Raw genomic sequence first — 115,343 nt, 5'->3', positions numbered from 1 at the left:
TGGTGTAGCCTAAATTAAAGGAGGAAACAACATGGGTAATGCTGTAGGCGGTTATGGCGGATTTCATGGTACATCCACAGGTGCAATTCTCGTACTCTTCATTCTGCTGGTGATTATCTCCTGCACGTTCCTGTACTAATAGGAGCAGTAAACTCACCTCTGATCTGAACCAGTATCCGCACAGAAACCCCCGCCAGGCTGCTGGTGGGGGTTAGTCGCATATTACGACTCGAAATTTAGAAACACATGCTCACTTCGGTCATAGGGAACATGATTAATATAGAAAGTCAGTTCATTCCAATCGGTGACGATGCCGCAAGAAAGCAATTGGCCGTCAGATGAATGTAAGGAATAGACGTGCAGCAGCGTCTCCAAAGCATAGGCTGTTTGGACATCCTCGTTGTGGATGACTTCCTTCGGTGTTCTCGTAATTGTCACCCCCATTCGAAAATAACCTTAAATATACCATATCTATTTACCTCTGTAAACAGAGAATTTTAGTTTGCTCTTTACTAGGTGGACAAGGCATGTTATGGTTGGCAATATGAGGTGATTACAAGATGAGACGCGAGGAAATAACTCGACTGATTCGCCAGCATGTGATGACAGCATCCGCTGTGAGCGACTATCTACAGATTTCCAAGCAAAGCCTGTCCTCGTTAGTCAAACGGAAGAAACTGACCCCTGTAGTGGAAGAAGGGACTGTCCGGCTGTTCTTGAGAGGCGATGTTGAAGAACGCAAAGTGATGGCCAGCCAACTACGGGAGAAGTACCGACCCTACGAGTGAAAGGTGGTTAATTAACGAGGTGTAAAAGGCTTCATCCACGCGAGAGAATGATGAACAGTTCCTTGCTCTGAAGCACGAGTAGCCCTGCATCAATTACGATGCAGGGCTACTCGTGCGGGTGCTCACTCTAAGGGGGCCAGGTGGTTCTCAAGCATACCGCTGGGTATGGCTGACTCCGATCGTCGCAGCTAACTTGCTCTTGAGCTGGCGTTCCATTTCTGTCAGCTCGGCCTCGGCTTCGGAGCGGTGCTTGCGGCCTTCGTCATAAATCGTCATGGTTTCCTCGAGTGTAGCGATCAGCTCTTGGTGGACGGTTCGCATCGTCTCCATGCTGATCATCCCTTGCTCACTCTGGGAAGCAACATGCAGCGTTAATTCACGTTGGCGCTGGGCACTGCGCTGCATACTCGCCTCAATCTCTCCCTTGATTTGATTATGGACGTCCATTGCCCGGCTGATGCGAGCTTGGGCGCTGCTGGTCACGAGATCCATCTTCCATAGTGGAATCAGATTATAAATGACCGATTGAATTTTCTCCATCATCAGCTGCTCGCCCTGCTGGAGCAAGCGGATGCGAGGGGCTTGGGACAGTGAGATGAAGCGGGTGCGACGAAAATCATCGAGACGAAGCTCCAGACGGCGAATGAAATCCTCTGCCTCGCGGAGCCGCTGGTCTGCCCAGGGATCACTGCCTTCAGCAGCCCGTTCCTGCAGACGTGGCCTTTCCTCCGTCATGGCCTCTTCCAGGCGCAACTGCACCGCTGCGATATGAAGATCCAGCTGTTTAAAATAATCATAGTTGCGTTTCAATACGATATCGAGCAGTTGAATATCTTTTTGCAGCATAATGTAAGAGGCATCGAGCTGGGCGCGTATCGATTCAACCTGATCCTCCAGCGTGCGAGCTTGCTGTGCCGCCCGCTTCGCGCCTGCCATCCATTTGCCTACCAGAGGCAAGTTCATTAGCGACCGTGCGGGCTTCTCCTCCGAGGGACTCTGCTGCAGGGTCATAATGAGCTCCGTAACCGCCGCGCCGACATCTCCGCTGTCCCCGCTTCTGATCTGGGCAAGGATAGAGCCGGCAAATGAAGCAATATCCTCTTGAATGGTGTTGCCGAATCCCGCCACAGATCCAGACTCCTCGACGGACAACGTATCTGCCAGCCTCCGGGCCTGCTCCAGCTCAATGGGGCTCAACTGTCCGAGGATGCCGGACAGGTCGGTGCCTTGGCTTGCCCCTGCGGATTGAGGAGCCGGTGTCGATTCAATCATAGGTTTGTCCTCCTTTAGATTCCAGGCTATTGAAAAGGGAAGCCTCCGGTCACGGATCGATCTTCCGATCGCTGTTGTCCCCAGATTTCTTGGTTTTTTAACCGCTTTAGCGGTTGAAATCCGGGGACAAAGGCGAACGCTTCGCTTCTCCAGATTCGATTCCGTGCCTCTCCGGCCGTTTTTCAAATGCCTGAGACTTAACTTTAGCCCGTTACACGCTCCGAGCGCATAACCTGCTCGAGGGTATTGACTTCCACTTCAATATCAATGAGTTCATGACGCACCAGTTTGCGATAGTATTTGTCGAAGTGTGAACGGAGGCCAGGCAGCAGGCTTTCCATGCGCTTCACCTGGAATTCCATTTCTTTGGTGTATATTTCGCTATGAATCAAACGGTCATATTGTTCCATTAATCCGAGCGCAGTCGGTAAGTAGTAATCATAATGGCGCTGCACCAGGGCCAGTCCGCTGGGATTTTGCCGGATTTTCTCCGAGATGCTCTCGGACGTCGTACAGAGCGCATGGATTTTGGCTGCTACCTCTTGATCGGACAACCGCACGGCTATGGTGCGCAACCGAGTTAGCTGCTGTCCTGCAGTGTCGAGAGCTTGCTGGGCTCTTCCCGAGAGTGGATGCTCGGCCGATGCGAGCGAATAACCTGGGGACTCGGGGAGCGCATAGCCGTCTGCCTTCGCTCGATGAGAAGCTGATGACGGCTGATCTGCTGTGCGTGTCAGCTGTTGCTTGGCCAGCATAATAATGAGAACCATTGCGGCTGCGATAATTAACAATAGAAGCACGAGCGGCACCAAATAGACTTCCTCCTTTCACAACCACATCAGACTTGTCTACAATAGGCAATTTCATTTACCCGAAAATTAACAAATTTAAACAGTAGAATGGGAAAATTGTCCTCCGCCTCCGAAAATACTTGTATACAAGTATCCACAACGAGTGGTAAACTGACAAAGAACAGACCGAAAGGAAGGCGGATTCCGATGACATTTGCACCCTTGGAGCCTCAAGAACGACGCTCGCTGGGCACTCGGGTATACGAGAGCATCCGTGAAGGGATTGTTAGCCTGCAAGCTGAGCCTGGTGCGATGCTGTATGAGAACGAACTGGCCCAGTCCCTCGATGTCAGCCGTACGCCGATCCGCGAAGCCATTAGAATGCTGGTGGGGGACAAGCTGATTGAGGTGCTTCCCCAGCGAGGGACACGGATTGCGCGAATCTCACTTGTACAGGTAGGTGAAGCGCGCTTCGTAAGGGAGCAGCTGGAGACAGGGGCTTTTCGAATGGCAGCTAGAATGTGGAAGATGGAAGACCGCTCGATGATCGAACGCAGGTTAACCGACATCTTGGCGAATCAGCGACAAGCAGCAGAGCAGGGAGATATGTACCGGTTTCTGCAAGAAGATGAAGCCTTTCACCGTCAGATCATGGGAGTTGCAGGCAATTCGATCCTGTTGAATTTTGTAGACCAGATGCGGGCTCACATCAACCGGCTGCGACTGCTGGCGCTGCGTGAGCTTCGGCATGTCGGACCTGTGCTGGAAGAACATACCGAGTTGTTCGATGCTGTAAGGCAAGGCGAGGAAGAGCGAACCGTTACCATCCTGCACTCGCATATCGGTAAGCTGGAGGAGGAGCTTCCTTTGCTCATTGCTACGTATCCCCACTATTTCACAGACTATGAAGAGGAGCGTTTTCGATGAAAATGGTGTTCCGCTGGTATGGAGAAGGCAATGACAGTGTGACGCTCCAGCAGATTATCCAGATACCCGGGGTTGAAGGCATCGCCTGGTCCCTGCATGACGAGTTGCCTGGAGACGAATGGCCGCTTGAGAAAATCCAGGCGCTCCAGGAGCAAGTTGCCCCATATGGTTTGCATCTGGATGTTGTTGAGAGCGTTAACATTCACGAGGATATCAAGCTCGGACTGCCTACTCGCGACGGCTACATTGAGAATTATAAGCGTACATTGGAGAAGCTCGCTACTGTCGGCGTCAAGACGATTTGCTATAATTTTATGCCGGTTTTTGACTGGGTTCGGACCGAGCTGTTCCGGGAACTCGAGGATGGTTCGACAGCCCTGTTTTTTGAGAAATCGAGAGTGGATCAGATGGACCCGCTCGAACTGGTCAGGAAAATTGCCATTAATCCGGATTACTCCATGCCCGGCTGGGAGCCTGAACGACTGGCACATCTTTCGGCCAGCTTTGAGGCTTATCGAGAGGTTACCGAGGCGGATTTGTGGGAGAATCTCCGTTATTTCCTGGAAGCAATCATACCTACAGCTGAGCGTCTTGATATCAAAATGGCGATTCATCCCGACGACCCGCCTTATTCCATCTTCGGGTTGCCTCGGATTATTACCACCCGCGATAATATTCGGCGGCTGCTGACGCTGGTAGATAACCCATATAATTGCGTCACCTTGTGCAGTGGCTCCTTAAGCGCGCGTCCGGACAATGATATCGCCGCGATGGTCCGCGAATTTGGTGACCGGATTCCTTTTGCCCACATCCGCAATATCCGTTTGTATGACAATGGCGATTTCATCGAGACTTCGCACCGCGCTCAAGACGGCACAGTTGATATTTGCGATATCGTTGCCGCCTATCATGAGCAAGGCTATACAGGCTACGCGAGACCGGATCATGGCCGGCATATCTGGGATGAGGAGTGCAGGCCGGGATACGGGCTGTATGACCGGGCCATGGGCATTATGTATTTATGGGGCATTTGGGATTCCTTGCAACGACAATCCATAGGGAGGCATGGAGCATGATACCTATACATCCAGGTTTGGCAGGAAAAACGGCTGTCGTGACTGGTGGCAGCGGCGTCTTGTGCGCAGCAATGGCGAAGGAACTGGGGCGTCACGGGGTCAAGGTAGCCATTCTTAACCGTACCGCAGCAAAAGGAGAGGCGGTTGCCGCCTCCATTCGGGAACAAGGCGGGGACGCCATCGCTATCGCATGTGATGTTCTGGACCGCACGAGCGTTGAGGCGGCAGCGGCGCTTGTAACTAACACATTCGGCGGCTGTGATATTTTGATTAACGGTGCGGGTGGTAACCATCCCAAGGGCAGTACAACGAATGAAACCTACCGCTCGGAAGATGTCGATGATCCTGACACGACCAGCTTTTTTGATCTTAGTGTTGATGGCTTCGGACAAGTCTTCGATCTTAACTTTATCGGTACGCTCATTCCGACCCAAGTGTTTGCACGCGGGATGACCCATCGTCCGGGGGCTGTTGTCATTAACATGTCCTCCATGAGCGCACCCAGTCCTATGACCAAGGTGCCAGCATACAGTGCGGCCAAGGCAGCGGTAGATAATTTCACGCAATGGCTGGCCGTTCATATGGCGGATGCCGGAATTCGTGTGAATGCTATTGCGCCGGGCTTCTTCCTGACGGAGCAGAACCGCCGGCTGCTTACTAATGAGGACGGCTCGTTGACCGATCGTTCACACAAAATTATGGCCCATACGCCCATGCGGCGATTCGGCAAACCCGAGGATCTGCTTGGTACGCTTATCTGGCTGGTGGACGATCAGATGTCGGGATTTGTTACAGGCATTACCGTTCCGGTCGATGGCGGCTTTATGTCTTACTCGGGCGTTTAAGTAATTTATAGGATATGGAGCTCCTGGCCATTGGGCTGGGAGCTTCTTGTATTGGGCTGTCCACTGGTACTAGATAAGATTAGGACTATGAAATCAGCCCCTGCAAGCTATACTAAGGATATAACTCAGGTTGTTGAAAAGAAAAGCCTACAGTCACGGATCGATCTTCCAATCGCTGTTGTCCCCAGATTTCTTGGCTTTTTAACCGCTTTAGCGGTTGAAATCCGGGGACAAAGGCGAACGCTTCGCTTTTCCAGATTCGATTCCGTGCCTCTCCGGCCATTCTTCAACACTTTGATAACTTAAACTAATACAAATCAAATTCAAAAAGATTGCTTTTCAGCACCGAATTACCTTAAAAGGAGGAGTGATGACCATGTCTCGTAAATGGCTGGAAAAAGAAGCTCCCACATGGGTACAGCAAGATATTATCTCCCCGGCACAAGCCGAGAAGCTGCTGTCGTTGTATGATGAAAAAAAACGGACGATCGGCCTGTTGCCGATTTTGGGCAGCTTGCTGGTGGGCATTGGCATCCTGACCTATGTCGCTGCCAACTGGCAAGCCATCGGACATCTATGGCGGCTCCTGCTGCTTATTGCAGTGATGACTGGTTTCTATTTTGTAGGTGAACGTTTCCATCGCAACGGAGATCAGCGTCTTGGTATGGGTCTCCTGGCAATCGGTTTAACCAGCTTTGGAGGATCGATTTTCCTGATCGTGCAGATGTACCATCTGCTGCTGGTACAGTCCACTGCGTTTTTAATATGGGGCCTTGCCGCCGTTTTGCTGACGTGGTTGTACCCATCGCGGATACTGTTCCTGTATTCCGTTATTGTGCTAAATATTTCGCAATATTATAGCTTGTTAGATACAGAACAATTCAATATCTTCCCATTCCTGGTTCTTGCGATTGGTCTTGGAGCGTATTGGCTGCGATACCGCAATGGATGGCTGGCATGGGCGCTTGGACTCAGTCTGGTGTTGCAATCCGTGCTCATGATTGGAATGCAGGAGTGGAAGATCATCTGGTTCTTCCTGCCGGCTATGGCGATCTATGCCGCGGCCGATTGGCTGAAGGATCGCGGTGATGTCTTCGGACTGCAAGGCAGCGTACTGACAGGTATGTATATCTTCGGCATTATCATGGTTCTCTTCGCGGAAGAGATTCCCGTCCTGACCTTTGCTGCTGAAGACTTGATGAAGACGGTAATCTTCTTGCTTGTATTCGCCGGCCTGCTGGCTATCTCGGCATTGGGCAAGCGGAGGCACAGTCGCATCGGGACAATGGGGGACTGGTTATTGTTGCTGCCATGGTTCTTCATTACACAAGGTTCGGGATTCCTTTATCTGCTGGCGCTATGCTTCTACTCTCTATATGTGTTGTGGCATGGTTACTCCGAGCAATGGCGGTTCCGTGTTAACCTGGGTACGTTCCTGTTTCTATTCGCTGTGCTTCTGGCCTATGTCCGGCTGGCTTGGGATTTCATGGACAAATCTTTGTTCTTCATACTCGGAGGAATTCTGCTGCTGCTCCTCAGCTGGTACTTGAATCGGCGGCGGAAAAGCTTTCTGAACGGGGAAGGAGGGGATAAAGATGCGTAATCCCTTGCGTAGAAGATGGCTGCTGGCTATCCTGGTTTCGTTGCAGATCGCTGTTCTGGCAGGGATGGCGATTTCCAACGCCGCGGTGGGCTGGTATGGCCAACAGATCACATTAAAAACGGCTCCCGTTGATCCAAGAGATTTGTTCTATGGGGATTATGTCGTTTTACGATACGAGATTAGCAGTCTGGATGCATCGATGTGGACAGGAGCGGGACAACCAAGCTCGAAGGATATGGTCTACGTCAAGCTGCGCCGCTCCGCAGATGAGGGGGAAATCTACGAGGCGGTAGCTGTCTCACCAGAGCGACCAGACACAGCGGAGAATGAAGCTGTACTGCGTGGTCAGGTCAGGTATGCAGGTGGGCAAGAAATCCAGATTCGCTATGGACTGGAGCGGTACTATGTCCCCGAAGGCACGGGACGTGCGATTGAGGAAGAGCGTGTGAATTTACAGGCTCATGTACGTATAGCCCCCTGGGGACAGGCACGAATTATGGAGCTTATTCTGCCTTAAGACGAACAAGGAATAGGCGCATAAGGTCAATCTCTCCATCCAGGAGAGACTGGCCTTTTTTTTATATGCTAATGAAAGGAACCCTGCTTGTAGATCTAGGTCTATATGCATATTCTTCGTGGAAAAATGGTGCTTATGGGCAACCATTATTCGACGTTTTTTTCTTGATTCTTCTGTTACGCTCAGATTGAACTAAAACGAAATTGCAAATGGAGGAATGATACATGCAATGAACTTAGGAGTAATTGATTCTGATTTGCTAAAACGAAATTATTGAAGGGAGCAATGTCCTGTGTTTAGAAAAAGGTATGTGACGATTTATCTTTCACTTTTAATTATGGCCTTCAGTTTGCCTTCGGCCTTTGCCGATGAGGGGCCAACGGATGGGGCTTTACCGTTTATCCTGAAGAACGTGAATTTTGCTTTTGAAGAGCGGACGGATGCTGTCATTATAGATGCAGGGAAAAATGTAAACGATGCCTCCATTTCTGTAAGCGATTTCAGTGTTCATGTAAAGTCTACAAGAAAAGTGAATCCTGATTTTGTCGTGTATGATGGTCCACGAGTGGTCACGGATGTCTATATCAGCCAAGTGAAGGATACTGGTTCTCCCTCAGATAGCGGCCGATATATCATTGTTGATTTTGCAGATGTGGGCTGGGGCGATGGCGGTACAGCGATTGATGGGGGATATACCCTGGATTCCAAGTATACCATCACATACAAGGGCGACAAACTTTCGTATGCTGACGGCTCATCCCTCGCACCAACTTTTGCCCAGACCGGAGTTGTGAGTCCTGTCCTGGATCAATACAAATATGCCAATCATGACGGGCTGGATTACAGCTACTTCTATAACAATGACGCTCAGGAGCCGCTGCCGCTCGTCGTTTTCTTCCACGGTGGCGGACAGGGCAATGATATCTATACGCCGATCCGATTCAGCAACGGCGGTACGGTATGGGCCAACCCTGAGAATCAGGAAAAGTATCCCACGCACGTGCTGGCTCCACGTAATGCAACGACGGTAGAGAGCATGCACAAAGTGAAAGCTGTTATCGACAAAATGATTAAAGAGGGCAAGGTGGACCCGAACCGAATCTATATCACGGGGTTCTCCATGGGTGGAGGCTCCACCTGGACCTTCTTGCGGACATATCCGGAACTCGCAGCTGCAGCTGCCCCTCTATGCCCTGCTGGCGGACCGCAGAATGTAGAGAATGCTAAAAAGGTAGCCAATCTGCCACTGTGGACGTTTGTTGATGAAGAGGATTTCTTGTACAACTCGGTGGTGAACACGGACAAAACCTACTCGCCTTATTGGAACGATTCCCTGTTGACCATCATTCCTTTTAATCAATTAATGGACCCGCCATATAACGGGCATCGCTTCGATGGTCACTCGGTCTGGCTGCCAGTCTACAACGAATACGTGCATCCAGAGCGCGGCATGCTGATTGATTGGTTGTTCGAACAGAACAAAATCAGAGGCATCGAGGATGTAGAAGTGAGCACGAATGCCAAGGTAGCTCCTGTACTTCCAGATACAGTAGCCGTTGAAGTCAATTCCAGTGCGACAGGAATTGCCACGGAAAACCGTCCTGTGGTGTGGGACGCTATTGATCCACAGCGTTATGCTGTAGCAGGCGTATTTGAAGTAGAAGGTACAATTGAAGGTACGCTGAAGAAAGCAAAAGCTAAAGTAACCGTTGCGTCCGTTACTTCCAGCTCAGCCATGCTGACAGGTCCAGAGGTAGTACAACCGGGTCAACAATTCGATGTCACTTATGGCCTGAAGGACGTAAATCAGGATGTATATGCCCAAGACATCACCATCGTCTACGATGCTGCCAAGCTGGAGCTGGTGGGCTCTCCCGTCTCTGCTCATGCCGACAAGTTCATTATTGTGGACACAGAGGGGCAAGAAGGAAGCATTCGAATCCTTGGCGTCCATATCAATGAAGGAGTGAATGATCCGAATCAGAATCTCATTACCCTGCATTTCCGAGCCAAAAATACAACCGGTGTGACGGATATTCAAGTCTCGCAGCTTGTTATTGCCGATGGCGAAGGTGTGGAATCCGTTGTTGATGGCGATACACATGTCGTTGAAATTCGCAAACCAATTATTCCTGGTGACCTGAATAACGATGACAGAGTAAGCGTTGGTGACCTGGCATTGGTTGCTAAGGCATATGGCAAAACTTCAGATAGTCCAGATTGGAACCAGTTCAAGGCATATGACTTGAATCAAGATGGCGTTATTGACATTGAAGATCTTGTCGCCTTGGCGCGTCTCATCCTGACTAACTAATCATTAAGCTGCAGTCCAAGGTTATCGTTCAGGCCTCATGCGTTCCGTTCGATAGCCTTGGATCTGCTGCCAATGAACCAATTCCAAAAACTGATGTCTATGAACAAGGGAGACGATCTGCTTGAAGATTCGAATACTGCAGCTGCTGCTGTCCACGCTCCTGCTATTCGCGATGCTGCCGACCATGGCGTTCGCCCAGGACAAACCCCATTTCACGATGAGCAGCTCCGTCGGCCTTGCGGACGTTGGTGATGAAGTGATGATTACGGTGGAAGGTCATATGTTGAATGATGTTTATGGCTACGAGCTGCGTCTGTCGTATGACCCCAGCCTGATGAAGTTTCACCAAGCCACCACGAGTTGGGCTGGCTTCACTGTCCCTCCGATTGTTGAGAAGGATAGTATTATTTTCGCCCATACTATTGTTGGGAATAACAAGGGCAAGAGTGGTCAGTCGCACCTCGCCTCCTTGCGATTTGAAGTGATAGGTGAGGGTGCTGCTGCTATTGAGTTAAAACGTGTGAAGCTCGTAGACAGCAAGGGTAGCAGTACAACGACTGCCGAGCCTGGCATTAAAGTCGAGGTCACCAATCCTGCTCCTGTGAAGGAAGAAATCTACTATCAGGATACCGTAGGCCACTGGGCTGAGAAGGAGATTGCAAGAGCAACGGAGATGGGATGGGTTACCGGATACCCGGATGGCCGGTTTGCACCACAAGAAGAAGTAACTCGCGCCCAATTTACGACAATGCTTGCCAGGGCTCTTGAACTGTCCTATCCCTTGGATCAGGTTCAGACGTTCAGGGACCATGATCAGATTCCAGCGTATGCCAAAGCCCATGTGGCTCAAAGCGTAGCTGCCGGATTAGTCAAGGGCTATGAAGACGGCACATTCAGGCCGTCACAGCGGATTACCCGCTCCGAAATAACCGTCCTGGTCATGCGAGTGCTGGGATATGACGATCTCAGAGATTCGAGCGCGCCACTTGCCTTTGCTGATACCAATCAGATTCCGCAGTGGGCTTACCCGGCTGTCGCTGCAGCTTCTGACATTGGCATTGTCCAGGGAAGAGACAACAACCGGTTTGCGCCGGCGGGGTACACCACCCGTGCCGAAGCGGTGACCTTGATTCTGAGACTGTTGGACCAGATGTAAATGTGAGTCATCATAAGCCGGCTCTAAGAACAATAGCCTGTCTATACACGATGAATCGACAGCTTGACGCCGTCGTTCTTGTGTACAGACAGGCTATATCTTTGAAATAAACGGATGATGAGGCGTGAAGAGGAGAGGGAGGCTGGAGAAAGGTTAATGCTTCCGAAGTCGCTTTCTTGCAGAAAGCGTTTAAGCGTTCGCCTTTGTCCCCGGATTTCTACCGCTTAAGCGGTTAGTGAAAATGAAATCTGGGGACAACAGCGATCGTAAGCCCCCTCTCCTCGCAACAGGCATAGGAACGTTATTTAAGGAGCTATCTACTAGTGAGCCTGAGCAATACGGCACCATGCGATGGAACGGTAACAGATAGTTCTCCGTCGGGTGTAAGGTCCTGCTGCTGCCAGAGATCGCGAATTTCACGAAGGGCACCTTCCTCAGACAGGTAGGACTGGAGCGCATATTCCTGGGCGTGCTCGCCAGTATTGAATAAGGCCAGGTATCGATGACCATTGTCATCGCTGGCTGTCCAGACGATGCGTTCATGCTCACGCTCCAATTGGCGGGCGCTATGCCCATGACGATGCAGATTCAGCACGTCGCGATTGGTCAACAGGCTGTTGGTCCAGTCATCATTGTCGCGCAGCTCGCCGCCGAACATCAGCGGAGAGCGGAAGATGGACCAGAGCGTCATCATCGTCACTTGCTCGTCGCGCGTGAAGCGGGTCCAGCGATCACTGCCGCCGCCATCTACCGAGCGAATGCCGATATGTCCGAGCGGCAGCATGTCGCAATCGGGCCATTGACCTGGCGCAACGACCGCAGACCATTTGTCGCAGCGTTCAAACATGCCCTCCAGCAGCTTCCATAAGTCCCAGTAATCGTCCGTCATCCGCCACATGTTGGCATTGGAGGACAACACCTCGGCATGCTCTAACGGAGCAGGCCCGGGGGAGAGACTGAGCACCATGGGACGGCCACAGCGGTCAATCGCTTTGCGGATCATTTCAATTTCGGCTTGATGGAAATGATACAATCGGGAAGCCGCAATATCATCGACCTTTACAAAATCCACACCCCAAGAGGCGTACAGCTCGAATAGCGAATCATAATAGGCTTGGGAACCATCCTTGTCGGCATTCACGCCATACATATCGGTGTTCCAAGGGCAGATGGAATTGGTATGCGCGATTTGGCGGGCTGTCGCTTCGGTGCCCAGAATTGCGGTATCGGCATGAACTGCCTGCCGGGGTATGCCCCGCATGATATGAATACCGAACTTGAGGCCAAGGCCATGGACGTATTCGGCCAAGGGTTGAAAGCCCTTACCGCCTGCGGCAGAAGGAAAACGGTTCTCAGCCGGCATGAGGCGGGAATACTCGTCCATGACCAGCGGGACAAACGGTCGATAAGAGGAAGAGTAAGCGCCAGGCTCATACCATTGGATATCCACGACGACATATTCCCATCCATAATCCTTCAGATGTGTGGCCATATAGTCTGCATTGCCTCGAACTTCCTCTTCCGTCACACTTGCTCCGTAGCAATCCCAACTGTTCCACCCCATCGGTGGCGTCGTTGCGTAGTGATGATGATTCATGAGCTGCAGCAACCTCCTAAGTACGTTTGTGATTATCATAGTACGAGCGCATCACAATAACTATCCTAAATGCTTGCTCCCATTAGCAAAATATTGCTCTCCCAATCATAACAATATAATAACAACGTTGTTATTGAAGAAGTGCAAAGATTGTGCTATAGTGAAGGCAAAGCAAGGCGAAAGCGGGTTGGGTAGAAGATGATAACGATTAAGGAAATAGCCAAGCTCGCCGGATGCAGCTTCAGCACAGTCTCGAAAGCGCTTAACGATAGTCCGCTAGTGAAGGAAGAGACCAAACGCAAGGTGCTGCAAATCGCCGAGCAGTACGGCTACCGCAGAAATCTGCTGGCCAGGCAGCTGGTCAGCGGCAAGAGTCAGATGATCGGACTGATCTGGCAGGATGTCAACAATCCGCTGTATGCCCAGCTCGCAATGCGTCTATTCCAGATGTTCCAGGTTCACGGCTATGAGATCGTTATGATGATGTCGCCGCCGGAGCAAGCCTCGGATTGGTTCAGACAGATGAGAGTAGACGGGCTCATCTTCTGGGGGGACGTCGAGGAGCATGCGCTGCAGCTATCCAAGCGATTGTCCACGCTGGATACGCCGCTGCTGGTCGTAGGCAGCAACTTGCATCTTCCGGTGCATGCGCTGCAAATCGACCGCAAGGCAGGAATTTATGCGGCGGTAGAGCATCTGTTCAAGCTGGGTCACCGCAGAATCGGCTTTATAGGCGATTCGCAAGAGGTCAAGCTGCGCGGCTATAAGGAAGCGCTGTTGGATTTTGGCCTGCCACTCCGGCAAGGAGATGTACTCTCTGGCGGTCTCGCCTGGGAGGACGGCTACAAAGCAATTATGCAGATGCCTGAACAGGACGACTCGCCAAGCGCATTTATCGGCAGCAACAATCTCGTCACGCGTGGGGCGCTCCGAGCCTTCACCGAGCGGGGCATTGCGGTACCTGACAAGGTGTCGCTCATCGGCTATGACGAATTGCCCGAGATGGCGTATGCGGAGGTGCCGCTCACCTCAGTAGGCCCGCCTCTCGAAGAGGTTGCCGAGCGCACGGTGGAGATGATGATGCAGATCCTGCAGGACGGTGCGGAGCACCTCAGTCACACAATCAAGCCTGTGCTGCATACGCGTCGCTCTGTGGGAGCCCCCCGGGCTTGAAGCTGAGAGCCGCTGTGGCTCGGCTTTGGATAACAACGTTGTTAACTTAGAGTACAAGATGGAGGGTTATTATGACTTTGCCTCGTTTATCAAGTTCGCATCCGGCAGCAGCCGGCCAGAGCGGGAAATGGCCCGTCAAGGCAATACAGATCGGCGAGGGGAATTTCATTCGCGCCTTTGTCGATTGGATGATTCACCGCAGTAATGCCCAGGGCTTGTTCGAGGGTTCGGTACTGGTCACCCAGCCCCGTCCGGGCGGAGCACGCAAGCTGGAAGTCATGAAAGAACAAGATGGTTTATTCACGCTAGTGGAGCGGGGGATAAGCGGCGGGGAGACGGTTGACCGGACGGAGCTCATCTCCAGTGTCTCGCAATGCGTTGACCCCTACGCCGAGTGGGATACGTTCCTGGCGACAGCGGAAGATCCCCAGATTGAATTTATCTTCTCCAACACAACGGAGGCCGGGGTTGTCTACACGGAGGAAGTCTATGACGTCTCGCAGCCGATCTTGTCTTATCCAGGCAAGCTGACGGCCTGGTTATACCGGCGTTTCCAATCACTCGGCCCAGACAGTGGCATGGTCATTGTTCCCTGTGAGCTGCTGCCCCGTCCAGGTGACGCCTTGCTGCGCGTCGTGCTGCAGAAAGCTCAGGCCTGGCAGCTGGGAGCGGAGTTCGAGCGCTATATTCAGCAGGCCAACCGGTTTGTGAACTCGCTGGTTGACCGGATTGTGACCGGCTATCCCCCGGAGCCCGAGGCTAATCTACTGCAAGAGCAACTGGGCTATGAAGACCGGATGCTGGTGACCGCCGAGCCTTACTATCAATGGGTCATTGAAGGCGATACTGAATTGGCGCGACGGTTGCCGTTTGCAGAAGCGGGGCTGCAGGTGGAATGGGTTAGCGACCTGCAGCCGTACAGTGTTCGTAAAGTGCGGATTCTGAACGGCGCGCATACCTTCCTCGTGCCCATGGCTTATCTGCTTGGTCATGACATCGTACGGGATGCCATCGCGGATGAGCGGATTGCTTCCCCGCTTCGCCAATTTCTGAGCGAGACGGTATCGGCGATTCTGCCCTTTTCCAAGGATGAATCAGCGGCGTATATTCAGCAGACGCTGGAGCGTTTTTCGAATCCGTTCATTGATCACAAACTGCTTGATATTGCCTTGAACTCGATTCAGAAGTTTCAGACGCGGCTGCAGCCGACCATGCGGGAGTATGCCGCAGCCCAGGGGATTGTTCCACAACCCATGATTGCCTCTCTGGCTGCCTTTATCCGTTTCCACCGCTGCGTATCAGATGGTGTGCACTGGCAAGGATATCGTATCAAGGATGGCAGGAAGGAAGCTTATGAATTGAAGGATAATGCCGATGCGCTGGCTGCCTTCGCTGGATTGTGGACCGTCTATGAACAGACACAGGATATCACAGTCCTGGTTGCGGGCGTGATGGAGTCAGAAGCGATCTGGACTTCCCCGCCGGGCCTTGAACTGCCTGCCGAGCTGAAGGATGGTTGTTACTCGCAACTGGCAAGCGCGCTGTCTGCATTGCTCTCTCAGGAAGAGGAGGAAACGCAATGAGTGCATACATTAAGATCAATCAGGAAGACTCGGTTTTTATCCTGTATCAGGAGACAAAGGCCGGGACGGAATTCGAGATTGATGGTACAATAATAACGTTGCAAGAGGACATCCCTGCCGGGCACAAAGCAGCCGTGAAAGCGATTGCCAAAGGCGAGCACGTTTACAAATTTGGCTATTCCATCGGCGTCGCTCAGCAGGATATTGCTCCCGGTGCATGGGTGCATACGCATAATCTGAAGTCCGGCTTGTCCGGCTTGCTTTCTTATACGTATGAACCACAGCTGCAGGTTGAACCCCATCCAGCCGAGATCCCAACGTTCGACGGCTACCTGCGGGCGAATGGTGAAGCCGGCATTCGCAATGAAATCTGGATTATTAACACGGTTGGATGTATCAACAAAACCTGTGAACGTCTGGAGAAGCTGGCGGGCAGCCGTTATGCAGGCAGAGGCATTGACGGTGTACATCACTTCTCGCATCCACTGGGCTGTTCGCAGCTCGGTGATGATCTGACCTACACGCAGAAGCTGCTAGCCGCGCTTGCCAATCATCCTAATGCGGCTGGCGTGCTGGTGGTCGGCCTCGGCTGCGAGAACAACCAGATCGGTGAGTTCAAGCAGGTCATCGGTGATCCTGATCCGAATCGGATCAAGTTCATGTCGGCCCAAGAGGTGGATAACGAGCTGGAGCGCGGGTTAGAGCTTCTCGATGAGCTCGTTGCCTATGCCGAGACCATGATGCGGGAGCCGATTCCTGTCACCAAGCTGAAGGTAGGGCTGAAGTGCGGCGGCTCCGATGGTTTCTCGGGCATTACGGGAAATCCACTCGTTGGTGCGTTCTCCGACAAGCTTATCAGCTATGGCGGGACGTCGATTCTGACCGAGGTTCCGGAGATGTTTGGGGCCGAGACGATTCTTATGAACCGAGCCAAGGACGAAGAAACCTTCAGCAAGATCGTCTCGCTCGTCAACGATTTCAAGGCCTATTTCATCCGTTATGGTCAGGAAGTCTACGAGAATCCTTCCCCAGGCAACAAGAGCGGCGGCATCAGTACCCTGGAAGAAAAGTCGCTCGGTTGTACGCAGAAGGGCGGTACCAGCAATGTGATGGACGTTCTGCCTTATGGTGAACGCGTCCATGCCCAGGGTCTGAATCTGGTCCAGGCTCCCGGCAATGATCAGGTATCCGTTACCGCGCTGGCGGCAGCAGGCGCCCACATCGTGTTATTCACGACTGGCCGGGGTACACCATTCGGCGGCGCAGTGCCGACAGTCAAGATTTCGACGAATTCGGGTCTTGCCGAGCGCAAAAAGCACTGGATCGATTTCAATGCCGGCCAGCTGATTGACGGCGCTGACAAGGACGAAGTCAGAGACGGGCTATTCCAGTACGTCCTGGATCTCGCCTCCGGCAAGAAGGAAACAAACAACGAGCTGTACGGTTACCGCGAAATTGCTATCTTCAAGGACGGCGTGACCCTGTAGTAGAGCAAACCTAAAAACGGACGATATAGGAGGATTCATTTGACATGACTATTATTGCACAGGATCAACTGGCGGATTTTGTCCGCAAAACGGTCGCCAACCAACCGGTAACCGATCTGCATACCCACCTGTACGCACCGGCATTCGGAGGCTTGCTGCTTCGCGGCATCGACGAGCTGCTGACGTACCACTATCTGGTCGCAGAAGTTATGCGCTGGTCAGATATTTCCATTGAAGATTTCTGGAAGCTGAGCAAGCAGGAGCAGGCGGATCTGATCTGGCAGGAGCTGTTCGTCAACCATTCGCCGATCAGTGAAGCTTGTCGGGGCGTGCTGACTTGTCTCGATGAGTTCGGCCAGGATGTAGGCAGCCGCGATCTGGCGAGCTACCGCAAGTTCTTTGATGGCATGAGCCCGGAAGAGCATGTGGACGCGACGCTGAAGCTGGCCAAGGTCGAGCATGTTGTCATGACCAATGATATCTTTAATGAAGAAGAGCGCAAGGTATGGCTGAGCGGTGTTAAATACGACGAGCGTTTCCACGCTGTACTGCGTATGGACCCGCTGCTTAACGACTATAGCAACACCAAGACGCTGCTCCGCGAGTGGGGTTATGAGGTACAGGACGAATGGAATGAAGCAACCATTGGTGAAGTGCGCCGCTTCCTGACGGACTGGATCGACCGCATGAATCCGCTATACATGGCCGTCTCGCTGCCGCCGGACTTTGCGTTCCCTGAGGATTCCGACCGCTCCCGCGTAATTGCAGACTGCATTTTGCCGATCAGCCGCGAGCGCAACATCCCGTTTGCCATGATGATCGGGGTCAAGAAAAGAGTGCATCCGGCCCTTGGAGATGCTGGCGATTTTGTCGCCAAGGCAGGTCTCGAATCGCTCGAGCATATGCTGCTCCACTACCCGCAGAACAAATTCCTGGTTACCATGCTCTCCCGCGAGAACCAGCATGAGCTGACAACACTGGCACGCAAATTCCGCAACCTGATGGTATTCGGCTGCTGGTGGTTCTTGAACAATCCAGTCTTCATCAATGAGATGACCCGGATGCGGATGGAGATGCTGGGCACGAGCATGATTCCACAGCACTCCGATGCGCGCGTACTGGATCAGGTTGTCTACAAATGGAGCCACTCCAAACGCATCATCGGCGACGCACTTATCGACAAGTATACAGACATCGCCGCAACCGGCTGGAACGTTACAGCCGAAGAAATCGAGCGCGACGTGGCGGACCTGTTCTACAACAATTTCTGGAACTTCCTGAAGCGGGAGCTGCCAGCAGGCTAAGCAACCAGTCTGCCTGCGCTGCAGCCCTGACATCCGATGAATGACTTTGAACGAGCGATGAAGCTGGACCAGCTTCGTCGCTTTTCATATGAAAAGGAGGCCATCCCTATGAAGTTTATCAACTGGCGTGAGCGTGAGGAAATCAAGCTGGGCATTTTGACTGATCGTGGCGTATTGAAGGTGGCGGAGGCGGCTTCTGAGCTGGATATGAACGTCCCGTTGACGCTCCCAGCTACAATGGCAGGCGGTAGCAAGGCAGCGGAAGCTCTGGTTGCTCTCGTAGAACAAGCGGCCGGAGCACCCAATGCGGCAATATATGCACCGATCGATGAGCTGGATTTGGCGCCTTGCGTGACGGATCCAGGCAAGATCATTTGCATTGGACTGAACTACAGCAAGCATGCCGAGGAGACCGGCGCGCGCATCCCGGATTACCCGATCCTCTTCAATAAATTCAATAATGCGCTTAGCGCTCATGGGGACGAAGTGATCATTCCGAAGGTGACGACCAAGGTCGATTATGAAGCCGAGCTGGCCATCGTCATCGGCAAGCGTGCTAAGGATGTCTCCGAAGAGGATGCCTTGTCCTATGTGTTTGGCTACTGCTGCGCCAACGACGTCTCTGCCCGTGATCTTCAGGCACGGACCCGGCAATGGCTACTGGGCAAGAGCTGTGATGGCTTTGCGCCAATCGGTCCGTATGTAGCTACAGCTGATGAAATAGCGGATCCCAATGCTTTGAGCATTCAGACGACGGTCAATGGTGAGCTGCGTCAGAACTCCAGCACGGGCGATATGATTTTCTCCTGCAAAACGCTGGTCAGCTATATCTCGCAGCATATGACGCTGTTGCCTGGTGATATCATTTTGACGGGCACACCGGAGGGCGTCATCGTGGGTTACCCGCCTGAACAGCAAGTCTACTTGCAGGATGGGGATAGCGTAACCATCTCCATTGAAGGTCTGGGTGAACTTACGAATGTGATGCGAGCCGAGTAATCACTAATTTATATATGATTTTAGATGTGATAAATAGGTGCTTTTCCGACCGCCTTTCCTTTATAATCAATAGGGGATGAGGCGGATCGGTCTCGTGAGTCATCTTGAGAACGCTCTCAAAAGCCGTCCTTCGGAATAGGAGAGGGAGTATCATGCTTCGCTACTTAAATGATATGAAACTGCAAAGAAAGCTGATGCTGACCTTTATCACCATTGTATTCGTGCCGGTGATGATCGTTGGAATGTTTCTGACTGGCGAGCTGCGGCAAATGGCGCTATCCAATGCCATGGAGCAAAATGCGCTTAACGTCGACCGGGTACTGAAGCGTACCGCTGAAATTATAAATGTCTCGTATGACATCTCCTACCGGCTATCTTATGATAACCGGCTTAAGGATGTCGCCAATCGGCAATATCAATCCGTCTATGAGGTAGTCAGCGCCTATCGCGGCTATCCGGATTTTCGGGAATATGCCAGGCTGTACAAGGAAATAACGGATATTCGCTTCTATATAGATAACGATACGCTGCTCAATAACTGGGAGTTCATTCAACCGACGGAGCAAATTGTTGAGCAGCCCTGGTATCAGCAGGCACTGGCCACGAACGGGCTGATCTCCTGGAACCGGATCGAGGATGAGCGGGATCAGATTCAGCGCTTTAGCCTGGTGCGTAAAGTTGATTTTCGTGATAATGGCGGTGAGGGAGTACTAGTCATCAATGTGAACACGAATCTACTGCAGTCGATTCTGAATCAGGAAGCGTTCGAGACGATGATTGTGGATGATAAGGATGCCATTATTGCGGCTAACCGTCCGGGCCGAACCGGAAGGACCCTTGCAGACATTCAATTCGATGAAAAGGTCATGCATGAGGAAAGCGGTGCGTTCGATGCGGTGGTGGACGGCAATGCTTCCAAGATTCTGATCGAGCAGTTGCTGCCGCAATCCAGCTACAATGGTATTCGGGTCATCTCGGTTTTCTCAGTAGACAGCATCGTCCGGGATGCGAATCGCATCAACAATGTGGCGCTCATCGTCATCGGCATCAGTCTGGTCATCGCGATCATATTGATCTATGCCTTCTCCGCGCTCATCTCTAACCGTCTGCGCCGGCTGAGCAAGCATATCAGCAAGGTGGCAACCGGTAATTTCGAGACGTCTATGGCCATTGACGGCAGGGACGAGATTGGTCAGCTCTCCAGGCAGTTCAATGCAATGGTTGTCAGTATTGATGAGCTGATGATGGAGGTAAAGGAGTCAAACCGGCAGCGTAGCGAGCTGGAGCTGAGACAAAATGAAATCAAGTTCAAAATGCTCGCCAGTCAGATCAATCCGCATTTCCTCTTCAACACGTTGGAATCGATTCGTATGAAAGCCCATCTGAGCGGACAGCCGGGCATAGCCCGCGTCGTCAAGATGCTGGGACGAATGATGCGGGCCAACCTGGAGGCAGGCAAGCGGACAGTCATGCTGCGCGATGAGCTGGATATTGTGAATAGCTATCTGGAGATTCAGCAGTTTCGTCATGAAGAGCTGCTGTCCTATGAGGTCATCTCAGAGCCTGACGTTGGTCAAGTTCAAGTGCCGCCGCTCATCATCCAGCCGCTGGTGGAAAATGCGGTTATCCATGGTTTGGAGCGCCAGGAAGCGGGCGGCACGGTGCGCGTTAGAGCATGGCGCGAGAGGGATGAGGTCGTCATCCTTGTCGAAGATAATGGACTCGGTATTGCACCCGAGCGTCTTGAGTCGATCCTCGCTTCTTTTGCCGACCGCGAAGAGGATGACGGACATCGAATTGGCATACGCAATGTACACCTGCGTCTGCAGCTCGCTTATGGTGCAGAGTATGGGCTGGAGATGGATAGCGAGCTGGGCGAGGGGACGAGGATTCGATTCCGCGTTCCGGCAGGAGGAGGAACGATATGATTAAAGTCGTTATTGTCGATGATGAGAAGATGATCCGCGAAGGACTGAAGGCGATCATGCCGTGGCAAGAGATGGGCTATGAGGTCGTAGCGACTGCGGCCAACGGACGGGAAGGTGTGGAGAAATTTTCGGAGCATCGCCCCGATCTGATGATCGTCGACATCCGGATGCCGGGCATGGATGGATTGGAGCTTATTGAATCGGTCCGCGCCCTGGGAGGCTCGACCCGTTTTCTCATTCTGAGCGGTTACGCGGATTTTGAATATGCCAAGCGAGCCATCAAGCTGCAGACAGATGGTTATCTGCTGAAGCCGGTGGATGAGGATGAACTGCAGCAGCATCTGATGAAGCTGCGCGATATTCTGGAAGCCGAGGCATCAGAGCGGTTACGGGCTGCTGCACCCAAGGACCGAGACCAGCTATTCCGGGAGCTGCTGGAGGGGACGGTTGAGCTATCGAAAACCGATCAGGATGAGCTGAATTGGACCAATGGACGCATCTTGCTGTTGCGGTTGTCTGGCGTATCTCTGGAGTCCGGGGAGCTGCAGGCGGCTGTCAAGGAACGGCTGGTAGAGGCCGTAGAGCAGGAGGGGCGCGGCTTTGTGTTTTGGCATCAACAGGAGCTGGTGCTGGCACTGCGTGATACGTATGAACTCGACCAGGCGCAGCAGCTCCTCCAGCAAGCGATACAGGATTCCGCGATGGACTGGGTAGCATCGGCTGGCCGGGTAGTCAAAGGGCCTTGCGCGTGGCCGGCCAGCCGTGCCGATGCCCAGGCTCTGCTCAAGGAAGCTTTCCGCTATGCTGGTCGACAGATTATCACGGATGGGGTCGAGCCAGTGGTTCCAGCGTGGCTGCCTGAGGAAGGCGATGTACCGGATAATGCTGCCGCGCTGGCTGACAAAGTCTATTATGCTGTCGATGCCGGCAATACCGAGGCTGCGCAGCGGATGTTAGAGGGTGTGGGCTGGAGCTGGTATCTGACCGGTACGTCGGAGCAAGAGCTCAAATCCCGACTCGTTCAGGCTACACACAGCATCATTCATCGATTAGTGCAGCATCGTCCCGAGCTGACCCGCGAACCGGGCGATTATGCCCCGGAGCTGCTCCATGCATACCGGATGTCTCATTTCACTGATGTGATTGCATGCGTCATGCAGGCGCTGGAAACCGTCGTCAGCCGGCTGGATCAGGGCAGCTCGGACCAGCAGATCAAACGATTGATTGATTTCATCCACCGTAACTACAACCAGCAGTTGCGGCTGGAGATGCTGGCGGAGGTGTTCAATTACAACAGCGCCTACCTGGGCAAGCTGTTCAAGACCAAGACTGGAGAGTACTTCAACACCTATCTGGACAAAGTGCGGATCGAGCATGCCAAGACGATGCTCGCCGAAGGCATGAAAGTATACCAGGTCGCCGATCGCGTCGGTTATCTCAATGCGGACTATTTCCATACCAAATTCAAAAAATATGTTGGCATCTCGCCTACGGGCTATCGCAAGCTCTAGCTTGAAGAAACTTAAACGTCGGAGCTTGGCCATTACTTCAATAGTTCAAAAGAGCCCTTACCCAAAAGGAGATTTATTTACTTTGGGTAAGGGCTTTTTTTGCAATTTCAGATCGCTAATTTTTATATGATTTTAGCCTCAATCCATAGGGTACTGCAACCGCTTTAATTCGTTTAAGATAGCTATAGAAAGCAAGGAGGTATCATCATGGAAGCGATCACAGCCAAGAAACCGGAGAAGCAAAAACCGAAACCGAAATCAGGTCGATTCTTTAAAATTGCCCTGCAGCAGCGGTATCTGTACCTTATGTCGCTTCCCTTCGTTATCTGGGTTTTTGTATTTAGCTATTTGCCCCTGTGGGGCTGGACGATGGCCTTTCAAAATTTCAGACCAGGCCGTTCGTTCTTTGATCAAACATGGGTAGGCTTCGATCACTTTATCGCACTCTTTAGCGACGATCGTTTCTTCCTCGCACTGCGTAATACGCTGGCGATGAGCTTTATGGGACTGATTGCAGGCTTCACTGTACCGATCATCCTCGCGATTCTTATTAACGAGGTCCGTCAGCAGGTGTTCAAGCGATTCGTTCAGACCGTGTCGTATCTGCCGCACTTCGTATCGTGGGTCGTAGTAGCAGGTATCGTAACCAAGATGCTGTCCACGGAAAACGGCGCAGTCAATGACCTGCTAATGTTCCTGGGCGTGATCGATACACCCTATCAATTCATGGCCAAGGGCAATTGGTTCTGGTCGATCGTCACAGCTGCAGATGTCTGGAAGGAAAGCGGATGGAACGCCATCATCTATCTGGCAGCCATCGCTGGCATCGGGCCAGAATTGTATGAAGCCGCCAAGGTGGACGGCGCAAGCCGCATTCAGCAGATCTGGCATGTCACGATACCGGGAATCCGGACGACGATTATCGTCCTGCTGATCATGTCGATTGGTCATTTGGTCAGTATCGGTTTTGAGAAGCAGTTCCTTCTCAGTAACAACCTGGTGAGGGAATACGCGGAAGTATTGGATCTGTACGCTCTTAATTACGGGCTTGGCATGGGCAGGTTCTCCTATGGTACGGCAATCAACATGTTTAACTCTGTTGTCAGTATCCTGCTGCTCTTTATCGCCAACGGTACATTCAAGCGCATCACCAAAGAAAGCATCATGTAAGAGGGGGCTTTACGCATCATGAACAGAACTTTCGCGAGAGCATCCTGGTCAGACCGGGTTTTCGATATCTCCGTCTATGTTATTCTAGCTATAGTTACAGTCGTCACCTTGTACCCGTTTCTCAACGTGCTGGCTATCTCGTTTAACAACTCCACGGACACGGTCCGTGGCGGCATTACGATCTGGCCACGAGAATTTACCCTGGAGAACTATCGCGTCATCTTCTCGTTCCCGTCCCTGTTAACAGGGTTCCAAATCTCGATTCTGAGGACGGTAGTCGGGACATTCCTTGGCCTGGCAAGTGCGGCGATGCTGGCTTATACGCTCAGCCGCGTGGACTTCCAAGGCAGACGTTACATCTCGGTGTTCCTGGCCATTACCATGTATGTATCTGGTGGATTGATTCCCGTGTACATCCTGATTCGCGACCTTGGCATGATGAACTCGTTTGCCGTTTATGTTCTGCCTGGTCTGGTCAGCGCATTCAATGTCTTCATTATCCGCTCCTTCATGGACGGACTGCCCTATGCGCTCCAGGAATCGGCCAAGCTCGACGGGGCCAACGACTGGACGATCTTCTGGCGAATCATCCTGCCGCTCTGCAAGCCGGCGTTGGCGACAATTGCACTCTTCCTCGCCGTAGGGCAATGGAATGCCTGGTTGGATACGTACTTGTATAATGGCTCCAACGCCAGCCTGACGACGCTCCAGTTCGAGCTCATGAAGGTCATTCAGAGTACGACAACCGGTAACAGCGGTGGCGATTATCGCAGCCAGAACATGTCCCAGGTCATGAACCGGGTGTCCCCGGAATCGGTGAAGATGGCGATTACAATTGTCGTTACCGTACCTATTCTCGTCGTGTATCCGTTCCTGCAAGGTTATTTTGTCAAGGGTATGACCCTCGGCGCAGTGAAGAGCTAATCAAGGTGTTTGCAGGGCAACCTGTTAACCTATAGAGAAACAGTCGGGCGTTCCATTTAGCTTTACATTTGAAGAGGAGGGTTTTTGCATCATGATGAAAACAAAGAAATTCACAGGCGTTCTGTTATCTGCAACCATGCTTGTCGGATTGCTGGCAGCTTGCTCCGGAGGCAATAACGAGCCGTCACCTGGTACCAATGGCGGTGAGTCCGGGGACAACGGACAACCGTTGACAATGAGCTTTTTCAGTGCCGACCCCAGTCCGAACTGGGCAGGTATGCAGGATGAGATTGGCAAGCTGCTCACGGAAAGAACCGGTGTCGTTCTGGATGCGGAATATGCGGTAGGCGACCCTGTCCAGAAGATTGCACTCATTGCAGCTTCCGGCGAGTATCCAGACCTGATCAGTGCCAAGCAAGATGTGGCGAAACTGGTAGATGTGGGTGCGATGTTGGATTTGACGGATCTGATTGAAGAGCATGCCCCGAATATTAAAGCTTTGTTCGGTGATTATATGAAGCGCTTGCGCTACAGTGAAGACGATCATGCCATTTATGTTATCCCGACTTATGCTGCAGTAGACAGCCAGAATTTTAATGCCGGAGGCGGCTTTGGTCTACAACACCGTGTTGTGAAAGAGCTTGGTTTCCCTGAGATTCGCACGGTAGAAGATTTCGAAAACGCTATTCGTACGTATTTGGAGAAAAATCCTACGGATGAGTCTGGCAACAAAAACATCGGTTTGACGCTGAATTCTGATGACTGGCGGATGTATATCTCTGTAACGAACCCGGCATTCTTCACCACTGGCGGCAGTGACGACGGTGAGTTCTACATCGACCACGAGACGATGGAAGTCACGTACCACTTCAGACGTCCGGAGGAGAAAGAGTATTTCCGCTGGCTGAACCACATGAACGCAACAGGCTTGCTTGACCCAGAAACTTTTGTTCAGAAGCATGACCAATACAATGCCAAAATCGCAAGCGGCCGTGTGCTCGGTCTGATCGACCAAGACTGGAACTACGGTGATGGCGAGAACGCATTGAAAGCCGAAGGCAAGTTTGACCAAACGTATGGTCACTACCCGGTAACGATGTCTGAAGAGTACCTGGAAACCTCTTTCTGGCCAACTGGTTTTATGTCCGGTAGCGGTGTCGGTATTAGCGTGGACAACCCGGATCCAGTGCGTGCGATCAAATTCCTTGATTATCTGGCTTCTGAAGAAGGACAGATCCTTCTTAACTGGGGTGTAGAAGGCAAGCATTACAACGTAGTGGATGGCAAACGCGTGATCCCTGCTGATGTGAACAACCGCAAGGTCAACGAAGTAGCTAATTTCCAAAGAGAAACGGGTATCGGTCTGTATACCAACATTGGCGCTCACTATGGTGACGGTGTGGAGGACTCCACGGGCAATTTCTACACGACTAGCTTCCCTGAGCAGCTGATTGAAGACTACAACGATGCCGAGAAAGAAGTGTTGGATGCGTACGGCGCAACCCTCTGGAAAGATCTGTTCCCAAGTGAAGATAACTTCCCGATCAAGCCTTGGGGTGCCGCTTGGAACATTCCAATTCCTGGCGACCATGAAGTGAGCGTACTCGATACAAGACTTCGCGATATCACATGGAAACGCATCCCAGAAGCGATTCTGGCCAAGCCGGAAGAGTTTGACGCCATCTGGGACGCGTACATGGAGGAACTGGAGAAGAACGGCGTAGAGCGTGCTGAAAAAGGCCGTCAAGAATTCGTTGAAGCTCGCGTTGCGCTCTGGAACGATTAATTAACCACAAGAAGGAAGGACCCTTGCAGCGGTTGCCGCTGTAAGGGTCCTTTGGTTGTTTGAGGCCCTGACGGGGGACAATTCCATCAACTGGCCCCATCCCTTTGCTATGATGATGAGCCTGACAGGGAACAGGTGACATGCGCTAATGCTCGCGGGAGGCACATTCAGCAACCCGTCTCTAACGGCCACCATGACCGCTATTTCACCCTAAATCGATCGTTTGGAAATGTAACGGCCTTATACGCACCTATTTGCCTTACCGATGCTTATATTAGCTGGATTCCATTGAAATAAGTGCGTGGGTGGCCGTTAGGTTGGCGCGAAGGTCAAAAAGGACGGAATAAGTGCGCTGGTGGCCGTTAGAGCATAAACCAACAGACTTACAACAACGCCGTTAAAAGGAAGGCTTAGCCATTTCAACTTAAGCATTGCTCCGCTTGGGGGATTGTCTTATTCCACTCCGGCGTAGGACAACCTGACGGCCTGCAGCATATGCTGTAGCAAGCACCGGAATGCAGGGTGCAGGGAGGGGGCGTTGGAGTATGCATACGGCGCTGACTTCATTTGGAGCTATAGCCGGATCGGTGATTACCTTTGCCTTTGGTATCTGGCCGCAATCGCTTACGATCTTGCTGGTTGCGATGGCTATAGACTATATGACGGGCGTAGCAGCGGCAATCAAGGAGAAGCAGGGGCTCAGCAGCGTGATCGGGGGCTGGGGACTTGCCAAGAAGGGATTGACCTTATTCGTCATTCTGCTGGCGCATCAAATCGATATCTTGCTTGGCAGCGGCAACATGACGATGGGGGGAGCGATTTTCTTTTATCTGGCCAATGAGCTGCTCTCGGTCGTGGAGAATTGCGGACGTATCGGATTGCCAGTACCGGAGCGAATCTCCCAAGTCATTGAAGTGCTGCGAACCCGCAAACAAGACAAAGACTAGGCTACACGGCCAAGGGACTCGGTTTCACCCATAGATCATGAGCTACACCATCAAAGGACGATACAGCCATTTCAACTTGCCAGCAGAGCATTTGTTCGCTATAATAGGAACAAATGTTCTTGTTTGTGTGAAATGGAGGTAGAAGGATGGAAACAGCGTCACAGTTCCCTTCGGAGACAGAGCAGAGGATACAGACAGAGGGGGATTTGAACCTGGTCAAGCGTTTTTTACTGCTTCGGATTGCGGTTCAGATTCTTGATCATGATATTGGCATAGCGGGGGCTTCCAGCATGAAGCTGCCACGGCTGTACGAATCGATCTTGCGCGCCTTGCAGGATCGGGTTCTGCTGGACCAGGCAGCTGCCAAGCGGGAGATGATTGCGGGCGGCATCCTGATTCACCGTGAGCAGCGACATGCCGAGGGGTTGAAGGTTCAGTATGCCATTAGGGGGTATCAGCATGAGTTCACGATGCTCTGGCCGTTTGTTCGACGTGAGGCTGAGCAACTGCTGGGGCAGTACAGACAACCACGTCAAGCCGCGCAACGCGGATAAATATGTGCTTCCTCTAAGATCGATTCGAACCTCGCGCCTGCGTATGGAGGATGATACGATCGGCAATATAACCAAGCAGTGCATAGCTGAGAACGGTCGCTACATACATCAACAGAACGCTGACCTCGTGGATGTCAATGAAGAGATCCACGAACCAGGCCGGAATACTGAACATAAAGAAGACGAAATTATGGGGGTCATACCCGGTTGAATTGTACAGGCAGAGCGCCAGTCCGATGATTGTGGCAATTATCGTAACGGGATAACGCATGAATATTGAGTCCCCTTCCTTGCTTTTATTGCTAGGTTGCCGTCATTTACGGTATTATTATGTGACAAAGGGGCTTGCCTCATGCGCAAGCGCCATACGTTAGCGAGGAGAGATGTGAACGATGATTACCCATATTGTCTTGTTCAAGTTGAAGGACAGATCACCAGAGAGCGTGCAGGCGACTGCAGATGTTCTTCGTAACATGGAGGGCAAGATCGAGCAATTGAAGAAGCTTGAGGTAGGGACTGACGTTCTTCACACAGAACGGTCCTATGATATTGCTTTGACGACTGTATTTGATTCGTTGGACGATTTGCAGGCCTACCAGGTTCATCCGGTTCATCAAAAAGTGATCGAGCACATGAGCCAAGTTCGTGATTCGGCGGTTAGTGTCGATTACGAGAGCTAATACTTACATTCCGGCATCACCATTTAATAGATAAAAGAGGGATCCCCGATGGACGACAGCAGAATGCTGATGACCTACCTTCTCGTTGTTATCATCAGCTTCATCGTCATGACGATCTGGCTGAAGCGTAGAGGCAGAAAAAAGAAACAATAAAGGCGGGTTAACCCCATGTATTATGTAGACCGCAAGCAAATTGAAGCCCGACTGCACGCCATGCCAGCGCTGGCTCAGGGCATGCAAGCGCTGGCCAGTGACTGGCAGGGCTCTCTTCTGCAAGGCTTGGCGCAGGAGCGGGCTTTGCATCTGGCAGTCGAATCGGTAACGGATATCGGTAGTTACTTGATCGATGCCTTTATCATGCGAGATGCAAGCAGCTACGAGGACATCCTCGACATCATTCATGGCGAAGGCGTGTATCCTGGAGAGCTTCATGAGACATTGATCGAGCTGGTCAAGCTCCGCAAGCCGCTCGTGCAGCAGTACTACGAATGGCCACGCGAGGAGCTGCATGCTCTGACGCCAGTGTTGCCGTCGATCCTTTTGTCCTTTGCGACAGCAATCGAGGATTATATGGCTAGGGAAGCATCTAATTAAGCGACAAAGGTACGGATGACAAGAACAAACCGCGATGCTTGCGGTTTGTTTTTTTGTTGGCAGGGAACCTCTGCCGAGCTTGCACGTAAGACAAATTCATTGTATGTTAGTAGTTATAGGATATAGCCTGCAGTGCCTTGAAACGCGCCGCTATTAACCCCGAGGAGGGCAAGGAGGCCTGACAATGAACGGTAAGGATAATGCGAACATGGAAGAGATGCGCCGTCATGAAGGATCCACCCGCCAGACCATTTTGACTTTGCTGAAGACCAAAGGACCGAGTCATGCGGGATTTTTGGCCAAGTCTCTAGGGATAACAGAGATGGGTGTGCGGCGGCACCTGAATACGTTGGAGAAGGATGGCTTTGTGAAATTGTCCGTTGTTCGACAGCCGATGGGTAGACCCTCACATGTATACGCCCTCACGGAATCATCAGCCGGGTTGTTTCCCAGCAACTATCATACGTTAACGCTCGATCTGTTGGAGGAGTTGGATGATCCGGAGTCCGGAGAACCTTTGATTGATTATGTGTTTGAAGGACGCAAGCGCAAGCTTTTGGACCGTTATGGCCCACGTATGGCTGGCAAGTCGCTTCAGGAACGGGTGAACGAGTTAGCGGATATTCAAAACAGCGGCGGTTACATGGTAGAGGTAGAATCAGGAAGAAACAGTGCCTTCGTCTTTAATGAATACAATTGTCCGATCGCCCGGGTAGCTGACCGCTATCAGCAGGCGTGCCGCTGTGAGCTGGAGTTGTTCAAGCAGCTTTTGGCAGCTGATGTGGAGCGCACCGAATGCTTGGCCAAGGGCGGGAGCAAATGCAGCTATCGCATAGAAGGACCAGCCAGGAAGGATTAACCTGTGGAGTAGAGATTATTTTTGCGGCGCCTGTGTCAGGACAACCTCCGGATGACTATACTGTCATTAGAAACTGGGCATTCGTCCAGAACCACCGGAGAGGAGTTGCTCCCCATGCCTGATCTGCTGACGGGGTGTCTCATTCTGTTAACTGTTGCAGCTCTAGTGATGGCTGCTGCAGCGGTATGGCTGGCAAGAACGGCACGTATCCGTTTGTATGAAATCCAGGCAATGATGGGAAAACTTCAGACAGATACCTCTCTACTCATCGGGGAGCTTCGGGTTTTAGCCCAGTCGGCCGATCAGTCTCTCCAGTATGTGAACCACGGATTGAGTACGATCGATGAGCGACTTCAATCCCGCAGTCAGCTTCGCGGACGTGTTGCTAGTATGCTGGAGCTGGCGGAAGCCGGATGGACAGCATGGGAGTACTGGCAGAAGCGCCGTTCTGATAGCGGAGCAGGGGAGAACACGACGGGCCGCAAGGAACAGCAATCTACAACCGAAGGGAGCAATTCATAATGACAGGTAAACGTGACAATCGCTCGGGAGGTTTTCTCATAGGAGCACTTGTAGGCTCGATTGTGGGCGCCGTAGGGGCGTTGCTCCTGGCACCCAAGTCAGGCAAGGAGCTGCGCAAGGATATTGCTGAGGGTGCGCAACAGGTTAGCGAGAAGACCGTACAGACTGCTCATGTCATTGGAGAACAGACGAGCAAAATTGCTGGTCAGGTAGGAGAGCAAACGTCCCAATTGGTAGACAAAGCAAAAACAGCAGCTGGCAGCGTGGCTGGCGAAGTCCGCGCATGGCGCGAGCGCCGCACGAGCAAAGCCGAGATTTCCTCAGCTGTCTCGGAGACAGTTGATGCGGTTGATGCCGTAGATAGCGTTGATGCCGCGGATGCGGTTGAGCCGTCGGAGCTGCCTGTTGTAACGGTACAGCAAGAAAAAGAATAGTTTTCGTTCAATCCTGAGCGTAAAGGCACACCGCCTTTACGCTTTTTGATTTGCGTTTGCTTCAGCAATTAACTGCTTTCGAAACGTAGAGGGTGTGACCCCTTTCCAGCGCCGAAACTGCTTGGAAAAATAGAGGGGGTCAGGAAATCCAACAGAAGAAGCGACTTGGCCAATCGTGAGGTCGCTGGCGAGCAGACTTTCCGCCCGATGCATGCGAACACGATACAGGTACTGGGAAGGGGAGTAGCCAGTGACTTGCTTAAACATCTTGGACAAGTGCGTCCTGTGGTACCCTAACGTTTTGGCGATTCGGGCGATCGAAAGGTCCTGGTCATATTGCAGCGATAACCACATCGCCATTTGACCTACTTGGCGCTCCATGTCCGATTGACGGGGGCCGGCAGTTGGATGAAAGTCAGCAGGAGCTGAGCCAAGCTGGCGCAACAGTAAGCGGAGTAGACCTCCTGCTTCCAAATCGGCCAAGACGGGCGATGGAATCGTCTGGAGGGCCTGGCGAATCCGGTCGTACAGCACCCGGATTCGCCTTGCATCCGCGTGATGAAGCACAGGCTGCTGTACAGAAATGCCGAGGGCTTCCAAAAGCGAGCTGGCACTTTCGCCGACAAAGCTGACCCATTGATAGACCCAGGGATTTTTGTCATCTGCTATATACGTGAACAGTTCACCGGGAACGATAACAAAGGTGTCGCCTGCACGACAATCATACCGCTTACCAGCAATCTCAAAAACACCGTATCCGCTCTTGACGGTGTGGATCAGATAGTAATTATGGACGGCCGGGCCCATCCGGTGATTGGGCAGGGGCTTGCCGTATCCGCTAAAAAGTACACTTAAATCGCCTTGAGCTGGATGTGTATTGATGCCCTGTGAGAGGTCGTAATGATGAACAGACATATTCGCACCTCCTCTAGTTTAAATTCTTGGATGGTGAGCTACAACAAGATCGTAATCCAACATCCTTCATTTGTCCATATCTATCCTGATTTATTCCATACCTCTTGTGCCAGGAATCTTCTATAGTGAAGGAAGAAAGCTTTCTAGCAAATGAGAACCTAGAGGAGGAAAATCAGCATGTCTAAAATTACGTTTCTTGGTGCGGGAAGTACCGTGTTTGCCAAAAATGTTTTGGGTGACTGTATGCTTACCCCTGCCCTTCAAGAATTCGAGTTGGCCTTATTCGACATTGATGAACAGCGACTGAAGGACTCGGAGCAGATGCTGCTCAACCTGGCACAATCCACGGGAAGTACTTGCCGAATCAAGGCTTACAAGGACCGTAAAGAAGCGTTGCAGGGGGCCAAATATGTCGTCAACGCGATTCAGGTCGGCGGCTACGACCCGTGTACCATTACCGATTTCGAGATTCCCAAAAAATACGGACTGCGTCAGACGATTGCAGATACGATTGGCATCGGCGGCATTTTCCGCAATCTGCGGACGATTCCGGTGATGCTCGATTTTGCACGTGATATCCAGGAAGTGTGTCCCGATGCGTTGTTCCTGAACTATACCAATCCCATGGCTGTATTAACGAATGTCATGAATACCCATGGCGGCGTTCGCACGGTAGGGCTCTGTCACAGCGTACAGGTATGTCTACCGCATATGTTCCGTGACCTGGGTATCGATCCAGAGGGCGTGAAGTCTAAGATCGCGGGCATCAATCACATGGCCTGGCTGCTGGAAGCGACACGCGACGGCGAGGACCTCTATCCAGAGATCAAACGAAGAGCAGCTGAGAAGCAAAAAGAAAAGCATCATGATATGGTCCGTTATGAGCTGATGCTTAAATTTGGTTACTATGTAACTGAATCCTCCGAGCATAATGCGGAATACCATCCCTACTTCATCAAGCGTAATTATCCGGAGCTGGTTGAACGCTTTAATATTCCGCTGGATGAGTACCCGCGTCGCTGTGTAGAACAAATCGAGCGCTGGAAGAAAATGCGGGGCGAGCTTGTAGAGAACGTTAACCTTCAGCATGAACGGTCACATGAATATGCATCTTATATTTTTGAAGCGATTGAGACGGATGTTCCGTTCAAAATCGGCGGTAATGTGATGAACACAGGCTTGATTACAAACCTGCCGCGCGAGGCTTGCGTCGAGGTGCCTTGTCTTGTCGACCGCAGCGGTGTTCAGCCTACGTATATCGGGGACCTTCCGCCACAGCTTGCGGCGCTGAACCGCACCAACATCAATACACAGCTGTTGACGATTGAAGCTGCGATGACTGGCAAAAAGGAGCATATTTATCACGCTGCACTGCTGGATCCGCATACGAGTGCAGAACTGTCCATGGATGACATCATTGCCATGTGCGACGACTTGATTGAAGCGCATGGCGACTGGCTGCCCAACTACCGTTAAGCTGGCTTTACTGGCAGATGCTGTCCTTGAACCTTGTCCTGAATTGCGCTAAGATGTAGGTACGTTTTGGTACGACTGCACATATTCTATCAAGTACTTGCAAGCACATATTAGGCAGGTCAGAAGTTAATGGCAGCAGCGTGAATCTGACAGGAAAGCGGTGTGTCCGTGCAACATCCAATAGCTATCTTAGATTCCGGCGTCGGCGGCCTCACGGTGGCCAAGGAAGTGATGCGCCAGCTTCCGCGGGAGCGAATTATCTACTTTGGTGACACCCTGCGTACGCCTTATGGTCCCAGACCGTATGAGGAAGTGTTGCGTTTTACCAGGGAGATTGTAGATTATCTGGTGCAATTCGGACCGAAGATGATCGTCATTGCATGCAATACGGCGACGGCAGTCGCTCTGGAAGATATACGTTCACGGGTCAACATTCCCGTCGTCGGCGTCATTCATCCCGGATCACGGGCAGCCATTGGTCGGACCAAATCAGGTCTGATCGGCGTTATCGGCACAGAAGGCACAATCCGGAGCAAAGCGTACGAGCAGGCACTCAAGCAGCTAAATCCCAATATTGAGGTGCTCAGCCAGGCATGCCCACGTTTTGTCCCCCTGGTCGAGCAGGGCAATTTTTACTCGCAGGAGACTTACGAAGCCGTGTTTCAGTCCTTGGTGGGATTGAAGAACAATCGCATGGATACGCTCATCCTGGGTTGTACGCATTATCCGTTTCTGGCGGAGACGATCTCGTCGGTGATGGGGCCAGACGTGACGCTCATCTCATCGGCAGAGGAGACGGCGCGGGAGATCAGTACCATCCTGTATGACAAAGGCAAGCTGTCACAAGGCGATGTGATTCCGGTCCACCAGTTCTGTTGCAGTGGTGATCCAAGGCTCTTCAAGATGATCGCGCAGGACTGGCTGGATGAGCAGATCGAATTGACACCGGTCGTGTGGCAAGTCCCTAAGATCGGCTAGGCAAATATCTTGCTCGCTCCGCCCAATTCAAGACCGTTTCCCTGATCTATTGAATCAGGAAACGGTCTTTTTGGTCTTCCTCCTTGTAGACCGCATACATATGAGGTAGTTGCAGTTTTTTTGAGAAAAAAAATTAAAAGAGGTGAAACGTGGATATAAGTAGCTATACCCCGGCTGCATGCGAGGCAGACCTGGATGGCTTGGCAGCGGTTTATCCCTTCTTGCATCTGGAGCAGGTAGGCACCAGTGTATTGGGCAAGCCGATTCACGCTTGCCGGTTCGGCGAAGGAGACTGCCGCATTCATCTCAACGCCGCCTTTCATGCGAACGAATGGATTACCTCTTTGTTGGCCATAGCTTTGCTGAAGGATTTAGCGGCTAGCTATGATGAAGGGCGACCGATTGGCGGGATGGATAGTAGACAGCTCTATCAACGTTTTTCCGTGTGGGTTGTACCCATGGTCAATCCCGATGGGGTGGAGCTGGTCGTGGAGGGGCTCTCCGATTGTCACCCGTGGCGAGAGCAGCTGCTGGACATGAACGGCGGTTCGACCAGCTTCCAGGACTGGAAAGCCAACATTCGAGGCGTAGATTTGAATGATCAATTTCCTGCTTATTGGGAGGAGGAATGCGCCCGCCGGGCTGTGGCGGGACCGGGGCCGCGAGACTTCCCGGGTGAACGGCCGCTCAGTGAGCCGGAAGCCGCGGCAATTGCGGCTTGGACGCAAAAGCATGACTTTGACATCGTCCTCGCTCTACACACCCAGGGACAAGAGATTTACTGGAACTACCGGGATTATGAGCCTCCGGCAGCGGAAGGGCTGGCGCAAGCGATGGCGCAGGCCAGTGGCTATGAAGCCATTAAGCTGACTGACAGCGATGCTGGCTACAAGGATTGGTTTATCTATACGTTCGGCCGGCCGGGCTTCACGATTGAGGCGGGTATGGGCGTTAATCCGCTTCCGGTGACCCAGCTCGAAGGTATGTATGCGGAGCTTAAGGCGTTGATGCTGCAACTACTGCACAATGTGTAATAGTGCATGAACCACCTCTGGCAGCCCAAATAAAAAGTTGCTCTCCAGCACCCATATCCTATACAATGAGGCTACAGCAATTGCAAGGCATGAATCGCTCATGCTGCCAACCCTGTCCTCGTCCCGGCTTGCCGGGACGGGGCTTCGTTACGTATAAACTACACTTACCCCAAGGAGCTGGACCACTATGAAATGCAAAATTTCACGCAATGCGGCCAAGGTACTGCGAGCCGAACTGGACAAGCCGGAGAACGAAGGCAAAACACTGCGCGTCTCGGTCACACATCAGCACGGCGACCATGCGCACTATGGGATGTCGCTCGATGTAGCCAAGGAAGATGATGTTGTCGTGTCGACAGACAAAGAAATCGATGTTCTGCTCAGTCCAAACGAGCCGATGCTTGACGGCGTCCGGATTGATTATTTCTATGTGCCGAAGGAAGGATTCGCAATTACGAATCCGTCGAAAGGCAATCACGGGGATCATTAAGACTGCCGCAGTACGCAGCAGGGCAGGAGATGGGGATTACCGATGGCAACCAATGATATTCGCATCTGTGATAAATGCAAGCACGTCAAGGTCAAGACGATGCTGAACAAGCTGAGCAAGGAGCTGCCCGGCACCGAGGTCAAGGTCGGCTGCAAATCGTACTGCGGGCCCTGTGCTCGCTATGCCTTCATTTTTGTGAACGGGCGCTACATCAAGGCGCCGACAGAGGATGAAGTGATCGAGAAGGCCAGACCACATTTTAAAGCCTAAGCAAAAAGGGCTGCAGATTGCGGAACATAGCATTATAGAAGGACGTGGCAGAGGAATAGCTCTGCCACGTTTTTATTTGCGGGGTCACGAGAGGTACCTATGGGAGCTGACACGCTGACTGGCCGAAGGCTGAACTCGGAGGTTGTACCAGCCTTGCCATGCAAGCTAACACTTGCACAGAGCTTATTTCGCCTCATGGGAGTCTCGCTTGAAATATAACACCTGCCACGAACCTAATTTCGCCCAATGCGGCGTCGCTTGAATTGTAACTCTTGCCACGGAGCTTTTATCATCCAAACTAACTACGTCATAGTCTACTATGGCCCATTCTGCTTGTCTTTGAGCGCTAACGGCCACCAGAGCAACTATTTCGCCTCAAAAGCCTGGATTAAAAATCTAACGGCCATATGAGCGGCTATTCTCACCTTCCCATTCGAATTTGACCATTTTTCAGGCCAATAGCGGCTCTGGTGGCCGTTAGCGAAATGAAACCCCGTTTTTTCACCAAATAACTGCGCTGGTGGCCGTTAGCGCAGGGCGTCGTGCGTGCAGGTGCATTACCGGGGTTACAAGACCTGGCCCCGGGAAGAACAAGGAGTCGAACCTTGAGTAGGAAATGCAGCAGTTGCTAAGATCGAATAAGCCTCCATCATTTAACATTAGCTCAGCGCTCCCGCAGACGCGGGAACAGATTGTGCGTAATGATGCGGTCGGAGTGGGTGAGCTGGGCTCTCGCCTGAACCGCTGCTTCGCCACAGGCGGTCGCATCGATGGTCTTCCCGTCGGGGAGGCTGTAGCACGTACCGTGCTCAACCACGCCATCTCCAGCAGGGATAAAATAGCGGTCAGCTGTCGCAAAAGCGCCATTGCGGAAGACGACCGTACGCTCGGGCAATGGTTGCGCCGTCAGAAGCGGTGCTCCCAGCATGAAGGTCTCTTCGGTGCGAATGCCTAGCAGATGCAGCAAGGTTGGGGCGAGATCGAGCTGGCCCCCGCCGGGATAGGTACCTGCCAGACTGCCATCTGGCAGGTGGATAAGCAGCGGGACTTGCCGCTGGATGCGTTCGCGCTGCAATTCGGAGAGTGAGTGGCCTAGAAACGTTTCGAAAGGCGACCAATCCCGGATCGAATTATCGTGATCGCCATAGAACACAACAATGGAGTTTTCCCATAATCCTGCTGTCTTGAGCTCGTCCGTGAACGACCGAAAGGCTTGATCTACATAATGCACGCTCTGGAGATAGTCCCCAAACATCGTTCCATTTAGCGCTCCCAAATCCAGCGTTTTGTAAGAAGCGGGAAGCGAATAGGGGTGATGGCTCGAGAGGGTGATCAAAAACGAGTAGAATGGCTGCCGCTGGGCAGTCATTTTTTGTACGGATTGACGGAAGAACGAGCGATCACCCACTGACCACCCTAATGGTTCGTCCACCAGAAAATCGTTGCGATTGTAGTACGTGTCATACCCCATCGTGTGATACATAACATTGCGATTCCAGAAGCCTCCGTCATAGGCATGATAAACGCTGGTTGAGAAACCGTTATCCCGCAGCACTCCGGGCAGACAGCTGTAATCCTGCTGAGCATAGCGAATAAACACCGAGCCTGTCGGCAGCGGCTGCATGGAGCACTGGGCGGCAAAGTCGGCATCGGAGGTGCGGCCCTGTGCCGTCTGGTGATAAAAGTCAGGGAAATAAGCACTGGCTTGCGTCAGTTCGTTCAGAAAAGGCGTGATCGTCTGTCCGTTGTAGGTGCGCCCAATCATGAAGCTCTGAATCGCTTCGGCTTGTACCATAATTACGTTATGCTCCTTGTAGGCGCCGAACAAGGCATCATCCATGGAAGCCGCTGTGCGGAGACGATGTTCCTTCAGCCATTGCGAGGTTTCGGCTAGTTGGTTCTCCGGGAGCTCAGACTTGCTCAGTTCCTGCTTGACGTACTGATAGGCATCATAGCCATGGAAGCCGAACAGGCCAGTCACATTGTATAAAGAAACATTCCACCAGATGCCGACAAACAGGCCTTGGGCCCATGTACGCTTGGCGATCTGAATGGGCACAAAAACCAGCGCCAGGCTCAGTGCGAACACGATCAGACTAAGCGAGACACGCAGCAGTGCCTTGTGCAAGAGAGGTTGTGGGGTCTGAACCAGAATTCCGCGGGATGATTGCCGGCCAAGGAGCAGCCAGATTCCGAGCGTAATGAGGAGGGGCCAATCGGCGAACAGCCAGATATCCCTTGCTTGCAGCAGTGAACCGATACTCTCACCGAGCGCACCAATCTGTCCGGCCTGCATCAGAACGGGAATGGAGATCAGATCCTGAAAATAGCGGAAATAAATTAAATCGGCATAGAGAATACAGGTCAGGAGAAGATGGAGGATGATCAAGGCCAGTATCCGTGCCCGTTGGGACAGCCAGAGCGTCCAAAAGCTGAGCAGTCCAAGCGTCCCGGCTGCCACAATGACATCGTCAGGTCCCATCCGCATATTACGGACATGAATGGCATGATCAAAGAGGGCAAGCTTGATCAACAGGAGAAGAATAAAAAAAGGCAGCTCCGCTCCGCGGAGCCGACCGAGTACTGAAGCGTTTCGTGCGGCAAACCATACCATGGCAGTTTCCCTTTCCCTTATTTCATGATCGTCTTATCATTATAAGGAAAAAGGCCATGATTTAAACTATTCTCGTTCCTGGTTTCGGAAGGGCGGCAACGGCCCGAGATATTGATAGAGAGCACATTCAATCCGGCCATTGTATAGCTTGCGCTTCTTCTGGGCAGGCCTGCCGTAATCGCGTTCGAATTCCTTCGATGGGCTGAGCGCAAATACAGACCAGGAGGGAGCCGCTTCTACGATATCGCCAAGCTCACGGATGGCCCGGTCTGCTTCCCGCTCGGTTCCCAGGCGCTCGCCATAAGGCGGATTGGTAATAATGCAGCCATAGTCGCCAGAGAGCTTGACCTCGGCGACAGGGAGCGTCCGCAGCGTCAATTCCTTGGCTAGTCCGGCCTTGGCTGCAGCAGCGAGAGCTACCTCGATGGCTTCGGCATCAATATCCGAGCCGGCAATTTCGAGCGGCACATCGTCTCTGACCGCGTCGAAGGCTTCATCCTGGGCATCATCCCAATGCGTCTGACCGATGATGGGCCATTGCTCGCTGGTGAAGCTGCGACGAAGACCTGGCGCGATATTCCAGCCGATCATCGCCGCTTCGATAGGGATGGTGCCCGACCCGCAGAACGGATCGTAGAGCGGACGTTCCGGACGCCAGCGGCTCAGCAGCACCATAGCTGCCGCCATGGTTTCCTTCAAGGGAGCTTCGGTAACAAGCTTGCGGTATCCACGCTTGTGCAGGCTGGGACCGGTTGTATCCAGCACGATCTGTGCCCGGTCTTTTAGCAGCTGCACCTCGATTGCATAGAGCTCACCGTCCTCAGGAAACCACTCTGTCTTATAGGATAGCTTCAGCTTCTCCACGATCGCTTTTTTCACAATACCTTGGCAGGCAGGGACGCTGGTAAGCTGCGATTTGTGCGAGCGTCCCTGAACCGGAAACTCGCCGTTTTTGGGAATGAAGGCGGCCCAGTCGATCGCTTTGGTCCCTTCGAAGAGTTGATCGAAGGTGCGAGCTTCGAATTCGCCCATCTTAATGAGAATCCGGTCGGCCGTCCGAAGCCAGAGATTGGTTCGGCAAATATCCGCTGGTCCTCCGGCAAAATTAACACGCCCATTCTCTGTTCGGGTATCCGAATAGCCCAGATCCTGGAGCTCACGAGCGACAATGGCCTCCAGGCCCATGGGACATGTAGCGATAAGTTGCAAGTTGGTCATGGTTTGTACCTCTTCCGTTCGGAAATTGGAGCGGGGATCAAGATTGTATTCCACCGCGCAAAAACATACAATCAAGTATAGGACAAAGCGTGACAGGTTACAAATGCCAGGGAGGAAAATAATGATGAGTATGACGGAAGAGCAGTATGCAAATCACATTTTGGGAACGGACTCTGATCTGCAGCGAGCCAGTGAGGGAATTCGTTCCGCAGGTATGCCGGAAATCTCGATTGCTCCGGGGTTTGGCAAGCTGTTGACGATGCTGGTTAAGATGTCCGGTGCCAGGGATGTCCTGGAAATTGGAGCGTTGGGGGGAATTAGCGGCATCTGCCTGTCGAGAGAGCTGCCTGAAGGAGGCACCTTGACTTCCTTGGAGTTAAAAGAAGAGTATGCCGCTGTCGCACACAGACATATGGAGGCTGCGGGACTTGGCGACCGCGTAACCTATATGATCGGCGATGCCAAGGCAAGTCTGGCACAGTTGGAGGAAGAAGGCCGTCAGTTTGATTTCTTCTTCATTGATGCCGATAAGGAAGGGTATCCGGTCTATCTGGACTATGCGATCCGCTTGGCCAGGCCCGGAGCAATTATTGCCGGCGACAATACGCTGCTGCGCGGGCGCGTCGCAGACCCTGACAAGAACGGTCCGTCTGTTGTGGCCATGCGCGCCTTCAATGAACGGATGGTAACGGATGAACGATTGATGAGCACCATCCTCCCCGCTTACGACGGTCTGACTGTGGCAATCCGGGTCTGATACCATACCTCCACACCAATAACGCCCGAATACCTGGTCCATAGAGGGGCCTGGTATTCGGGCGTTTTTGCATGTCTTCCAACCTTGTCCATTCATACGTCATGCCACTCCGTTAATTTACCGCAATGGCAGCCGGATGCGGAAGACGGTGCCCTGCTCTGCTTGCGGGATGGCCTCTATCGTTCCCTGATGTGCGCTCACAATCCAGCGGGCGATGGACAGCCCAAGGCCTGCACCGCCATGTTCGTCGCTGCGGCTGCGAGCTTTGTCTTCGCGGAAGAAGCGGTCGAAGACGGCTTGCAGATTTTCTTGACGGATGCCGACGCCAGTATCGCTCACCTCAATGATGATCCGCTGCTCTTCGCGGCGGGCCAGAATGCCAATCGTGTCGCCTTCGGAGGTGTATTTGAGCGCATTGTCCAGAAGGATGACCATCAGCTGGTGGAGCCGTTCCGGATCAGCCATCATGACAAGCTCTTGTTCCAGAGTCGTCAACAGTTGTTTGTCCTGAAGCTCGGCAATCTCGGCATAAGGTTCGGACAGCTCCTTGAGGAATTGGTCCAGTTGTACCTCCTGCACTTCCAGAACCGTCTCGGCAGAATCGGCCCGTGCCAGTGTCAACAGGTCCGTGGTCAGCTTGGACAGGCGTCGGGTCTCGGAGAGACTGACAGCGATCGGCTCAAAACGGTCGACGATACGCTCCTGCGGGGAGGTGAGCAGCAGCTCAAGCTTGTTCTGAATGATCGTCAGCGGGGTCCGCAGCTCGTGGGATGCATTTTCCACAAATTCGGTCTGTCTGCTCCACGACCGTTGAATGGGGAGCATCGTCCGGCTTGATAGCAGGAGACTCGTAACAATTGAGAGCAGGATGAAGATAACTGTGCAAATAATCAGGATACGCTGAAAGCTCGCGACCGAACGCTCCTCCGCATCAACATTAATGAGTAGCTGCGTTGCATACACATTGTTCTCTGCATCCGGGTGCTCGTAGATCAATGTGCGGTAGCGAAAGCTATCCTGAATCGTAATGGTGCGGATCTCATTCACCGCTGCAGTGTTATAGGATAAATCACTGAAGTAGGTATCATAAAACGTTGTGCCAAGTTGATCCTGATTGATAATCTGACCGCTCTCGTCCCACAAGAGGACGGTCAGTCTGGGATTGGGAGGGACGGTCCCGCTATCCGGACGGAACGGGATGCCGTATGGTCCTTCGCCAGAGCGAGGGCCGCTTCCTCCGCCTCCCATACCTGGCATATCCTCGCCTGGAGTACGGTTGGCAAGCTCGGCTGCCCGCTCCTTGAAGCTGCGCAGCTCTGCATCCGTTTGTGTATACATGCTTCGTTGAACCTGGCCGAGAATGATGATGGCGAACAGTGCAAAGATCAATGTAAAAGTAATAAAATTCAAAACGGTAAACTGGAGCTTCTGCTTGCGGAAGACGGCGTTCCTGTCCATGTTACGCCTCCTGATCGCTTAGCATATAGCCAAGTCCGCGAAAGGTGCGGATGTACCGGTCATAGCCGGATGGTTTGAGATGCTTGCGCAAGTGTGAGGCATAGACTTCGACCACCGTTGTGGACGTCTCCGATTCGAAACCCCATATCCGATCGAAGATTTGGTCCTTGGTCAGGATGGTATTTTTGTTATGTACCAAGTACTCTAACAATTCGAATTGCTTGCCATTCAGATGGAGCACCTCATCTTGAATCGTCGCTGTTTTATACTGCAGATTGAGCTGTAGCTCCTTGAAACCAAGCGTCTGGTCCTTCAAACCGCCACCCGCCCGGCGCAGAATGGCTTCCAATCGAAGCAGCAGCTCTTCACGATGGAAGGGCTTGACCAGATAGTCGTCTGCACCCTCGCGAAAACCCTTCAGCTTGTCGTCGATTCCATCCTTGGCCGTAAGCATCAGTACGGGCGTGCGGATGCCCCGACTGCGAAGCTCGCGGAGCACCTCGTAGCCGTTGCGGCCCGGGAGCATGATGTCCAGGATGATAGCGTCATAGATATTATGCTCCGCCTGATACAGCCCTTCATCGCCATCATAGGCCTGGGCCGTCTCATAGGTGGAATGCAGCGTCTCCCGAATCGTATCCGATAGTCCCGGGTCGTCCTCAATGATGAGCAGCTTCATGATTGTTCTTCCTTTCGGTTGGAGTTAGGGACTGTCGAACGAGGCGGCTTCAGCAGCGAGCGACGAACCCAGAACGCGTTGGCCAAGAGCAACACGGCGGAGACCAGGAATACGCCTTGGATGCCGATAAAGCCGGATACAGCGCCTCCAAAGACGGGACCGATCATATTGCCTAGACTAAGCGTGCTTGTATTAAAGCTGTAAGCCCGGCTCTCCATGCCCTCCGGCGTATATTGGCGAATGAGCGCATTCACCGCAGGAATCAGACCGCCAAGGAAGACGCCAAGCGCAAAACGCACCACCACCAGCTGCCCGACCGAGGTGACGAAGGCTTGGGGAATGAACATGATTGCCGAACCCACCAGCGCAATTCCGAGGATGCGTTCACCGCCGATCCGATCACTGAGCCTTCCAAGAACGGGGGAGGAGATCAGGTTGGACAAGCCGGTGACAGACCCGACGAAGCCTGCCCAGAAAGCAAGGTTCTCCACCGACCCATGAAGCTCTTGCACATACAGCGGCATAAGCGGCATCGGTGAGAGCATGGCAAACTGGATAAGGAACGTCACACCATAGAGAGCCATGAGCTGGGGCACATGACTGAGCTCCCGGAAACCCTGCAGCACCGAGACCTGGGGATGCGAAGCCGCTTCCTTGCGGTCGAACGTCTCGCCCACCAGGAACAACGCCAGCAGGGTTGCAATAAAGATTAGAGCACCCGTGATATAAAAGATCGGCCGGAAGCCAAAGGCATCGGCCATGACACCGCCAAAGAAAGGTCCCAGAATCGTCCCGGCAATCGCCCCGGACTGCAGCAAACCCATAGCAAAGCCCATATGCTGCTTGGGCGTGGTTGTCGAAACCAAGGCGACGGCTGCGGGGTTAAAACCAGAGATCGTACCATTAAGCATGCGCAGCAGCAGCAGCTGCCAAGGGCTTGCGGCGAAGCCCATCAGCGTCATAACGATCGCCATGCCAAAGCCGGAGCGCAGCAGCATCACCTTGCGTCCATATCGGTCCGCGAGCTTGCCCCAGAGCGGCTGAAATAAAAAAGACGTCACAAAGTTGCCAGCGAAAATGACTCCGGACCAAACCGCAATCTCGTGCTTGTCGGTGAGTCCCAGATCCTGCTGGAGATACAGAGCGAGAAACGGGATAATCATGGTCATGCCGGCCAGGACAAAAAATTGTCCAAACCATAACACCGCGAGGTTGATTTTCCAACGTTCCATGCAGATAAGGGCCTCCCTGCTAGTAAGTCGGTAGAGAACGAGTCAGGACCGGCTTTTTATAATTATTATACTACGTGCTGCGTCAGGTTACGAATCGGCAAGAAAGAAACGTCAGGCAAGAGAAAAAGACTCCTAACGGAGCCTCTCGGTGGGGTGGGTCAGTGAAGTGTCCGACGGTCGGTCACGTCGTCTTCCGGTTTGCGGTTGTCCTGAATTAGCGGCAATAGTGTCTCTTCGTTGGCATACAAATGTCCATCCTCGATCTTGAGATCGAACTGCCCGCCGCCAAATGTAGGTACAATTTCTATACGGTCCGGTTTCATCTCCGGCAGCAAAAATGAAATATTGCCAATGACCACACTATCTCCAATTTCGTACAAAATACCATGCTTGCGGGCAATCTCCTCCAGCGTGCTCCATTCCAGATGCGGATGAGTCATGTGCAACCGCTCCTTTCATAATTAGAAATAAAGGGTATAGGTTATGTATACTATTACCCAATTCCTTGGGAATAAACAGCTGAATGTGATCGAAGTGTAATAGGGGCGGGGGGATTGTCAAACTATTGTCATACTAGATCGTTTATTGACGGTTGTTAGCAAAAGCCAAAAAGGGCATAATGGAATCGAAGGGAATACGTGAGAAATGGGGAAAGTCGATGAGCTACAACGACCGTTTCATTCGGGCCTGCCGGGGGGAGAGCGTGGACCGGGTGCCTGTATGGTATATGCGTCAGGCGGGACGCTATGATCCTGACTACCGAAAGATTAAAGAGAATTACTCGCTGCTCGAAATCTGCAAGCAGCCGGAGCTGGCAGCCGAAGTGACCATGATGCCAATCCGCAAGCTTGGCGTCGATGCGGCTATTCTCTATTCCGATATAATGAATCCGGTCGCATCGATCGGAATTGATTTTGATATTGTGCAAAACGTGGGTCCGGTCATTCACAATCCGATCCGCGAAGCAGCCGATGTGGATCGGTTGCGTCCCATCGATGTGGAGGGCGATCTTTCGCATGTACTGGAAACGATTCGCATTCTGGACGGGGAGCTGGAAGTGCCGCTCATTACGTTTGCCGGAGCACCATTCACAATTGCCAGCTATTTGATAGAGGGCAGACCGTCACGCAATTATTTGCTGACCAAGCAGATGATGTACAATGAACCGGAAATCTGGTTCAAGCTGATGGACAAGCTGGGTGATATGGTCATCACTTATCTCAGAGCGCATATCGCCGCAGGCGGCAAGGCGTTCCAGCTGTTCGACAGCTGGGTTGGCTCGCTGGCTCCACATGATTTCACTCGCTATGTGCTGCCGACCATTGACCGGATTTTCCGTGAGCTATCCGATTTGGATGTGCCGAAGATTTACTTCCCAGGCGTAAGCTCGGGCGAGCTATTACCTTGTCTGCAACAGCTGCAGGCACAGATGATTGGTGTCGACTGGCGGATTTCCATTCGTGAGGGGCGTCGTCGTCTGGGCGGCAAGTTTGCGATTCAGGGCAATCTTGACCCTGTTATTCTTACTGCACCCGAGTCGGTGCTGGAGGAGCAGGCCCGCCGCATCATCGATCAGGGTCTTGAGGCACCAGGGTATGTATTTAATCTGGGTCATGGCTTGTTCCCGGAAGCGTCGCTCGATAAGCTTCGCCATCTGACGGAATATGTACACCGCTATTCCGCCGAACAAATCAAGGTACTGCACAGGGAGGAGAGCCGTCATGTCTGATAACAAAATTGGCGTATTAGTCATGTCTTACGGCACGCCGGCGAGCCTTGACGAGGTTGAGAGCTATTATACACATATTCGCCGCGGCAACCCGCCAACGCCCGAGATGCTGGCGGATTTGACCGGACGTTATGAAGCGATTGTGGGCGGTGTGTTCCCGCTTCGGGAAAATACAGATGCCCAGGTAGCTGGCCTGCAGGCTGTGCTGGATCGCAACGCGCCTGGTCAGTATCAGTGTTATCAAGGCCTCAAGCACGCGGTGCCTTACATTGAGGACGGAGTGTCTGCGATGGCAGCTGACGGGATTCAAGAAGCCGTAGGCATCGTACTGGCGCCTCATTATTCGGTCATGAGTGTCGGCAGCTACATCAAGCGTGCACAAGAGGCGGCAGCCGAACAAGGCATCACGATGCGCTTCGTCGAAGAATACCATCTGCATCCCAAGCTGATAGCAGCCCTCACCAGCAGAGTCCAAGCCGGACTCCAGAAGTTCGGTGCGCAGACGCCTGCTGCAGAGATCAAAGTACTCTTCAGTGCACACAGCTTGCCAGAACGCATCCTGGAGCTCAAGGATCCCTATCCGCAGCAGCTGCTGGCTAGCTCGGCGGCGATCGCAGAAGGCGCTGGCGTGTCGAACTGGCAGTTCACATGGCAGAGTGCGGGACGGACGCGTGAGCCTTGGCTTGGTCCCGATATTCTGGATACGCTGCAGGAGATCAGAACGGAAGGGACTACGCATGTGCTGATTGCACCAATCGGCTTTGTCTCGGATCATCTGGAGGTGCTCTACGATATTGATATCGAAGCCAAGGATGTAGCGGCCAAGCTGGATCTGAAGCTGGAGCGAATCGAGATGCTAAATACGGATCCACTATATATGGAGACGCTGGCGGATTCTGTCCAGTCGGCGCAAGAGAGAGGTTGAATAATTATGCGGAGCAAGGAACGTGTCGATCGAATTGTCATTATTGGCGGGGGGATCAGCGGTCTGAGCTCCGCTTTTTATGTGCTCCGCCAAGCCGAAGCGCAGGGCAGACAGGTAGAGGTTTCCCTGGTTGAGGCACAAGAGCGGCTCGGCGGACTGATTCACACGCTGCGCAAGGATGATTACGTCATCGAGCAGGGACCGGATTCATTCCTTGCTCGCAAGCTTGCGGCTATAGAGCTGACCAAAGAGCTGGGGCTGGAAGATGAACTCACCAATCAAAATGCTAAGCAGAGCTTCATTATTCATGAAGGCCGTCAGCATCCGATGCCCAAGGGTTTGGTGTTAGGTATTCCAACCGATATTGAGGCTTTTATGGAGAGCGAACTGGTCAGCGAGGATGGCAAGCGCCGGGCGCTTCAGGATCTGGAGCTGCCTGCCCGGCCTCCCGAAGGATCTGGAGGGGACGATGAATCCATCGGTGGATTTCTTGAACGACGCTTGGGCACAGAGGTGATGGAGCGAATTGCTGAACCGCTGTTGGCTGGCATCTATGCTGCAGAGCTGCGACAGCTCAGTCTCCAGGCGACCTTTCCGCAATTCCGGCAAGTGGAGCTGAACCACGGCAGCCTGATTCGCGGCATGCAAGCAAGCAGACAGGCAGCACCTGCCACCGAGGACAAGAAGCCTTCACCAGCAGTGCAAACCAGTGTTTTCCTTTCTTACAAACGTGGACTTAGCACATTAGTGGAAGGGTTGGAGGCGGAACTCCAGGGGATTGACCTTCGCCTGGGAGCCGCTGCTGTGTCGATAGCAGACCGATCGCCATCGGTCGATCACGAGGTACCACGGTATGCCGTTCAACTAGCAGATGGCAGGTGCGTGGAGGCTGATGCCGTAATCTTGACACTGCCAGCCTATCATAGCGCTAACTTGCTGGAGCCGCTCGTCCCGACGCCGGAGCTGCGGGAGATGCGGTATGTGTCGGTTGCCAATATTGTGTTGGCTTTTGATGCAGCAGAATTCGGCCGCGAGCTGGACGGTTCAGGATTCGTGGTGCCGCGTGGCGAAGGTTACACCATCACAGCCTGTACATGGACTTCGGCCAAATGGAGTCATACCGCCCCAGAGGGCAAGGTGCTGATCCGCTGCTATGTCGGTCATGCTGGTGAAGAAACCATTGTAGAAGCAACTGATGCGGAGATCACATCGCGTGTACGTGCCGATCTGCAAACCTTGATGGGGATCGAAGCGGAGCCTGATTTCGTTGAAATTACCAGACTGCGTCGGTCGATGCCACAATATCCTGTCGGACATGTAAACCGGATTGCGGCCCTACGGGAGCGCTTGGCGGACCGGTTGCCAGGCGTTTGGGTAACAGGGATGGCTTTTGACGGTGTCGGTATTCCAGACTGTATCCGCCAGGGCAAGGAAGCAGCTGCAGAGGTGCTGGCAGTTCTGAATGAAGCGCGAGTTTAACGCTTGAGCTAAAATACCCAGATGAAGAAGACCGGAGAGGTCTTCTTTTTTTAATCTAGAATTTCTGTGCAAGCCTGCTATAATAAGCGTTGATAGATGCCAGCGAACTGCCAGGCACAACCAGGGTCAACCAGGGTCAACCCTTAAAGGAGTTTATCATTTATGCCACTTACCCGCTCGGAAGAACATCAACGACGCCTTCAGCAAAAGCGCAAACGCATGCGGCGGCTCCTCATACTTAATAGTGTACTGCTCGGTCTTGTGCTGCTGCTCTCCTCCTATATTTGGTTCAATCGGGAGGCCCTGCGGCCGGCCCCACACGATCCCCCGATAGCTGGTGAGGCTAACAACGAGCAGAGCCCGTCAGACCTGGAGCCCTCCGTGCCGGAAGCGCAGAACAACAACGAAGGCTTGCTCGTGCCGGAGGAAATCGTGCCAGAAGACGAGCCGGGCACTCCTGAGGAATCAGCCGAGCCCGATCCCCCTGTTGCTGCAGAGGATGACGAGGTACTGTTGTCCTTTGTCGGTGACATCCTGCTGGCAGGATCAGTGGAAAAGCTGATGCGTCAGCACGGCTGGGACTATCCTTATGTTCATGCGCTATCTTACCTGACGGATGCCGACTTGACTGCCGGCAATCTGGAGAACCCAATCACGCGCAGAGGCACTCCGGCTGAGGATAAGCAATATGTATTCCAGGGCGCCCCTGAATCCTTGCCATCGCTGAGAGAAGCAGGGTTTGATGTGGTGGGCTTGGCGAATAATCACACGCTCGATATGGGTGTGGTCGGACTCATGGACACGATGGAGCATTTGGATGAGGTAAGGATTCCCCATGTTGGCGGAGGGGCCAATGATACGGAAGCGTTCACGCCTGTCATTCTGGAGTCCAGAGGCATCAAGGTGGCGTACTTGAGCTTGAGCCGCGTCGTCCCCGTCACCGATTGGAAAGCAGATCGGAACCGTGCCGGGGTGGCAGAAACGTATGATCCGACACGGGCCTTGGCAGCTATTAAGTCTGCTACTGATCAGGCGGATCTGGTGATGGTGATGGTTCACTGGGGCAAGGAGCGGGTTGACTATCCATTGGATTACCAGCGGGAAATGGCAAGACAATATATCGATGCGGGTGCCGACCTGGTCATTGGCTCACACCCTCATGTGCTGCAGGGATTTGAACAATACAATGGCAAATGGATCGCTTACAGCCTGGGCAATTTTATATTTAATATGACTGCTACACCAGCAACTGCCGATACTGGCGTGCTGGATGCTCGTTGCACCCGCAGCGGAGACTGCAAGCTGAAGCTTCATCCGATGCGGCAATTCCAATCCCAACCGACACCACTAACAGGGGATGATGCGCTTCAACTGCTGCAGCGGATCTCGGCACTCAGCTATAACGCCGAAATTGACGGAGCGGGCAATATTACAGCCAAATAATAAGAATAAAGAAAGGCGGGGAGAAGGATGGATAACGGGTGTGTCGCCCACCGCGGTGCTTCCGGAGAAGCTCCCGAGAACACGATGAGCGCATTCCGGCAGGCCATGTCGTATGACTTTGTTCAATGGATTGAACTGGACGTCCAACTATCCAGGGATGGCGTACCTGTCGTCATTCATGATGACAAATTAAAACGAACAGCTGCCAGCAAAGGCTATGTGGGAGAGCGAACAGCTGCGGAGCTGCAGAAGCTTGAGGCCGGTCGCTGGTTCGGTCGGTCCTTTGCGGGCGAGCGTATTCCGCGATTGGAAGAGGTGCTTGAAGCTACAGTTGGACGGTGCAGGCTAAACGTAGAGCTAAAAACGTATGGCGGCCGTTATCCCGGGATGGAAGAGAAGGTCGTGGAACTGTTGTATAAATGGCACTTGGCGCATGATACGGTCATCACCTCGTTCGATGCTTCATCACTGAGAACCGTACGCAGTCTCAGCTCCGACATTCAGACGGGACTGATTATCGATGCTGCGCCGACGAGTCTGCTGGACGAACTGGAGCAGTTGGAATGCAGCTTTCTGTCCATTGGTTATCGGCATCTCTCGCGAGCCAGGATGACCGCATTTAAGGAAGCAGACATTCAAGTCATGGCCTGGACCGTCAACGATCCGGCTGCAATGCGCAAGCTGGCTGCCATTGATCCGGCCATTATGATCTGTACGAATTACCCGGACCGGTGGGAGAAGGTTTTCTGGCCGTCAGCAGCTGCGAAGCGTTAAGTCCCGTCAGCTGCTTCGTAAGGCATAGTCTATTTCATATCCCGGTATTGCTCGCGAACAGCGAGGAGGGCGGGGAGTTGTTGCATGAAGACATCAATAATTAGCGGATCAAAGTGACGGCCGCGTTCTTCCTGCAACAAAGCAAGAATTCGATCCAGCTCCCAGGCAGGCTTGTAGACCCGCTCGCTGCCGAGTGCGTCGAACACATCGGCTACTGCCGTGATGCGGGCGAATAAGTCGATTGCCTCCCCCTGAATCCCTCTAGGATAACCCGAGCCATCCCACCGCTCATGATGCTCATGGGCAATGCGAGCCGCGTGCCTCAGGAGTCGTCGGTTGGATTTGTTGAGCAACCGATAACCAATCACGGTGTGCTCCTTCATCAGCTCGAACTCCTGTGCTGTCAGTTTCCCTGGTTTATGTAGTACGCTATCGGGAATAGCGACTTTACCGATGTCATGCATCGGTGAAGCCATTTTGAGCAGCTCAGCCTGCTCAGAGTCCAGACCCATGCCAAGCGCCAGCAAGTAGGAATACTCGGCGACCCGCTTCACATGATTGCCGGTTTCTTTGGATCGGCTCTCTCCGATTTGGCCCATGGTGAGGAGGATTTCTTTTTGGGTCGCGACGATTTCTTCGTGCAGCATGACAGATTCCAATGATTTGCCGGCATAGGACGCGGCTAGTGTCAGGAATTCAAGGTCGCGCTGTGTGAACACATGGCCGGGGGACTGTTTGTTAACAGCCTGATAGGCGCCCAGGATATGACCGTCATTGCCGACGAACGGCACGGTGATAACGGTCCGGGTCAAGTAATTGGTTTTATGGTCATTGTTGGCGTTGTGCCGATAATCGGCAGAGGCGTCCTCAATTAACAGAGGCTCACCATGCTGGATGGAATACCCGACAAACCCTGATCCGATCGGGATCCGGATTTCCTCGGTACCATGAGCAACAGTTGTGTACACTTCTTGGTGTTTGTGGTCAATCAGCCAGACTGCGCACCGGTCGGCAAGAATCATTTGCTGGCCCATATCTGCCATTAAACTCAGCACGCGCTGAAGGCTTTGCTCGTCGGCTATTTTAGCGGTATAGTCAAAGATGATTCGCAGGATCTGCCCTGGCGGAAGCTCATGAAGAGCATTGGCCGAACGTTGTGTAGGGGAAGCCGACTCGTGCAGAGGTAACACTCCTTCATCCCAGTTTAATGACAATAAATGAGAATAGATCAAGCAATACCGCATAATTCGACGTCTTCATGTCGAATCCTGCAACATGTTAAAACAAATGAGGAGCGATGGGCAATGCAATGGTGGCTGACTGTCACGGAGTCTTGGTGGGTACGTCTGCTGTTGGGAATGTTGGGAAGCGTGCTCATCGCCGGGGCCGCCTACCGCCGCCAATCCTTGTCGGGATCAGGTGCCCTGTCTGCCGCTGTCATGGGCAGTGCTTTCGTTACGCTCGGCGGACCAGTCTGGTTCGGATGCCTGATTATGTTCTTCGTGACCTCATCCGCGTGGTCGAGTTGGAAGCGCAGGCACCGGGCCAAGCAACAAGCGGAAGCAAGCTATGCCAAGGGAAGCCGGCGCGATGCAGGTCAGGTATGGGCGAATGGCGGACTGGGGCTCGCGCTCTGTCTTGCTCATGCGATCTGGCCGGATCCGTTATGGCTGTTTGCATTTGTCGGGGTGATGGCTTCTGCCAATGCGGATACGTGGGCAACGGAGATTGGAGCGCTCAGCCGCTCGGCTCCTCGGGCACTAATCGGGTGGCATCGTGTGGAGCCTGGCACCAGCGGCGGTGTAACGTTTCTGGGGAGCAGCGCAGCCTTTGCTGGAGCGGGACTCATTGGCTTGACGGGAGCTGTGTTGGCGGTCGTAGCACCGCTTGCGCAGCAGGTTTCGGCACCGCCTTTCACCCTGCAATTGGGGGTTGTGCTGGCTGTAATAGGAGCCATCGCAGGTCTGGTTGGCGCATTCGTGGATTCATGGCTGGGAGCAGTATGCCAGGTTATGTATCGCTGCAGGAGCTGTGGAAAAGAGACCGAACGAGCCCAACATTGTGATGTTCCCGCCGAGCAGATCAGGGGCTGGCGTTGGATGACCAATGATGTCGTCAATTTACTTGCAGCAGCAGTGGCAGGCCTATTGGCTGTGTTGCTGGCATTTTTGTGGATATGAGATAGAGTAGAGCCAGTCTGATGGGGAATCAGGCTGGTTTTTTGGTTCGCAGAAACTGCGGACGATATACCCTTGACAAAGATTATACAATGCCTCTATACTGACAGTGACTTACCAGTCAGTCATATAGATTATACATACAAACCAGGAGGAAAAACCATGTCATTTTTGACCCGATTCAGTTTGAAAAATGCGGCAGCTGTCCTGATCATCGCTGTTTTGCTAATCGCAGGCGGGGTATACAGTTTCCTGACGCTGAAATCTGATTTGCTGCCCGACATTGAATTTCCTCAATTAACGGTTACGGCTGTGTACCCTGGAGCGTCGGCGGAGGATGTCGATCAGAAGGTAACCTCGGTAATGGAAGAGCAGCTTAATGGGGTTGAAGGGCTGAACAGTCTGACCAGCCAATCGCTGGAGAGTGTTGCCCGGCTTCAACTATCTTTTCCGATCGGTACGGATATGGACGATGTTACACAAAAAGTTGCGGACCTGGTCGCCAGGGCGGACCTGCCCCAGGAAGTACAAACGCCGACTGTAAACCGTTTTTCCTTCAGTTCGGTGCCGGTAGTCAATCTCGCCTTGTTCACTAAAGAAGGTGAGAATGCCGAGCAATGGGTGCGAGAGGTGCTGCAGCCTGAATTGGAGCAGCTGAGCGGCGTGAATTCGGCTGCATTGTCTGCTGTCAGCCAGCAGTATCTCCAGATTACGGTAGACAAAGCGCAAGCGACGATGGCGGGAATAACATTGCAAGCAATTCAGGAGAATATCGATGAAGCTTTCTTCTCTTTTCCTGCCGGTTCCCTAACGGAGGAAGCGGTTGTTGTACCGATTCATATTGAGCAAAAACTGACTAGACAGAGTGAACTGGAAGCACTGACGATCCTTTCCCCGATTACAGGGAGTCCGGTCGTGCTGGGTGACATCGCTGAGATTGCACCGATGGAGACACGAGGTGAAATTGCCCGTTATAATCTGACGGAGAGTATGGCGCTCCTGATCAATAAGAAGCAAAATGCCAATACCGTTGAAGTAGCTGATAGTGTTGTCAGCGTGCTGGACAAATATCAAGATAGGATTTCCTATGTCATGATTTTCGATCAGGCCGATGCCATCAAAAGCTCGATCAGCGAGCTGGTATCCAAAGGGCTGTTCGGTGCACTGTTTGCAGCCTTGGTCGTATTGGTATTTTTGCGTAACTTCCGCGCCACGTTCATTGCTGTATTATCGATCCCGCTCTCACTGCTAATTGCAGCGATTTTCATCAAGTGGTGGGGATTGACACTTAATGTGATGAGCTTGGCTGGTATGACCGTCGCGGTTGGCCGTGTGGTGGACGACAGTATTATCGTCATTGAAAATATTTACCGCAAAATGAAGCTGAATCCGCAAGGTGACAGAACCACGCTAACCAAGGAAGGGACGCGCGAGATGATGAGTGCGATTCTTTCCTCAACCATAACTACGGTGGTCGTATTCTTGCCGCTGGGACTGGTTGGCGGCATCACGGGCGCATTCTTCCTGCCCTTCGCGCTAACGGTTGTTGTAGCTTTGGTCGCGTCCCTAATCGTCTCCATTACAATCGTACCTGTATTGGCGCGAGTCTCCTTCGTGAAGATGCATGAAGAGAACAAAGAGCCTTTTTACGTCAGTTGGTACCTTTCGATCATACGGTTCAGTCTGCGTCGCAAGGCCATTGTCATGGGATCTGCTGTGCTGCTGCTGCTCGGTTCCGGCCTGCTGTATCAATTGAGCAACGTAGGTTTTGTCTTCCTGCCCAATGAGAAGCAAAAAATTCTTTCCGCGACTGTTGAGCTGCCTCCATCTACAACGTTGGAGAAGACGAGCGAGGTCTCGATGCTGATTGAGCAGCGACTGGAGGAAGACGAAGACCGCTATGACAAGCGGTTTGTCTCGATCGGAAGCTTTGATTTTGCCACTGGATCATCACTGCCGAATCGGGCCGTCTATTATATTGAGCTCGCTGACGGCATGGATACCATAACGGAAATCAGTCGATTGGAAACGGAATTCCAGCGTATTCTGGATGAAGCCTCGCCGGCAGCCCGCTTCTCCATTCAGGAACAAGCGACCGGCGGCCCGCCGAGCAATAACAATGTCGATATCGACCTGTTCTCAGAAGATCTGGAGCAGCTGGAGCAAGCCGCGGCCCAAGTGGAAGAGCTGATGCTCGCGCGGACAGACTTGAAAAATGTGTCGAATAATATGCAAGAAAAGCAACAGCAGTGGTCTGTGCAGCTGGATAATGCTAAAATGAAAGAATATGGTCTCTCGTCCTTCATGGTGCTTGGCATGGTATCGGACCGCACCAAGCCGGTAGAAGCGGGTGATCTGGTACTCGACGGCCAATCGCGGGAGCTTCGTCTGGCTTATGACGAGCCGTTGGCGGGCAGCGAGGAGTTAGCCTCCATCATGCTGTATGGACCCGCCGGACCGGTGGCGCTGAGTGAGGTGGCGTCCATCGAACAGACAGAAGTGTATACCTCGATTCAAAAGCTGAATACGCGTGTATATGCAAGAGTAACGGCTGAAGTTGTAGGCAACGACGTCCGTGCCGTTTCAGGCGACGTGTCCGATCAGGTCCGTACGCTGGACCTCCCGGAGGGTGTATCACTGGAATCAGGTGGCGGCAGTGATGAAACGGTGCAGACCTTTATCGATATTGGAATTGCGATGCTGATTGCCGTAGGTCTCGTTTACCTGACGATGCTGATCTTCTTCGGTCAGGCACGCGTGCCATTTATCATTATGACGTCGCTGCTATTCGTGCCGATTGGCGCCTTGCTGGGCTTGGTTATCGCTGGTGAACCGCTGTCCATGAGCGCGATGATTGGTTTGCTCATGCTCATCGGCATTGTGGTGACCAACGCGATTGTGCTCGTAGACCGAATCAATCATAACCGCAATGCGGGCATGACCATCCGCGATGCACTAATCGAATCCGGCAAGACACGCCTGCGTCCGATTCTGATGACGGCGATTGCGACAATTGCCGCGTTGTTGCCGCTTGTCTTCTCGACGCCTGAGGGGGGACTGATCTCCAGAGGCCTGGCTGTTGTTGTGGTGGGCGGATTGACTACCTCGACGCTGCTGACGGTGATCTTCCTGCCGGTCGTCTATGAATTGGCCTTCCACAGACAGCACAAGCGTGAACAACGGGCTGCGGAGAGCGCGGTCCGGTAAGTATAGTAGCAAGGAGGGGTTGGATGTGAGTGCCGCACCGGGCGACAAGTGGACGATCATCCTAGATGCCGCGTACCAGTTGTTCGGCACCAAAGGGTTCTATGAAACCAAGATGTCGGAGATTGCTGATGAGGCAGGTATCGCCAAGGGAACGTTGTATCTCTATTTTTCAAGCAAAGAAGAATTGTTCACCGCAATGACGAAGCGGGATCATGACCGCTTCCTCGGCAAGCTGGAGCGAATACTGCGCCCGCAGCATAGCCTGCAGGAGCAGTTACGGGCAATCGCCACCCATCATCTGTCGTATTATTATGGCGTGAAGCGGTATCCGCGTCTGTTCTTCCAGGCACCCAACAGTGACAAGGCGCTTATGGAGATGATGCATGCCTTCCGTCGTAATTATATGGCTGCCGTAGCCGCCATGCTGGAAGCTGCCGACATCGCGGAGCCTCAGATGCACGCCGCTTCCTTTATCGGCATTCTGGAGGTGTTCAAGATGGATATCTTGACCGCTCAGACCTTTACGGAAGAGGATCTCCAGCAACGGATTGAGTTTGCCGTGCGGCTATTCCATGACGGATGCAGAGGCGCATCGGCGAAGCCAGTCTAGCAGAGGGGATAGAATAACGGCCATTAGAACGTTAATTCATGAGTGGTGAAGACAAAAAAAGCAGGTACCAATTATCGGTACCTGCTTTTCATCTAGGCATATTTTTTGTGGTTCAGATGCGACCGCGAACCGTTGGATGCCCGCTGTAACGCACCTTTGTTCCTCTATTTGCCTCGCGAACCGTTGGGACCCCGCTGTAACGCACTTTTGTTCCTCTAATTGCCTCGCGAAGCGTTGGGACCCCGCTGTAACGCACCTTTGTTCCTCTAATTGCCTCGCGAACCGTTGGGCGCCCGCTGTAACGCACCTTTGTTTCCTTATTTGCCTCACAAACCGTTGAGTGCCGGCTGTAACGCACCTTTGTTCCTCTATTTACTCACATTCGAGCCTGCTTATTATTTCCCTTGAGCTACCAGCTGCTCCATCTGCGAGATCAAATCTTCGAAGACGCTCATCGCTTGACTGATTGGCGCCGGAGAAGACATATCCACGCCAGCCTTCTTCAGAATTTCGATGGAATAGTCGCTGCTGCCGCTCTTCAGGAATCCAAGATAGCGTTCGACAGCCGGCTCACCCTCCTCAAGAATCTGCTTGGAGAAGCTTGTGGCTGCTGAGAAGCCCGTCGCGTATTTATAGACATAGAAGCTAGTGTAGAAATGAGGAATACGAGCCCACTCCATCTCGATATCCTGATCGACAACCATGTCTTCGCCATAATATTTGACGTTCAAGTCATAGTAGATTTTGCTCAGTTCTTGTGGAGTCAGCGATTCGCCTTCGGCCACCTTCTCATGGATGATCTTCTCGAATTCCGCGAACATCGTTTGACGGAAGACGGTCGTACGGAACTGGTCCGCATAGTAGGTGAGCAAATACATTTTTTCTTTCGGATCTGTCGATTTCTCCAGCAAATAATGCATTAGGAGGGCTTCGTTCAGTGTAGAAGCCACCTCAGCCAGGAAGATGGTATACTGCGCATCCCGGTAAGGCTGTTCCTGATCCGAATAATACGAGTGCAAGGCGTGGCCCATCTCATGCGTCAGCGTGAACATGCTGTTCAGGTTATCCTTGTGGTTCAGAAGAACATAAGGATGGGTGCCGAATGCGCCCCAGCTATAAGCGCCACTGCGTTTACCCTCATTCTCATACACATCAATCCACGACTTGTCATAGCCTTCCTGCAGCACCTCAAGGTAATCTTCGCCGAGCGGCTTCAGACTCTCCTTGACGAGCGCTTTGGCCTCCTCATAGGAGATATCCATCTTGAACTCTTCAACCAGCGGAGCGAAGAGATCGTACATGTGCAGCTCATCCACCTTCAAGAGCGACTTGCGAAGGTTCATATACCGATGCATCAGCGGCAGATGCTCATGAATCGTATCGATCAGGTTCGTGTACACATCCTTGGAGATGTTGTCGCCGAACAGGGACATCTCCAATACGGATGGGTACTTGCGCGCATTGGCGTAGAATGTATTTTTTGTCACGTTGGCGTTCAAGGTGGCGGCCAGCGTATTTTTCATTTTGCCGTACGTCTCATACATCTTCTCAAAAGCCTCACGGCGTACTTCACGATTCTTGCTCTCCAGGAACTGAATGTAGCGGCCATGCGTCAGCTCGACTTCTTCGCCATTCTCATCCTTCACCTTGGGGAATTTCAGATCAGCATTGTTGAGCATGCCAAAAATCGTGCTTGGCGCCTGCGATACATTGCCAACCTGGGCGAGCAGCATCTCCTCGGATTTGGAGAGGGTGTGTGCTTTTTGACGACGCATTTCCTTGAGGGTTGAGTGGAATGGCGCAAGCTCTGGATCGGCAATATACTTCTCCAGCTTCTCGTCCGGCAAGGACAGCACCTCGGGCGATATGAAGGAGGTGGCTTCTCCAGATTGCACGCTCAGCTTTTTACTTTTGTCAGAGAGCGCTTGGTATTCGGGAGCTGCCATGTCCTCATGATGACGCATGTTGGCGTAGACATAAAGACGCTCCACGTGCAGACTGATCTCATCTTCCAGTGTAAAACAGGCTTTGAGCTGTGCCGCGTCATCCAGTTTACCTTCGTACTGTGCAATTTTTTTAATCGCTGCGGTGGCGAGGGCATACTCTTTATCCCAGTCAGCCTGGCTTGCAAAAAGATCTTCCAGCTTCCAGCGGTGCTCGGGCTTGGTCTCAGACCGTTTAATAACAGCGTTCATGGGTTTCCTCCTTGGACTATGTATAATATCGCCTGCGCCGGCTGTAAGAGGGCGTTTCGCAGGCTGGTGCCATCCAGCGGGTACAATCAGGCTTAGCGACAGACAGAGCTTCAGCAGCATTGGCCATTTGCTCACGGAGTATCACTTCTCCTCCATAATGTTTGGCCTAGTATGCACTACACTAGCACTTTTGATCACGAAGCAAATCGAAGAAGTGGATTCGACATCGAATCTTGAATGCAGTCGGAACTTCCGGTGCTCACGTAGTCTCCACTACGCTCCGCTCCTCATTTCCTCCTGCCTCCAACCTTCTCGGTGCTGAAAAGTGCTTATAAACTATCCGTCGCTGCCCATCATAAAGAGACTGTAGACGATCAGGAAAAAGGCAAAGGCAATGAGGAAAATCGCCGTCAGCGCCAGTCCACGCCGCAGCCGGGCGGGAATGGATTCCCGATACAGCATGATCACGCCGCCCAGGACGAAGGCGGAAATAATAAAGATGGCGGATACAGTCGTATTCATTGAGTCCTCCAGGGCAATAAGATTAAACTTCTTTTATGGCTGCGATAATGGCATCCCGTTCTTGCTCTCGGCCCTCGTAATCCTCGGGGCGATAGCGGTTCTCCGCCCAATGAAGCAATTGCGGACGGCTCAAAAATTCATGGCAGTCCTCGCCCCATTGATCGGAGATTTCACGGACAACCAGGGTTTTACCGCGAACTTCAACAGTCAGCATATTGTAATTGTCTGTCTTGTAGATGACATGTTTTTTGAACATCGGTCGTCCACCTCCATATTTTTCTTGGTCTTGCTCCCATCATAGCGAATTCAGGCACTCCAGTGCAACCGCCAACCGATCAGTCGACGAAGCGCAGGATCTCTTCGACTTCTTTGCGTGGCAGCTTGCCAGGTACCGCCGCGGGATACCCCAACGCGATAACCATGTTGACCTGGCGGCTCGCTTCGACGCCCAGATAATCCTTGAGCTGCTGCTCTGCAAGCAAGACAGGGCCAGTCATCGGACAGGTTGCCAGTCCCAGGGCATGGGCGGCAAGCATCAGATTCTGTGAAGCCAGGCAGCTGCTCTTGATGCCTTCTTCGCGCCACACATCTTCGTGTGCCAGCTGGATGGGATCAAAGATTTTATCTCTGAATTTCGAAGTGTACGGTGTAGCCAGACAAACAATCAAAGCCGGCGCATCGGAGAATGCGGTCGCGTAAGGACCGAAGGATTTAAGCAGGAGACGGGCTTCCCGGTTCAAACCTTCGGCCTCGGCAGCAGCAGCACGCAGATTCAACTGCTCCCAGGTCATGGCCTCAATGGCTTCAATGGCTTGTCGTCCGACGACGGCGATGAATTCCCAGGTTTGGGAGTTGGTATCGCTAGGGGCATAACGCGCACAATCAATTAATTCGCGGATCAAGGCTTTGTCTACCGGCTGCTCCGTGAAGCTGCGCACACTGCGACGGTCATGGATAATTTGTTTTAACTGTTGATAGGTTTCCGTGTTGCTCATACGTCACCTGTCCTTTCATCCTTATTATAAATGAGGTTGTCCGAAAAGTCGCTTTAGGATCACTTTATCTGCTTCGGAGATGCTTGACCAGGAAACCAGCTGCGGCTAGCAGAGAGATGGTCATACCGACTTGGAAGAACAGGGTGGGTCCATGCTGCTCAATAACGAATCCACCGACTGTCCCGGCGAGCAATCCTGCAAACCCTGTCCAGACCACCGCGTAAATGGCTTGCCCGGAGGCACGATATTCATCCGGAATCAGAACCGAGAGGTAACGAAGGGCTGTCGAGAAAAAGACGCCAAACGTGATGCTGTGCATGGCTTGAATCAGAACCATCCACTCCGGCCCGGTAGCAATGCTGAGCAGCCAGAAGCGCAGTGCATACGTGAGCCCGGCAAAAGCAAGGAGCGGCAGTTCCTTGAACTTGTGGCCATACTTGCCCAGCAGGTAGAGAATCGGAATCTCACTCGCGGAGGATAACATCCACGCCGTCCCGATCATGGACTCGCTGGCACCCATCTGCCTCATAATGATCGCCAGGAAGCCCTCGTTCATACGATGGGCCACAGAGAGGACCAGGATTAACAGGAAGAAGACAACAATCTGCGGCTTGCGAATGAGTTTAAAGAAGCCGGAGAACTCAATTTTGCGCAGCGAGCCCTGATAATCCTTGAGCAGAAACGATAGAGCAAGCGTGATGGTAATCGCGCCTAGCGCAATATACATCGTCGCTCCTGATCCGCTGTCCTGTAGAAACTGGCCAATCAGCAAGGCGGCAATGGAAAAGCCGATGGAGCCGAAGATGCGGATGGACGGGTAGCTCCTGCCCGTATGAGGCTCGGACAATAAGATTAGACTGTCATTCAGTGAATTCATGGGCGTCTGGAAGAAATAAAAGCCACCGATGATGAAACAGACGAGCACAAAATGATTCACCGGGAGCAGCAGTGCAATCATAATCAACTGACCGGCGAGCAGCAGCATCATAAGCTTGCGGATGGTCCGGTATTTGTCACTGGCCAGGCCCATGATTAGATTGGCAAATATCGATACGCTTGGTCCAATGGAGTAGAGAATACCGACTTGCTGCTCGGAGAATCCCCGGTCGTAGAAGTAGAGCGGAAAATAGGATACAACCAAAGCCATGATGGTATAAAACGAAAAGCTGAACGCTCGCAGCCGCCATGCTTCCTGGGTGGCTTTCTTCGATAAAGGCTGCGGGGTGCCGGTTGGTACAGACATGATGATGAATTCACTCCCGTTTTAACGTTGATTACCTGCAATGACCGTATCCATGGGCTTGATAAAGCGAAGCGCCAGGGCAATAAAGCAGAATTCTGCCAGCATGCCAACCGATTGGGCCCATGCGCCGATGGCACCGTTCCATTCGGGTACCTGCCAGATCAGAATTAAAAGCGTCAGCAGGGTGCAAGAGAAATTAGCTGCTTGGGACCCGAGAATGAGCCGTGTCTGGCCGCGAACCATAACAAGGCCGTTCAGAGCATCGAGCCAAGGCATAACGAGCGTCAGCAGGACAAAGGCCTGTAGCGCTTGGAGGGTGGCGGCGTGCAGGTTGCCCTCCACGCCCATCACATACCCTAGAAACCAGTCACCGACTGGCGTGTACCCAAGCAATCCAATTAGCGCTGCAGGAACAAACCCCGTCATCAGCGTGAATTTTCGAACAGCCCCCGGATCAATCCGATAGAAATTCAGAACAATCTGGTGAAAATAGCTAAAGAAGCTGGTAATCAACCCGACGACACTCGCAGCCACGGCAAACGAGGCGATAGCGAGCACGGCATCGAAGGATTTGCCTAGCATGGCATTGATCGCCGGTCCGATCCAGACGGTAATCAAGGAAGAGAAGAGCAACGGTTTATAAAAGGTGAAGATTTCCCGTCGCCCCTGTTCCGGATGCTCCAGGTCGCGCTCAGGCATTTTCTTCACTAAAGAGCGGCCCTCAGCGAAGCTGACAGCTGCCTCAATCATCATGCCGATCAGGAAAATAATCGCACCGACCACACCGCTCGTAATACCGGTATGAATAAAATAGAGCGAAACCAGATACATGCCCAAGAGCCGAACCGCCATACCGATGGTCAGCCACTTGGTGCGCAGATTATAGATGATGACGCCCTGATACAAGCAACGGATGCCCGAGAACAGACTGACGAACATCAGCACTTGATAAATGTTAATGATGTCCCCGACGCGGTCGATCTCGACACCAAACAATCGGGTGAAGATGAAGGTGCCCAAGGGGGTGTAACACACGAGTAAGCCTAGAAAGATAATACTGGCAAAAACAATTTGAGCCACCTTGAGCATCGCTCGGAAGGAGCGTTGGTCACGTACCAGGGCAGAGCAGGTCTGTCGGAGCAGCACCGCCGGACGTTCCGTCATGGCAATCAAACTGAGCGCAATGGCGTAGCTCGCAATGATACGCTCCGGCTCGGCAGCACGGCTGAGCGTGCTGTTAATGATGACGTGAGAGATGGTAACCAGGGAGGCAGCCACCCCGAGCGGCAGAAAAAAAGACCATAATCGTTTCATGGTCACAGGTGCTTGCTGATGCGGATTCATAGGATGCGGCTCCTTTAATAAACGAACTGGCGTCAAACCGCATGGCTTGTTGCAAGTGGCGGCAACAGCCGGTTTGACTTGCATGGTTTCCAGTATACCATGTGAAGGCTGATCTTTCTTGTATTTTTGGTTAACCGGGCCAGAAGTACTGGATAAATGAGTGGTGAAATGGTACATTTAAATTTGGAGGTTTACAGGGATTTCTGAAGATCCGGGAGGACTTGCAGTGAGAGCTCAGCGTAATTGGCAAGCTGCGCCGGCCACGCCGGTAGGGCTGATGTTCCGGATGTACAGGCATGTGCTTCCCTTGGTGGACAAGGAGCTCATGCATTGGCAAGCTGCCGCGGCCAGGATACCGGATGAAGAGCTGCGGTCGCAGGCGCTTGCGAGCATCGAGTCCAAGCGTTTTCATTGTCAGGGGGGTGCGGTGTACGCCGCTGCCGCTCCTGCCAGCTACGATCTGCTGATCCCGTTGATTGTCGCGCTGCAGACGATCAGCGATTATCTTGATAATCTGTGCGACCGTAGTATTTCACTGGACCAAGCGGATTTCAGGCAGCTGCATCAGGCGATGCAGGATGCTACGACTCCCGGCGCAGAGCCGAAGGACTATTATGCTTTTCGGGACATCGCCGGGGACGGGGGCTATCTGGAGGAATTGGTCGCGACCTGCCAGCGCTGTCTGAAGGAACTTCCTTCCCATCCCATCATACTTGAGCCACTCGGTCGACTGGTTGGCTGGTATGTCGATTTGCAGGTGTACAAGCATATCGAGCCTGACCAGCGAGAGGACATGCTCAGGTCGTGGCGGGATCATCACCGAGATGTGAGCTCGCATCTGGAATGGTTCGAATTTTCAGCGGCGACCGGATCTACGCTCGGGATGTTCGCATTGTTCCTGGCGGCTGCCCAGCAGCAGCTGGACGAGACTGAGGCGGAAGCTGTATTTGGGGGCTATTTTCCTCATGTCAGCGGTTTACACATCCTGCTTGATTATCTAATTGACCAGGAAGAAGACCGGCGAGAGGGAGATTTGAACTTCTGCACCTATTACAGAGATAGCGCGACGCTAACCGCCAGGCTCGAGATGATGGCCGCTAGGGCGCTGCAGGATGTTCGTGCGCTGCCCGCAGCGCGCTTTCACCGGATGGTGATTGAGGGACTGCAGGCGTTATATCTGTCTGATGCCAAAGTGCGTGAACAGGAAGATGTCCGGTACATATCCAGAGTCATCATGCGGCGCAGTCCGCTAGCAAGATTGTTCTTCTGGGTGAACAGCAACTATATTCGCAGCAAACGCAAAAGTGAAGTTGGATTCACGAATTCTGAGGAGGAAAAGCAAGATGTCTAACGTAAAGAAAATTGCAGTATTGACGAGCGGCGGCGATTCGCAGGGCATGAATGCCGCAGTAAGAGCAGTAGTACGGAGTGCACTGTACCATGGAATCGAAGTGTATGGTGTCCAGCGGGGATATCAGGGACTGATCAATAATGACCTGCGCCAAATGGATCTTCGGAGCGTGGGTGATATTATCCAACGGGGCGGCACGATTCTCCAGACCGCACGCTGCAAGGAGTTTCTGACACCGGAAGGGCAACAGCGCGGAGCAGATATCCTGACCGAGCGCGGCATCGATGGTTTGGTGGTCATCGGAGGCGACGGTTCTTATCAGGGAGCCCAGAAGCTTAGCAAGCTGGGCATCAAAACGATGGGCTTGCCCGGCACGATCGACAATGACATTCCATTTACAGATTTCACGATTGGCTTTGATACTGCGGTCAGTATTGTCGTCGACGCAATTAACAAGCTGCGTGATACGATGACGTCGCATGAGCGTTCATCGATTGTTGAGGTTATGGGACGCCATTGCGGTGACATTGCTCTGTATGCGGGCCTCGCCAGCGGCGCCGAGACCATTCTGGTCCCAGAGGTCGCTTACGATCTGGATGTCGTTGCCAACCGGATGCATGAGAACTTCCAGCACGGGAAGCGGCACAGTATTATTCTGGTAGCCGAAGGAGCTGGCAAGGGTGAGGACGTCGCCCGTGAAATTACCGAGCGTAATGGCATTGAGCCGCGTGTAACCGTGCTTGGTCACATTCAACGAGGTGGTACGCCAACACATAATGACCGGATCCTGGCCAGCCAATTGGGCGATTTCGCCGTCCGCAAGCTGATCGAAGGAGACTCCGGCAAAGGATGCGGCATCGTTCGCGGTGAATATGTAGTGACGGATATCGATAAAGTTGTCGGTACGAAGAAGGCGTTCAATACAGAACTGTATGAACTTGCTTCCCGTCTGTCCCAATAATGGGCATATAAAAAAACCTATCCTTCCCCTTGTGCTAGGGGGACCAAGATAGGTTTTTTTTGTTTCAATCGTATACAACTTCCGGTGTGTAGCGGTTGCCGGCGTTCCAGAGCAAATATTCATCAATACCTGTATCTTTCAGAGCTCGAATTTGCGCTTCAACCTCTGCTTTGCCATAAGGAATGTATTGTCCTTTTCCTAGCCAACTCGCCGTAAAGTCTTGAATCCACGGGCGGATCACAGGTTTGTAATGCCCGAGCGGTTCCAGCTTCTTGTGCGTGTCCAGCATGGAACCTTTGATTGTCTCGTAGGGAGCTTTGTCCGGAACGTCCTGATTAAACCATCCGGTGCTGTAGTGGCTGGGATAGACCATCGGTGAAATGACGTCCACATGCTTGGACAGCTTGACAAAGTCTTGTCCAATGCCTTCAGCTGCAGGAACCGAGGCTGCATAACCAAAAATATCAACGGAAACCCGGATGCCAAGCGGTTCCAGCTGCTCGCGGGCATATTTGACAAAGTCAGCGACGATTTGCACCCGGCTCTCATCCGTACGGTCAAACGTCAAGGCATCGGCTCGGTTCTCAAAGCCTTCAGGAAACCGAACATAGTCAAACTGGATTTCCTTGAACCCCAGGCGCGCCGCTTCTTTTGCAATGGCGATATTATAATCCCACACTTCCTGGCGATACGGATTAACGAAACTTTCCTTGCGACCATTCTCCCAGACGGCGCCATCTGACTGTACAAACGACAGCTCGGGATGCTTGGCTGCCAGCACACTGTCCTTAAAGACGACGATTCGAGCAATGGGGTAGACTTCATGTTGTTTCAGTCTCTCCAGCAATGCTTCGATATCTGCTATAAATCGGCGGGTCTCACCGAGCTGCAGCATCTCTTCATTAGTACTAGGATAAGTTATGTAGCCGTGATCATCCTTGATATCAATCACCATACTGTTGAGAGCCGTCGTATCAATCAATTCCAGCAGCTGCTCCAGGCGTTCACCGCCAGCGCTGTGGGAGGTGACATAAATGCCTTTGACCACCGGAGCATCGGGTTGGGGATCTGTCTTGACGAAGATATCTGGATTGGGCGGTGTCTCTTGGCCGGGTTGTTCTTGCTGTGCCATACCAGGAATCGGTCCGAGGGCGTCCAGCAATGTCGGCGCATCCCCATTAGAAGGTCCGGAGAGCAAGCCGAACATAACGGCAAGCATTGAAAAAATAACTTCCATTTCTTGTCCTCTCCTTGTCCGTATAATGGTACCAGTATAGACCAGTTGAGGATAGATTGGACAGAGCAAAAGGTAGGATATTGTCGTCTCTTGCGTATTGAATAACATCTGGCAAATAAAAAGCTGCCCCTCACCTTCGCTGGGCGAAAGAAGGGGCAGCCATATCCTCACTGCAATAACACATGCTTCTGGACTTCACAAATACTGTGCTGCACGATTTCGATCGCGTCTTCCGGTTCAAGCACCGCCAGTCCGTCTCGCAGCACGATATTCAGTTGCAATTCGTTTGCTGTCAGGAATGAGTACATCTCCGGTGCAAGCTTCTCGACAATCCGCGATAGTGTTACCGTTTCATGATCCATCTTGCATCACCCTTTCTGCGAAAATTCCAAGAATTATCGTAAGAAATGAGGGACTACCAGTGGCGTGAAACAAAGCATCGAGGATTGTTTATAGTATAACAGGATCACGCCAAAAAACCTAGTCAGGATCCCTTAATTCCATGTTTGTCCCAATTCACCGACTGGAATAGTCGTCAAATGTGCGCTGAATGGGTCTGGAGATGGTTACTTGCGGAATTCGCCCATGACGCCGGCTGTTTCTACAATATTGACGAAAGCGCCAGGATCCAGCTCAGATATGAGCCGGCGCAGTTCGGGAAGCTCATAACGAGTGGTGACTGTCATTAGCATGTCCTTTTCGGCTTCGGTATAAGCTCCCCGGGTCCGGATAATGGTGACGCCTCGCGGGCGCTGCAGCAGTCTGGTCGTCATTTCCCGCGTGCGGTTGGTCACAATAAAAACCGTCACCTTGAGATGACTGATATGCAGCCAGTCTACCATCTTGCCAGCTGCAAATATCGAGAGCATGGAATACAGAGCGAGCCGCCAGTCACCGGAGAGGAAGCCTAGCGCCAGAACAACGAGGCCGTTAAGCAAGAAGATCATACTGCCTACCGGCACATCACGCTTACGGGTAATAATGGAAGCAATGATGTCAAAGCCTCCGGAGGAACCCCCCATGCGAAGCGCAATACCACTTCCTATACCAACCAGAATGCCGCCAAATATTGATCCAAGCAGCAAATCATTCACCAGTGGATCGACAGGCAGCAACTGAAGAAAGAGGGTAGCTGTAATGACGGAAACGATACTCCAGAAGATAAAAGGACGGCCCAGACGCAACCACCCCCAGATTAACAGAGGAACATTAAGGGCAAAATAGAGCCATCCGATGTTCGCGCCGGTTGCATAACCGATAATCATCGAGACGCCGGAAATACCGCCGCTAAGTAAAGCAAGCGGAATCAACAGCATATTGAAGCCGAAAGCAACCAGCAAGGAGCCAGTCATCATCGCCAAGGCAAGTCCAAGCTTGCGTATAAAACGCATGGTTTATCTGCCTCCTGTTCCATGGACACATCCTTACCTTAGCATGTGTATCCAGGTGCCGCTGGTATTCATCGACAGAAGTATGCTATAATGAACAGGATAATTTTCAAGTAAGACGCAGATAAAAAGGAGTTTGAGTACGTTTGAAAACATTTGCTGAATTCGGCTTGGAGCCAAAGGTTCTGCAAGCCATCACAGAATTGGGCTTTGAGGAATCAACCCCAATACAAGACAAAGCAATCCCTGTCGCATTGACTGGCAAGGATTTGATCGGCCAGGCACAGACCGGTACAGGTAAGACGGCTGCGTTTGCGATCCCGCTCATCAATAAGATTCCGGTCACCGAAGACCGCATCGTGGCACTCATCATGACCCCGACTCGCGAACTCGCGATTCAGGTGGCTGAAGAAATTGGTAAGCTGTCGCGGTTCAAGGGCATTCGCTCTTTGCCAATCTACGGCGGACAAGATATTGGTCGTCAGATTCGCGCCCTGAAGAAGCGCCCGCAGATTATCATCGGCACACCGGGCAGGCTGCTTGACCACATTAACCGTAAGACAATCAAGCTGGACGATGTCGAGACCGTCATTCTGGACGAAGCGGACGAAATGCTGGATATGGGCTTCATGGAAGACATTCAGTCGATTCTGAAGCTTGTTCCTGAAGAACGTCACACGATGCTCTTCTCGGCAACCATGCCTCCGAACATTCAACGTTTGGCCCAGCAGTTCCTCAAGGATCCAGAGCATGTGTCCGTTATTCCTAAGAACATTACCGCTCCTCTGATTGACCAAGCGTATATTGAAGTACATGAGCGTCAGAAGTTCGAAGGCTTAAGCCGCCTGCTGGATATGGAATCCCCGGAGCTGGCCATTATCTTCGGACGTACGAAGCGTCGTGTAGATGAGCTTAGTGAAGCGCTGCAGAAGCGCGGCTACTCCGCAGACGGTCTGCATGGTGACTTGTCGCAGAACCAGCGTGACAACGTCATGCGCAAGTTCCGCGACGGCAGCATTGACGTGCTGGTTGCTACAGACGTAGCGGCTCGCGGTCTTGACGTTTCTGGCGTATCCCACGTTATCAACTTTGACCTTCCGCAAGATCCAGAGAGCTACGTTCACCGGATCGGTCGTACGGGTCGTGCGGGTAAGGAAGGAACAGCCTGGTCGTTCGTTACGCCTCGTGAGATTGACCATCTGCATTTCATCGAGCGCGTTACCCGTCAGAAAATTTCGCGCAAAGCCTTGCCATCGCTTGCTGAAGCCATTGAAGGCAAACAGCGCGTAACGGCAGAGCGCCTGCTCGAAATTATCCAATCGGAGGACTTCAACGAGTACAAAGGCACAGCTATTCAATTGCTGGAGCGTTATGACTCAGTTCACTTGCTGGCAGCGGCACTCAAACTGCTGACAGGCGAGAAGAAGGATGTCAACATTGAGCTGACTCCGGAAGATCCGATTCGTGCTAAGAAGCGTCGTCCTGATGTACGGACGAACGGACGCCGTTTTAACGGTTTCAATGATCGTGGACGCAGTGGCGGCGGCTCCGGCTACCGTGGCGGCCAAGGCGGCGGCGGTAACCGTGGCAGCTATGGCAGCAACCGCGGCAGCTACAGTGGCAGCAGCAACCGTGGTAACAGCGGCAGCAGCAGCTACGGCAGCGGACGCGGCGGCTATGGCTCGAGAGACGAAGGCCGTGGCGGTGAAGGTCGCGGTGGTGAAGGTAGACGCCCCCGCAGCTCCTCTGACGATTATGTAAACAACTAATGACAACTACCGGGAACCGATCCATGGCCTTTGCACCCGAAGGTGCAGGGCCGTGGATCCCCGGTTTTCGTCATGCGTCGATTAGCGGTTAGTACAGAAACGTGCGGCTGATGATAACGAGCAGGATGAACAACACAAGAATTGTTCCTGTCGTCGTTCCCAAGCCACCGTATCCACCGTATCCTCTTTCGCTCATGCGGTTAACCTCCTTTTGATTGATTGGATTTGGATTACACCTTATCTTATGGTCAGTGGGTTAAAGCCGATTAGACGCCTGCCCACTTCAGCCAAAATAGGCGTATGACGAATCCGAACCCGAGGCAACCCTTGTATGAGAACGTTTACGGGAATTCGGCCGTTTGCGCGAGTAACACCAGTATAGGGGGAGTCAACATGGAAATGAGAGGCCTCATGGGGGGCTTTTACAAAATCTCCGAATGGATCATGCGGCTGTCCGTAACCAATGTTCTCTGGATTATCTGCTCCATTCCGTTTGTTTTTCTGCTCGCGACCGGACTGCTGTTCTCCAGTACAGAGGATGAACTGTTCTCTGCTCTGATTCTAGCAGCCGTCATTGCACCTTTCACCTTCTTCCCGGCCACTGCAGCGATGTTTGCAGTTGCACGGAAATGGGTTATGGGTGAGGTCGATGTTCCCCTGTTCAAGACGTATTTCCGCAGCTATAAAGAAAATTTCCTGCAGGCGATGCTGGGCGGGATTCTTTATACGATTCTGTACGTCATCATGTACGTAAACTACAGGTTCTATATGAACGAACTGACATCGTTTCAGCTGTTGTCCTTCGTTTTCATAGGCTTGATCGTCTTACTGTTCATTTCGATGTTTAACTACTTTTCCATGATGGTTCATTACCATATGAAAACGTTCCAGTTGCTCAAGAACGCGATTCTGATTACGATTGGCCGGCCTTTCCGTTCCCTTTCGACAGTCATTATGAGCGGCGCGGTCGTGTTTATCAGTTTTCAATTCACCTTTCTGATTCCGTTTTTCATGGGCAGCATCATCGCTACGGTGTCCTTCTACAACTTCTTCCTGATCTATCAGAAGCTTCAGATGCAAGCGGAGAAGGCAGCGGCGGAGGAAGAGGCTAGACGCAGCGCAGAGGAAGAAGAAGACCTGGAACTAGCGCGTATGGATGGGGCCTCGGTCAAGGACGAAATAGAAGACAGGAAGTAATGACCGTGGTCAAAAGTTTACTTTCATGATCAAAAGGACTATAATATCAATACATCCTGCGATGTGCGTTACGGCATTACCTTGTTTTGAACCAATGGCTATGAATAGGGAGACCTAGATTGAGTCGCTGCTGTCATGCCCCCGAAAAGGGACTTCAAACGCGTCTCTGCGGACACCCACCTGCGAGAGCAGGTTCAGAAACAAGCTTGTCGGACGGCATCCGCGGGGATGCCTTACATTCAATCTCTGGCATGCGTGCTGGATTAGACCTTTTCTATAAGCTCGTATAAGTTCAGCTTTCTTATACGAGCTTATATTTCAGCGCAATAGGAGTTGTATACATAGACTAGACGTTGGAGGGGGAGATGTCGTTGATGAAGCGGACACTGATCGGACTGCTTCGCAGTTTTGAACAGACGGGTGACAAAGCCAAGGATCCGTTGTTGAAATCCCATTACTACAAGCTATCCAAAGATAAAGTGTGGGAGGATGTCGTATCGACTCTCAAGAAGATGCAAGGCTACAAGGTACTTCACGAAGTACAATCCGTAGGCGAGATCGTCGTCGAGAAACGAACGGCAACCGGTAGAACAATGGATATTACGGTGTCGGTCATTAGCATCAATCCGGTTACGACGGCAGTCGATATTTATTCTGCTTCCCGGGGCTCATTCGGAGATCTCGGTTCCAACTATCGGGTCATACTTGATATTTACCGTACGCTGGACAAGAAGATGGCCGCCTACAAAACCAACAGTCCATAAATTCAATAAAGCGAGGAAGGGGCTGCCTTCTCTCGCTTTATTTTCGATTATTCGGTTGTTTAAATTCCGATTTAGATCAAAGCGCGTGCAGCTTGCAATGCTTCGTCGTAGTTCGGATGTTCCGTCATTTCCGATAGAATCTCGATGTAACGAATCGTATCGTCTGCATCGATGACGAAGATCGCGCGCATATCCAGCTTCAGCTCTTCAATCAGTACACCATAAGCGCTACCGAAGCTGTTGTCCTTGTAATCCGAGAGCAGGGTGACCTTGTCGACACCAGCAGCACCGCACCAGCGGGATTGTGCAAAAGGAAGATCGACGCTGACTGTCAGAATGACGACATTCTCGCCCAGCGAGGAAGCCTCTTCATTGAAGCGACGGGTTTGCGCGTCGCATACGCCTGTATCGATAGAAGGGACGACGCTGATTAGCTTGACTTTGCCGGCATAGTCCTTGAGCGATACGCTGTCGACCAGAGATTTGTTCAGTACGAAATCCGGTGCCGGATCGCCAACTTGCAGTTCTGGTCCGAGCAGAGTAATCGGGTTCCCCTTAAGGGTGGCTACGCCTTTACGTTGTTGAGCCATGATTATGAATTCCTCCTCCATCGTGTACAAATATTGAATTACCCCATTCATTATAATCGTTAGCCAAGACCCTTGTCCAATGATGACGGGGGATAAAGGAGGAGTTCAGTTGATATTTTTGCGCTATGAGAGCTTTCGCTCCTATCTGAAGCTATATCCCGTCACCTCCGCGCTGCTGGCGCTCAACCTGATCATGTTTGCCATTCTGGAGTTGACTGGAGGATCGACCAATACGTTAAATTTGGTTCGCTGGGGGGCCTTGGTGAAGGCGCCTTCCATTGATCCATTTGGATTGACTGAGCCGTGGCGGTACCTCAGCTCGATGTTCCTGCATATCGGTTGGCAGCATCTGTTGTTTAACTGCTTCTCGTTGCTTGTTTTTGCGCCGCCGCTGGAGCGGCTGCTAGGACATGTCCGTTACGTGGTGTTTTACCTCCTGAGCGGTATTGCCGGCGGTGTCTTGAGTCTGATGCTGTATGATGACTCTATACGCATTGGCGTTTCAGCGGGTGCCTCTGGCGCTATTTATGGCGTATTTGGTGCATTTCTGCATATGGTGCTCTTGCAGCGTCACAAGCTGGATGAGGCATCTCGCAAAACCGTCATTACGATTCTGGTCATCGGTTTGCTGTTCTCTATCTTTGTCCGTCAGATTGATCTGTTGGCACATGTCGGCGGCGGGTTTGCCGGGTTTGCGCTATATGGCTTGTTACAGCGCCGCAAATAGAAGGGGCATGCGATGGAATTAAGACAACTGTATTACTTTGTTCAAGTGGCGAAGAAGGAGCATGTGACTCAAGCTGCAGAGGAGCTGCATGTTGCACAATCTGCAGTCAGCCGGCAAATCCGCCTGTTAGAGGAAGAGCTTGGTCTGCAGCTGTTTATCCAAAAAGGCAGAAATGTGCAGCTCACTCCGGTCGGGCAGTTGTTGTTAAAGCGTCTTGAACATATTCTTGGCGATCTGGAACGAGCTGTCATCGAAGTACGAGAGTTTATGGATCCGGAGCACGGCGAGATTCGAATCGGTTTTCCTCACAGTCTGGGCATCCAGCTGGTGCCGGAGGTGGTCGCTGAGTTTCGCAAGCTTCACCCAGGTGTCAAGTTTCGTTTCAAGCAAGGAATGTATCCGTCGTTGATTAACGAGCTGCTGAAGGGCGATATCGATCTTGCATTTATCTCGCCATATCCGGAGGCTCATGAGCAGGTGAGCGGGGCCGTGGTGCTGACTGAAGAACTGTATGCTGTCCTCCCACCTAATCATGCGTTAGCGGGCGAGAGTTCGATTCGGCTCGATCAGCTGAGGGATGAACCGTTTATTCTCTTCAGCGAAGGGTATTCACTTCGGCCGATTGTGTGGGAAGCTTGTCTGGCAGCGGGCTTTACACCGCGCATCAGCTTTGAAGGTGAAGAAACAGAGACGATTCGGGGCTTGGTTGCCGCAGGCATGGGCGTGAGCTTGCTGCCGGATATGGCCCTGTACGCCCCAAGCCCTCTCCAGCCAGCCAAAGTCCGGATTCATACGCCACAAGTGACACGCACGATTGGTCTGATTCAACGATCACACCAGAAGCTGCCGCAAGTGGCCAAGGTGTTTCAAACGTTTTTACTGCAGTATTTTGAGATGAAGAGTGAGCGATTGCACCGTTAGCAGCCCAAATAAAAAGCTCGTCCCAAAGGTCGATTCGACCAGGGACGAGCTTTTGTTGTGACCCGTCAAGATGTTAGACTGCTTATTCGCGGTTGGAAGCGAAGATCATGATGAACTTCAACAGCTCCAGAAGCGAGATCAGGGCAGCAGCTACATAAGTCAGTGCGGCAGCATTTAGAACCTTCGCCACACCGCCTTCTTCTTCTGAGCGGATGAAGCCTTCGGAGATCATCAGATCGCGGGCCCGGCTGCTGGCATTAAATTCAACAGGCAGTGTCACGAGTTGGAATATCACTGCGAGAGAGAAGAAGACAATACCTGCACCGATCAGGCCGCTAACACTGAAGATGAAGCCTGCAATCAGGAGGAACGGTGCGATACCGGATACCAGATTGACGAGCGGGAACATCTTGTGTCGCAGCACCAGCATTGGATAGCTGTTGGCGTGCTGGATCGCATGTCCGACTTCGTGGCAGGCGACAGAGATGGCCGAGATCGAGCTCTCGTAGTAGACGGGTTCCGACAAGCGCACCACGCGGTTCATCGGATCGTAATGGTCGGTTAGACGGCCTTGGACTGGCTCAATTTGTACATCGTGCAGTCCGTTGTTGTCCAGCATCTGACGAGCCGCCTGATAGCCTGTCAAGCCGCTGGAGGCTTGTACTTCGGTCCATTTATTGAAGGTGCTTTTCACTCGGAACTGCGCCCACAAGGAAATACCAAACGCAATAATGATCAAGAAATCCATCGGGTGAAAAAATAACATCTGGCATACGCCTCCTTTAAGAACTTGATGTAAAGTTACATTAGAGGACCTTTGCCGAGCAGGAACATCAGCGCTTCGATACAGGCAGCTGTCTGTGGCATCAGCTTATTGACCATATGCTTGGCCTGTTGCGGCTTTAATTGCTCGATGACCGGCTCAAGCTCCCTGACCTCGCGCTGGAGCTGCTCCAGATGGAGCTGCAGATCTGTCAGCTTTTGCGAGACCTGCTCTTCAGCGGAAACTTTGTTCCACTGATCGAGGTTCGTCTTGATCTCTTCTAATGTATATTTTTCTTTTTTCAATTGTTCAATACGTTGCAACCGCAGCAAAGTTTCATCACTGTACAGTCGGTAATTTTTGGCGGAGCGGGTCTCTGGCACAAGTAAGCCGATCGAGGTATAGAAGTCGACTGTACGTGAGCTGACATTAGCTCTTTTGGCCAATTCACCGATACGATACAAGGTTATATCCCCAATGGTTTCACCTTCCTTCCAAGCGTACTTACTTTCATTAAGCTATTCACTTTCTTATATCTATATGATACTCAATCGAGAAGTATACAGTCAAACGTAATGCTTTATAGATTGTTACGAAGTGGTGAAGAAAAGCTTACATTTGTTAAATTCACAAATTGAAGCCCTTTCAAATGAACTAGTACATATCTCCTATTGGGCGCCAAAATACGAAGAATTAAGGCTTGACAATCGCTTTTTTATATGAAAAGTGTCTCAAAACTTAACATTCGCCCTCCAAAAAGAGACGAACGTTAGAGTTTTAAGCCGTTTTTTTTGTAAATTTTTAAAAAGTGTATTGTCAAATGACCCTTCTCTGACTATAATGACATTAAGTCTTTCCTGAACTGTTAGGAAACATTACACTGAAGGAGTGGTCATTGTGGTTAAAAAAGTTGTTAGTTCATTAGGTGGGTTGCTCTTATTATTCCCTGCAATGGCCTTTGCTTCAGAGCCAACCCCAACTTCGGTATTGTTGGGTGTTAACCTGCTATGGGTTATGGTAGCTGCAATTCTGGTTATTCTCATGCAAGGGGGCTTCATCCTGCTGGAAGCCGGTTCGACAAGAATGAAGAATGCCGGTCATGTCGCCGGTAAGACAATCTTCACGGTCGGTCTCGGTTCCCTCATTTATTGGGCAGTTGGTTATGGCATTGCGTTTGGCGAGAATGGCAATCTCTTCATCGGACTTGGAGATTTCTTCTATACCCCTTCGATGACGATTACGGACGATGTTGTACCTTCTTCGCTGTTCTGGGTTTTCCAATGTGCGTTTGCGGTCATCTCGCTGTCGATCGCATGGGGCGGGTTCGCTGAACGTGCCAAGTTGTCCTCATACTTAATCTTCACTATCGTATTCGTTGGGTTTATCTATCCAGTCGTTGCTCACTGGATCTGGGGCGGCGGTTTCCTTGCTGAGGATGGCGCGCAAGACTTCGCGGGATCGACCGTTGTTCACTTATCCGGTGCTATGGCAGCTCTGGCGGCCACTATTCTCCTGAAGCCTCGTATTGGCAAATATAATAAAGATGGTTCAGCCAATCAAATTCTTGGTCATAACCAAGTCTTTACTGCTCTGGCAGTATTGCTGCTCTGGGTTGGTTGGTTCGGATTCAATGCAGGTAGTGCGCTCGGCGTTGACGATGGATTCTTCGGTTTTGTAGCGTTTAACACCCAATTGGGTGCAGCTGCTGGCGCAGTTGCAGCTATGCTGATCACTTGGATCGTTCTTGGTAAAGCTGATATTACAACCATGCTTAATGGTGCGCTGGCTGGTCTGGTTGCCATCACTGCATCTTGTGCGTTCGTCGATCCTTGGGCAGCTGTTGTTATCGGCCTGGTAGCGGGTGTGTTCGTATTCTTCAGCATGAAGTTCTTCGAGAAAATGAAAATCGACGATCCGATCTTCGCTCTGTCTGTCCATGGTGCAGCTGGTGTCCTCGGTACATTGGCTAACGGTTTGTTCGCAACACCTGAGCTTGTTGCTTACAATGGTGTTGGTAAAGCGGGTCTGTTCTACGGTGGCGGTTGGGAGCAACTGTGGGTTCAATTCTTGTCGGTAGTCGTGTGTGGCGCATTCGTATTCATCGTTTCCTTCATCGTACTGGCAATCATCAAGTCGGTTATGGGCTTCCGCGTATCTGAAGAGCAAGAGATCATTGGTCTTGACCTCAGTGAGCATGGCGCTTATGGTTACCCTGAGCAAATGAAAAAAGGTACGAACCTGAACGCTTAATTGGACGCAATAACTAACAACATGAAGGAGAGAGCGGCATGAGAGATTCGGCGAGAGAAAAGCTCCTGAATCGCATCGGGTCAGCTGACGGCTATCCTGAGCTGCGCAGGCTAAGGGATCAGGCGCATGAGCGGATGGAATCTCTGCTCTCCTCCATGCCAGTCGAACAATTCTATACCGCTATAAATGAGATCCATGACGCGCTAATCCGGCGCGTCCTGATTCTCACGGAATCGGATATGGCACGGCAGGGGAATGGTTCTCCCCCCGTGCCATATGCTTATTTATTGTTCGGTAGCGGAGGCAGAGAAGAGCAGACGCTGTCCAGTGACCAGGATAGCGGCATTGTGTATGAAGACCCGCCGCAGGAAGAGGAGCTAGAGCAGGTACGCGACTATTTTGCAAAATATGGCGAGCTCACGGTAGAGAATCTTCAGAAGGTTGGTTATCCTCCTTGCGAAGGCAATGTCATTAGCTCAAACCGGCTCTGGTGCGATTCCCTGTCAGCTTGGAAGAGCAAACTGGATGGTTGGTTTGATCGGGCAGAGTTTGAGGAAGTACGTTATCTGCTGATTGTGGCTGATGGCAGACGCGTATATGGCGAGGAGAGCCTTTTCACGAGTTATAAGGATCATTTTTTCTCTGATACGTTAGCTAAGCCCCGCATCGTCAAGCGGATGCTGGATAACACGATGCGGCACAAAGTGCTGCTGGGCTTGTTCGGTCAGCTGCTCAAGGAACAATATGGCGAGCAAGCAGGCAGTGTGGATATTAAGTATGGCGCGTACATTCCTATGGTAAATGCCATCCGAATGATGGCCATCCAAAGTGGTGTGCGCAGTACCTCAACGCTACAGCGAATAGAGGAGCTGGAGGCAGCCGGTGCGGTTACGGAAGAGCAGTCGAGTGCACTCCAGGATGCGTTCCGCTCCTTCCTACGTTTTCGGCTGATGACCATGAAGCAGGATGAAGATGGCCTCTATTCGAGTAACGGTATGCTGTCCCGGCAGAAGCTGGACAAGACATTGACGGAACAGCTAAAGCAAGGGCTGCGAGTTGGCAAACGTCTACAACGCAGCGTATCCAGACGAGTTACAGGCAAGCTAAGGTAAGGCTAGGCGGAGGCGATAGCAATGAAAGAACATCCCAAAGGTGTCGGACGGATGTGGAATCTGTATAAAATGGGTGGCATAACGCCAGCAATTGCGTCCATGATGGGCGCGCAAAACGCCCAACAGATGGCCTTCATTCGATCCGTAGCCAAAGAACAGCGGAAGCTGTCCATCCTGGATGCGCCGCTTAGGGAGCTGGAGGTGGTTGTCTTCGATCTGGAGACAACCGGCTTCTATCCTTATAATGGAGACGAAATCCTATCGGTAGGCGGCGTTGTGCTGCGTGGCGATCAAATAGACCGTTCTCAAACCTTCTATAGTCTCGTTAATCCAAAGCGCAAGGTGCCCAAGCACATCACGGCTTTGACAGGTATCACCAATGAGATGGTTGAGGATGGGCCGGATTTAATGCAGGTGCTGCATGATTTTATGGAATTCGTCGGTAAGCGTATCCTGATTGCTCATGGCAGCGGTCATGACAAGCAATTTTTGAATGCGGCTTTGTGGCGCACCTCCAAGGTCAATCTGACGCATCGTGTGCTGGATACGATGATGGTGTCCAAATGGCTGGAGCCCAAACGAGAGTCCCATGGCTTGGATGAACTGCTGGCAAGCTACGGCGTGCCTGTCACCCAGCGTCATCATGCGCTGGAAGACTCACTTATGACGGCAGAGCTATGGCAAAAGTATTTGGCGATCATTTTTTCGAAAAACATCGTTACCCTTGCAGATTTATACGCTTACCTCAGCAAGCATTAGCGGGTGCAATTCCCCAGCCTGTCCGCGGTACATCTGTATCTGAGGCGGATGGGTACACACGGAAACGATGCAATAGATACCTGCAAAGGCGGGCGGCAATCCGGCATAGTCTGTGGGCGAGGGAACGGGTGCGCCCATGGGATGAGAATGAAAAAAACCAACCAGATGCCGTTGGTTTTTTTGTGCGTTAAAATAAGCTTGTACCCAATCCTGTGGATCAAAAGCAAACCGGTGGTGCGCCTGCTTGCTGCTGTTGCGGATCGGAACGATTTCGTCGATCGGGTCTCCAATACCGCTGGATACTAACAGTCCACAAGCTTCTAGCGGGTGTGCTTCAGTAGCATATTTGATTAGATGCTCTATGGCAGCTGGTGTTATTTCTGCGGTGTCTTTTTCTATATGCATCGTGTACGGCTCCTCTTGCAGCTCTTTCCCCTGAGTATAGCGTACTTGACTGACCCTGCCTAGCCAGATGCATCTCCTGCTTTAGCGGGTGGCTTGATGCTTAGGCATACCATGATGAAGGCGCCTAGCGCGAGAGCTGCTACGATTGAAAACAGCAGGGTTTGAGATCGGTCGGTCAACCAACCGAACAGTGGTGGTCCAACGGCTACACCAAAGAAACGCAGACTACTGTATAACGATGTAATCATCCCCCGATGGCTCCGTTCAACCGACCCTGTAATGAGCGTGTTTAGACAAGGCAACAGCAGTCCTGTGCCGATGCTGCTGACGGTAAGCAGGGGAATAAGCCAATAGAGCTTGCTGTACAAGAAAATGGCTGCTGCAAGGGAAATTGTCATCCCCAGCATGCCCGCAATCATAAACTTCCGCATGCGTCGGCCATCATTTTTAATGAGCTTGCCGGATACATAGGATGTGATGACCAGACCAAGCAGTGGTATGGCCAGCATGCCGCCTTTGGCAACACCATCGATGTTGTGTGGGGGTTTCTCCAGCAGATCAGAGAGAAAGAACAGTACCCCGAACAAAATGAATAGGGCAAGGGAGCCGACAAGAAAGGCAGGGATCAGCCAGTGTCCCTGTTTGCGAAATACGGTTCCAATCTGCCGAATATAAGAGCCTACCGGTTGTGGCTCTTTTTTGCCGTCGGGCTCTTTAATAAGCCAAATCATCGCTACAAGGGATAGCGCGCAAAATAAGGGAAAGGCAAAAAACGGCGCATACCAGATGATGAGCGCGAGCAGCGATCCCAGAATGGGACTGATGACCTTCCCTGTCCCATTGGAAGCTTCGATGAGTCCAAGCGCTTCGCTCTCCTGACCGTCCTTGTATTTGTCCCCTACAAGTGCCATCGCGATAGGCGCTGTCCCTGCCGCACCCAACCCCTGAAGCGCCCGTGCTGAAATGACCAGTCCATATGAGCCCCACAACGCGCCCAATCCAGCCAGTACACCTGCCGTGCCATAGAGTGCCAAGGAGGGCAGAATTACCGCTTTGCGAGAGAACCGGTCTGATAAATAACCAGCCACGGGTATGAAAAAAGCAGCGGTAACCGAAAATAAGGTAACGATCAGACTCGATTGGAATTTGCTGATCCCCATGTTCGTCACCATATCCGGCAGAATAGGAACGAGCATGGAATTGCCGAGTACGAGTACCATCGGAACACTTGCCAGTGCGATATACTCCTTCCATTTGCTGCTCGACTTATTTGATGATTTGGATTTGGAGTTGGATGATTGTGGCGCGGTCGCATCATCATTCGCCAACCGGTCTGGCAGCCAGAGCTTTCTAGATTTCACAAAACCCAAGTGGGAGTCCTCCTCTCAGAATAGGGTACAGTCACAATATTGACCATGTTAATGTGCCCCTGATGTTGAGATGGCATTCTTGGGCATGATATGATCTAGAGGAAGAAAGTTGAGCGGGCAAGTAAGATAACACAACAGGCAAAGGAGGAGACCCATTGAAACGGACCTGGATTATAGTGACGGTCGTCGCGCTGCTCTTAGGAATCGCTATCTATCAAAATGTCGAAAAGCAAGCCGTGATTGCCCAGCAAAGCGATGACGCCAAGCCCAAAACAGGCAATCCGGCCCCTATGCTTGAACTCCCTGATTTAAAGGACCAGGCAAAGCTGGTAGCAGGCACTCGGGACAAGCTCCTCTTGGTCAATTTCTGGGCTTCCTGGTGCGGACCCTGTGAATTGGAGGCGCCAGATTTGCAGGCATTGCACGAGGAACAAGGGGATACTCTCGACCTCTATGCCATCAACGCCACAAAATACGACAAAGAACGGCAAGCTCGTGAATTCGTGGATCAGTTCGGCTTGACCTTTCCGATCCTGATGGATCGGGAAGGCGAAGCCGTCGAGAAGTACAAGGTTGGGCAGTTCCCAACGACTCTACTGATCGACAAAGAGGGGATCATCCGCGAACGTGTAACAGGAGTTATCTCCAAAGAAGAGTGGGAGCGGCTAATCGATAAGTGGTCCTAAGATAAAAAAATGGCGATGCAGCTTGAAGGCTGCGTCGCCATTTTTCTCTTTCGAGGAGGGTTGCGAGTTAGGGGGCGAGCTGAAGTGCGGCAGGATGGGAGGATCGGAGTTAGGGGAGGTTAGGAGCGAGGCGAGCGATGGCTTTGGCTCTAACGCTCGTGGGCAGCGCTTAAAGGTCCCATTGAGCACAATTGCGATTCTAACGCTTGCCACATGCTCTGATGTTCATTGAAAAACCCCCACGTTTCTATTGAAGAGAAACGTGAGGGTTATTTAAATATTAGTGAAAATTCCGCAGTGGGCGGAATCGTTCTGGAGAAATGGAATGCTCGCCATTGTCCGAAATCTGCGGACAACAGCGATCGGAAGAACGATCCGCACCACGCAGGCCTTTCACCAGTCTTTAGTGGTTAATCAGCCCGATGCGTTCACGCTCGCCACTTGGTGCGGGTTCGACCTTCGCGGAGTGGAATAGAGCGTAGCGAATACTGTCCACCAGAGCTTCCCAACTGGCTTCAATAATATTGCTGGATACGCCAACCGTACTCCACTTGTTGTTGTAATCAGTCGACTCAATCAGGACGCGAACTTTAGCTGCAGTTGCATCATTCTCGTCCATGACACGCACCTTGTAATCGGAAAGCGTAATGTCCATAATGCCGGGATAATATTGGACCAGAGCTTTGCGGAGCGCATTATCCAGAGCATTGACAGGGCCGTTGCCCTCGGCGACGGTGTAGACGGTCTGGCCATCCACGTTAATTTTTACGATTGCTTCCGACACCATCTTGTCACCGGTTTTCTCTACAATCATCTTGAACGATTCGAGCTTGAAAATCTCTTTGGGCTCGCCAAAGGCTTCGCGAAGCAGCAGCTCCAACGAGGCATCCGCGCCTTCAAATTGATAGCCTTGATGCTCCAGCTCTTTGATCTGGTCCATAATCTCCCGGGTCTTCTCATTGTTCGTGGAGACGTCCAGACCCATCTCCTGCGCTCTGGAGATGATGTTGCTCTGACCCGCAAGCTCGGACACCAGAATCCGCTGCTTGTTGCCAACCAGTTCAGGCACGATATGCTCGTAGGTTTTGGCATCCTTCATAATGGCAGAGACATGGATCCCGCCCTTATGCGCAAATGCCGCATTGCCGACATAAGGTTGGCCTACAGGCATTTGAACATTGGCAATCTCTGTGATGTAGCGTGCCACATTGGTCAGTTGAGCTAACTGGTCATCCGAGATGCACTCATATCCCATCTTGATCTGTAAATTCGGCAGGATGGAACATAGGTTGGCATTGCCGCAACGCTCGCCATACCCGTTAATCGTGCCCTGAACCTGACGCGCGCCAGCGCCCACAGCTGCCAGCGTATTCGCTACAGCCAATTCGCAGTCATTATGGGTATGAATCCCGATCGGAGCTGTCAGCTCATCGCGGACACGGGAGACGATCTCGTGTACTTCGCCAGGCAGCGTTCCGCCATTGGTATCGCACAGGACGATCCAGTCAGCTCCGGCAGCCTGTGCCTTAAGTAGAGCGGACAATGCATACTCAGGATTATGCTTGAAGCCGTCGAAAAAATGCTCCGCATCGTAAATGGCTTCCAGCCCCTTCTGCTTGAGGAAGGCAAAAGAGTCGAAAATCATCGCGAGATTTTCCTCAAGTGTCGTCTGTAGCGCGGTATGGACATGAAAATCCCACGATTTTCCGACCAGTGTAGCCGCCTTCACACCCGACTCAACGATTCGCAGCAGGCTGCTGTCATGCTCGGCAACGCTATTCTTGCGACGCGTACTGCCAAAGGCTGTGATCTTCGCCGATAAGCCCAGCGTCTGCACCCGGTTGAAGAACTCAATGTCCTTGCTGTTGCTGCCGGGATTGCCTCCTTCTATATAATGGACACCAAGCGTGTCCAGTTTTTTGGCAATTTTGATTTTATCATCTGCTGACAGGCTGATGCCTTCGCCCTGTGTGCCATCTCGCAGAGTCGTATCGAATATCGAAATCTGGTTGGTCATGCGGGACGCGTCCTCCTTTTCACAATCCAAAACAAGTCATAATTTCTTATTATATCATTAAAGCAGGGGGACGGGGGAGGTTTTTTGGGGCGTTTTTCGGAGAAGGCTCACGGGATTGACCTGAAAGGGGGCAGGAGGTATGCTGGAATGGAACGAATATGATCTACAACACTGCAAGGGAGATGCTTGAGCGATGGCTATACTCCTGGAGATGCCTCTGCAGGCATCAGGTTTTATCCTATGAGAACAACAAGCGAGCATTACCCAGCCAAGGGACGGGTAATTCTTCATTTAGATATGAACGCCTTTTATTGCTCCGTCCATGAGGCGGATGAGCCGGAGAAGTATAAGGGAAAGGCGACGGCAGTAGCGGGAAGTGTGGAGCTGCGCAAGGGGATTATTGTGACGAGTTCTTATGCGGCGAGGGCAAAAGGGGTGCGTACCGGCATGACTGTACGGGAGGGCTTGAAATTATGCCCTGAACTGACACTGATTAAGCCGGATTTTGACCTGTACCGGAAATTTTCTCGCGGCTTCATGAGCATCGCCCGCCAGTACACGCCGCTTGTCCAAGCGGTCTCGATTGATGAGTGCTATATGGACATTACCGGCTCCAAATCCTTTGGTACGCCACTTGAGATTGCCGCACTCATTCAGAACCGGATTGCCACGGAGTGGTCGCTGCCCTGCTCCATTGGCATTGCGCCGAACAAGCTGCTTGCCAAAATGGCGTCCGACATGAAGAAGCCTGGCGGCCTGACGGTGCTAAGACTCCGCGACGTGCCCGAAGTATTGTGGCATCAGCCCTGCGACGCCTTGTTCGGGATTGGCCGCAAAACGGCCGAGAAGCTGAAGCGTATGAACCTGAACACGATCGGACAACTGGCTGCCGCAGATGAAGCCTTGCTGGTGAGGCAATTCGGCGTCATGGGCTCCTGGCTGCTGCAGGCGGCGCATGGCATTGATCACTCGGAGGTCAAGGAGGTCCGTGAACAGAGCAAGTCGGTCGGACACACGACGACCTTGCCCAAGGACGTCAAAACCCGGGAACAAGTGTATCGCGTGCTGCTTAATCTGGCGGACCAGACAGCCAGACGGATGCGTAGACAAAAGCTGGTGGCACGAGCCATTCAGATCACGATTCGAACACCGGATATGAAGACAATCACCCGCTCGCATACCTTGGATGCTCCTACCGCAGAAGCGGATCGAATCTACAGGGAGGCCTGTGTGCTCTATGACAGGCATTGGCAAGAGGGCAAGCCGATCCGGTTGCTTGGCATCACACTGCAAAGTCTGGAGCCGGAAGCCACCGCAGCAGTTCAGCTAGATTTGTTCGAATACCGGGAAGAGCCTCGCAAGGCGGCGCTTACGAAAACTATGGATGCCCTGCGTGACAAGTTCGGTGAAGACGCCGTATTGACGGCCGGCATGCTTAGCGATGATCCGTCGGCACTCATCAGAAATCGACGAATTCGCGGGACATCCTTGCAATTGGACGATGAATTGTTATATATTGATGAGTGAGAGATATCACTACGGTGTTTAGAGAGACTACAGGAGGGAATTACCATGGGCAAGTACACTTGGGTAGAGAAGGACACATGCATTGCTTGCGGTGCGTGCGGGGCTACGGCACCGGACATCTATGATTACGACGATGAGGGACTGGCCGAGGTTATCTATTCTAACGATGGCAACCGCGGGGTAACAGAGATTCCCGAGGACTTGTTTGATGATTTGCAGGATGCTTCTGACGGATGTCCGACAGATTCGATTAAGATCGCGGACGAGCCATTTAATATGTAACTATAGATTGAACATTCACCTGCTTCCGCCTGGAGGCAGGTTTTTTTCGTTTCACTATATTGCCAATATATGAAAGTGTGAACTAGAATAGATTTAAAGAGGCTGTTAGAAATCGAATTTATAGACAGAAACAGACTTTATTTTACATAGTTAGCAGGGGGGAACGTATGTCAGTTAAGAAAGGGATGAAGGCGGCCGCTGCAGGCATCTTGATCGCCTTGTTCTGGTCGCTGCTAGCGGGTCTTGGGTCAGGCGGTATGCTGAATTTTGTCGAATCGCCGCTGCGTGACCTGATGCGCGCCAAGAGCGATGCCGAGCGGCAGCCGCATCCGAACATCAAGATTATCAAGGTCGATGATTACTCACTCGAGCGAATCGGTCAATTCCCTTGGGATCGCAGCGTCTATGCGGAGTTGATTACAGAACTCGCCGAAGCTGGAGCTGAAGCGATATTCCTGGATATCGTGCTTGCCGAACCGGGGCAAAACCCCGATGCGGACGCGGCAATGGCAGAAGTGATGCAGAGCTATCCCAACGTTTACTTGCCGGTGGTCTTCCAGTTGGTAGAGCGCCAAGAGACGAAGGGGCAGCTGGATGTGCGCTCTGTTCTGTATCCTGCCTCGACCATAGAGGCGCCAAGGGATCAGGCTGCCCATATCAATGTCATGCCCGACAAGGATAACACGGTTCGGATGTTGACGATCGGTCTGGAAGACCAGGAGGCTGCAATGGTCCCGGCCATGAGTGTAGTCCTTGCCAATTATCTCCTGGATGAGCAGCTGCAGATCCGATATGATGCCAAGCAAGAGACATGGTATCGGGGCGAGCAGGCAATTCCGCTTAACAGCAAGAGTCAGGTGACCATTGACTTCTTCACCAAACCACGCGAGCAGGCCAGCGCGGATACCGGATATGATTCACAATCCTTCTTCGATGTGTGGTCGGGAGCCATTCCCGCTGAATATTACGAAGGCGAAGTGGTCCTGATCGGTCCCTATACAACTGGTCTCCAAGATGAATACTATACGCCGCTCAGTCGCACGACTACGATGTTTGGAGTAGAGATTCATGCCAATATGGTCCAGTCGCTTGTAACCGGTGCCTTTTATTTTGATACGGGCAAGCCAGTGACGTATGCTCTTATTTTCGGACTGACGCTGCTGGGTCTGCTGCTGTTCGAACGGTTTCCCGGACGCACGTCCCTTTATATTTATTGCGGGCTAGTGATTTCTTACGCCGCAGCCTGGCTGATCGTTTACCAGTTTTTCTCTCATTTTATTTCGTTTACCTATCCATTTTTAGCTTTGACCACAGCAGTAGGCTGGGCCGTCGTCTCCCACTATATGGAGGAACGCAAGGAGCGCAGCCGGGTCACGACGATCTTCGGCAGGTTCGTGCCCCGCAGTGTGGTAGATGAAATGCTCGCTTCCGGGCAGGAGGTTAAATTGGGAGGCCAGCGCCGCGACATCAGTGTCATCTTTGTAGACATCCGTGGCTTTACGTCAATGTCCGAGCGCCTGCAGCCGGAGGAGGTCATCGTTGTCCTCAATGAATACCTGGATTTGTGCACCAAAGCGGTATTCAACTGGCAGGGCACGCTCGACAAATTTATTGGAGATGGCGTAATGGCCATTTTCGGAGCCCCCGTAGACCTGCCTGATCATGCCTCGCATGCGGTACGTGCGGCGCTGGAGATGAAGCAGCAATCGGATCTGCTGGAACAGCGATGTCTGGAGAAATACGGCATTGGCGTCAAGTTCGGCATCGGAATCCATTGTGGACCAGCCGTTGTTGGCAATATTGGCTCCGAGATGCTCAGACTCGATTATACGGCCATAGGGGATACCGTTAACTTGTCAGCCCGACTAGAATCCAATGCCAAGCCAGGTCAGATTCTAATCAGCAGCGACCTCTATGATCGCTTGGAGGGCCGGTTTGTGACAGAGGACATGGGCCAGATCAAAGTCAAAGGCAAGGAACAGCCGGTACAGGTCTACGCAGTGCTGGGAGAAGCAGCGCAGGCTTGAAGAGATGGAGACAGAAGAGAGGAGAAAGGTGAATGAGAAGAGCATCTTACGGGCTGCGCTTGCTGTTGGCTATCGTTCTGGTGGCCGGACCGCTCAGCTTCCTGTTTGCTCCTGACGAGGCATTGGCCCAAATTAAAAGGGTTGCGCTCGTTAAGGATTTGAAAGGTACAGTCAATGTGAAGAAATCAGGCGGCTCCAAAGCGTTTGCGGCATTCAAAAACATGACGCTCAATGAAGGCGATACCGTTACGACAAGCAAGGGTGCCAGAGTGGTGTTGGAATTGTCCAGCAGTAAAGCTGAACGCGATTCAGTAACCATTGGCGAGAATTCTCAGGTGACATTTACCAAGCTGAAGGATGACAAGGGCACCAAAACCAAAATGAATATTTGGGCAGGCTCTCTCTGGGTGAAGGTCAAGTCGATCACCAATGCAAGTGATCAGTTTGAGCTGGAAACGCCAACTGCAATTATGGGTGTGCGGGGGACGCATTTCCTTGTCGTTGTGGAACCGAAGACAGGAATAACGACTCTGGCGTCACTCTCCGGTATCGTTACCGGCAAGCATACGTCCAAACAAAGTGATAGTGCAGTCTATCCTTCACAGCAGATTGTATTGCTTCCTGATGAGGAGCCCGGGGAGTTGGTTACTGTTGTTAACTTTCAAGAGCTCATCTCTCAACTGGGCAAGGACATTATAGAAGAAATCATCCGGTCGGCCGATGACATTCGTCGGGAGAATGACCTGATGATCGAGCGGATCAAGCAGCAGTTGCCCAACGGCACGCCACTTCCAGCATTTCTGGAAAGCGCAGATGATATAGATCGGGTAGCAGGCAATTTGGACCGGCTTGTCGGCAATCTTCTCAAAGAGGCCATCGATCAGAACAAGATGTCCAAAGAAGAAGCCATAAAGCTTGTGGGCGAGGTGAACCCCGGTCTCCCGACCAAAAATAAAATTAATCTGGATGACCCGGCTGATCACAAGAAAACGACGAAAGAGCTGGAGAAAGAAAAAAAGGTACAGGAAAAGAAAAAACAGGCGGAAGAAAAAATAAACAAAGAGAAGGCCAAACAACAAGAGGATCGAGATAAGCAAAGTGAATTGATCAAGAAGCTTGAAGAGAAAAAGAAGCTCCAGGAAGAGGCCAATCAACGGGCACTGGAGGAAGCTAAAAAGAAGGCAGAGGACGCCTATAAGGCCAAACTGAGCGAGTTGGAGCGGCAAAAGTTCGAGCAGGAGAAGAAAAAACGGCAAGAGGAGCTAGCAGATAATCAAACGCAGCCCCAGCCAACCTCTCCTGTCACACCGCCGAATCCTCCAGCGGCTGCCCAGCCTACTGCTCGACTGGTGCTTGACCCCGCTCATAATGGCAGTGTCCAGGGGACGGCATTTACTGTGAATCTGGAGCTGAACGGCTTCACAGGATCACGGGCGATCTACGCATTGCAAGTCCGTCTCGCGTACGATGATGAGGCGATCCGTATTCATGAGCAAGCACTGCAAGGCGCGAACGGCCTGACGTATCGTACGGGTGGCGGGTTGTTCCGGATTAATCCCGGCAATAGCAGCAGTTCCGCTTACGATAGTGTCGATGAGTATAACCGCTTTGACAATGGTTTCTTTTATTCGCTTATGAAGTATAGGGGTCAATCGGCAGTTATCGGAAGTCCGACAACCCTAGTCAAGTTGCCGTTCCTGGTCGGATCGGCAACCGGTCAAGAGACCATCCGGATTGCAGAGTTCATTGCTGTGGATGCAGCAGGCAATCCAATCACAGGCATTCAGATTTCGAATTTGACGGTAACTCTGCCGTCTCCATAAATCTCTTGCTAAGGAGCCGCCAATGAAGATGAGTAAACGGAATGTGAAAGCATGGCTGCCTATAGTGTTGGCAGCTTCGCTGATGGTCCTGCCCCCGACACCGGGCGCAGCCGCAGCGGGAGAGCAAAAAGATGTGCTGCTCGACCAATTGGCCTTGTATGAACTGCATACATGGGCAGGAAGCGGTGAGCTTGGCTTGGTGAATGGAACCAATCAGTCGGCTTCATTTCGCCAGCCTACCCGTCTGGTAGCTACTGGAGAGGGGACGATTCTCGTAGCCGATAGCGGCAATCAACGGATTCGTCAGATTACCTCCACCTCCACATCAACGTATGCCGGGCTTGATCTGGGAGAAGATGAGTTTGGCGATTTAATCGGAGCCTGGAATGATGGCGATCGGGCAACGGCCGCCTTTGATCATCCGGCAGGTATTACATTGACCCGGACTGGGATGATTGTGACGGCAGATGCGGGCAACCATGCGGTTCGCAGTCTCAATGCTCAAGGACAGGTCAGCACAATCGCTGGAGATGGGGTCATGGGACTCGTGGACGGTGAGGGAGCGGCTGCAAGGTTCAATGGACCGATGGATGTTGCCGTGACGAACAGTGGCGTGATTTATGTGGCGGATACACTTAATCATGTCATCCGCAAAATCGAGCAGGGCCGTGTCACGACGCTAACGGCACCTTCTGAACGTGCCGTCGAATACTTCCCAGGTGCAGTGGAGCCCGCAGGTGATTATGCAGATGGCAAGCTGGCTGCGGCCAAGTTCAATGAGCCTAGCGGTCTGGTTCTGGACGGCAAGGGCAACCTGTATGTGAGCGATACGGGCAATCAACTGATTCGCTATATTGACTTTGCTGCAGGGACTGTATCTACCGTGGCTGGAGGCAAGGCGACGTACGAATCTGGCGAAGCCTATGCCGAAGGAGGCTATGCAGACGGCCAGGCTTCCACCGCTCGCTTCCATGCGCCGCGTGGACTGTCCCTTACTCCGGAAGGGGGGCTGTTAATTGCCGATTCCTTGAACCATGCGATTCGTTACCTCAAAGACGGCAAGGTGCACACAATCGCTGGCACTCCCGAAGATACAGGCAAAGCGGATGGCTTGGCCGGCTATGCGGGCCTCAATACACCAACTGACATAGTGGCTATGGGCAACGGGAGATACGCGATTGCAGATTCCGCTAACAACCGCATTCGGATTTTGCAGCCCTATCAGCTGCCTGCAGACGTGACCGCTGATGGGCAGATTAAGCTGCTGTACCACAGCGAGCGAGTAGCGACTGATGCGGAACCGGTGATTCGCAGCGGCACGACCTTTGTACCCGTCCGAATCATTGCTGAGCGACTGGACTATGACGTGGTTTTCGACAAGTCAACCGGCCAAGTAACCGTGTCACGCGGGGAGTTGTCTTACCGGCTTCATGCCGGAACGAACTTAATCCAGCGGGGAGAGGGTTCACAACGGACAACCATCACGCTTCAGGCTGCGCCTTTCATTCAGGATGACCGACTCTATCTACCGGTCCGTTTTTTTGCGGAAGAGATGGGTCTTGATGTTCAATGGTTGCCATCGGTTCGTTCGGTTTTGCTTCGCGAACGGATCAGCGGGTAAGATAATCTTTCCTAAATGACCGCCCGGGACTACACCGGGCGGTTTTTGCTGCCGATATAATAGCTGAGAAGGCGGGATTGAAGGGGGCAGCATCTTGAGCCAGCGAGAAGAACAAATTCATCTGAAGCATTATGTGAAGCAGCATCCGGATAACCGGATGGCCTGGTATCTGCTCGGCAAGGAGTATACACGCCTCGGGAAGACGGCCAAGGCCAACTATTGCTTTATCCAGGCTGGTGATGTCTATGAAGCCTTTGAAGATAAGCAGCATCCACTGGTTCAGCAGCAGCAGGAAGCCATTGCTCAATGGATCCGCAGACGCAAGCGAAGAACCATTGTCCGTCGCCTCGTAGCAACGATCATCGTACTGCTAGGCTTGACGGTATTGGCACCCGCCAAAGAGGAGTTGGCTGCGCCGGAGGCCACGATGGCAGAGGAGGAGCTTGCCGGGTCTGGCTGGACGGTGGCATTTGTTAAAGAAGGGGATCGGGACACGATGAGCGGGCTGCTCGCGGGATTGCTGTATGGCAGCGGCCAGCCGCAAAGCCGAGCCATCGCGGTATCGCTGGAAGAACGGGACGAGTATCGGCTCTGGCAGGGCAAACGCAGAATTCTTATGTCGGCTGAACGTTCATCCTCCGGAGGCGAGCTGGATGTGAAGCTGCACGATGCCGCCGCGTGCCGGTGCGAGCCAGCCAGTTCTGCAGAAGCGGAGCAGGAGCTTATGAACTGGAGCCAGAGGCAGGAAGAGCGGTGGACGCTGGCCAGCGCGATTCATCATTACCGGGAATCGACAGGGAAATGGCCCAGCTCGCTTGACGAGCTGGTCAGGCCTTATCCAGCCAATATGATCTCTGGAGAGACGCCTGGCATGCGCCGTATGTTTGATGGACTCCTGCAGGAGATGCAAACCTCAGCTGCAACGGACAAGGACCAGGCGGCAAACAATCAGTCCAGTCCTGTGCAGGGACGCTGGCTGCAGGCGCTGCAGCTCCCAGAGCAGCCGCTAAGAATTGTAGTCGATACGGAGCAGTACCGCCTGGCAGTAATTAGTGGAGATGTCATCGTCAGAAGTTATGCTATTGGATTAGGCGGGGATAAGACGCCTACCGGGAGCTTTACGATCACGGAGAAAGTAAAAAATCCGAACGGCCGGGATAATGGCGAGTTCGGAAGCAGAGGCATGACGTTATCCAATACGCTGTATGCCATTCATGGCACAGACGAGCCAAGCAGCATAGGCAAAGATCTCTCGCTCGGCTGTGTGCGCATGGGTAAAGCAGATGTAGAGGAGTTGTACGACCTCGTGCCGATCGGAACGACCGTTACCATTCAGCGCGGAGGTCTGCCTGGCGGACCGGTTCAGGGAGGCGAGCGTTTCGAGCTGACGCCCCGGCAGGATGAGACCAACCCCGGCAAAGTATACCGGTGGCTGGGTTGATTCTACCCCGTCACGATGATGAGGATGGAGACGACGACGATAATTCCGGCAAGCACGGAGCCCGTTATAATCAATGCTTTTTTGTTGCCTTCGTCTTTGGGCTTGTTTGGCATGACAGGCGGTCTGCGTTTAGCGCTCATAAACCCATAAACACCACCTTTTCTGAATAATGGACGACTATAAAAGCCTATACTGCTAGTGTAATCGTTTTCGCTATGCGGTGCAATGACTTCACGGGTTCGCCTTGGAATACACGGCATCTGACTCTTTTCTTTTAGGATGGAAAAGGCTAAACTTAAGTGATCGAGTTGCCTTAGGCAAGAGAAACGGAGTGAACGAACGTGTTGTATTCGAAGATGGCCAAACCGGCGCTGTTCCGCATGGATCCCGAGAAAGCTCATCACCTGGTGATTGACGGGCTTCAGACCGCAGGAAAAGTGCCGGGTATGCTGCCCCTGTTAAAATCAATGTATGGCGTTGAATCAATCCCAGAGCTGGCTTCCGAGGTATTCGGTCTCCAATTTCCGCTACCTGTAGGTCTTGCTGCGGGGCTGGACAAAAACGCCAAAGCGGTTGATGGCTTCTCCAGCATTGGATTTGGGTTCGCCGAGGTAGGGACCGTTACCCCTAAACCGCAGGCGGGCAATGAGTTGCCGCGGTTGTTCAGGCTGCCGCCCGATGAAGCGCTCATCAACCGGATGGGATTTAATAATGACGGCACAGAAGCTATGCGTCAAAGCCTGGCCAGCCGCCGGGTGCAGTCGATCCCGATTGCTGTTAATATCGGCAAGAACAAAGTTACACCTAACGAGCAAGCCCATGAAGATTACATAGCATGTATCCGGGCGCTGTATGAATACGGCGATTTCTTCGTCGTAAACATCAGCTCTCCCAATACACCGGATTTGCGTGCGCTGCAGCATGGCGACGAGCTCAAGCAACTGCTTGGTGCCGTGCGCGGCGAGATGGATGCGCAAGGGGCGGCACGCGGCCAGGCCGCCAAACCGGTACTGGTGAAGATTGCTCCGGATATGACAGCCGAGCAGTTGGAATATACAGTGGATACGATTCATCAGAGCGGCGTTTCGGGTATTATTGCTACAAATACAACACTTGGCCGTGAGGGATTGAAGCATCCGCATGCCACAGAAGCAGGCGGCCTGAGCGGACGACCTGTGAGAGAGCTATCGACACAGGTCATTCGCAGCGTCTACAGCCAGACTGGCGGACGGCTGCCGATCATCGGCTCCGGGGGCATTTTCGATGCTGGGGACGCATACGATAAGATTTGCGCAGGCGCCTCATTGGTAGAGATATACACGGCACTGATCTATAAGGGGCCCGAGGTGCTCCGAGAGCTGAACAGGGGGCTGCTGGAGCGGCTCCGCCGCGACGGCTTCAACCGGTTATCCGAGGCGGTCGGCTCCGGGCATCGGTAAGCTGAAATGGAGGTAACGGCATGGATGGAAGGGATTGGGATTTATTCTTGCTCCCTTATGAGCAAGCAATCGAAGAGCTGAAGGTCAAATTTAAGACATTACGGAGCGAGCTCAAAGTCCGGGAGTCTTATGCTCCGATTGAATTCGTGACCGGGAGGGTCAAGCGAATCTCCAGCATCCTGGAGAAGGCCAAGCGGCTCGGCGTCCCGATGGATCGCATTGATTCCGGCATTGAAGACATCGCTGGCATTCGAATCATGTGCCAGTTTGTTGAAGATATCCAGCGGGTGGCAGGCATCATTCGCCAACGCCAGGACCTGATTTTGGTTTACGAGAAGGATTATGTGACGAATTACAAGGATAGCGGCTACCGCAGCTTCCACATGATTGTGGAGTATCCGGTACAAACTGCTCTTGGCTTCAAGCGCGTGTTGGCCGAAATCCAGATCCGGACGCTGGCTATGAATTTTTGGGCCACTATCGAACATTCCTTGAACTATAAATATAAAGAGAGTTTGCCTCCACATGTACGAGAGCGTCTCAAAAAAGCAGCGGAGGCTGCCTCACTGCTCGACGGAGAGATGTCCAGCATTCGGGCGGAAATTCTGGATGCGCAGCGCGGCTTCGAAGACCGTTCGAATATCGTATCCAAAGTATTAAGCGACATCCAGGATCTCTATTTCTATACTCGTGTGAGGGAGGCCGCCCAGTTCCAGTTGAAGTTCAATGAACTGTGGGACAGAGAGGATGTCTGGGGGCTGAAGGAGCTGTCGGTTGAAGTGCAGGCAGCCATTATGCGAGCTAAGAAGAACAGCCAATCCTAGCTCCTAGCTCTTAGCTCTGTAGAGCCTGGACAACGAACCCCCCGGGCTGGGCCCGGGGGGTTCGTCTGCTCAGTAGTTGAGAATCAGCCTTTATACTTGTTGAAGAAATCGGCGTACTGCTGCTCGGTAAAGCCAGTGCTGCCATCAATGGTGACGCCGCCTTCCATCTTGTCTACCAGCGCACCGTTCTCATAATAGGCGAGAGTGGGCGTGAATTGAATGCCCATCTTCTGGAAGTAGTCGTCGAACTCTCTCAAGTTAAACTGTGGAAGATCGACACCAACATCCTCAGCGATAGGCATCAGAATCGGGGTAGTCTGCTTGCAGAAGCTGCAGTCGGAAGCGAAATAATACACAAACGTGCCATCGCCGCTCTCAATCTTGCTTTCCAGTTCACCTGGCAGAATAATGTTTTGGTAGTTGGGATCGTCCAGAATGGCGCGGGTTTCGCGGTTCAGCTCAGATACCGGCTTGTTGTAAACTTCATTCACATTTGATTTGTTAAGTACAAAGATCCCGGCAAACAAAATAATGATTATGCCTAAAAAGATGCCCATTTTCTTCATAGCTTTACTTCCTACCTCCATACGAGAATTTAATTGGATAGACACCTTGAAGTTGTCCACTTACTTTAAGTTATTATACACCATGTAGTGTACTTTGGGTAAGTCATCGGACAGAAATCGTTGCAAATCTGTGAACCCGGGAGGAAATGCCATGCAGACAACGCTGCCCCCATTATTTGCCGTGCAAATGAAGAATCTATTGGGCGATGAATTCGTGGCCTTTATGGCGTCCTACGAAGAGGAACGCTGGTACGGATTACGAGTGAACGGACTCAAAATACAGGCCAATGCTTTTCTTGCTCTGGCGCCGATCGGTGACCAGTTAGTCCCCATCCCCTGGAGCCGAGACGGCTATTACTATCCAGAGAATGAGCGCCCGGGCAAGCATCCATTCTATCATGCCGGACTCTATTACATTCAGGAACCAAGCGCGATGGCACCGGTGGAACTGCTGGATGTGCAGCCCGGCCATCGGGTGCTGGATCTGTGCGCTGCTCCGGGTGGCAAATCAACGCAGATTGCCGCCTGTCTGCAGGGGCAGGGACTGCTGGTAGCCAATGATAATGCAGGTGAGCGTGCCAAGACACTGGCCAAAAACATTGAACGAGCCGGTGTCCGTAATGCGATTGTGCTGCAGGAAGAGCCGGGCTCGCTCGTCAAGGCATTCCCACGCTACTTCGACCGCATTCTGGTTGACGCGCCATGCTCCGGGGAAGGAATGTTTCGGAAGGAGCCTGCCATGATGGCCTATTGGGGCAAGCACGCCGCTGCGCGTTATGCCGCCATGCAGGACGAAATCCTCCGCCAGGCGGCAGCCATGCTGGCCCCCGGGGGGAGGCTTGTCTATTCGACCTGCACGTTTACCCCGGAAGAGAATGAAGATCGCGTCGCATCGCTGCTCCATGATCATCCTGAGCTGGCTGTGCTGCCGATCGAGGCCGATCATGGGTGGCAGCCGGGCTATGCGAAGACCGTATCAAGCCGCCCGGATGCGCGGCTGGAGGGAACGATACGCCTTTGGCCGCATCACCTGCGGGGAGAGGGGCATTATGCAGCCGTGCTGGTCAATACCTTAACCGAAGCATCCGCACAGCCGCTCCGTGGGAACGAGGCGTCTGCTCCCCGAGGTGAAGTGCTCCGGACAGGCCAACAAGCCAGCCGACGTGCGCGCAGAGGGGAGTCGCTGGCAGTTGCTGCTAGCGATCCGAGGCGGGGCCGCCCGGGGCGCAGAACGGAAGAGCGTAGGGGAAGGAAAGAGGAAGCTCGTCCAGACGCCGAATCGTTATGGACGGCTTTTGCCGGGGAGCACTTGCTGCTGGAGCAGCCGCTAGCCGGGAAGCTGATTGCATATGGGGCACGTCTGTATCTGCAGCCGGAGGGCCTGCCCGCGCTGGATGGCCTGCGTGTGGTTCGAGCAGGCTGGTATCTTGGCGAGGCGGGCAAGCATCGCTTCGAGCCGTCGCAGGCGCTGGCGATGGGTCTTCACAGGGAAGAGGCTGCCCGTGTGGTCAATTTGGGTGCTGCGGATGAGGCAGTGTGGCGTTATTTGCGGGGTGAAACGCTGGAAATTGCGGAGCAGGACATACAGACACCTGCATCTGATCAACCAGCTGGCGTTCGCAAAGGCTATACCCTTGTCTGTGTTGAAGGCTATCCGATCGGATGGGGAAAATGGCAGGCTGGCGTCCTGAAAAACGAACTCTCGCCAGGCTGGCGGGTCATCTAAACGAAACATCTAACCGACAGGGTCGAAGGGGGAATAATCATGGCCAAGCCGATTCGCCTGGACAAGCTGCTATCCCATATGGGATACGGCTCCCGGAGCGAAATAAAAAAAGCAGTGAAGCAAGGCAAAGTGACAGTAAACGACCGGCTCGTCAAGGATAGCGGCTTGAATGTAGATCCTGAGAACGACGAGGTGTATTGGCAGGACACCCGCGTCATGTACCGGGACGTGATTTACTTTATGATGCACAAGCCGCAGGGAGTTATCTCGGCCACGGAGGATACACGCGAGCGGACGGTCATCGACCTGCTCCAGCCGGAGGATCGTCTGCTGAAGCCATTTCCGGTCGGCCGTCTGGACAAAGATACGGAAGGGCTGCTGCTGCTCACCAATGACGGGCAGTTGGCCCATGAGCTGTTGTCGCCCCGCAAGCATGTCGACAAGACCTATGAAGCCATTGTGGCCGGCAAGGTGAGCGAAGAAGACCGCGATCTCTTCGAAAGAGGCGTGCAATTGGATGATGGTTACGTAACGATGCCGGCAGTGCTGCATATCGATCATGTGGAGGAGCAGAGCGACGGTTCATTCACCTCGCGGATTACACTGACCATCCGTGAAGGCAAGTTCCACCAGGTGAAGCGGATGTTCGAAGCGGTCGGCAAGCGTGTTACCTATTTGCGCCGCATAACGATGGGCACGCTGGAGCTGGATCCTGGCCTGCCTCTTGGCAGGTATCGCGAGCTGACGGAGCAAGAGCTCGTTTCACTTCAAGATCATGCCGCCAGTGTCAAGGCGAAGAAAACGCAGACATAACATGAAGAAGCCGTCCCTGACAGCCATGTCTGGCCTGGGACGGCTTTTTGTATACATCCTGTCGAGCTTAGCAAAGGAAACTGCAGGATATGATGACCAGCAGAATGAAAAGCACCAGAATTGCGCCAGTCGAAGTGTACGCTCCTCCAACAACACCGGACATACTAATTCCTCCCTGTAAACGAATTCCGGATGAAGCTGCCTGCGGAAGGGCATCTCTCATCTTCCGGTACACCACAGTATATGGCGGAAGGCATCAGCGGATTGGACGTCTGTCACGGCCTTGCTTAAATAGGCGATGGCCGTGCAGTCGGCCACTTGGCATAGATTACACGCTCCATGAATATCCATAGATAACTGCATGTCCTGAGTTTGATAACGCAGCAAATGGAGGAGATTGATATGCCGACGGGAACCAAGGGGATTGCGATTACCGGTATTGGACTTGCCCTGCCCGAGCACCAGCTCGAGCAACACGAAACGTCAGCCAGACTGGCAGAAGCGCTCGCCGGTCAACCGGACGCAGCGCGTTGGGCCAGACGAGTCTTCCGCCAGAATGGAGTAGAAACGCGTTACACCTGCGAGCCCAACCTGCTGGCTGAGCCGGCGCAGTGCAGATATTTTCCGACAACTGACAAGGCGGCACCTGCTCCGACGACGTCCGAGCGGATGCGCATATACAAACGTGAATCTGTGCCGCTTGCGCTTACCGCTGCCAGGACTGCGCTTCTGGAGAGCGGCTCGTTACCATCCGAGATTACCCATCTCATCACTGTCAGCTGTACAGGACAATTCCTGCCAGGGCTCGATGCAGAGCTGACCTGGCAGCTCGGACTGAAGCCTGCTGTACAGCGGTTGCCACTGCAGTTTCTGGGATGCGGCGCAGGGCTGAAAGCGATCGGTCTTGCAAGGCAAATTACAGCCTCACAACCAGGGGCCCGTGCGCTTGTTGTCTGCGTGGAGCTCTGCACCTTGCATATCCAGCCGTCAGGCCAGCGGGAAGCGCTCTATGGGGCGTCCTTTTTCGGAGATGGAGCCTCCGCCTGTGTCATCACCGAAGCGGTGGGACAGGGCGGTGTCGGTCACTTCCTGCTGGACGAGCCGTACAGTACGCTGCTGCCTGACAGTGCTGACCAGATGGCATGGGAGCTTGGCGATCACGGCTTCGATCTGTATCTGTCACCAGAAGTGCCCCGACTCATTGCCAGACATATTCCGGGCGAGTTGGATCGTATGCTCGGTGGCAAACTCCCGGACTGGTGGGCGGTACATCCTGGCGGCAAAGGAATCGTCGATGCGGTGCAGCAGACCTTTCATCTGCAGGACGAGCAGGTTGCCCCCAGCCGTAACGTATTGCGGCGTTATGGCAATCTGTCCTCCGCTACGATTCTGTTTGTGCTGGAGGAATTGCGGAGGACACTCAACGACTCGACCTCAGCCGAGCAGCAAAGTGGGTTGGCCGTCGCATTTGGTCCGGGCCTGACCTTCGAGATGCTGCGCATGAGCTATGTCCCGCAGGCAGCAACCTTGCATGCTGTAGACGAGCAGGCAGGTGTTGTCCGTGCTTAAAACGCTATCCCGAAGGGCTGATCGGCCGGAGCTGATGGATGACGCACAGGCTGGGGGTCCGGAGCTAAGCCACGCCCTCAGCCAGCTGCGGGTACTTAACCGGCTATTCCATGCATCCGGTCCAACCGTATATGGCGTCGAACAGCTCTGGCAGGCTGCGGGGAAGCCCCGCAGCCTGCGTGTGTTGGATGTGGGGTGTGGCTCCGGCGATGTGAACCGTTCTCTGTTACGCTGGGCGGACAAACGGCAGATTCAGATCACGATTCGGCTCGTCGATGCCGGTGCCGAGGCCTGTGAGGCGGCACGGGTGCTGCATCGGGCAGAGCAGAGAATTACTGTCGTCCAAGCGGATTTGTTCCGTCTGAGCGATCTTGGCGAGTCTGCCGATATCGTCACGGCGACGCAGTTGCTGCATCATTTCCACGGCGAGCAGCTGCTGTCGGCCGTTCGCGCGCTGACAAGCGTAGCCAAGCTGGGCGTGGTCATTAATGACATCCACCGCCATTGGGCCGCCTGGGTAGCGGTGTGGGGCGCATCCCGGCTGTTGCCCGGGAACCGGTATATCCGGCATGATGGTCCGTTGTCGGTGGCCAAGGGATTCCGCGCGGCAGATTGGGAGAAGCTCGCGGCCGACCTGCCAGCTACGCAGCTCAAGTACAGCTGGCGACCCTTGTTCCGTTACGCTGCTGTAATTTCAAGAGGCGGCAAGGGAGGTGTAGGAAATGGATGAGACGGATGTAGCAATTATAGGTGCCGGAATCGCGGGGAGCGCTGCTGCAATTGCCCTTGCCCGACGAGGTTGGCAGACCGTACTGATTGACCGCCAGCAATTCCCGCGCCACAAGGTATGCGGCGAGTTCCTCTCGCCGGAATCGCTTGCCATGCTGGAGGAGCTGACGCTGCTGGATGAGATTCTTGATCAGACGCCTGCCCGGATCCGGCAGGCTTCCCTTGCGTTGCATGGCCAGCGCGAGCTTCAGCTTGCCCTGCCCGGAACGGCCTTGGGGATCAGCCGGTTTTTCCTGGACTCTGCGCTACATCGGCGCGCGGCAGATCATGGAGCATTGATCCGGACGGGGGTGACGGCAAGCGAGGTTCGTCAGGAGGGGAGTAGGTATGTTGTGGAGCTGCTGGGCGCAGCCAAGAGCAGGATTTACGCCCGAGCCGTCATCGTAGCCAGTGGCGCTTATGCCAGATCCGGTCTGCCTGGTACATCTGTCAGAGGCGAGGCCACTAAACGGGACAGGAAACGTTATTTCGGTATCAAATCGCACTTGAAGGGAATGGCGACAGGTGAGACGGTCGAGCTGTACTTCTGGAAAGGCGGTTATGTCGGAATCTCCCCTGTGGAAGGCGGAGTGATGAACGCTGCGGGTCTGCTCGTGCATGGTGAGCAAGCTGGGGCCAAAGGGGTGCTGGAGTTGCTGGAGCATGCCAGTCGAAGCAACCGACAGCTGCAGCGACGGCTCGAAGGCGCTGAGCCGATACCTGGCACGCAAGCAGCCGTGTCCCCGGTGCTGCTTGGCAAGCGCTCGTCCGTCTGGGACGGCGTGGCGCTGGCGGGGGACGCGGCTTCCGTCATTCCGCCGCTCTGCGGAGATGGCATGTCGATGGCACTGCGTTCGGCTGCCTTGTGTGCGGAGCAGGCGGATGCGTATTTGGCAGGCCGGATTGATCTGCTGGATTGGCAGCGCGCCTATAGCTCAGCCATTCGTCAGCAGCTCGCGCGTCCCCAGCGCTGGGGCAGAATCCTGCAGTGGAGCCTGAGCCAGTCAGCGCTCACCCCTTTCTTTAGACAGGCAGCACTGGCGGCTCCCTTTCTTGCCCATCGCTTGGTTACTGCCACTAGGCTTGCCCCGATGCCTGTTGGCAGCGGGTCCAGCGGGTAAATCGGATGGGCGCCACATGGCTCAGCGGGTGGTTCAGCCGGCATGCCTTGCTGGTTATCGGGGGCTGGCTGTTCTTGTTGATCGTACTGGCTCCGTGGGCCCCCAAGCTGGGGGAAGTACTGCAGGACCATGGACTGGCCGTTGACGGGGAGCACAGCAAGGTACAGCAGCTATTAGAGCAGGCGTATGGGATGCCAGCCAATCCCGTCATCGTGCTCTTCGAAGGGCAGCCGTCCGTTGCCGCTCCCGTCATGGAGGCCTATCTGCAGCGAACGATGGACTGGCTCAGGCTGCATGGCGACCTGGACCTGCTTGTGTCGCCGCTGGAGCAGCCAGGCATGCGGGAAGGCAACACGGCTTATGCGCTGATTACCTTTCAAGCCCCCACTCATAGGTGGGGGCCCAAGATTGACACGGTAAGGGCATATTTGCCGGAGCAGCCGGGAATAACGGTCCGTCTGACGGGACAGCCTGTCATCCAGGCAGAGGTAAATGAGGCCAGCCACCGCGATTTTCGGCAGGCCGAGCTCATCGGAGTGCCGATTGCCTTTTTGTTTTTGCTGCTCGCTTTTGGCGGTTTCGCCGCTGCGGCTATCCCTATCGTGTGTGGTTTAGTGACGGTTAGCACGGCGATGGGTATCATGTACTGGATCGGAACAGAGGTCGTATTATCTTCGTTTGTGCTGAATGTGATTCCTATGGTGGGGCTTGCGCTTAGTCTGGATTTTGCCTTGATGCTGGTCAGCCGCTATCGTGAAGAATTGGCCACAGCAGACCCAACGGACGCGCTTTCCCTTACGATGGCAACTGCTGGCCGGGCCGTTTTCTTTGCGGCGGGAGCGGTTGCCCTTGGGTTGCTCGGAACGTTATGGATCCCGCTGCCGATGTTCCGCTCTGTGGCGCTGGCATCACTTGTCGTGCTGAGCCTCAGTTTCTTGATCGCATGGTCCCTTGTGCCTGCACTCTTATCCCTCTTGACTCCCGCTCTGCGGACGAAGTCGGGCCATCAACGGCGCGCGGCCCTCTGGCATGGCTGGTCTGCCGCATTGATGAAGCGTCCTGTACTGGCTGCTGTTGGTTCAGGAGCGTTACTGCTGCTCTGCTGTTTGCCGCTTATGCGGATACAGTTAACTATCCCGGATGCGGCTTCGCTGCCGCTCTCTTCGGAGGCAAGGCAGGCTCATGAACGATTGGAGGCGCGGTTTGGCCATCCGTCGCAGTCCACACTGTATGCTGTTCTCTCGGGGACTGATAACCTGCCCCTGGCAGCCAAGATGGAAGCCGCCACTTTGCTTGTCAAGCAAATGGGCAGCGACCCGCTCGTCATGGAGGCGGCAGGGTTGCCGCCGGTTGCAGGGGGACCGGCAGTTGTACGGCTCCAGCTTAACGGTGAGCCGGGATCGTCTGGAGTAGACGAATGGCTGAGGCAGTGGGATGCGCATGAGCAGCTGGTATCAGGAAAGCTAATACTGGGTGGCGAGGCGAAATACCGGCAGGAAGTCCAGCAGCTCATTTATGACAATCTCGGCAAAGTGGCATTAAGCATTGCGATATCCAACCTGGTCATGCTGCTCCTTGCCTTCCGTTCTGTCATTATCGCGGTAAAGACGCTGCTCATGAACATTCTGAGTCTGGGGGCCTCATTTGGGCTCTTGGCCTGGATTTTTCGGGATGGCCTGCTGGGCGTGATGCCCGGACCGATCGCCATTATGATTCCGGTCTTTATTTTTGGCTTGGCGTTTAGCATCAGCATGGACTACGCCGTCTTTCTGGTCTCGCGTATTTATGAAACCTACCGCAGCACAGGTAATAACGAGGCCGCCGTCATCTTGGGACTGGCCCGCACAGGACGAGTGATTACATGCGCGGCAGCTATCATTATAGCCGTAACCTTGCCTTTTGCCTGGGGGGAAGTGGCTGGGGTACAGCAGCTCGGCGTTGGAATCGCCCTGGCGATTTTTATAGATGCCACATTAATCCGATTTCTCCTGATGCCGGCACTGATGAAGCTGCTCGGCAAGTGGAACTGGTGGGCCCCTGGCCTGCGCCGCTAGAGCATCTTGCTGCATTCGCCATCCTTGCTTCTTATGATAGAATAAGAGGTATTAATGGGTGAGGATGATCAGAGGATGCTCTATTATTTTGCCGCTCTGCTAGCGACTGCGGCTGTGGTCTGGTTCGTCCAGCCCCGGCGCGCCGCTAATCGCTGGGCAGGCTTGTTTTTGACCAGTGCTGCAATTGGGGGAACGACGGATTGGTTGAGCGATAGTGGATGGGTTCTGGTAGCGGGTGTCATCCAGTATCTGAATCTCACCTTGACTCCCTATACGGTGCTGGTTTTTGCCCTGGTCTATTGCGAACGGCTTCGTACCCCTGCCCAGCGGACGGCTGGCAAGCTGATACCGCTGCTGCCGGTTGTCGGTATGGCCGGGTGGACCACCTTCGCACCAGCATTTCAAATGAACTATACGCTGTTGGCGGTGTGGGCCGGCGCGTACTATGCTGTGGCCTGTTATTTACTCATTGGTGCCTGGGTGCGCGAGACGGACCGGCATATTCGGCGCGGCCGGGGCATAACTGCCCTAATCATGACACCTACGCTGCTGGCGGTTTTTGGCCTTATTTACGTTGGACTTGCGATTGATCCGGCGTTTGCTTTTTTTGGTTACGTGTCCATTTTCGTGACGTATTCGCTTGGCATTGCACTGCTGTTTTCCTTTGTATACAGTGTATTGGGGGTCCGAGTCCGTGTCGAGAGCGACCCACTCGAACCGGCGTTGCAGGCTGCCAGCTCGGGAGCCTCGATGCTCAATCATACGATTAAAAACGAGCTTGGCAAGATTGCGATCAGTACCGCCAACCTGCGCCGGGAACTGAAAGAGCACGAAGCTGCGGAGGACCATCTGCGGATCATCGCCGCCAGTTCTGAGCATATGCTGGCCATGGTTTCGCGCATCCACGGTCAGATGAAGGAGCTTACGCTCCGGCTAGAGCCATGCTCGCCCGCTCACATCATAGATGAGGTTATTCTCGCTCACAGGGAACGGCTTGCAGCAGCAGACATCCGGATCGTCCAATCGGTTGATGCCGAGGTTCTCGTCCTGACGGATCCTGTACATTTGCGAGAGGCCTGCGGCAATATCGTCTCCAACAGTATGGAAGCTATGCCGGATGGCGGGGAGCTGCGGATTGCTGTGGAGATTGGCCGGAGGCAGGTGCGGATTCGTTTCACAGACACGGGAATCGGGCTTGCTCCAGCTCAGGCGGCGCGAGTCTTTGAGCCCTTCTACAGCACAAAGGGAAGCAACGATAATTACGGGTTGGGATTGTCTTATGTCTATCGCGTGATGGCCAAAAGTGGCGGCAGCGTGCAGCTTGCCAGCGAGCCCGGCAGAGGGACGACTGTTACGCTGTCGTTTCCGCGGACACGTACTCGAGAGGAGGAAGCATCATGACGGACAAGCCTCATATCCGTGTACTGATGGTGGAGGATGATGCGGATTGGATCAAGTCGGTCACTGCGTTTCTTAACCATGAGGCCGATCTGCTTGTCGTCGGGGCGGCAACTTCCGAGGAAGAGGCTGTACGAATGGCCAAAAGCCTTGAGTTTGATGTCGTGCTGATGGATATCCAACTGACGCCGAGTGGGCGTGAGGGCATCTACATAGCGATGCAAATCCATGATATTCGTCCCGTTCCGATTATTATGCTTAGTTCGCTGAGCGACAGCAGTACCATTATGCAGTCTTTTACGGCTGGAGCCGTCAATTATCTGGATAAGTCCAGATTTGCGGAGCTGCCGCAGACGATTCGGCATGCCTACCACCAGACCTCGGCGATGGAGCCCCTGCTCCAGGAATTTGCCAGACTGAAGCGGGAAGAACAATTACAAGCGCTAACGCCCGCCGAACGGGAAGTCTATGAGTTGATTGAGCAGGGGTATACCCAATCGCAGATCGAGAAGAAGCTGTTCAAGGCGGAAAGTACGCTAAAAAACCAGGTGAATAAAATGTTAAAAAAACTCGGCGTGAAAAGCAGTAAAGAGGCGGTAGAGCGCGTCAAGCACCGCGGCCTGTTCCGTAAACCGCCTGATTAACAAACCATTAACTCATACCTATGTACGATGGAAGGTACTACATTACGTAGTACCTTTATTTGCGTTGTCCCATAAAAGTTGGTTCTGCCGCAATCTCTCTGGCGCAAGTAAACTGGAGACAAAGGAGGGAGCGGAATGAGCTTGCGAAACCAACATCAGAAAAGACCCATTACGCTACTAATCGATGGGGAATGTATTCTCTGTCACCACGTGACACGATTTGTGATTCGCAGAGATCCGGCCCGCCGCTTCCGGTTTGCCGCCTTGCAATCAGATGTTGGTAAACGGCTGCTAGCGAGAATCGGATTGCCGGAAACCGATCAGGATACCTTCGTTATGATTGAAGGGAACAGCAGCTATGTCCGCTCGACGGCTGCGCTTCGGACACTGCGTGAGATTGGCGGAATCTGGCGGCTTTGCTATATGGGCATGCTTGTCCCTGTACAGATCCGTGACTGGATCTACCGCTGGATCGCTGAAAACCGGTACCGCTTTTTCGGACGTCGCACGCTGTGTGCCTTGCCGGATCCGTGCCAGACCAGCCGCTTGATAGAGTGGGGGGCTGCAGATGAACAAGCGTGAGCCTATCTTTGTCCAATTAGACATGAGAACAGACCTCGATACCTTATGGGAGCATACACAGGTACCACGCCTGCACGAGCAATGGGATTTGCGATTTAGCGAAATCCGCTATCTTCCCCGCAGCTCAGAGGAAGAGCCGCAACATTTCGCTTATCGGACGCGCATTGGCTTTGGGCTGGACATCGCAGGTACTGGGGCAACCCGGTCAGCTCAGACCACAGGGGGAGATCGTGTCTCCACGCTGGAGTTCGGCTCTGAGCAGCCCATTTCCCTGATCTGCAGAGGCTCCGGGTATTGGCGCTATCATCAGCATCCGGGAGAAGACTGCATCTCGTTCTCCACCCGTTTTGATTATGAGACGCGGTTTGGCAAGCTGGGTTATTGGCTGGACCGAGTGCTATTCCGGCCATTGTTCGGCTGGGCTACGGCATGGAGCTTTGATGTATTGCGGATCTGGATCGAGCAACGGATTCCACCATCCATCACGATTCGGGATGCTGTTGCCCATTATGTATTGGTGCTGCTTGTTGGCCTATTGTGGTGTTATCAGGGGCTGATGCCCAAACTGCTCTATCCGGATTCAGGCGAGCTTGCCTTGCTCACTGGCACGGGATGGGCAACCGGCTATGAACGTCAATTGCTGAATGCGCTGGGGTGGGCTCAGGTGATCTGGGGGCTGCTGGTGGTGCTCCTGCACCGCAAGCGCTGGGTGTATATCGTTTCGGCTCTGGCAATTATGGGCTTGACGTTTCCAGCAATTTGGACCCAGCCGGAGCTGCTCCAGCAGCCGTTCCAGCCGCTGACGACCGGTCTGGCCATGCTGGGTTGCTGTCTGGCGGCATCGCGCGCATTGGACCGGCTGCCGCATGCAGGCCGCTGCAAGCGTCAGGCGGACAAGGGCAAGAGAGGAGGGGGCGATTCCGATGCAATCCATCTATCAACAAGCGCTGGGGGCTGATTTTGATCGTCTTCATCCCCGAATCCGCGACAGGTTTGGTTTCAAGAGCAGCAGCGGCATCGCGTGTATCGGTCAAGGAGAAATGGATGAAATCTGGTTTCATCGGGCAGCGTCCATCCCGCTTGCCTTGGGGGCACGTCGTCATCTGATGTTTCCGCAGCGTGGCGTGTCTATCCCGTTCACCGTCCATAATTATGCCTACAAGGATCAATATGGACGAGAGACGGTCAGTTGGGTTCGCAAATTCCGGTTTCCAGGGCGCATCCGCCAGTTTGACGCGACGATGGTATATAGTGAAGGCCGGCAGCGAATCGTCGATTATCTGGGCAATCGGCAGCATCTGGCGGTTGACTTGGAGCTGGCCGCGGATTCGCGAGGCGGTATCTGCATTCGTTCCGGAGAACAACGTTTCTATGAAGGGCCGTTACAGTTTCGTTGGCCAGCTTGGTTAACTGGCTCGGCAGAGGTGTGCGAATGGTTTGACGAAGAGATCGATCGATTCCGTATTGAAGTCAAGGTTACAAGCCCGCTGCTCGGTCCGGTTTTCCGCTACAGTGGATCATTCGTGGAACGCTTCATCTCTTGTTCGGCTTCATCTATCCCGCTGGAGATTCGTCCCTTGCGCGAAGAGTGCCGGGAATAGCCCTTCTGTTGCCGTTCAAAAGACATCCTTTGCTAAATTGGCTCACTTGATATATAATCAAATGAGAATCATTCTAATTAAGGGTGTCCAGAACGACAATGGAGGTGTTGGTTATGATACCTGTAGCGGAAGAACTGGGTAAGATCAACCATCAGCTAAAGATGAAAGGCTACAAATTGACTCCGCAGCGGGAAGTTACCGTTCGCGTGCTGCTGGAGAATGAAAAGGACCATCTAAGTGCTGAGGACGTATATATGCTAGTTAAACAAAAGTTTCCCGAAATCGGTCTTGCCACCGTATATCGGACACTGGAGATGCTGACGGAGCTGCAAATCGTCGAAAAAGTTAATTTTGGCGATGGTGTCGCTCGTTTCGATCTGCGTCATAATGATCATGCGCATATGCATCATCATCTGATCTGCCGGGATTGTGGTGCGGTGAAGGAAATTAAAGATGATTGGCTCCAGAGCATTGAAGAACGGGTGGAGCGAGAGTTTGGATTTGTAGTAAGTGATCACCGCCTGGATTTCACTGGCGTGTTCAACACCTGCACCAAAACGAACAAATCGGAATGCCGCAAAAAACGCAAAGCAGTCTAATTAGTCCGAGAGAACCGCTGAGATTCAGCGGTTTTTTTCTATATGGATGAGTGGCTTGTGGTGCTAAAGACAAAAGTACAATTAATTATAGCCTCAGTGATAAGAATCCGCCTCGTAAGGTCAAAAGTGCAGTTAATATCGCTGGATTATCCATATATTTCAATAAACAAGCGTATTAGTTGTATTTTTGTCTTTACCTTCAACCTATCGGTGTTATTGTTGGTTTTTAAGTGTATTTTTGTCGTTAGAGAACAGACGTCGAAGGTACAACCCTCCTCACAAACCAGTTTTCCAACTCGCTGACAATTGCAATTGACGCCTCACCAGCACTCCGGTACTCCAGGTAGCACTTGTGCGGGTTAACGAAAGGTCATCTCTATCAGCCCTCGCCGAGAGTACTCCCACTTCTTCAAGTGGTGAGGTGAATCGGCGACTTCCTGTTTGAGCCCAACAAAAGGCTTTTGTTTTTCCCGTTGTAGTGGTATACTGAACGGGAACGTATATTCCCATTTTGGTGAAGAGGTGAACGCATGTCCGATCCCCTGTTCATGTATCGAACCTATCACGTGTGGATTAAGCCAGGGCATCGGTTGTTTGCCTACCTGGATGAAGCTTGTCAGTGCGCCAAGAACTTGTATAACATGGCAAATTTTTATCTCCGGCAAGTGTTCACGGCAAAGGGACAGCAGACCGGAGGACAACCGCTGCAGCAACTCGTCATGGCTACCCTCTCCGCGCATCTGGATGCGATGAACGAACGACGACGTGCAAGTAATCGTTCCCGTCCCTTTGTGCTGCCCACGCCCGAGCAGCCCTTTCTCTCCTATGCGTTCCTGGATGCCTTGTTCAAAGTGATGGAACAGCCGGATTATCGCTCGCTTGCTGCCCAGAGCAGTCAAGGGATCTTGAAGTTGGTCTTCCAGAACTGGGCCTCCTTTTTCGCGAGTATGAAGGATTACCGCAAGCATCCTGAGAAGTATACCGGCAAGCCGAACCTTCCAGGCTACGCGCGCGGCCAGGTGAAGGACGTGGTGTTCTCCAATCAAGACTGTGTCATCAAAAAGGGTCGATATCTCAAGCTTCCCCGAACCAAGCTGCAACTGAACATTGGCAAATTGGGCGCTGCGGATGGCAAGTTAATGCAGGTGCGCGTGCTTCCTCGTCACGGACACTACCTTGTTGAACTTGTCTTCGCTTGTCCGCAGAGACAGCAGGCATCCGAGATGGAATTACGGCTAAACGTGAGGCCTGCTGATGCATACATGGCGATTGATCTGGGCGTGAATAATCTTGCAACCATCGTCACGACAACCGGCGCGCAGCCGTTGATCGTGAAGGGCGGGATGGCCAAAGCGACCAATCAATATTACAACAAGATGAAAGCCTACTATACCGGCATTCTTCGCCAAGGCAAGGCGCCGCAGGAAGGCCTGCATACGTCCAAGCGATTGGAACGCTTGCACAGAAAGCGATATTGCCGCATCAAGGACCTGTTTCACAAGACCAGTTACCACATCGTCAAGCTGGCTGAGAAACAAGGGATTGGCACCCTCATCATCGGTCAAAACAAGGGATGGAAGCAAGCTTCCGGTATGGGGCGACAAACCAATCAGACGTTCTGCCACCTCCCGCATCGACAGCTCATCTCGATGATTCAGTACAAGGCCGAAGAGAAAGGAATGACGGTGATCCTGACGGAAGAAGCCTACACATCGAAAGCGAGTTTTCTGGATCAAGATCCTTTGCCGCGGTTCGATGAGCCACCGCCCGCAGCCTTCTCCGGCAAGCGGATCCATCGCGGGTTGTATGCGAGTCTGGCCGGTCTGATCAACGCCGATGTGAACGGAGCTGCCAACATTATGCGCAAAGTATTCCCAAACGTGACGGCCAAACACACGAATGGGGTAGAGGGGTTGGATGGTAACCAGACCGTCAACGTGTCAACTCCCCGGAGGTTAAGCATCCTGCGAACGTCAGGTTGAGACCTCCGAAACCCACACTTCAGCCGAAGCGACCGCTTTGGCAAGTGGTGGGAATATTCATGCTACAATCATGGAAACTATTTCTAATATGAGCTAAGGAGAAGATGACATGATTCACTACAAGGACGACAAAGCACAGCGGGCAGAGGATGTTGCTGAGGTGTTCCGGACTTCGGGCATGAAGCGGCCATACGAAGATGTGGAGCGGATCGGGCGTATGCTTGAACACTGCGATGTACTGATTACGGCTTGGGATGGAGATAAAATGGTGGGGGTAGCGAGAGCGATCACCGATTACTCCTATTGCTGCTATTTATCTGATCTCGCTGTGGATCAAGCCTATCAGAAGCAGGGAATCGGCAAAGCGTTAGTTGCCCGGGTCCAGCAGGCAATTGGAGAAGAATGCTCACTAGTCCTCTTGTCGTCTCCTGGGGCGGTATCCTATTATCCGCAGCTCGGCTTTGAGAAATCGGAACGAGCCTACGTTGTCAGCAGGGGACGCTAATGCCTTTTACATTCGCCCACCCGCTCTATGCTTTGCCAGCCAAGCTTGTTTTGAGGCGTTTAAGCCTGACAGGGCTTGTGTTAGGCAGCATGTCTCCCGATTTTGAATACTTCCTCGCCCTTGAGCCCTATGCGACCATTGGCCATACCTGGCGGGGGTTCTGGTTGCAAGCTTTGCCGCTTAGTATCTTGCTGGGACTGCTGTTTCATCAGCTGGTGAAACGGGAGCTTGCCAGACACTTGCCTGCTTGGCAAGACTTGGACAGGCGCGCGGTACAGCTTGCAGCCCGTGGACAGCCCCACGGGAAACAATACCTATGGATGCCTTTTCATTTCGTTGCTGCTTTGCTAATTGGTTTCGGCTCTCATCTACTTGTAGACGCCTTTACCCATCAGGGAGGCTATTTTGTGGTCCGATACGCGTGGCTTCAGCATCGTGTTGTCATGGATTACCCGTTGTTCAAGCTGCTGCAGCACAGCCTATCGCTACTGGGGCTAATCGTGCTCGGACTCCTCTGTATGCGTATTCTACGACAGACTAAGCCCCTGCATAGCAAGGCGAGAGTGCCTGCAAGGGACAAACTCCATTTTGGGCTAATTGTCACAGCTGTTACAGTCACAACTGTCCTGATGAAGCTATTTCTCAGCGAGAGTAACAATTACTTAGGTATGACTATCGTTTCGTCGATCTCAGGCACGCTCTTCGGTATAACCGCAGCAAGCCTATGGTCCATGATCCGCTACTTCTCGACAAAAAAATAAATGCCCCATGTGATCCAAACTTCTGAGTACGGCGTGTTACTAGGCAGAACGGGCAACACACCTTATATCAGGAGAGTGAGATCAGATGAAGCTGAAAAAAATGTTAGCTCCCGTACTTAGTATGTCACTGTTATTCCCGGCAATTGCAGGTGCACAGACAACAACAACGATGGCAAAGCCTACGGTTGAGTCTCCCGCCGTTGAATTGCGGGCGGGACTGGATTACCTGTTATCCGAGCATTATGTACTTGCGGTGAGCTCAATGACCAAAGCGTATGGCAATCACCCAGGTGCGTCTGCTGCTCAGCAAGCGCTGGAGCAAAATGCAAAGGATATGGTTCCTGCGATCGAATCGATTTATGGTGCAGAAGGTGCAGCTGAGTTTGACCGCATCTTCAGCGGGCACACGGATTACACTGTTGATATTGTGAATGCCAAGAAAGCAAATGATGCGACAGCCCGTGCTGCAGCAGAGGCCGAGCTGGAAGAATTCGTAGTCGAGTTCGGGGACTTCTTGGGCGCAGCAACCGAAGGCAAGCTGCCAGCTGCGGCTGCCAAGGATGCGGTCAGACTGCACGAGCAGCAGGTTGTCAAAGTCTTTGACGAGTATGTGGCAGGCAATTATGCCTCTGCTTTCAAGACCTATCGCGAGGGATTAGCGCATATGTTTGTCATCAGTGATGCCTTGTCTACTGCGGTCACTTCACAAATGCCGACCAAGTTCAATTTCTCCAAGCCGGATACACCAGCAGGCGATCTGCGCAGCGCTTTGAATCACCTGGCAGCTGAGCATTATGCGTTTGCAGCCATGAGCATGCAGCTGGGTTATGATCGATCACCCGCCTACCAAGCATGGCTGACAGCCGAAGCAGGCAATACTGCAGATTTCAAAGCAGCTATCGCCTCGATCTATGGAAATGCCGGAGCTGCACAATTTGAACAGATCTGGTTAGGAGACCATATCAATGCCCAAGACGAAATTGTTAAGGCTACATTGAGTGGGGATTCGGCTGCCATTGCAGCAGCACGCGCCAAGCTGGACAAATTCGCCACGGAGTTCGGCAACTTCCTTGGTGCAGCTACAGAACAGAATCTGCCCGCTGCTGCTGCCACGGGTGCCGTCAAGGCCCATGAAGAGCTCGTCCTGCAAGCCTTTGATCGTCATGTGGCACGTGACTATACAGGATACTATGCTTCCTTCCGCGAAGGCTACGCCTTTATGTTCGGTGTAGGCAAAGCGCTTGGAGGAGCCATCGTCAACCAAATGCCAGACAAGTTTCAAACCGGTACGCCTACGCCACAGCCGGAGCCGCAAATGCATACAGTCATGATGAAGGTAGGCAGCAAGCAATTGGATAACAATGGCGCAAAATCGAACATGGATGTTGCCCCATTGATTATGAACGGAACAACCTATATTCCGCTTCGCTATCTTGCTGAGGGAATCGGCGCTGAAGTGAAATGGGATGCAGCGACCAAGGCAACCATTATCCTTGCCGGTTCAGATGTTGCGGAGTTCTGGATCAACCAGACTTTTATGGAGCTGAACGATATGCGCCAGAACATCGGCTCGCCCGTCATTATCAAAGACGGACGCACATTGGTCCCGGTACGCTTTATCGCTGAGCTGTTCGGTTGGAATGTACAGTACAACGCGACCGACTGGTCGATCTGGTTGACCAAGAAGATGTAATCCACATCTATTGAAATAAAAGAGACTGTCCAGAAGTCAGTATCAACTGACATTCCGGACAGTCTCTTTGTTGCGCTTACTGCAATTCGGCTAAGTAAAGCGAGAGATTAATAACCTCATCTTCGGAAAGCTTATCTTCAAAACCAGGCATTCCGTTGCCGCCATTCATAATGATGCGGTAGATCTGTTCTTTGGTCTTCGTCGAACCGACCTTGTCCAACGCAGGACCCATGCCGCCTTCCAGGTTGCCGCCATGACAGCCGATACAATTCTGTTGGCTAAGCAAGTTCTCAGCAGCCCCTGCATCAATCTCACGCACAGGCACTTCAAAAGCAGCTTCCTGCTCTGCTTCTTCCTTGGATGGAAGAGTGAAGAGGATGAGATAGATACTGAAGATTCCGGCTAGACAAAAAACCGTGAACATCGCCCATTTTTGCATATACAAGCTCCTTTCTTCATGCTAGAATTTTATTCAATACATTCCAGTACATAAGTAGATCCGTCATGCAACTGCTGCTGGCAACCTGCCGTACACACGTGCCGGATACAGCCTGGGTATGTAGAATATAAAGTTGTTGATGCGAGAGCAAGGAGTGATGAAGTGAAATACAGAAAAAGCGGCTCATGGCTGTTCCTGGCCTGGGCTGTGTCCGTCGTGGCCACATTAGGAAGTCTCTACCTGAGTGAAGTACTCCATTATGTTCCCTGCAGTCTATGCTGGTATCAGCGCATCTTCATGTACCCGTTAGTTCTCCTGTTAGGCATCGCTACGGCACGCAGCTCTTCGGTTATTATACCCTATGTGCTGCCTCTTGCAATCATCGGAGCCGGATTTTCTGCCTACCATATCCTCCTGCAGAATTTGCCGAAGGATTCGGGACTGGCCAGTGCTTGCGGTGCTGTCTCCTGTGCAGAGGATTATCTGAACTGGTTCGGGTTCATCACGATCCCTATGCTTGCCCTTGTGGCATTCATCATTATTATAATTGCTCTGCTGCAGGTTCACAAGCTTGAGAAGCGTTCCGGCTACTAATTTTTGCATCAGCAGCAAGACTTGCTAGCGCGTGAAAGGACTGAATAAAATCCATGCAATTCCGGCCATGTATTGATCTGCATCAAGGAAAAGTTAAACAAATCGTCGGTGAAACGTTAAATACCGGGGAAAAACCAATAATCGAAAATTTTGTGTCCGAGCAGGGATCGGCCCATTATGCGGACCTGTTCCGCCGTGATGAGCTGCGGGGAGGCCATGTCATCATGCTCGGGGGCGGCAACGAACAGGCAGCAGTTGAAGCGCTGCGGGCATATCCTGGCGGCCTCCAGATTGGTGGCGGAATCACCGCAGACAACGCCGCGCACTATCTGGAGCAGGGGGCTACACATATCATTGTAACCTCCTACCTGTTTGAAGGCGGCGAGCTCAACGAACGCAACCTCCAGCGTCTGGTATCTGAGGTCGGCAAGGATCGGATCGTTATTGATCTGAGCTGCAAGGCCAAGGATGACGGCTGGTATGTTGTCACCAAGCAGTGGACAGTATTCAGCAGCTTCTCGGTGGATGAGCAGCACCTGAGCCAACTGGCGGACTATTGTGATGAATATTTGATTCATGCTGTGGATGTTGAGGGCAAACGCTCCGGTGTACAGCAGGACCTTGCCCGTTCGCTTGCAGAGTGGGTCACAATCCCAACCACGTATGCGGGGGGATGCCGATCGCTGGAGGATCTTGAGCATTTTCGCCAACTGACAGCAGGTAAACTGGATATTACGATCGGGAGCGCACTAGATATTTTTGGTGGCGAACTGTCATATGACGAGGTTGTTGCATACAATCGTCGGCTGGCGTAATTGAAAACCGCGCTCCTCTTATGGGGAAGCGCGGTTTTCATTTTCAGCTCCTGGTATATCCTGAGCGGCCACCAACGCCTTCGCCGGATATTCTAATCCTTGAACTGCTGATGACAACGCCAAGCCATTCTTGCTGACGAGTCTCGCCATCCAGCGCCGGATGACATCGTTGGTTTGGAGGCCCGCTTTTGTCGGGAGCTGATGCTTCTCGGAGTGAAGAATAACCGTCTGGTTATTTGGGAGTCCATGGCGAAGGATGTGACGGTACCTTTTGAAACTTCGATCTTTTCCACCATACATAAGCAAGACGGGGGCCTGGATTTCGGGCAACCTCTCGGTACATCGATAATGAAGACTATAAGCGAACAATTGTCTGATACTGCGCTGGGAAGAGGTTCTCGTAGTAAGCCGCAGATTATGAAAAGTAGTCCGGTTATCTGCATTCCCCCAGGTCATCCCCAGGCGAAGCAGCCGTTGCAAGGGTCGCCAGATGGTCAGGCCGATCGCTAGTCGGATTCGGCTGCGAAGATAGATATCGCTTGTCTCCGACATGGCGCTGATCAGAATACCGCCCACAAAAAGCTCGGGATGGGTCAGCAGCGCCTCCAGGGCAATCGATCCACCAGTCGAATAACCCGCTACAACAACCTTGCTAATCTCCAGGTGAGCCATCAATTGCCGGATATCTTCTACGATTAAACGGTAGGTTAAGGGCTGGTCGGAGGGGGCGCTCCTCCCGTGACCGCGAATATCGAAG

111 protein-coding genes and 1 other RNA gene (1 of these 112 cut by a window edge) are annotated in these 115,343 nt (G+C 52.7%); 78 read left to right on the top strand and 34 right to left on the bottom strand.

Annotation, left to right across the window (positions count from 1 at the left end; genetic code table 11):
- The first annotated feature begins 31 nt into the window (after positions 1 to 31).
- Positions 32 to 139 carry a hypothetical protein gene (locus tag F556_RS38550; RefSeq protein WP_020616996.1) on the top strand — a complete coding sequence of 36 codons (108 nt, stop codon included), beginning with the start codon at positions 32 to 34 and terminating at the stop codon, positions 137 to 139.
- An 83-nt stretch (positions 140 to 222) separates the two neighbouring features.
- Here the strand turns inward: F556_RS38550 and F556_RS0110955 are convergent, their stop codons facing one another.
- On the bottom strand, positions 223 to 438 hold the full coding sequence (locus F556_RS0110955; protein ID WP_157272697.1) for a hypothetical protein: 216 nt from the start codon (positions 436 to 438) through the stop codon (positions 223 to 225).
- A 122-nt stretch (positions 439 to 560) separates the two neighbouring features.
- On the opposite strand from F556_RS0110955, the gene F556_RS0110950 reads away from it, so the two are divergent.
- Positions 561 to 788: a sugar-binding transcriptional regulator gene (locus F556_RS0110950; RefSeq protein WP_020616994.1), complete on the top strand. Its 228-nt coding sequence runs from the start codon at positions 561 to 563 to the stop codon at positions 786 to 788.
- A 147-nt stretch (positions 789 to 935) separates the two neighbouring features.
- Here F556_RS0110950 and F556_RS0110945 read toward each other — a convergent pair whose 3' ends face one another.
- Both F556_RS0110945 and F556_RS0110940 read right to left on the bottom strand, forming a co-directional pair.
- Positions 936 to 2,060, bottom strand: coding sequence for a toxic anion resistance protein (locus F556_RS0110945; protein WP_020616993.1), 1,125 nt, complete (start codon positions 2,058 to 2,060; stop codon positions 936 to 938).
- Positions 2,061 to 2,263: 203 nt separating this feature from the next.
- Positions 2,264 to 2,869 carry a 5-bromo-4-chloroindolyl phosphate hydrolysis family protein gene (locus F556_RS0110940; RefSeq protein WP_157272696.1) on the bottom strand — a complete coding sequence of 202 codons (606 nt, stop codon included), beginning with the start codon at positions 2,867 to 2,869 and terminating at the stop codon, positions 2,264 to 2,266.
- Positions 2,870 to 3,058: 189 nt separating this feature from the next.
- Here F556_RS0110940 and F556_RS0110935 point away from each other — a divergent pair, with 189 nt between their 5' ends.
- From F556_RS0110935 to F556_RS0110905, 7 genes are all read left to right on the top strand, one after another.
- The gene (locus F556_RS0110935; RefSeq protein WP_020616991.1) at positions 3,059 to 3,778 is read left to right on the top strand and encodes a GntR family transcriptional regulator; all 720 of its coding nucleotides are present in this window, start codon (positions 3,059 to 3,061) and stop codon (positions 3,776 to 3,778) included.
- Entirely contained in the window at positions 3,775 to 4,854 is a 1,080-nt protein-coding gene (gene uxuA / locus F556_RS0110930) for a mannonate dehydratase (protein WP_020616990.1), read from the top strand. The genes F556_RS0110935 and uxuA overlap by 4 nt, the downstream gene beginning before the upstream one ends.
- Positions 4,851 to 5,699, top strand: a complete 849-nt coding sequence (locus F556_RS0110925) for an SDR family oxidoreductase (protein WP_020616989.1) — start codon at positions 4,851 to 4,853, stop codon at positions 5,697 to 5,699. Before uxuA ends, F556_RS0110925 begins: the two co-directional genes overlap by 4 nt.
- Positions 5,700 to 6,075: 376 nt before the next feature.
- Positions 6,076 to 7,302: a DUF2157 domain-containing protein gene (locus tag F556_RS0110920; RefSeq protein ID WP_020616988.1), complete on the top strand. Its 1,227-nt coding sequence runs from the start codon at positions 6,076 to 6,078 to the stop codon at positions 7,300 to 7,302.
- Positions 7,303 to 7,306: 4 nt separating this feature from the next.
- Complete coding sequence (locus F556_RS0110915; protein ID WP_245583043.1) at positions 7,307 to 7,819, top strand: GDYXXLXY domain-containing protein; 513 nt, start codon at positions 7,307 to 7,309, stop codon at positions 7,817 to 7,819.
- 292 nt (positions 7,820 to 8,111) lie between these two features.
- Positions 8,112 to 10,133, top strand: a complete 2,022-nt coding sequence (locus F556_RS0110910; protein ID WP_157272695.1) for a cohesin domain-containing protein — start codon at positions 8,112 to 8,114, stop codon at positions 10,131 to 10,133.
- Positions 10,134 to 10,254: 121 nt separating this feature from the next.
- Positions 10,255 to 11,289, top strand: coding sequence for an S-layer homology domain-containing protein (locus F556_RS0110905; RefSeq protein ID WP_020616985.1), 1,035 nt, complete (start codon positions 10,255 to 10,257; stop codon positions 11,287 to 11,289).
- 313 nt (positions 11,290 to 11,602) lie between these two features.
- Here the strand turns inward: F556_RS0110905 and F556_RS0110900 are convergent, their stop codons facing one another.
- Positions 11,603 to 12,886: a glycoside hydrolase family 27 protein gene (locus F556_RS0110900; RefSeq protein WP_020616984.1), complete on the bottom strand. Its 1,284-nt coding sequence runs from the start codon at positions 12,884 to 12,886 to the stop codon at positions 11,603 to 11,605.
- A 198-nt stretch (positions 12,887 to 13,084) separates the two neighbouring features.
- Between F556_RS0110900 and F556_RS0110895 the strand changes: the two genes are divergently transcribed.
- The 12 genes from F556_RS0110895 (at position 13,085) to F556_RS33695 (ending at position 28,252) form a co-directional block, all read left to right on the top strand.
- Positions 13,085 to 14,059, top strand: a complete 975-nt coding sequence (locus tag F556_RS0110895; RefSeq protein WP_020616983.1) for a LacI family DNA-binding transcriptional regulator — start codon at positions 13,085 to 13,087, stop codon at positions 14,057 to 14,059.
- A 71-nt stretch (positions 14,060 to 14,130) separates the two neighbouring features.
- Positions 14,131 to 15,642 carry a tagaturonate reductase gene (locus tag F556_RS33700; protein ID WP_020616982.1) on the top strand — a complete coding sequence of 504 codons (1,512 nt, stop codon included), beginning with the start codon at positions 14,131 to 14,133 and terminating at the stop codon, positions 15,640 to 15,642.
- Positions 15,639 to 17,129: a UxaA family hydrolase gene (locus F556_RS0110885; RefSeq protein WP_020616981.1), complete on the top strand. Its 1,491-nt coding sequence runs from the start codon at positions 15,639 to 15,641 to the stop codon at positions 17,127 to 17,129. The genes F556_RS33700 and F556_RS0110885 overlap by 4 nt, the downstream gene beginning before the upstream one ends.
- Positions 17,130 to 17,173: 44 nt before the next feature.
- Entirely contained in the window at positions 17,174 to 18,433 is a 1,260-nt protein-coding gene (locus F556_RS0110880; RefSeq protein ID WP_020616980.1) for a glucuronate isomerase, read from the top strand.
- 108 nt (positions 18,434 to 18,541) lie between these two features.
- A complete protein-coding gene (locus tag F556_RS0110875; protein ID WP_020616979.1) occupies positions 18,542 to 19,432 on the top strand; it encodes a fumarylacetoacetate hydrolase family protein in 891 nt (296 codons plus the stop codon).
- A 173-nt stretch (positions 19,433 to 19,605) separates the two neighbouring features.
- Positions 19,606 to 21,360, top strand: a complete 1,755-nt coding sequence (locus F556_RS0110870; RefSeq protein WP_245583042.1) for a sensor histidine kinase — start codon at positions 19,606 to 19,608, stop codon at positions 21,358 to 21,360.
- The gene (locus F556_RS0110865) at positions 21,357 to 22,871 is read left to right on the top strand and encodes a response regulator transcription factor (protein ID WP_020616977.1); all 1,515 of its coding nucleotides are present in this window, start codon (positions 21,357 to 21,359) and stop codon (positions 22,869 to 22,871) included. The genes F556_RS0110870 and F556_RS0110865 overlap by 4 nt, the downstream gene beginning before the upstream one ends.
- A 207-nt stretch (positions 22,872 to 23,078) precedes the next feature.
- The gene (locus tag F556_RS0110860) at positions 23,079 to 24,041 is read left to right on the top strand and encodes an ABC transporter permease (protein WP_020616976.1); all 963 of its coding nucleotides are present in this window, start codon (positions 23,079 to 23,081) and stop codon (positions 24,039 to 24,041) included.
- An 18-nt stretch (positions 24,042 to 24,059) separates the two neighbouring features.
- Positions 24,060 to 24,965, top strand: coding sequence for a carbohydrate ABC transporter permease (locus F556_RS0110855; protein WP_020616975.1), 906 nt, complete (start codon positions 24,060 to 24,062; stop codon positions 24,963 to 24,965).
- 91 nt (positions 24,966 to 25,056) lie between these two features.
- Complete coding sequence (locus F556_RS0110850; protein ID WP_020616974.1) at positions 25,057 to 26,751, top strand: ABC transporter substrate-binding protein; 1,695 nt, start codon at positions 25,057 to 25,059, stop codon at positions 26,749 to 26,751.
- A 545-nt stretch (positions 26,752 to 27,296) separates the two neighbouring features.
- Positions 27,297 to 27,698, top strand: coding sequence for a phage holin family protein (locus tag F556_RS0110845; protein ID WP_020616973.1), 402 nt, complete (start codon positions 27,297 to 27,299; stop codon positions 27,696 to 27,698).
- A 146-nt stretch (positions 27,699 to 27,844) separates the two neighbouring features.
- Entirely contained in the window at positions 27,845 to 28,252 is a 408-nt protein-coding gene (locus F556_RS33695) for a YhjD family protein (protein WP_020616972.1), read from the top strand.
- Positions 28,253 to 28,265: 13 nt separating this feature from the next.
- Here F556_RS33695 and F556_RS0110835 read toward each other — a convergent pair whose 3' ends face one another.
- Complete coding sequence (locus tag F556_RS0110835; protein ID WP_020616971.1) at positions 28,266 to 28,523, bottom strand: hypothetical protein; 258 nt, start codon at positions 28,521 to 28,523, stop codon at positions 28,266 to 28,268.
- A 121-nt stretch (positions 28,524 to 28,644) separates the two neighbouring features.
- Here F556_RS0110835 and F556_RS0110830 point away from each other — a divergent pair, with 121 nt between their 5' ends.
- From F556_RS0110830 to F556_RS0110805, 5 genes are all read left to right on the top strand, one after another.
- On the top strand, positions 28,645 to 28,932 hold the full coding sequence (locus F556_RS0110830) for a Dabb family protein (RefSeq protein ID WP_020616970.1): 288 nt from the start codon (positions 28,645 to 28,647) through the stop codon (positions 28,930 to 28,932).
- Between the two features lie 168 nt (positions 28,933 to 29,100).
- The gene (locus F556_RS0110820) at positions 29,101 to 29,526 is read left to right on the top strand and encodes a DUF86 domain-containing protein (RefSeq protein ID WP_020616968.1); all 426 of its coding nucleotides are present in this window, start codon (positions 29,101 to 29,103) and stop codon (positions 29,524 to 29,526) included.
- A gap of 184 nt (positions 29,527 to 29,710) precedes the next feature.
- Positions 29,711 to 30,385 (top strand): helix-turn-helix transcriptional regulator, encoded by a 675-nt coding sequence (locus tag F556_RS0110815; RefSeq protein ID WP_020616967.1) that lies wholly within the window; start codon positions 29,711 to 29,713, stop codon positions 30,383 to 30,385.
- A gap of 114 nt (positions 30,386 to 30,499) precedes the next feature.
- Complete coding sequence (locus F556_RS0110810) at positions 30,500 to 30,907, top strand: hypothetical protein (protein WP_020616966.1); 408 nt, start codon at positions 30,500 to 30,502, stop codon at positions 30,905 to 30,907.
- Positions 30,907 to 31,341, top strand: a complete 435-nt coding sequence (locus F556_RS0110805) for a YtxH domain-containing protein (RefSeq protein WP_020616965.1) — start codon at positions 30,907 to 30,909, stop codon at positions 31,339 to 31,341. The genes F556_RS0110810 and F556_RS0110805 overlap by 1 nt, the downstream gene beginning before the upstream one ends.
- A gap of 36 nt (positions 31,342 to 31,377) precedes the next feature.
- Here the strand turns inward: F556_RS0110805 and F556_RS0110800 are convergent, their stop codons facing one another.
- On the bottom strand, positions 31,378 to 32,256 hold the full coding sequence (locus tag F556_RS0110800; protein WP_020616964.1) for an AraC family transcriptional regulator: 879 nt from the start codon (positions 32,254 to 32,256) through the stop codon (positions 31,378 to 31,380).
- 177 nt (positions 32,257 to 32,433) lie between these two features.
- On the opposite strand from F556_RS0110800, the gene melA reads away from it, so the two are divergent.
- The 5 genes from melA (at position 32,434) to F556_RS0110775 (ending at position 36,504) form a co-directional block, all read left to right on the top strand.
- Positions 32,434 to 33,732 (top strand): alpha-glucosidase/alpha-galactosidase, encoded by a 1,299-nt coding sequence (melA, locus tag F556_RS0110795; RefSeq protein WP_020616963.1) that lies wholly within the window; start codon positions 32,434 to 32,436, stop codon positions 33,730 to 33,732.
- Between the two features lie 168 nt (positions 33,733 to 33,900).
- Positions 33,901 to 34,710, top strand: coding sequence for a glutamate racemase (gene racE, locus F556_RS0110790; protein WP_020616962.1), 810 nt, complete (start codon positions 33,901 to 33,903; stop codon positions 34,708 to 34,710).
- A 149-nt stretch (positions 34,711 to 34,859) separates the two neighbouring features.
- Positions 34,860 to 35,744, top strand: coding sequence for a M14 family metallopeptidase (locus tag F556_RS0110785; RefSeq protein ID WP_020616961.1), 885 nt, complete (start codon positions 34,860 to 34,862; stop codon positions 35,742 to 35,744).
- Between the two features lie 187 nt (positions 35,745 to 35,931).
- A complete protein-coding gene (locus tag F556_RS0110780) occupies positions 35,932 to 36,234 on the top strand; it encodes a heme biosynthesis protein HemY (RefSeq protein WP_020616960.1) in 303 nt (100 codons plus the stop codon).
- Positions 36,235 to 36,276: 42 nt separating this feature from the next.
- The gene (locus tag F556_RS0110775; protein ID WP_020616959.1) at positions 36,277 to 36,504 is read left to right on the top strand and encodes a YuzB family protein; all 228 of its coding nucleotides are present in this window, start codon (positions 36,277 to 36,279) and stop codon (positions 36,502 to 36,504) included.
- Positions 36,505 to 37,168: 664 nt separating this feature from the next.
- Here the strand turns inward: F556_RS0110775 and F556_RS0110770 are convergent.
- A complete protein-coding gene (locus F556_RS0110770; protein ID WP_020616958.1) occupies positions 37,169 to 39,118 on the bottom strand; it encodes an LTA synthase family protein in 1,950 nt (649 codons plus the stop codon).
- Positions 39,119 to 39,184: 66 nt separating this feature from the next.
- The gene (locus tag F556_RS0110765) at positions 39,185 to 40,336 is read right to left on the bottom strand and encodes a THUMP domain-containing class I SAM-dependent RNA methyltransferase (protein WP_020616957.1); all 1,152 of its coding nucleotides are present in this window, start codon (positions 40,334 to 40,336) and stop codon (positions 39,185 to 39,187) included.
- A gap of 121 nt (positions 40,337 to 40,457) precedes the next feature.
- On the opposite strand from F556_RS0110765, the gene F556_RS0110760 reads away from it, so the two are divergent.
- Complete coding sequence (locus F556_RS0110760) at positions 40,458 to 41,093, top strand: O-methyltransferase (RefSeq protein WP_020616956.1); 636 nt, start codon at positions 40,458 to 40,460, stop codon at positions 41,091 to 41,093.
- Positions 41,094 to 41,210: 117 nt separating this feature from the next.
- Here F556_RS0110760 and F556_RS0110755 read toward each other — a convergent pair whose 3' ends face one another.
- From F556_RS0110755 to F556_RS0110740, 4 genes are all read right to left on the bottom strand, one after another.
- A complete protein-coding gene (locus tag F556_RS0110755) occupies positions 41,211 to 42,551 on the bottom strand; it encodes a sensor histidine kinase (protein ID WP_020616955.1) in 1,341 nt (446 codons plus the stop codon).
- A 1-nt stretch (position 42,552) separates the two neighbouring features.
- Entirely contained in the window at positions 42,553 to 43,230 is a 678-nt protein-coding gene (locus F556_RS0110750; protein WP_020616954.1) for a response regulator transcription factor, read from the bottom strand.
- Positions 43,227 to 44,462 (bottom strand): MFS transporter, encoded by a 1,236-nt coding sequence (locus F556_RS0110745; protein WP_020616953.1) that lies wholly within the window; start codon positions 44,460 to 44,462, stop codon positions 43,227 to 43,229. Before F556_RS0110745 ends, F556_RS0110750 begins: the two co-directional genes overlap by 4 nt.
- Before the next feature lie 158 nt (positions 44,463 to 44,620).
- Positions 44,621 to 44,902, bottom strand: coding sequence for a hypothetical protein (locus tag F556_RS0110740; protein WP_020616952.1), 282 nt, complete (start codon positions 44,900 to 44,902; stop codon positions 44,621 to 44,623).
- A gap of 218 nt (positions 44,903 to 45,120) precedes the next feature.
- Between F556_RS0110740 and hemE the strand changes: the two genes are divergently transcribed.
- The 5 genes from hemE (at position 45,121) to F556_RS0110715 (ending at position 50,812) form a co-directional block, all read left to right on the top strand.
- Entirely contained in the window at positions 45,121 to 46,191 is a 1,071-nt protein-coding gene (hemE, locus tag F556_RS0110735) for a uroporphyrinogen decarboxylase (RefSeq protein ID WP_020616951.1), read from the top strand.
- Complete coding sequence (hemH, locus tag F556_RS0110730; RefSeq protein ID WP_020616950.1) at positions 46,184 to 47,116, top strand: ferrochelatase; 933 nt, start codon at positions 46,184 to 46,186, stop codon at positions 47,114 to 47,116. Before hemE ends, hemH begins: the two co-directional genes overlap by 8 nt.
- 6 nt (positions 47,117 to 47,122) lie before the next feature.
- Positions 47,123 to 48,595, top strand: coding sequence for a protoporphyrinogen oxidase (hemG, locus tag F556_RS0110725; RefSeq protein WP_020616949.1), 1,473 nt, complete (start codon positions 47,123 to 47,125; stop codon positions 48,593 to 48,595).
- A 162-nt stretch (positions 48,596 to 48,757) separates the two neighbouring features.
- Positions 48,758 to 50,038, top strand: coding sequence for a CapA family protein (locus F556_RS0110720; RefSeq protein WP_020616948.1), 1,281 nt, complete (start codon positions 48,758 to 48,760; stop codon positions 50,036 to 50,038).
- A gap of 27 nt (positions 50,039 to 50,065) precedes the next feature.
- A complete protein-coding gene (locus F556_RS0110715; RefSeq protein ID WP_020616947.1) occupies positions 50,066 to 50,812 on the top strand; it encodes a glycerophosphodiester phosphodiesterase in 747 nt (248 codons plus the stop codon).
- Positions 50,813 to 50,841: 29 nt separating this feature from the next.
- On the opposite strand, the gene F556_RS0110710 is transcribed toward F556_RS0110715, so the two are convergent.
- Entirely contained in the window at positions 50,842 to 52,002 is a 1,161-nt protein-coding gene (locus F556_RS0110710; protein WP_245583041.1) for an HD domain-containing phosphohydrolase, read from the bottom strand.
- A gap of 114 nt (positions 52,003 to 52,116) precedes the next feature.
- Here F556_RS0110710 and F556_RS0110705 point away from each other — a divergent pair, with 114 nt between their 5' ends.
- The 3 genes from F556_RS0110705 (at position 52,117) to F556_RS0110695 (ending at position 56,806) form a co-directional block, all read left to right on the top strand.
- The gene (locus F556_RS0110705; RefSeq protein ID WP_020616945.1) at positions 52,117 to 52,992 is read left to right on the top strand and encodes a DUF92 domain-containing protein; all 876 of its coding nucleotides are present in this window, start codon (positions 52,117 to 52,119) and stop codon (positions 52,990 to 52,992) included.
- A gap of 159 nt (positions 52,993 to 53,151) precedes the next feature.
- Complete coding sequence (locus tag F556_RS0110700; protein WP_020616944.1) at positions 53,152 to 56,196, top strand: efflux RND transporter permease subunit; 3,045 nt, start codon at positions 53,152 to 53,154, stop codon at positions 56,194 to 56,196.
- Between the two features lie 25 nt (positions 56,197 to 56,221).
- A complete protein-coding gene (locus F556_RS0110695; RefSeq protein ID WP_020616943.1) occupies positions 56,222 to 56,806 on the top strand; it encodes a TetR/AcrR family transcriptional regulator in 585 nt (194 codons plus the stop codon).
- A gap of 395 nt (positions 56,807 to 57,201) precedes the next feature.
- Here F556_RS0110695 and pepF read toward each other — a convergent pair whose 3' ends face one another.
- From pepF to F556_RS0110665, 6 genes are all read right to left on the bottom strand, one after another.
- Positions 57,202 to 59,001 (bottom strand): oligoendopeptidase F, encoded by a 1,800-nt coding sequence (gene pepF / locus F556_RS0110690; protein ID WP_020616942.1) that lies wholly within the window; start codon positions 58,999 to 59,001, stop codon positions 57,202 to 57,204.
- Positions 59,002 to 59,337: 336 nt separating this feature from the next.
- Positions 59,338 to 59,523, bottom strand: a complete 186-nt coding sequence (locus F556_RS0110685; RefSeq protein WP_020616941.1) for a hypothetical protein — start codon at positions 59,521 to 59,523, stop codon at positions 59,338 to 59,340.
- Between the two features lie 22 nt (positions 59,524 to 59,545).
- Positions 59,546 to 59,779: a hypothetical protein gene (locus tag F556_RS0110680; RefSeq protein WP_020616940.1), complete on the bottom strand. Its 234-nt coding sequence runs from the start codon at positions 59,777 to 59,779 to the stop codon at positions 59,546 to 59,548.
- 79 nt (positions 59,780 to 59,858) lie between these two features.
- The gene (locus tag F556_RS0110675; RefSeq protein ID WP_020616939.1) at positions 59,859 to 60,518 is read right to left on the bottom strand and encodes a nitroreductase family protein; all 660 of its coding nucleotides are present in this window, start codon (positions 60,516 to 60,518) and stop codon (positions 59,859 to 59,861) included.
- 64 nt (positions 60,519 to 60,582) lie between these two features.
- On the bottom strand, positions 60,583 to 61,761 hold the full coding sequence (locus F556_RS0110670) for an MFS transporter (RefSeq protein WP_020616938.1): 1,179 nt from the start codon (positions 61,759 to 61,761) through the stop codon (positions 60,583 to 60,585).
- Positions 61,762 to 61,782: 21 nt separating this feature from the next.
- Entirely contained in the window at positions 61,783 to 63,105 is a 1,323-nt protein-coding gene (locus tag F556_RS0110665; RefSeq protein WP_020616937.1) for a hypothetical protein, read from the bottom strand.
- A 226-nt stretch (positions 63,106 to 63,331) separates the two neighbouring features.
- Between F556_RS0110665 and F556_RS0110660 the strand changes: the two genes are divergently transcribed.
- Positions 63,332 to 64,456 carry a tetraprenyl-beta-curcumene synthase family protein gene (locus F556_RS0110660; protein ID WP_020616936.1) on the top strand — a complete coding sequence of 375 codons (1,125 nt, stop codon included), beginning with the start codon at positions 63,332 to 63,334 and terminating at the stop codon, positions 64,454 to 64,456.
- Positions 64,449 to 65,417 (top strand): 6-phosphofructokinase, encoded by a 969-nt coding sequence (gene pfkA, locus F556_RS0110655; RefSeq protein WP_020616935.1) that lies wholly within the window; start codon positions 64,449 to 64,451, stop codon positions 65,415 to 65,417. Before F556_RS0110660 ends, pfkA begins: the two co-directional genes overlap by 8 nt.
- Before the next feature lie 64 nt (positions 65,418 to 65,481).
- Here pfkA and F556_RS0110650 read toward each other — a convergent pair whose 3' ends face one another.
- From F556_RS0110650 to F556_RS0110640, 3 genes are all read right to left on the bottom strand, one after another.
- Entirely contained in the window at positions 65,482 to 66,654 is a 1,173-nt protein-coding gene (locus F556_RS0110650) for a putative glycoside hydrolase (protein WP_020616934.1), read from the bottom strand.
- Between the two features lie 167 nt (positions 66,655 to 66,821).
- Complete coding sequence (locus F556_RS0110645; protein ID WP_020616933.1) at positions 66,822 to 67,016, bottom strand: hypothetical protein; 195 nt, start codon at positions 67,014 to 67,016, stop codon at positions 66,822 to 66,824.
- Positions 67,017 to 67,220: 204 nt separating this feature from the next.
- A complete protein-coding gene (locus F556_RS0110640; protein ID WP_020616932.1) occupies positions 67,221 to 68,045 on the bottom strand; it encodes a YitT family protein in 825 nt (274 codons plus the stop codon).
- A gap of 143 nt (positions 68,046 to 68,188) precedes the next feature.
- On the opposite strand from F556_RS0110640, the gene cshA reads away from it, so the two are divergent.
- On the top strand, positions 68,189 to 69,811 hold the full coding sequence (cshA, locus tag F556_RS0110635) for a degradosome RNA helicase CshA (RefSeq protein WP_020616931.1): 1,623 nt from the start codon (positions 68,189 to 68,191) through the stop codon (positions 69,809 to 69,811).
- Between the two features lie 88 nt (positions 69,812 to 69,899).
- On the opposite strand, the gene F556_RS38545 is transcribed toward cshA, so the two are convergent.
- Positions 69,900 to 70,007: a hypothetical protein gene (locus F556_RS38545; RefSeq protein ID WP_020616930.1), complete on the bottom strand. Its 108-nt coding sequence runs from the start codon at positions 70,005 to 70,007 to the stop codon at positions 69,900 to 69,902.
- Between the two features lie 197 nt (positions 70,008 to 70,204).
- Between F556_RS38545 and F556_RS0110625 the strand changes: the two genes are divergently transcribed.
- From F556_RS0110625 to F556_RS0110620, 3 genes are all read left to right on the top strand, one after another.
- Positions 70,205 to 71,008 carry a YesL family protein gene (locus tag F556_RS0110625; RefSeq protein ID WP_020616929.1) on the top strand — a complete coding sequence of 268 codons (804 nt, stop codon included), beginning with the start codon at positions 70,205 to 70,207 and terminating at the stop codon, positions 71,006 to 71,008.
- Between the two features lie 50 nt (positions 71,009 to 71,058).
- Positions 71,059 to 71,241, top strand: a non-coding RNA gene (gene ssrS, locus F556_RS36875) — 6S RNA.
- 132 nt (positions 71,242 to 71,373) lie between these two features.
- Positions 71,374 to 71,772, top strand: coding sequence for a DUF1499 domain-containing protein (locus F556_RS0110620; RefSeq protein WP_020616928.1), 399 nt, complete (start codon positions 71,374 to 71,376; stop codon positions 71,770 to 71,772).
- A 71-nt stretch (positions 71,773 to 71,843) separates the two neighbouring features.
- On the opposite strand, the gene tpx is transcribed toward F556_RS0110620, so the two are convergent.
- Positions 71,844 to 72,362, bottom strand: a complete 519-nt coding sequence (gene tpx / locus F556_RS0110615) for a thiol peroxidase (RefSeq protein WP_020616927.1) — start codon at positions 72,360 to 72,362, stop codon at positions 71,844 to 71,846.
- Between the two features lie 109 nt (positions 72,363 to 72,471).
- On the opposite strand from tpx, the gene F556_RS37710 reads away from it, so the two are divergent.
- Together F556_RS37710 and gltC are read left to right on the top strand one after the other, a co-directional pair.
- Entirely contained in the window at positions 72,472 to 73,089 is a 618-nt protein-coding gene (locus F556_RS37710; protein WP_020616926.1) for a rhomboid family intramembrane serine protease, read from the top strand.
- Between the two features lie 12 nt (positions 73,090 to 73,101).
- A complete protein-coding gene (gene gltC / locus F556_RS37705) occupies positions 73,102 to 74,010 on the top strand; it encodes a glutamate biosynthesis transcriptional regulator GltC (protein WP_020616925.1) in 909 nt (302 codons plus the stop codon).
- A gap of 82 nt (positions 74,011 to 74,092) precedes the next feature.
- Here gltC and F556_RS0110600 read toward each other — a convergent pair whose 3' ends face one another.
- Together F556_RS0110600 and F556_RS0110595 are read right to left on the bottom strand one after the other, a co-directional pair.
- Positions 74,093 to 74,776, bottom strand: coding sequence for a zinc metallopeptidase (locus F556_RS0110600; RefSeq protein ID WP_020616924.1), 684 nt, complete (start codon positions 74,774 to 74,776; stop codon positions 74,093 to 74,095).
- Positions 74,777 to 74,811: 35 nt separating this feature from the next.
- Positions 74,812 to 75,237: a MerR family transcriptional regulator gene (locus tag F556_RS0110595; RefSeq protein ID WP_020616923.1), complete on the bottom strand. Its 426-nt coding sequence runs from the start codon at positions 75,235 to 75,237 to the stop codon at positions 74,812 to 74,814.
- Positions 75,238 to 75,724: 487 nt separating this feature from the next.
- Between F556_RS0110595 and F556_RS0110590 the strand changes: the two genes are divergently transcribed.
- The 3 genes from F556_RS0110590 to F556_RS0110580 are packed head-to-tail and all read left to right on the top strand — an operon-like array spanning position 75,725 to position 78,894.
- Positions 75,725 to 77,023, top strand: coding sequence for an ammonium transporter (locus F556_RS0110590; RefSeq protein WP_020616922.1), 1,299 nt, complete (start codon positions 75,725 to 75,727; stop codon positions 77,021 to 77,023).
- 38 nt (positions 77,024 to 77,061) lie between these two features.
- Positions 77,062 to 78,135 (top strand): DUF294 nucleotidyltransferase-like domain-containing protein, encoded by a 1,074-nt coding sequence (locus F556_RS0110585; protein ID WP_020616921.1) that lies wholly within the window; start codon positions 77,062 to 77,064, stop codon positions 78,133 to 78,135.
- Positions 78,136 to 78,156: 21 nt separating this feature from the next.
- Positions 78,157 to 78,894: an exonuclease domain-containing protein gene (locus F556_RS0110580; RefSeq protein WP_020616920.1), complete on the top strand. Its 738-nt coding sequence runs from the start codon at positions 78,157 to 78,159 to the stop codon at positions 78,892 to 78,894.
- Here F556_RS0110580 and F556_RS36175 read toward each other — a convergent pair.
- Together F556_RS36175 and F556_RS0110570 are read right to left on the bottom strand one after the other, a co-directional pair.
- Positions 78,868 to 79,299, bottom strand: a complete 432-nt coding sequence (locus F556_RS36175) for a M67 family metallopeptidase (protein ID WP_020616919.1) — start codon at positions 79,297 to 79,299, stop codon at positions 78,868 to 78,870. The two genes, F556_RS0110580 and F556_RS36175, sit on opposite strands and share 27 nt — an antisense overlap.
- Positions 79,300 to 79,358: 59 nt before the next feature.
- On the bottom strand, positions 79,359 to 80,669 hold the full coding sequence (locus F556_RS0110570) for an MFS transporter (protein ID WP_020616918.1): 1,311 nt from the start codon (positions 80,667 to 80,669) through the stop codon (positions 79,359 to 79,361).
- A gap of 155 nt (positions 80,670 to 80,824) precedes the next feature.
- Here F556_RS0110570 and F556_RS0110565 point away from each other — a divergent pair, with 155 nt between their 5' ends.
- Entirely contained in the window at positions 80,825 to 81,355 is a 531-nt protein-coding gene (locus F556_RS0110565) for a TlpA family protein disulfide reductase (protein WP_020616917.1), read from the top strand.
- Between the two features lie 403 nt (positions 81,356 to 81,758).
- Here F556_RS0110565 and cimA read toward each other — a convergent pair whose 3' ends face one another.
- Positions 81,759 to 83,372, bottom strand: coding sequence for a citramalate synthase (cimA, locus tag F556_RS0110560; RefSeq protein WP_020616916.1), 1,614 nt, complete (start codon positions 83,370 to 83,372; stop codon positions 81,759 to 81,761).
- 240 nt (positions 83,373 to 83,612) lie between these two features.
- Between cimA and F556_RS0110555 the strand changes: the two genes are divergently transcribed.
- The 6 genes from F556_RS0110555 to F556_RS0110530 all read left to right on the top strand — a co-directional run bounded on the left by F556_RS0110555 (position 83,613) and on the right by F556_RS0110530 (position 92,093).
- Complete coding sequence (locus F556_RS0110555) at positions 83,613 to 84,899, top strand: DNA polymerase IV (RefSeq protein ID WP_020616915.1); 1,287 nt, start codon at positions 83,613 to 83,615, stop codon at positions 84,897 to 84,899.
- Positions 84,900 to 84,944: 45 nt separating this feature from the next.
- On the top strand, positions 84,945 to 85,181 hold the full coding sequence (locus F556_RS0110550; protein WP_020616914.1) for a ferredoxin: 237 nt from the start codon (positions 84,945 to 84,947) through the stop codon (positions 85,179 to 85,181).
- 167 nt (positions 85,182 to 85,348) lie between these two features.
- A complete protein-coding gene (locus F556_RS0110545) occupies positions 85,349 to 87,208 on the top strand; it encodes an adenylate/guanylate cyclase domain-containing protein (RefSeq protein WP_020616913.1) in 1,860 nt (619 codons plus the stop codon).
- Positions 87,209 to 87,240: 32 nt separating this feature from the next.
- Positions 87,241 to 89,031, top strand: coding sequence for a FecR family protein (locus tag F556_RS0110540; protein ID WP_020616912.1), 1,791 nt, complete (start codon positions 87,241 to 87,243; stop codon positions 89,029 to 89,031).
- Between the two features lie 28 nt (positions 89,032 to 89,059).
- On the top strand, positions 89,060 to 90,652 hold the full coding sequence (locus tag F556_RS33685) for a stalk domain-containing protein (protein WP_063824369.1): 1,593 nt from the start codon (positions 89,060 to 89,062) through the stop codon (positions 90,650 to 90,652).
- Between the two features lie 94 nt (positions 90,653 to 90,746).
- Positions 90,747 to 92,093, top strand: a complete 1,347-nt coding sequence (locus F556_RS0110530; RefSeq protein WP_020616910.1) for a L,D-transpeptidase — start codon at positions 90,747 to 90,749, stop codon at positions 92,091 to 92,093.
- Between the two features lie 2 nt (positions 92,094 to 92,095).
- Here F556_RS0110530 and F556_RS38335 read toward each other — a convergent pair whose 3' ends face one another.
- Positions 92,096 to 92,233: a hypothetical protein gene (locus F556_RS38335; RefSeq protein ID WP_020616909.1), complete on the bottom strand. Its 138-nt coding sequence runs from the start codon at positions 92,231 to 92,233 to the stop codon at positions 92,096 to 92,098.
- A gap of 201 nt (positions 92,234 to 92,434) precedes the next feature.
- Between F556_RS38335 and F556_RS0110520 the strand changes: the two genes are divergently transcribed.
- Entirely contained in the window at positions 92,435 to 93,532 is a 1,098-nt protein-coding gene (locus F556_RS0110520; RefSeq protein WP_020616908.1) for a quinone-dependent dihydroorotate dehydrogenase, read from the top strand.
- A gap of 20 nt (positions 93,533 to 93,552) precedes the next feature.
- The gene (gene yjbM / locus F556_RS0110515) at positions 93,553 to 94,356 is read left to right on the top strand and encodes a GTP diphosphokinase (RefSeq protein WP_020616907.1); all 804 of its coding nucleotides are present in this window, start codon (positions 93,553 to 93,555) and stop codon (positions 94,354 to 94,356) included.
- A gap of 83 nt (positions 94,357 to 94,439) precedes the next feature.
- Here yjbM and F556_RS0110510 read toward each other — a convergent pair whose 3' ends face one another.
- Positions 94,440 to 94,922, bottom strand: a complete 483-nt coding sequence (locus F556_RS0110510; protein WP_020616906.1) for a thioredoxin family protein — start codon at positions 94,920 to 94,922, stop codon at positions 94,440 to 94,442.
- A gap of 151 nt (positions 94,923 to 95,073) precedes the next feature.
- On the opposite strand from F556_RS0110510, the gene F556_RS0110505 reads away from it, so the two are divergent.
- Both F556_RS0110505 and F556_RS0110500 read left to right on the top strand, forming a co-directional pair.
- The gene (locus tag F556_RS0110505) at positions 95,074 to 96,648 is read left to right on the top strand and encodes an RsmB/NOP family class I SAM-dependent RNA methyltransferase (RefSeq protein ID WP_020616905.1); all 1,575 of its coding nucleotides are present in this window, start codon (positions 95,074 to 95,076) and stop codon (positions 96,646 to 96,648) included.
- 39 nt (positions 96,649 to 96,687) lie between these two features.
- Positions 96,688 to 97,461: a pseudouridine synthase gene (locus tag F556_RS0110500; protein ID WP_020616904.1), complete on the top strand. Its 774-nt coding sequence runs from the start codon at positions 96,688 to 96,690 to the stop codon at positions 97,459 to 97,461.
- 67 nt (positions 97,462 to 97,528) lie between these two features.
- On the opposite strand, the gene F556_RS38750 is transcribed toward F556_RS0110500, so the two are convergent.
- Complete coding sequence (locus F556_RS38750) at positions 97,529 to 97,624, bottom strand: YjcZ family sporulation protein (protein WP_245583040.1); 96 nt, start codon at positions 97,622 to 97,624, stop codon at positions 97,529 to 97,531.
- Between the two features lie 239 nt (positions 97,625 to 97,863).
- Here F556_RS38750 and F556_RS0110495 point away from each other — a divergent pair, with 239 nt between their 5' ends.
- The 14 genes from F556_RS0110495 to F556_RS0110430 all read left to right on the top strand — a co-directional run bounded on the left by F556_RS0110495 (position 97,864) and on the right by F556_RS0110430 (position 112,738).
- Positions 97,864 to 99,030, top strand: coding sequence for a type III polyketide synthase (locus F556_RS0110495; RefSeq protein ID WP_020616903.1), 1,167 nt, complete (start codon positions 97,864 to 97,866; stop codon positions 99,028 to 99,030).
- Positions 99,017 to 99,760 (top strand): methyltransferase domain-containing protein, encoded by a 744-nt coding sequence (locus F556_RS0110490; RefSeq protein ID WP_020616902.1) that lies wholly within the window; start codon positions 99,017 to 99,019, stop codon positions 99,758 to 99,760. Before F556_RS0110495 ends, F556_RS0110490 begins: the two co-directional genes overlap by 14 nt.
- Positions 99,753 to 100,919, top strand: coding sequence for an NAD(P)/FAD-dependent oxidoreductase (locus F556_RS0110485; RefSeq protein ID WP_020616901.1), 1,167 nt, complete (start codon positions 99,753 to 99,755; stop codon positions 100,917 to 100,919). The genes F556_RS0110490 and F556_RS0110485 overlap by 8 nt, the downstream gene beginning before the upstream one ends.
- A 5-nt stretch (positions 100,920 to 100,924) precedes the next feature.
- Complete coding sequence (locus F556_RS0110480) at positions 100,925 to 102,973, top strand: MMPL family transporter (RefSeq protein ID WP_020616900.1); 2,049 nt, start codon at positions 100,925 to 100,927, stop codon at positions 102,971 to 102,973.
- A gap of 54 nt (positions 102,974 to 103,027) precedes the next feature.
- The gene (locus F556_RS0110475; protein WP_020616899.1) at positions 103,028 to 104,374 is read left to right on the top strand and encodes a sensor histidine kinase; all 1,347 of its coding nucleotides are present in this window, start codon (positions 103,028 to 103,030) and stop codon (positions 104,372 to 104,374) included.
- Positions 104,371 to 105,015, top strand: coding sequence for a response regulator (locus tag F556_RS0110470; protein WP_020616898.1), 645 nt, complete (start codon positions 104,371 to 104,373; stop codon positions 105,013 to 105,015). The genes F556_RS0110475 and F556_RS0110470 overlap by 4 nt, the downstream gene beginning before the upstream one ends.
- 135 nt (positions 105,016 to 105,150) lie before the next feature.
- Positions 105,151 to 105,597, top strand: coding sequence for a thiol-disulfide oxidoreductase DCC family protein (locus F556_RS0110465; protein ID WP_020616897.1), 447 nt, complete (start codon positions 105,151 to 105,153; stop codon positions 105,595 to 105,597).
- A complete protein-coding gene (locus tag F556_RS0110460; RefSeq protein ID WP_020616896.1) occupies positions 105,584 to 106,555 on the top strand; it encodes a DoxX-like family protein in 972 nt (323 codons plus the stop codon). The genes F556_RS0110465 and F556_RS0110460 overlap by 14 nt, the downstream gene beginning before the upstream one ends.
- Positions 106,521 to 107,198, top strand: a complete 678-nt coding sequence (locus F556_RS0110455; protein ID WP_020616895.1) for a DUF4166 domain-containing protein — start codon at positions 106,521 to 106,523, stop codon at positions 107,196 to 107,198. The genes F556_RS0110460 and F556_RS0110455 overlap by 35 nt, the downstream gene beginning before the upstream one ends.
- 113 nt (positions 107,199 to 107,311) lie before the next feature.
- On the top strand, positions 107,312 to 107,797 hold the full coding sequence (fur, locus tag F556_RS0110450; RefSeq protein ID WP_020616894.1) for a ferric iron uptake transcriptional regulator: 486 nt from the start codon (positions 107,312 to 107,314) through the stop codon (positions 107,795 to 107,797).
- A 530-nt stretch (positions 107,798 to 108,327) separates the two neighbouring features.
- On the top strand, positions 108,328 to 109,779 hold the full coding sequence (locus F556_RS0110445; protein ID WP_020616893.1) for an RNA-guided endonuclease InsQ/TnpB family protein: 1,452 nt from the start codon (positions 108,328 to 108,330) through the stop codon (positions 109,777 to 109,779).
- A gap of 109 nt (positions 109,780 to 109,888) precedes the next feature.
- Positions 109,889 to 110,284 carry a GNAT family N-acetyltransferase gene (locus F556_RS0110440; RefSeq protein WP_020616892.1) on the top strand — a complete coding sequence of 132 codons (396 nt, stop codon included), beginning with the start codon at positions 109,889 to 109,891 and terminating at the stop codon, positions 110,282 to 110,284.
- Positions 110,284 to 111,045: a DUF4184 family protein gene (locus F556_RS0110435; protein ID WP_020616891.1), complete on the top strand. Its 762-nt coding sequence runs from the start codon at positions 110,284 to 110,286 to the stop codon at positions 111,043 to 111,045. Before F556_RS0110440 ends, F556_RS0110435 begins: the two co-directional genes overlap by 1 nt.
- 85 nt (positions 111,046 to 111,130) lie before the next feature.
- A complete protein-coding gene (locus F556_RS0110430) occupies positions 111,131 to 112,738 on the top strand; it encodes a copper amine oxidase N-terminal domain-containing protein (RefSeq protein ID WP_020616890.1) in 1,608 nt (535 codons plus the stop codon).
- Positions 112,739 to 112,814: 76 nt separating this feature from the next.
- Here the strand turns inward: F556_RS0110430 and F556_RS0110425 are convergent, their stop codons facing one another.
- Complete coding sequence (locus F556_RS0110425; protein WP_020616889.1) at positions 112,815 to 113,177, bottom strand: c-type cytochrome; 363 nt, start codon at positions 113,175 to 113,177, stop codon at positions 112,815 to 112,817.
- A gap of 162 nt (positions 113,178 to 113,339) precedes the next feature.
- Between F556_RS0110425 and F556_RS0110420 the strand changes: the two genes are divergently transcribed.
- Both F556_RS0110420 and hisA read left to right on the top strand, forming a co-directional pair.
- Positions 113,340 to 113,771 carry a disulfide oxidoreductase gene (locus F556_RS0110420; RefSeq protein ID WP_020616888.1) on the top strand — a complete coding sequence of 144 codons (432 nt, stop codon included), beginning with the start codon at positions 113,340 to 113,342 and terminating at the stop codon, positions 113,769 to 113,771.
- A 53-nt stretch (positions 113,772 to 113,824) separates the two neighbouring features.
- Entirely contained in the window at positions 113,825 to 114,586 is a 762-nt protein-coding gene (gene hisA, locus F556_RS0110415) for a phosphoribosylformimino-5-aminoimidazole carboxamide ribotide isomerase (RefSeq protein ID WP_020616887.1), read from the top strand.
- 18 nt (positions 114,587 to 114,604) lie between these two features.
- On the opposite strand, the gene F556_RS33680 is transcribed toward hisA, so the two are convergent.
- Positions 114,605 to 115,343, bottom strand: the 3' portion of a protein-coding gene (locus tag F556_RS33680; RefSeq protein WP_020616886.1) for an alpha/beta fold hydrolase. Its footprint extends 149 nt past the window's final position; the window shows 739 of its 888 coding nt (coding positions 150–888); its start codon lies beyond the right edge, outside the window — the gene reads right to left on this strand; its stop codon occupies positions 114,605 to 114,607.

This window comes from Paenibacillus daejeonensis DSM 15491, from assembly GCF_000378385.1.
Classification (GTDB): Bacteria; Bacillota; Bacilli; order Paenibacillales; family Paenibacillaceae; genus Paenibacillus_D; species Paenibacillus_D daejeonensis.
The sequence above is the reverse complement of the archived record's forward strand: the minus strand, read 5'-3'. Positions and strand labels throughout refer to the sequence as shown.

Coding starts and splice junctions, on each gene's coding strand:
- F556_RS38550 (WP_020616996.1), top strand. CDS start 32: ATGGGTAATGCTGTAGGCGGTTATGGCGGATTTCATGGTACATCCACA.
- F556_RS0110950 (WP_020616994.1), top strand. CDS start 561: ATGAGACGCGAGGAAATAACTCGACTGATTCGCCAGCATGTGATGACA.
- F556_RS0110945 (WP_020616993.1), bottom strand. CDS start 2,060: ATGATTGAATCGACACCGGCTCCTCAATCCGCAGGGGCAAGCCAAGGC.
- F556_RS0110935 (WP_020616991.1), top strand. CDS start 3,059: ATGACATTTGCACCCTTGGAGCCTCAAGAACGACGCTCGCTGGGCACT.
- uxuA (WP_020616990.1), top strand. CDS start 3,775: ATGAAAATGGTGTTCCGCTGGTATGGAGAAGGCAATGACAGTGTGACG.
- F556_RS0110925 (WP_020616989.1), top strand. CDS start 4,851: ATGATACCTATACATCCAGGTTTGGCAGGAAAAACGGCTGTCGTGACT.
- F556_RS0110920 (WP_020616988.1), top strand. CDS start 6,076: ATGTCTCGTAAATGGCTGGAAAAAGAAGCTCCCACATGGGTACAGCAA.
- F556_RS0110900 (WP_020616984.1), bottom strand. CDS start 12,886: ATGAATCATCATCACTACGCAACGACGCCACCGATGGGGTGGAACAGT.
- F556_RS0110895 (WP_020616983.1), top strand. CDS start 13,085: ATGATAACGATTAAGGAAATAGCCAAGCTCGCCGGATGCAGCTTCAGC.
- F556_RS33700 (WP_020616982.1), top strand. CDS start 14,131: ATGACTTTGCCTCGTTTATCAAGTTCGCATCCGGCAGCAGCCGGCCAG.
- F556_RS0110885 (WP_020616981.1), top strand. CDS start 15,639: ATGAGTGCATACATTAAGATCAATCAGGAAGACTCGGTTTTTATCCTG.
- F556_RS0110880 (WP_020616980.1), top strand. CDS start 17,174: ATGACTATTATTGCACAGGATCAACTGGCGGATTTTGTCCGCAAAACG.
- F556_RS0110875 (WP_020616979.1), top strand. CDS start 18,542: ATGAAGTTTATCAACTGGCGTGAGCGTGAGGAAATCAAGCTGGGCATT.
- F556_RS0110870 (WP_245583042.1), top strand. CDS start 19,606: ATGAAACTGCAAAGAAAGCTGATGCTGACCTTTATCACCATTGTATTC.
- F556_RS0110865 (WP_020616977.1), top strand. CDS start 21,357: ATGATTAAAGTCGTTATTGTCGATGATGAGAAGATGATCCGCGAAGGA.
- F556_RS0110860 (WP_020616976.1), top strand. CDS start 23,079: ATGGAAGCGATCACAGCCAAGAAACCGGAGAAGCAAAAACCGAAACCG.
- F556_RS0110855 (WP_020616975.1), top strand. CDS start 24,060: ATGAACAGAACTTTCGCGAGAGCATCCTGGTCAGACCGGGTTTTCGAT.
- F556_RS0110850 (WP_020616974.1), top strand. CDS start 25,057: ATGATGAAAACAAAGAAATTCACAGGCGTTCTGTTATCTGCAACCATG.
- F556_RS0110845 (WP_020616973.1), top strand. CDS start 27,297: ATGCATACGGCGCTGACTTCATTTGGAGCTATAGCCGGATCGGTGATT.
- F556_RS33695 (WP_020616972.1), top strand. CDS start 27,845: ATGGAAACAGCGTCACAGTTCCCTTCGGAGACAGAGCAGAGGATACAG.
- F556_RS0110835 (WP_020616971.1), bottom strand. CDS start 28,523: ATGCGTTATCCCGTTACGATAATTGCCACAATCATCGGACTGGCGCTC.
- F556_RS0110830 (WP_020616970.1), top strand. CDS start 28,645: ATGATTACCCATATTGTCTTGTTCAAGTTGAAGGACAGATCACCAGAG.
- F556_RS0110820 (WP_020616968.1), top strand. CDS start 29,101: ATGTATTATGTAGACCGCAAGCAAATTGAAGCCCGACTGCACGCCATG.
- F556_RS0110815 (WP_020616967.1), top strand. CDS start 29,711: ATGAACGGTAAGGATAATGCGAACATGGAAGAGATGCGCCGTCATGAA.
- F556_RS0110810 (WP_020616966.1), top strand. CDS start 30,500: ATGCCTGATCTGCTGACGGGGTGTCTCATTCTGTTAACTGTTGCAGCT.
- F556_RS0110805 (WP_020616965.1), top strand. CDS start 30,907: ATGACAGGTAAACGTGACAATCGCTCGGGAGGTTTTCTCATAGGAGCA.
- F556_RS0110800 (WP_020616964.1), bottom strand. CDS start 32,256: ATGTCTGTTCATCATTACGACCTCTCACAGGGCATCAATACACATCCA.
- melA (WP_020616963.1), top strand. CDS start 32,434: ATGTCTAAAATTACGTTTCTTGGTGCGGGAAGTACCGTGTTTGCCAAA.
- F556_RS0110780 (WP_020616960.1), top strand. CDS start 35,932: ATGAAATGCAAAATTTCACGCAATGCGGCCAAGGTACTGCGAGCCGAA.
- F556_RS0110775 (WP_020616959.1), top strand. CDS start 36,277: ATGGCAACCAATGATATTCGCATCTGTGATAAATGCAAGCACGTCAAG.
- F556_RS0110770 (WP_020616958.1), bottom strand. CDS start 39,118: ATGGTATGGTTTGCCGCACGAAACGCTTCAGTACTCGGTCGGCTCCGC.
- F556_RS0110765 (WP_020616957.1), bottom strand. CDS start 40,336: ATGACCAACTTGCAACTTATCGCTACATGTCCCATGGGCCTGGAGGCC.
- F556_RS0110760 (WP_020616956.1), top strand. CDS start 40,458: ATGATGAGTATGACGGAAGAGCAGTATGCAAATCACATTTTGGGAACG.
- F556_RS0110755 (WP_020616955.1), bottom strand. CDS start 42,551: ATGGACAGGAACGCCGTCTTCCGCAAGCAGAAGCTCCAGTTTACCGTT.
- F556_RS0110750 (WP_020616954.1), bottom strand. CDS start 43,230: ATGAAGCTGCTCATCATTGAGGACGACCCGGGACTATCGGATACGATT.
- F556_RS0110745 (WP_020616953.1), bottom strand. CDS start 44,462: ATGGAACGTTGGAAAATCAACCTCGCGGTGTTATGGTTTGGACAATTT.
- F556_RS0110740 (WP_020616952.1), bottom strand. CDS start 44,902: ATGACTCATCCGCATCTGGAATGGAGCACGCTGGAGGAGATTGCCCGC.
- hemE (WP_020616951.1), top strand. CDS start 45,121: ATGAGCTACAACGACCGTTTCATTCGGGCCTGCCGGGGGGAGAGCGTG.
- hemH (WP_020616950.1), top strand. CDS start 46,184: ATGTCTGATAACAAAATTGGCGTATTAGTCATGTCTTACGGCACGCCG.
- hemG (WP_020616949.1), top strand. CDS start 47,123: ATGCGGAGCAAGGAACGTGTCGATCGAATTGTCATTATTGGCGGGGGG.
- F556_RS0110720 (WP_020616948.1), top strand. CDS start 48,758: ATGCCACTTACCCGCTCGGAAGAACATCAACGACGCCTTCAGCAAAAG.
- F556_RS0110715 (WP_020616947.1), top strand. CDS start 50,066: ATGGATAACGGGTGTGTCGCCCACCGCGGTGCTTCCGGAGAAGCTCCC.
- F556_RS0110705 (WP_020616945.1), top strand. CDS start 52,117: ATGCAATGGTGGCTGACTGTCACGGAGTCTTGGTGGGTACGTCTGCTG.
- F556_RS0110700 (WP_020616944.1), top strand. CDS start 53,152: ATGTCATTTTTGACCCGATTCAGTTTGAAAAATGCGGCAGCTGTCCTG.
- pepF (WP_020616942.1), bottom strand. CDS start 59,001: ATGAACGCTGTTATTAAACGGTCTGAGACCAAGCCCGAGCACCGCTGG.
- F556_RS0110685 (WP_020616941.1), bottom strand. CDS start 59,523: ATGAATACGACTGTATCCGCCATCTTTATTATTTCCGCCTTCGTCCTG.
- F556_RS0110680 (WP_020616940.1), bottom strand. CDS start 59,779: ATGTTCAAAAAACATGTCATCTACAAGACAGACAATTACAATATGCTG.
- F556_RS0110675 (WP_020616939.1), bottom strand. CDS start 60,518: ATGAGCAACACGGAAACCTATCAACAGTTAAAACAAATTATCCATGAC.
- F556_RS0110670 (WP_020616938.1), bottom strand. CDS start 61,761: ATGTCTGTACCAACCGGCACCCCGCAGCCTTTATCGAAGAAAGCCACC.
- F556_RS0110665 (WP_020616937.1), bottom strand. CDS start 63,105: ATGAATCCGCATCAGCAAGCACCTGTGACCATGAAACGATTATGGTCT.
- pfkA (WP_020616935.1), top strand. CDS start 64,449: ATGTCTAACGTAAAGAAAATTGCAGTATTGACGAGCGGCGGCGATTCG.
- F556_RS0110650 (WP_020616934.1), bottom strand. CDS start 66,654: ATGGAAGTTATTTTTTCAATGCTTGCCGTTATGTTCGGCTTGCTCTCC.
- F556_RS0110645 (WP_020616933.1), bottom strand. CDS start 67,016: ATGGATCATGAAACGGTAACACTATCGCGGATTGTCGAGAAGCTTGCA.
- F556_RS0110640 (WP_020616932.1), bottom strand. CDS start 68,045: ATGCGTTTTATACGCAAGCTTGGACTTGCCTTGGCGATGATGACTGGC.
- F556_RS38545 (WP_020616930.1), bottom strand. CDS start 70,007: ATGAGCGAAAGAGGATACGGTGGATACGGTGGCTTGGGAACGACGACA.
- F556_RS0110625 (WP_020616929.1), top strand. CDS start 70,205: ATGGAAATGAGAGGCCTCATGGGGGGCTTTTACAAAATCTCCGAATGG.
- F556_RS0110620 (WP_020616928.1), top strand. CDS start 71,374: ATGTCGTTGATGAAGCGGACACTGATCGGACTGCTTCGCAGTTTTGAA.
- tpx (WP_020616927.1), bottom strand. CDS start 72,362: ATGGCTCAACAACGTAAAGGCGTAGCCACCCTTAAGGGGAACCCGATT.
- gltC (WP_020616925.1), top strand. CDS start 73,102: ATGGAATTAAGACAACTGTATTACTTTGTTCAAGTGGCGAAGAAGGAG.
- F556_RS0110600 (WP_020616924.1), bottom strand. CDS start 74,776: ATGTTATTTTTTCACCCGATGGATTTCTTGATCATTATTGCGTTTGGT.
- F556_RS0110590 (WP_020616922.1), top strand. CDS start 75,725: ATGGCCTTTGCTTCAGAGCCAACCCCAACTTCGGTATTGTTGGGTGTT.
- F556_RS0110585 (WP_020616921.1), top strand. CDS start 77,062: ATGAGAGATTCGGCGAGAGAAAAGCTCCTGAATCGCATCGGGTCAGCT.
- F556_RS0110580 (WP_020616920.1), top strand. CDS start 78,157: ATGAAAGAACATCCCAAAGGTGTCGGACGGATGTGGAATCTGTATAAA.
- F556_RS36175 (WP_020616919.1), bottom strand. CDS start 79,299: ATGCATATAGAAAAAGACACCGCAGAAATAACACCAGCTGCCATAGAG.
- cimA (WP_020616916.1), bottom strand. CDS start 83,372: ATGACCAACCAGATTTCGATATTCGATACGACTCTGCGAGATGGCACA.
- F556_RS0110555 (WP_020616915.1), top strand. CDS start 83,613: ATGAGAACAACAAGCGAGCATTACCCAGCCAAGGGACGGGTAATTCTT.
- F556_RS0110550 (WP_020616914.1), top strand. CDS start 84,945: ATGGGCAAGTACACTTGGGTAGAGAAGGACACATGCATTGCTTGCGGT.
- F556_RS0110545 (WP_020616913.1), top strand. CDS start 85,349: ATGTCAGTTAAGAAAGGGATGAAGGCGGCCGCTGCAGGCATCTTGATC.
- F556_RS0110540 (WP_020616912.1), top strand. CDS start 87,241: ATGAGAAGAGCATCTTACGGGCTGCGCTTGCTGTTGGCTATCGTTCTG.
- F556_RS33685 (WP_063824369.1), top strand. CDS start 89,060: ATGAGTAAACGGAATGTGAAAGCATGGCTGCCTATAGTGTTGGCAGCT.
- F556_RS38335 (WP_020616909.1), bottom strand. CDS start 92,233: ATGAGCGCTAAACGCAGACCGCCTGTCATGCCAAACAAGCCCAAAGAC.
- yjbM (WP_020616907.1), top strand. CDS start 93,553: ATGGATGGAAGGGATTGGGATTTATTCTTGCTCCCTTATGAGCAAGCA.
- F556_RS0110510 (WP_020616906.1), bottom strand. CDS start 94,922: ATGAAGAAAATGGGCATCTTTTTAGGCATAATCATTATTTTGTTTGCC.
- F556_RS0110505 (WP_020616905.1), top strand. CDS start 95,074: ATGCAGACAACGCTGCCCCCATTATTTGCCGTGCAAATGAAGAATCTA.
- F556_RS0110500 (WP_020616904.1), top strand. CDS start 96,688: ATGGCCAAGCCGATTCGCCTGGACAAGCTGCTATCCCATATGGGATAC.
- F556_RS38750 (WP_245583040.1), bottom strand. CDS start 97,624: ATGTCCGGTGTTGTTGGAGGAGCGTACACTTCGACTGGCGCAATTCTG.
- F556_RS0110495 (WP_020616903.1), top strand. CDS start 97,864: ATGCCGACGGGAACCAAGGGGATTGCGATTACCGGTATTGGACTTGCC.
- F556_RS0110485 (WP_020616901.1), top strand. CDS start 99,753: ATGGATGAGACGGATGTAGCAATTATAGGTGCCGGAATCGCGGGGAGC.
- F556_RS0110480 (WP_020616900.1), top strand. CDS start 100,925: ATGGGCGCCACATGGCTCAGCGGGTGGTTCAGCCGGCATGCCTTGCTG.
- F556_RS0110475 (WP_020616899.1), top strand. CDS start 103,028: ATGGGTGAGGATGATCAGAGGATGCTCTATTATTTTGCCGCTCTGCTA.
- F556_RS0110470 (WP_020616898.1), top strand. CDS start 104,371: ATGACGGACAAGCCTCATATCCGTGTACTGATGGTGGAGGATGATGCG.
- F556_RS0110465 (WP_020616897.1), top strand. CDS start 105,151: ATGAGCTTGCGAAACCAACATCAGAAAAGACCCATTACGCTACTAATC.
- F556_RS0110460 (WP_020616896.1), top strand. CDS start 105,584: ATGAACAAGCGTGAGCCTATCTTTGTCCAATTAGACATGAGAACAGAC.
- F556_RS0110455 (WP_020616895.1), top strand. CDS start 106,521: ATGCAATCCATCTATCAACAAGCGCTGGGGGCTGATTTTGATCGTCTT.
- fur (WP_020616894.1), top strand. CDS start 107,312: ATGATACCTGTAGCGGAAGAACTGGGTAAGATCAACCATCAGCTAAAG.
- F556_RS0110445 (WP_020616893.1), top strand. CDS start 108,328: ATGTCCGATCCCCTGTTCATGTATCGAACCTATCACGTGTGGATTAAG.
- F556_RS0110440 (WP_020616892.1), top strand. CDS start 109,889: ATGATTCACTACAAGGACGACAAAGCACAGCGGGCAGAGGATGTTGCT.
- F556_RS0110435 (WP_020616891.1), top strand. CDS start 110,284: ATGCCTTTTACATTCGCCCACCCGCTCTATGCTTTGCCAGCCAAGCTT.
- F556_RS0110430 (WP_020616890.1), top strand. CDS start 111,131: ATGAAGCTGAAAAAAATGTTAGCTCCCGTACTTAGTATGTCACTGTTA.
- F556_RS0110425 (WP_020616889.1), bottom strand. CDS start 113,177: ATGCAAAAATGGGCGATGTTCACGGTTTTTTGTCTAGCCGGAATCTTC.
- hisA (WP_020616887.1), top strand. CDS start 113,825: ATGCAATTCCGGCCATGTATTGATCTGCATCAAGGAAAAGTTAAACAA.